123 protein-coding genes, 4 tRNA genes and 1 riboswitch (1 of these 128 running past the window's edge) are annotated in these 115,343 nt (G+C 37.2%); of the genes, 17 read left to right on the plus strand and 110 right to left on the minus strand.

Going from position 1 to position 115,343, the window contains the following annotated elements; all coding sequences use genetic code 11:
- Positions 1 to 17 precede the first annotated feature (17 nt).
- The 21 genes from ACK3CR_RS21760 to ACK3CR_RS21860 all read right to left on the minus strand — a co-directional run bounded on the left by ACK3CR_RS21760 (position 18) and on the right by ACK3CR_RS21860 (position 14,775).
- Positions 18 to 896, minus strand: a complete 879-nt coding sequence (locus ACK3CR_RS21760) for a polyprenyl synthetase family protein (protein ID WP_488976105.1) — start codon at positions 894 to 896, stop codon at positions 18 to 20.
- Positions 893 to 1,132, minus strand: a complete 240-nt coding sequence (locus ACK3CR_RS21765; protein ID WP_019391544.1) for an exodeoxyribonuclease VII small subunit — start codon at positions 1,130 to 1,132, stop codon at positions 893 to 895. The genes ACK3CR_RS21760 and ACK3CR_RS21765 overlap by 4 nt, the downstream gene beginning before the upstream one ends.
- Complete coding sequence (gene xseA / locus ACK3CR_RS21770; RefSeq protein WP_019391543.1) at positions 1,125 to 2,474, minus strand: exodeoxyribonuclease VII large subunit; 1,350 nt, start codon at positions 2,472 to 2,474, stop codon at positions 1,125 to 1,127. The genes ACK3CR_RS21765 and xseA overlap by 8 nt, the downstream gene beginning before the upstream one ends.
- Positions 2,475 to 2,492: 18 nt before the next feature.
- Positions 2,493 to 3,344 carry a bifunctional methylenetetrahydrofolate dehydrogenase/methenyltetrahydrofolate cyclohydrolase FolD gene (gene folD, locus ACK3CR_RS21775; RefSeq protein ID WP_243517757.1) on the minus strand — a complete coding sequence of 284 codons (852 nt, stop codon included), beginning with the start codon at positions 3,342 to 3,344 and terminating at the stop codon, positions 2,493 to 2,495.
- Positions 3,345 to 3,418: 74 nt separating this feature from the next.
- Positions 3,419 to 3,808 (minus strand): transcription antitermination factor NusB, encoded by a 390-nt coding sequence (gene nusB, locus ACK3CR_RS21780; protein ID WP_040056772.1) that lies wholly within the window; start codon positions 3,806 to 3,808, stop codon positions 3,419 to 3,421.
- Between the two features lie 185 nt (positions 3,809 to 3,993).
- Complete coding sequence (locus ACK3CR_RS21785) at positions 3,994 to 4,398, minus strand: Asp23/Gls24 family envelope stress response protein (protein WP_019391540.1); 405 nt, start codon at positions 4,396 to 4,398, stop codon at positions 3,994 to 3,996.
- Positions 4,399 to 4,418: 20 nt separating this feature from the next.
- The gene (gene accC, locus ACK3CR_RS21790) at positions 4,419 to 5,774 is read right to left on the minus strand and encodes an acetyl-CoA carboxylase biotin carboxylase subunit (RefSeq protein ID WP_243517754.1); all 1,356 of its coding nucleotides are present in this window, start codon (positions 5,772 to 5,774) and stop codon (positions 4,419 to 4,421) included.
- A 13-nt stretch (positions 5,775 to 5,787) separates the two neighbouring features.
- Positions 5,788 to 6,279 (minus strand): acetyl-CoA carboxylase biotin carboxyl carrier protein, encoded by a 492-nt coding sequence (gene accB / locus ACK3CR_RS21795; RefSeq protein ID WP_019391538.1) that lies wholly within the window; start codon positions 6,277 to 6,279, stop codon positions 5,788 to 5,790.
- A 244-nt stretch (positions 6,280 to 6,523) separates the two neighbouring features.
- A complete protein-coding gene (locus ACK3CR_RS21800) occupies positions 6,524 to 7,102 on the minus strand; it encodes a SpoIIIAH-like family protein (protein WP_276517227.1) in 579 nt (192 codons plus the stop codon).
- Positions 7,103 to 7,107: 5 nt separating this feature from the next.
- On the minus strand, positions 7,108 to 7,773 hold the full coding sequence (gene spoIIIAG / locus ACK3CR_RS21805) for a stage III sporulation protein AG (protein ID WP_410914303.1): 666 nt from the start codon (positions 7,771 to 7,773) through the stop codon (positions 7,108 to 7,110).
- Positions 7,763 to 8,398, minus strand: coding sequence for a stage III sporulation protein AF (gene spoIIIAF / locus ACK3CR_RS21810; RefSeq protein ID WP_488976106.1), 636 nt, complete (start codon positions 8,396 to 8,398; stop codon positions 7,763 to 7,765). The genes spoIIIAG and spoIIIAF overlap by 11 nt, the downstream gene beginning before the upstream one ends.
- 11 nt (positions 8,399 to 8,409) lie before the next feature.
- Positions 8,410 to 9,582, minus strand: a complete 1,173-nt coding sequence (gene spoIIIAE / locus ACK3CR_RS21815; protein ID WP_243517748.1) for a stage III sporulation protein AE — start codon at positions 9,580 to 9,582, stop codon at positions 8,410 to 8,412.
- Between the two features lie 23 nt (positions 9,583 to 9,605).
- Complete coding sequence (spoIIIAD, locus tag ACK3CR_RS21820) at positions 9,606 to 9,992, minus strand: stage III sporulation protein AD (RefSeq protein ID WP_019391533.1); 387 nt, start codon at positions 9,990 to 9,992, stop codon at positions 9,606 to 9,608.
- A gap of 21 nt (positions 9,993 to 10,013) precedes the next feature.
- The gene (spoIIIAC, locus tag ACK3CR_RS21825; RefSeq protein ID WP_019391532.1) at positions 10,014 to 10,220 is read right to left on the minus strand and encodes a stage III sporulation protein AC; all 207 of its coding nucleotides are present in this window, start codon (positions 10,218 to 10,220) and stop codon (positions 10,014 to 10,016) included.
- 20 nt (positions 10,221 to 10,240) lie between these two features.
- Entirely contained in the window at positions 10,241 to 10,753 is a 513-nt protein-coding gene (spoIIIAB, locus tag ACK3CR_RS21830; protein ID WP_243517746.1) for a stage III sporulation protein SpoIIIAB, read from the minus strand.
- Entirely contained in the window at positions 10,750 to 11,670 is a 921-nt protein-coding gene (gene spoIIIAA / locus ACK3CR_RS21835; RefSeq protein ID WP_243517744.1) for a stage III sporulation protein AA, read from the minus strand. The genes spoIIIAB and spoIIIAA overlap by 4 nt, the downstream gene beginning before the upstream one ends.
- Positions 11,671 to 11,737: 67 nt before the next feature.
- Positions 11,738 to 12,019: a YqhV family protein gene (locus ACK3CR_RS21840; protein WP_061801950.1), complete on the minus strand. Its 282-nt coding sequence runs from the start codon at positions 12,017 to 12,019 to the stop codon at positions 11,738 to 11,740.
- A 112-nt stretch (positions 12,020 to 12,131) separates the two neighbouring features.
- Positions 12,132 to 12,689 carry an elongation factor P gene (gene efp / locus ACK3CR_RS21845; protein ID WP_019391528.1) on the minus strand — a complete coding sequence of 186 codons (558 nt, stop codon included), beginning with the start codon at positions 12,687 to 12,689 and terminating at the stop codon, positions 12,132 to 12,134.
- A gap of 23 nt (positions 12,690 to 12,712) precedes the next feature.
- Positions 12,713 to 13,777, minus strand: coding sequence for a M24 family metallopeptidase (locus tag ACK3CR_RS21850; protein ID WP_488976107.1), 1,065 nt, complete (start codon positions 13,775 to 13,777; stop codon positions 12,713 to 12,715).
- 1 nt (position 13,778) lies between these two features.
- Complete coding sequence (gene aroQ, locus ACK3CR_RS21855; protein WP_040056774.1) at positions 13,779 to 14,222, minus strand: type II 3-dehydroquinate dehydratase; 444 nt, start codon at positions 14,220 to 14,222, stop codon at positions 13,779 to 13,781.
- A gap of 67 nt (positions 14,223 to 14,289) precedes the next feature.
- Positions 14,290 to 14,775, minus strand: coding sequence for a YqhR family membrane protein (locus ACK3CR_RS21860; protein ID WP_243517740.1), 486 nt, complete (start codon positions 14,773 to 14,775; stop codon positions 14,290 to 14,292).
- Between the two features lie 251 nt (positions 14,776 to 15,026).
- On the opposite strand from ACK3CR_RS21860, the gene ACK3CR_RS21865 reads away from it, so the two are divergent.
- Complete coding sequence (locus ACK3CR_RS21865; RefSeq protein ID WP_061801955.1) at positions 15,027 to 15,968, plus strand: DUF1385 domain-containing protein; 942 nt, start codon at positions 15,027 to 15,029, stop codon at positions 15,966 to 15,968.
- Positions 15,969 to 16,015: 47 nt separating this feature from the next.
- Positions 16,016 to 16,438 (plus strand): SA1362 family protein, encoded by a 423-nt coding sequence (locus tag ACK3CR_RS21870; protein ID WP_243517736.1) that lies wholly within the window; start codon positions 16,016 to 16,018, stop codon positions 16,436 to 16,438.
- A 34-nt stretch (positions 16,439 to 16,472) separates the two neighbouring features.
- On the opposite strand, the gene ACK3CR_RS21875 is transcribed toward ACK3CR_RS21870, so the two are convergent.
- The 4 genes from ACK3CR_RS21875 to ACK3CR_RS21890 form a co-directional block, all read right to left on the minus strand.
- A complete protein-coding gene (locus ACK3CR_RS21875; protein ID WP_328122386.1) occupies positions 16,473 to 17,357 on the minus strand; it encodes a patatin-like phospholipase family protein in 885 nt (294 codons plus the stop codon).
- A gap of 119 nt (positions 17,358 to 17,476) precedes the next feature.
- Positions 17,477 to 17,896 (minus strand): transcriptional regulator MntR, encoded by a 420-nt coding sequence (gene mntR, locus ACK3CR_RS21880; protein WP_019391521.1) that lies wholly within the window; start codon positions 17,894 to 17,896, stop codon positions 17,477 to 17,479.
- Between the two features lie 135 nt (positions 17,897 to 18,031).
- A complete protein-coding gene (locus ACK3CR_RS21885) occupies positions 18,032 to 20,563 on the minus strand; it encodes a vitamin B12-dependent ribonucleotide reductase (RefSeq protein ID WP_328122388.1) in 2,532 nt (843 codons plus the stop codon).
- A gap of 193 nt (positions 20,564 to 20,756) precedes the next feature.
- The gene (locus tag ACK3CR_RS21890) at positions 20,757 to 21,590 is read right to left on the minus strand and encodes a lipoate--protein ligase family protein (RefSeq protein ID WP_410914301.1); all 834 of its coding nucleotides are present in this window, start codon (positions 21,588 to 21,590) and stop codon (positions 20,757 to 20,759) included.
- A 182-nt stretch (positions 21,591 to 21,772) separates the two neighbouring features.
- On the opposite strand from ACK3CR_RS21890, the gene ACK3CR_RS21895 reads away from it, so the two are divergent.
- Complete coding sequence (locus ACK3CR_RS21895; protein WP_061801960.1) at positions 21,773 to 22,162, plus strand: rhodanese-like domain-containing protein; 390 nt, start codon at positions 21,773 to 21,775, stop codon at positions 22,160 to 22,162.
- 51 nt (positions 22,163 to 22,213) lie between these two features.
- Here the strand turns inward: ACK3CR_RS21895 and gcvPB are convergent, their stop codons facing one another.
- The 3 genes from gcvPB to gcvT are packed head-to-tail and all read right to left on the minus strand — an operon-like array spanning position 22,214 to position 26,128.
- Positions 22,214 to 23,686: an aminomethyl-transferring glycine dehydrogenase subunit GcvPB gene (gene gcvPB, locus ACK3CR_RS21900; protein WP_276517253.1), complete on the minus strand. Its 1,473-nt coding sequence runs from the start codon at positions 23,684 to 23,686 to the stop codon at positions 22,214 to 22,216.
- Entirely contained in the window at positions 23,673 to 25,025 is a 1,353-nt protein-coding gene (gene gcvPA / locus ACK3CR_RS21905) for an aminomethyl-transferring glycine dehydrogenase subunit GcvPA (RefSeq protein ID WP_243517726.1), read from the minus strand. The genes gcvPB and gcvPA overlap by 14 nt, the downstream gene beginning before the upstream one ends.
- Positions 25,022 to 26,128 (minus strand): glycine cleavage system aminomethyltransferase GcvT, encoded by a 1,107-nt coding sequence (gene gcvT / locus ACK3CR_RS21910; RefSeq protein WP_488976109.1) that lies wholly within the window; start codon positions 26,126 to 26,128, stop codon positions 25,022 to 25,024. Before gcvT ends, gcvPA begins: the two co-directional genes overlap by 4 nt.
- Positions 26,129 to 26,322: 194 nt before the next feature.
- Positions 26,323 to 26,412: riboswitch (glycine riboswitch) on the minus strand.
- 175 nt (positions 26,413 to 26,587) lie between these two features.
- On the opposite strand from gcvT, the gene ACK3CR_RS21915 reads away from it, so the two are divergent.
- The 3 genes from ACK3CR_RS21915 to ACK3CR_RS21925 are packed head-to-tail and all read left to right on the plus strand — an operon-like array spanning position 26,588 to position 29,440.
- Entirely contained in the window at positions 26,588 to 28,270 is a 1,683-nt protein-coding gene (locus tag ACK3CR_RS21915; protein WP_243517721.1) for a DEAD/DEAH box helicase, read from the plus strand.
- The gene (locus tag ACK3CR_RS21920; protein ID WP_268584585.1) at positions 28,257 to 29,078 is read left to right on the plus strand and encodes a YqhG family protein; all 822 of its coding nucleotides are present in this window, start codon (positions 28,257 to 28,259) and stop codon (positions 29,076 to 29,078) included. Before ACK3CR_RS21915 ends, ACK3CR_RS21920 begins: the two co-directional genes overlap by 14 nt.
- A gap of 20 nt (positions 29,079 to 29,098) precedes the next feature.
- The gene (locus tag ACK3CR_RS21925; RefSeq protein WP_243517715.1) at positions 29,099 to 29,440 is read left to right on the plus strand and encodes a DUF3889 domain-containing protein; all 342 of its coding nucleotides are present in this window, start codon (positions 29,099 to 29,101) and stop codon (positions 29,438 to 29,440) included.
- A 55-nt stretch (positions 29,441 to 29,495) separates the two neighbouring features.
- Here the strand turns inward: ACK3CR_RS21925 and cydC are convergent, their stop codons facing one another.
- From cydC to ACK3CR_RS21995, 14 genes are all read right to left on the minus strand, one after another.
- Positions 29,496 to 31,238 carry a thiol reductant ABC exporter subunit CydC gene (gene cydC / locus ACK3CR_RS21930; RefSeq protein WP_488976110.1) on the minus strand — a complete coding sequence of 581 codons (1,743 nt, stop codon included), beginning with the start codon at positions 31,236 to 31,238 and terminating at the stop codon, positions 29,496 to 29,498.
- Positions 31,235 to 32,950, minus strand: coding sequence for a thiol reductant ABC exporter subunit CydD (cydD, locus tag ACK3CR_RS21935; protein ID WP_488976111.1), 1,716 nt, complete (start codon positions 32,948 to 32,950; stop codon positions 31,235 to 31,237). Before cydD ends, cydC begins: the two co-directional genes overlap by 4 nt.
- Positions 32,950 to 33,966: a cytochrome d ubiquinol oxidase subunit II gene (gene cydB / locus ACK3CR_RS21940; RefSeq protein ID WP_480380538.1), complete on the minus strand. Its 1,017-nt coding sequence runs from the start codon at positions 33,964 to 33,966 to the stop codon at positions 32,950 to 32,952. The genes cydD and cydB overlap by 1 nt, the downstream gene beginning before the upstream one ends.
- Positions 33,953 to 35,353 carry a cytochrome ubiquinol oxidase subunit I gene (locus ACK3CR_RS21945; RefSeq protein WP_488976112.1) on the minus strand — a complete coding sequence of 467 codons (1,401 nt, stop codon included), beginning with the start codon at positions 35,351 to 35,353 and terminating at the stop codon, positions 33,953 to 33,955. The genes cydB and ACK3CR_RS21945 overlap by 14 nt, the downstream gene beginning before the upstream one ends.
- A 400-nt stretch (positions 35,354 to 35,753) precedes the next feature.
- The gene (gene moaA, locus ACK3CR_RS21950) at positions 35,754 to 36,758 is read right to left on the minus strand and encodes a GTP 3',8-cyclase MoaA (protein WP_243517698.1); all 1,005 of its coding nucleotides are present in this window, start codon (positions 36,756 to 36,758) and stop codon (positions 35,754 to 35,756) included.
- A 167-nt stretch (positions 36,759 to 36,925) separates the two neighbouring features.
- Positions 36,926 to 37,111, minus strand: a complete 186-nt coding sequence (locus ACK3CR_RS21955) for a YqzE family protein (protein WP_019391505.1) — start codon at positions 37,109 to 37,111, stop codon at positions 36,926 to 36,928.
- A gap of 221 nt (positions 37,112 to 37,332) precedes the next feature.
- Positions 37,333 to 37,728: a competence type IV pilus minor pilin ComGG gene (gene comGG, locus ACK3CR_RS21960; protein ID WP_488976113.1), complete on the minus strand. Its 396-nt coding sequence runs from the start codon at positions 37,726 to 37,728 to the stop codon at positions 37,333 to 37,335.
- Positions 37,725 to 38,153, minus strand: coding sequence for a competence type IV pilus minor pilin ComGF (gene comGF / locus ACK3CR_RS21965; protein WP_243517692.1), 429 nt, complete (start codon positions 38,151 to 38,153; stop codon positions 37,725 to 37,727). The genes comGG and comGF overlap by 4 nt, the downstream gene beginning before the upstream one ends.
- Entirely contained in the window at positions 38,150 to 38,464 is a 315-nt protein-coding gene (locus tag ACK3CR_RS21970) for a type II secretion system protein (RefSeq protein ID WP_243517688.1), read from the minus strand. Before ACK3CR_RS21970 ends, comGF begins: the two co-directional genes overlap by 4 nt.
- On the minus strand, positions 38,454 to 38,900 hold the full coding sequence (gene comGD, locus ACK3CR_RS21975; protein ID WP_488976114.1) for a competence type IV pilus minor pilin ComGD: 447 nt from the start codon (positions 38,898 to 38,900) through the stop codon (positions 38,454 to 38,456). Before comGD ends, ACK3CR_RS21970 begins: the two co-directional genes overlap by 11 nt.
- Entirely contained in the window at positions 38,890 to 39,195 is a 306-nt protein-coding gene (comGC, locus tag ACK3CR_RS21980; RefSeq protein ID WP_243517683.1) for a competence type IV pilus major pilin ComGC, read from the minus strand. The genes comGD and comGC overlap by 11 nt, the downstream gene beginning before the upstream one ends.
- A 14-nt stretch (positions 39,196 to 39,209) precedes the next feature.
- Positions 39,210 to 40,292, minus strand: coding sequence for a competence type IV pilus assembly protein ComGB (gene comGB, locus ACK3CR_RS21985; RefSeq protein WP_243517680.1), 1,083 nt, complete (start codon positions 40,290 to 40,292; stop codon positions 39,210 to 39,212).
- On the minus strand, positions 40,243 to 41,307 hold the full coding sequence (comGA, locus tag ACK3CR_RS21990) for a competence type IV pilus ATPase ComGA (RefSeq protein WP_243517677.1): 1,065 nt from the start codon (positions 41,305 to 41,307) through the stop codon (positions 40,243 to 40,245). Before comGA ends, comGB begins: the two co-directional genes overlap by 50 nt.
- Positions 41,308 to 41,434: 127 nt before the next feature.
- Positions 41,435 to 41,815, minus strand: coding sequence for a Spx/MgsR family RNA polymerase-binding regulatory protein (locus ACK3CR_RS21995; RefSeq protein ID WP_061801978.1), 381 nt, complete (start codon positions 41,813 to 41,815; stop codon positions 41,435 to 41,437).
- A 191-nt stretch (positions 41,816 to 42,006) separates the two neighbouring features.
- On the opposite strand from ACK3CR_RS21995, the gene ACK3CR_RS22000 reads away from it, so the two are divergent.
- Positions 42,007 to 42,711: a helix-turn-helix transcriptional regulator gene (locus ACK3CR_RS22000; protein WP_243517674.1), complete on the plus strand. Its 705-nt coding sequence runs from the start codon at positions 42,007 to 42,009 to the stop codon at positions 42,709 to 42,711.
- Between the two features lie 92 nt (positions 42,712 to 42,803).
- On the plus strand, positions 42,804 to 43,040 hold the full coding sequence (locus ACK3CR_RS22005) for a DUF2626 domain-containing protein (protein WP_019391495.1): 237 nt from the start codon (positions 42,804 to 42,806) through the stop codon (positions 43,038 to 43,040).
- A 60-nt stretch (positions 43,041 to 43,100) separates the two neighbouring features.
- Here ACK3CR_RS22005 and ACK3CR_RS22010 read toward each other — a convergent pair whose 3' ends face one another.
- Positions 43,101 to 43,736, minus strand: coding sequence for an MBL fold metallo-hydrolase (locus ACK3CR_RS22010; RefSeq protein ID WP_375754201.1), 636 nt, complete (start codon positions 43,734 to 43,736; stop codon positions 43,101 to 43,103).
- Between the two features lie 158 nt (positions 43,737 to 43,894).
- On the opposite strand from ACK3CR_RS22010, the gene ACK3CR_RS22015 reads away from it, so the two are divergent.
- Positions 43,895 to 44,068: a DUF2759 domain-containing protein gene (locus ACK3CR_RS22015; RefSeq protein ID WP_019391493.1), complete on the plus strand. Its 174-nt coding sequence runs from the start codon at positions 43,895 to 43,897 to the stop codon at positions 44,066 to 44,068.
- Positions 44,069 to 44,124: 56 nt separating this feature from the next.
- Here the strand turns inward: ACK3CR_RS22015 and ACK3CR_RS22020 are convergent, their stop codons facing one another.
- Positions 44,125 to 45,201, minus strand: coding sequence for a YqgU-like beta propeller domain-containing protein (locus ACK3CR_RS22020; protein WP_243517671.1), 1,077 nt, complete (start codon positions 45,199 to 45,201; stop codon positions 44,125 to 44,127).
- A 540-nt stretch (positions 45,202 to 45,741) separates the two neighbouring features.
- Between ACK3CR_RS22020 and ACK3CR_RS22025 the strand changes: the two genes are divergently transcribed.
- A complete protein-coding gene (locus tag ACK3CR_RS22025; protein ID WP_480380542.1) occupies positions 45,742 to 47,268 on the plus strand; it encodes a BCCT family transporter in 1,527 nt (508 codons plus the stop codon).
- 51 nt (positions 47,269 to 47,319) lie between these two features.
- Here ACK3CR_RS22025 and ACK3CR_RS22030 read toward each other — a convergent pair whose 3' ends face one another.
- The 28 genes from ACK3CR_RS22030 to ACK3CR_RS22165 form a co-directional block, all read right to left on the minus strand.
- Complete coding sequence (locus ACK3CR_RS22030) at positions 47,320 to 48,213, minus strand: M14 family metallopeptidase (protein WP_243517667.1); 894 nt, start codon at positions 48,211 to 48,213, stop codon at positions 47,320 to 47,322.
- 157 nt (positions 48,214 to 48,370) lie between these two features.
- Complete coding sequence (locus ACK3CR_RS22035) at positions 48,371 to 49,342, minus strand: ROK family glucokinase (RefSeq protein WP_243517666.1); 972 nt, start codon at positions 49,340 to 49,342, stop codon at positions 48,371 to 48,373.
- Positions 49,343 to 49,348: 6 nt separating this feature from the next.
- Positions 49,349 to 49,549, minus strand: a complete 201-nt coding sequence (locus ACK3CR_RS22040; protein WP_019391489.1) for a YqgQ family protein — start codon at positions 49,547 to 49,549, stop codon at positions 49,349 to 49,351.
- 166 nt (positions 49,550 to 49,715) lie between these two features.
- Positions 49,716 to 50,873 (minus strand): rhomboid family intramembrane serine protease, encoded by a 1,158-nt coding sequence (locus ACK3CR_RS22045; RefSeq protein ID WP_410914536.1) that lies wholly within the window; start codon positions 50,871 to 50,873, stop codon positions 49,716 to 49,718.
- Between the two features lie 101 nt (positions 50,874 to 50,974).
- Positions 50,975 to 51,154 (minus strand): hypothetical protein, encoded by a 180-nt coding sequence (locus tag ACK3CR_RS22050; RefSeq protein WP_061801986.1) that lies wholly within the window; start codon positions 51,152 to 51,154, stop codon positions 50,975 to 50,977.
- 61 nt (positions 51,155 to 51,215) lie between these two features.
- On the minus strand, positions 51,216 to 52,013 hold the full coding sequence (locus ACK3CR_RS22055) for a DUF92 domain-containing protein (protein WP_410914535.1): 798 nt from the start codon (positions 52,011 to 52,013) through the stop codon (positions 51,216 to 51,218).
- Positions 52,006 to 52,572 carry a 5-formyltetrahydrofolate cyclo-ligase gene (locus tag ACK3CR_RS22060; protein ID WP_488976115.1) on the minus strand — a complete coding sequence of 189 codons (567 nt, stop codon included), beginning with the start codon at positions 52,570 to 52,572 and terminating at the stop codon, positions 52,006 to 52,008. The genes ACK3CR_RS22055 and ACK3CR_RS22060 overlap by 8 nt, the downstream gene beginning before the upstream one ends.
- Before the next feature lie 88 nt (positions 52,573 to 52,660).
- Positions 52,661 to 52,810 carry a 50S ribosomal protein L33 gene (gene rpmG / locus ACK3CR_RS22065; RefSeq protein WP_019391484.1) on the minus strand — a complete coding sequence of 50 codons (150 nt, stop codon included), beginning with the start codon at positions 52,808 to 52,810 and terminating at the stop codon, positions 52,661 to 52,663.
- Between the two features lie 49 nt (positions 52,811 to 52,859).
- Complete coding sequence (locus ACK3CR_RS22070) at positions 52,860 to 53,498, minus strand: hypothetical protein (protein ID WP_243517661.1); 639 nt, start codon at positions 53,496 to 53,498, stop codon at positions 52,860 to 52,862.
- A 467-nt stretch (positions 53,499 to 53,965) separates the two neighbouring features.
- Positions 53,966 to 55,717: a methyl-accepting chemotaxis protein gene (locus ACK3CR_RS22075; protein ID WP_243517659.1), complete on the minus strand. Its 1,752-nt coding sequence runs from the start codon at positions 55,715 to 55,717 to the stop codon at positions 53,966 to 53,968.
- Between the two features lie 140 nt (positions 55,718 to 55,857).
- Positions 55,858 to 56,508, minus strand: coding sequence for a phosphate signaling complex protein PhoU (gene phoU, locus ACK3CR_RS22080; protein ID WP_019391481.1), 651 nt, complete (start codon positions 56,506 to 56,508; stop codon positions 55,858 to 55,860).
- A gap of 35 nt (positions 56,509 to 56,543) precedes the next feature.
- Positions 56,544 to 57,317: a phosphate ABC transporter ATP-binding protein PstB gene (pstB, locus tag ACK3CR_RS22085; protein ID WP_046217857.1), complete on the minus strand. Its 774-nt coding sequence runs from the start codon at positions 57,315 to 57,317 to the stop codon at positions 56,544 to 56,546.
- A gap of 14 nt (positions 57,318 to 57,331) precedes the next feature.
- Positions 57,332 to 58,153, minus strand: a complete 822-nt coding sequence (pstB, locus tag ACK3CR_RS22090) for a phosphate ABC transporter ATP-binding protein PstB (protein WP_061801992.1) — start codon at positions 58,151 to 58,153, stop codon at positions 57,332 to 57,334.
- A gap of 19 nt (positions 58,154 to 58,172) precedes the next feature.
- Positions 58,173 to 59,060 (minus strand): phosphate ABC transporter permease PstA, encoded by an 888-nt coding sequence (gene pstA / locus ACK3CR_RS22095; protein ID WP_243517656.1) that lies wholly within the window; start codon positions 59,058 to 59,060, stop codon positions 58,173 to 58,175.
- The gene (gene pstC / locus ACK3CR_RS22100; RefSeq protein ID WP_040056800.1) at positions 59,060 to 59,977 is read right to left on the minus strand and encodes a phosphate ABC transporter permease subunit PstC; all 918 of its coding nucleotides are present in this window, start codon (positions 59,975 to 59,977) and stop codon (positions 59,060 to 59,062) included. The genes pstA and pstC overlap by 1 nt, the downstream gene beginning before the upstream one ends.
- A gap of 100 nt (positions 59,978 to 60,077) precedes the next feature.
- The gene (locus ACK3CR_RS22105; protein ID WP_019391476.1) at positions 60,078 to 60,995 is read right to left on the minus strand and encodes a phosphate ABC transporter substrate-binding protein; all 918 of its coding nucleotides are present in this window, start codon (positions 60,993 to 60,995) and stop codon (positions 60,078 to 60,080) included.
- 221 nt (positions 60,996 to 61,216) lie between these two features.
- Positions 61,217 to 63,247 (minus strand): peptidoglycan D,D-transpeptidase FtsI family protein, encoded by a 2,031-nt coding sequence (locus ACK3CR_RS22110; RefSeq protein WP_410914532.1) that lies wholly within the window; start codon positions 63,245 to 63,247, stop codon positions 61,217 to 61,219.
- Positions 63,248 to 63,374: 127 nt separating this feature from the next.
- Positions 63,375 to 65,492, minus strand: a complete 2,118-nt coding sequence (locus ACK3CR_RS22115) for a peptidoglycan D,D-transpeptidase FtsI family protein (RefSeq protein WP_410914531.1) — start codon at positions 65,490 to 65,492, stop codon at positions 63,375 to 63,377.
- 123 nt (positions 65,493 to 65,615) lie between these two features.
- Positions 65,616 to 67,745, minus strand: a complete 2,130-nt coding sequence (locus ACK3CR_RS22120; protein WP_410914530.1) for a peptidoglycan D,D-transpeptidase FtsI family protein — start codon at positions 67,743 to 67,745, stop codon at positions 65,616 to 65,618.
- A 119-nt stretch (positions 67,746 to 67,864) separates the two neighbouring features.
- Positions 67,865 to 69,154, minus strand: coding sequence for an MFS transporter (locus ACK3CR_RS22125; protein WP_243517646.1), 1,290 nt, complete (start codon positions 69,152 to 69,154; stop codon positions 67,865 to 67,867).
- A gap of 152 nt (positions 69,155 to 69,306) precedes the next feature.
- Complete coding sequence (gene sodA / locus ACK3CR_RS22130; protein ID WP_243517644.1) at positions 69,307 to 69,912, minus strand: superoxide dismutase; 606 nt, start codon at positions 69,910 to 69,912, stop codon at positions 69,307 to 69,309.
- 208 nt (positions 69,913 to 70,120) lie between these two features.
- Positions 70,121 to 70,213, minus strand: a tRNA-Ser gene (locus tag ACK3CR_RS22135).
- 11 nt (positions 70,214 to 70,224) lie between these two features.
- Positions 70,225 to 70,301: transfer RNA gene (locus ACK3CR_RS22140), tRNA-Ile, on the minus strand.
- Between the two features lie 24 nt (positions 70,302 to 70,325).
- Positions 70,326 to 70,399 (minus strand) — tRNA-Met (locus tag ACK3CR_RS22145).
- Positions 70,400 to 70,402: 3 nt separating this feature from the next.
- Positions 70,403 to 70,477: transfer RNA gene (locus tag ACK3CR_RS22150), tRNA-Asn, on the minus strand.
- 129 nt (positions 70,478 to 70,606) lie between these two features.
- Positions 70,607 to 72,241: a Na/Pi cotransporter family protein gene (locus tag ACK3CR_RS22155; protein ID WP_243517642.1), complete on the minus strand. Its 1,635-nt coding sequence runs from the start codon at positions 72,239 to 72,241 to the stop codon at positions 70,607 to 70,609.
- A 499-nt stretch (positions 72,242 to 72,740) separates the two neighbouring features.
- Positions 72,741 to 74,393, minus strand: a complete 1,653-nt coding sequence (locus tag ACK3CR_RS22160) for a Na/Pi cotransporter family protein (RefSeq protein WP_243517640.1) — start codon at positions 74,391 to 74,393, stop codon at positions 72,741 to 72,743.
- A gap of 434 nt (positions 74,394 to 74,827) precedes the next feature.
- A complete protein-coding gene (locus ACK3CR_RS22165; protein ID WP_243517639.1) occupies positions 74,828 to 76,018 on the minus strand; it encodes an MFS transporter in 1,191 nt (396 codons plus the stop codon).
- Positions 76,019 to 76,100: 82 nt separating this feature from the next.
- On the opposite strand from ACK3CR_RS22165, the gene ACK3CR_RS22170 reads away from it, so the two are divergent.
- Together ACK3CR_RS22170 and ispG are read left to right on the plus strand one after the other, a co-directional pair.
- The gene (locus ACK3CR_RS22170) at positions 76,101 to 76,424 is read left to right on the plus strand and encodes a LysM peptidoglycan-binding domain-containing protein (protein WP_328122418.1); all 324 of its coding nucleotides are present in this window, start codon (positions 76,101 to 76,103) and stop codon (positions 76,422 to 76,424) included.
- A gap of 196 nt (positions 76,425 to 76,620) precedes the next feature.
- The gene (gene ispG / locus ACK3CR_RS22175) at positions 76,621 to 77,739 is read left to right on the plus strand and encodes a flavodoxin-dependent (E)-4-hydroxy-3-methylbut-2-enyl-diphosphate synthase (protein WP_243517637.1); all 1,119 of its coding nucleotides are present in this window, start codon (positions 76,621 to 76,623) and stop codon (positions 77,737 to 77,739) included.
- Positions 77,740 to 77,763: 24 nt separating this feature from the next.
- Here ispG and ACK3CR_RS22180 read toward each other — a convergent pair whose 3' ends face one another.
- On the minus strand, positions 77,764 to 78,333 hold the full coding sequence (locus ACK3CR_RS22180) for a 5' nucleotidase, NT5C type (RefSeq protein WP_243517636.1): 570 nt from the start codon (positions 78,331 to 78,333) through the stop codon (positions 77,764 to 77,766).
- Positions 78,334 to 78,586: 253 nt separating this feature from the next.
- On the opposite strand from ACK3CR_RS22180, the gene ACK3CR_RS22185 reads away from it, so the two are divergent.
- Entirely contained in the window at positions 78,587 to 78,958 is a 372-nt protein-coding gene (locus tag ACK3CR_RS22185; RefSeq protein ID WP_061802004.1) for a DUF4190 domain-containing protein, read from the plus strand.
- Between the two features lie 38 nt (positions 78,959 to 78,996).
- On the opposite strand, the gene ACK3CR_RS22190 is transcribed toward ACK3CR_RS22185, so the two are convergent.
- The 4 genes from ACK3CR_RS22190 to ACK3CR_RS22205 all read right to left on the minus strand — a co-directional run bounded on the left by ACK3CR_RS22190 (position 78,997) and on the right by ACK3CR_RS22205 (position 82,031).
- Entirely contained in the window at positions 78,997 to 79,410 is a 414-nt protein-coding gene (locus ACK3CR_RS22190) for a Fur family transcriptional regulator (RefSeq protein WP_243517635.1), read from the minus strand.
- The gene (locus ACK3CR_RS22195) at positions 79,400 to 80,239 is read right to left on the minus strand and encodes a metal ABC transporter permease (RefSeq protein WP_040056810.1); all 840 of its coding nucleotides are present in this window, start codon (positions 80,237 to 80,239) and stop codon (positions 79,400 to 79,402) included. Before ACK3CR_RS22195 ends, ACK3CR_RS22190 begins: the two co-directional genes overlap by 11 nt.
- The gene (locus ACK3CR_RS22200; protein ID WP_488976220.1) at positions 80,236 to 80,976 is read right to left on the minus strand and encodes a metal ABC transporter ATP-binding protein; all 741 of its coding nucleotides are present in this window, start codon (positions 80,974 to 80,976) and stop codon (positions 80,236 to 80,238) included. Before ACK3CR_RS22200 ends, ACK3CR_RS22195 begins: the two co-directional genes overlap by 4 nt.
- A 179-nt stretch (positions 80,977 to 81,155) precedes the next feature.
- Complete coding sequence (locus ACK3CR_RS22205) at positions 81,156 to 82,031, minus strand: YitT family protein (protein WP_019391459.1); 876 nt, start codon at positions 82,029 to 82,031, stop codon at positions 81,156 to 81,158.
- Between the two features lie 180 nt (positions 82,032 to 82,211).
- Here ACK3CR_RS22205 and ACK3CR_RS22210 point away from each other — a divergent pair, with 180 nt between their 5' ends.
- Complete coding sequence (locus ACK3CR_RS22210; RefSeq protein WP_243517634.1) at positions 82,212 to 82,469, plus strand: DUF2624 domain-containing protein; 258 nt, start codon at positions 82,212 to 82,214, stop codon at positions 82,467 to 82,469.
- A gap of 57 nt (positions 82,470 to 82,526) precedes the next feature.
- Here the strand turns inward: ACK3CR_RS22210 and ACK3CR_RS22215 are convergent, their stop codons facing one another.
- Together ACK3CR_RS22215 and ACK3CR_RS22220 are read right to left on the minus strand one after the other, a co-directional pair.
- Complete coding sequence (locus tag ACK3CR_RS22215; protein WP_243517633.1) at positions 82,527 to 83,417, minus strand: deoxyribonuclease IV; 891 nt, start codon at positions 83,415 to 83,417, stop codon at positions 82,527 to 82,529.
- A 129-nt stretch (positions 83,418 to 83,546) separates the two neighbouring features.
- Positions 83,547 to 84,869, minus strand: coding sequence for a DEAD/DEAH box helicase (locus tag ACK3CR_RS22220; protein WP_243517631.1), 1,323 nt, complete (start codon positions 84,867 to 84,869; stop codon positions 83,547 to 83,549).
- Between the two features lie 170 nt (positions 84,870 to 85,039).
- Between ACK3CR_RS22220 and vrrA the strand changes: the two genes are divergently transcribed.
- Both vrrA and ACK3CR_RS22230 read left to right on the plus strand, forming a co-directional pair.
- Complete coding sequence (gene vrrA / locus ACK3CR_RS22225; RefSeq protein ID WP_488976116.1) at positions 85,040 to 85,540, plus strand: VrrA/YqfQ family protein; 501 nt, start codon at positions 85,040 to 85,042, stop codon at positions 85,538 to 85,540.
- Positions 85,541 to 85,639: 99 nt separating this feature from the next.
- Positions 85,640 to 86,608, plus strand: coding sequence for a 4-hydroxy-3-methylbut-2-enyl diphosphate reductase (locus tag ACK3CR_RS22230; protein WP_243517627.1), 969 nt, complete (start codon positions 85,640 to 85,642; stop codon positions 86,606 to 86,608).
- A 34-nt stretch (positions 86,609 to 86,642) separates the two neighbouring features.
- Here ACK3CR_RS22230 and ACK3CR_RS22235 read toward each other — a convergent pair whose 3' ends face one another.
- The 23 genes from ACK3CR_RS22235 to rpsU all read right to left on the minus strand — a co-directional run bounded on the left by ACK3CR_RS22235 (position 86,643) and on the right by rpsU (position 106,238).
- Positions 86,643 to 87,764, minus strand: a complete 1,122-nt coding sequence (locus tag ACK3CR_RS22235) for a Nif3-like dinuclear metal center hexameric protein (protein WP_488976117.1) — start codon at positions 87,762 to 87,764, stop codon at positions 86,643 to 86,645.
- A complete protein-coding gene (locus tag ACK3CR_RS22240; RefSeq protein ID WP_243517619.1) occupies positions 87,764 to 88,468 on the minus strand; it encodes a tRNA (adenine(22)-N(1))-methyltransferase in 705 nt (234 codons plus the stop codon). Before ACK3CR_RS22240 ends, ACK3CR_RS22235 begins: the two co-directional genes overlap by 1 nt.
- A 134-nt stretch (positions 88,469 to 88,602) precedes the next feature.
- The gene (gene cccA, locus ACK3CR_RS22245) at positions 88,603 to 88,962 is read right to left on the minus strand and encodes a cytochrome c550 (RefSeq protein ID WP_243517617.1); all 360 of its coding nucleotides are present in this window, start codon (positions 88,960 to 88,962) and stop codon (positions 88,603 to 88,605) included.
- A 431-nt stretch (positions 88,963 to 89,393) separates the two neighbouring features.
- Positions 89,394 to 90,527 carry an RNA polymerase sigma factor RpoD gene (gene rpoD, locus ACK3CR_RS22250; RefSeq protein WP_019391450.1) on the minus strand — a complete coding sequence of 378 codons (1,134 nt, stop codon included), beginning with the start codon at positions 90,525 to 90,527 and terminating at the stop codon, positions 89,394 to 89,396.
- Between the two features lie 50 nt (positions 90,528 to 90,577).
- Positions 90,578 to 92,392, minus strand: a complete 1,815-nt coding sequence (dnaG, locus tag ACK3CR_RS22255; RefSeq protein WP_488976118.1) for a DNA primase — start codon at positions 92,390 to 92,392, stop codon at positions 90,578 to 90,580.
- A gap of 40 nt (positions 92,393 to 92,432) precedes the next feature.
- Positions 92,433 to 92,906 (minus strand): YaiI/YqxD family protein, encoded by a 474-nt coding sequence (locus ACK3CR_RS22260; protein WP_026009481.1) that lies wholly within the window; start codon positions 92,904 to 92,906, stop codon positions 92,433 to 92,435.
- A 288-nt stretch (positions 92,907 to 93,194) separates the two neighbouring features.
- Entirely contained in the window at positions 93,195 to 93,998 is an 804-nt protein-coding gene (locus tag ACK3CR_RS22265) for a pyruvate, water dikinase regulatory protein (protein ID WP_243517612.1), read from the minus strand.
- Positions 93,999 to 94,033: 35 nt separating this feature from the next.
- The gene (gene ccpN / locus ACK3CR_RS22270) at positions 94,034 to 94,672 is read right to left on the minus strand and encodes a transcriptional regulator CcpN (RefSeq protein WP_026009479.1); all 639 of its coding nucleotides are present in this window, start codon (positions 94,670 to 94,672) and stop codon (positions 94,034 to 94,036) included.
- A gap of 110 nt (positions 94,673 to 94,782) precedes the next feature.
- Positions 94,783 to 95,565 carry a DNA repair protein RecO gene (gene recO, locus ACK3CR_RS22275; RefSeq protein ID WP_488976119.1) on the minus strand — a complete coding sequence of 261 codons (783 nt, stop codon included), beginning with the start codon at positions 95,563 to 95,565 and terminating at the stop codon, positions 94,783 to 94,785.
- A gap of 33 nt (positions 95,566 to 95,598) precedes the next feature.
- On the minus strand, positions 95,599 to 95,739 hold the full coding sequence (locus tag ACK3CR_RS22280; protein WP_019391444.1) for a YqzL family protein: 141 nt from the start codon (positions 95,737 to 95,739) through the stop codon (positions 95,599 to 95,601).
- Between the two features lie 103 nt (positions 95,740 to 95,842).
- A complete protein-coding gene (gene era, locus ACK3CR_RS22285) occupies positions 95,843 to 96,751 on the minus strand; it encodes a GTPase Era (RefSeq protein ID WP_019391443.1) in 909 nt (302 codons plus the stop codon).
- Positions 96,744 to 97,142, minus strand: coding sequence for a cytidine deaminase (locus tag ACK3CR_RS22290; RefSeq protein WP_111921918.1), 399 nt, complete (start codon positions 97,140 to 97,142; stop codon positions 96,744 to 96,746). Before ACK3CR_RS22290 ends, era begins: the two co-directional genes overlap by 8 nt.
- A gap of 64 nt (positions 97,143 to 97,206) precedes the next feature.
- Positions 97,207 to 97,572 (minus strand): diacylglycerol kinase family protein, encoded by a 366-nt coding sequence (locus ACK3CR_RS22295; protein WP_243517608.1) that lies wholly within the window; start codon positions 97,570 to 97,572, stop codon positions 97,207 to 97,209.
- Positions 97,556 to 98,023 (minus strand): rRNA maturation RNase YbeY, encoded by a 468-nt coding sequence (gene ybeY / locus ACK3CR_RS22300; protein ID WP_243517606.1) that lies wholly within the window; start codon positions 98,021 to 98,023, stop codon positions 97,556 to 97,558. The genes ACK3CR_RS22295 and ybeY overlap by 17 nt, the downstream gene beginning before the upstream one ends.
- Positions 98,007 to 100,115, minus strand: a complete 2,109-nt coding sequence (locus ACK3CR_RS22305) for an HD family phosphohydrolase (protein ID WP_243520712.1) — start codon at positions 100,113 to 100,115, stop codon at positions 98,007 to 98,009. Before ACK3CR_RS22305 ends, ybeY begins: the two co-directional genes overlap by 17 nt.
- A 104-nt stretch (positions 100,116 to 100,219) precedes the next feature.
- Positions 100,220 to 101,182: a PhoH family protein gene (locus ACK3CR_RS22310; RefSeq protein ID WP_019391438.1), complete on the minus strand. Its 963-nt coding sequence runs from the start codon at positions 101,180 to 101,182 to the stop codon at positions 100,220 to 100,222.
- A gap of 3 nt (positions 101,183 to 101,185) precedes the next feature.
- The gene (gene yqfD / locus ACK3CR_RS22315) at positions 101,186 to 102,373 is read right to left on the minus strand and encodes a sporulation protein YqfD (protein WP_488976120.1); all 1,188 of its coding nucleotides are present in this window, start codon (positions 102,371 to 102,373) and stop codon (positions 101,186 to 101,188) included.
- 10 nt (positions 102,374 to 102,383) lie between these two features.
- On the minus strand, positions 102,384 to 102,668 hold the full coding sequence (yqfC, locus tag ACK3CR_RS22320; RefSeq protein WP_019391436.1) for a sporulation protein YqfC: 285 nt from the start codon (positions 102,666 to 102,668) through the stop codon (positions 102,384 to 102,386).
- 47 nt (positions 102,669 to 102,715) lie between these two features.
- The gene (locus ACK3CR_RS22325) at positions 102,716 to 103,126 is read right to left on the minus strand and encodes a hypothetical protein (RefSeq protein ID WP_488976121.1); all 411 of its coding nucleotides are present in this window, start codon (positions 103,124 to 103,126) and stop codon (positions 102,716 to 102,718) included.
- Between the two features lie 39 nt (positions 103,127 to 103,165).
- Complete coding sequence (gene floA / locus ACK3CR_RS22330) at positions 103,166 to 104,143, minus strand: flotillin-like protein FloA (RefSeq protein ID WP_061802026.1); 978 nt, start codon at positions 104,141 to 104,143, stop codon at positions 103,166 to 103,168.
- 1 nt (position 104,144) lies between these two features.
- Positions 104,145 to 105,476 (minus strand): NfeD family protein, encoded by a 1,332-nt coding sequence (locus ACK3CR_RS22335; RefSeq protein ID WP_488976122.1) that lies wholly within the window; start codon positions 105,474 to 105,476, stop codon positions 104,145 to 104,147.
- A gap of 130 nt (positions 105,477 to 105,606) precedes the next feature.
- Positions 105,607 to 106,050, minus strand: coding sequence for a GatB/YqeY domain-containing protein (locus tag ACK3CR_RS22340; RefSeq protein WP_019391432.1), 444 nt, complete (start codon positions 106,048 to 106,050; stop codon positions 105,607 to 105,609).
- A 14-nt stretch (positions 106,051 to 106,064) separates the two neighbouring features.
- Complete coding sequence (gene rpsU, locus ACK3CR_RS22345; protein WP_019391431.1) at positions 106,065 to 106,238, minus strand: 30S ribosomal protein S21; 174 nt, start codon at positions 106,236 to 106,238, stop codon at positions 106,065 to 106,067.
- Between the two features lie 202 nt (positions 106,239 to 106,440).
- On the opposite strand from rpsU, the gene ACK3CR_RS22350 reads away from it, so the two are divergent.
- The gene (locus ACK3CR_RS22350; RefSeq protein ID WP_488976123.1) at positions 106,441 to 107,370 is read left to right on the plus strand and encodes a Na/Pi symporter; all 930 of its coding nucleotides are present in this window, start codon (positions 106,441 to 106,443) and stop codon (positions 107,368 to 107,370) included.
- 30 nt (positions 107,371 to 107,400) lie between these two features.
- Here the strand turns inward: ACK3CR_RS22350 and deoC are convergent, their stop codons facing one another.
- The 8 genes from deoC to hrcA all read right to left on the minus strand — a co-directional run.
- On the minus strand, positions 107,401 to 108,069 hold the full coding sequence (gene deoC / locus ACK3CR_RS22355) for a deoxyribose-phosphate aldolase (RefSeq protein ID WP_019391429.1): 669 nt from the start codon (positions 108,067 to 108,069) through the stop codon (positions 107,401 to 107,403).
- Between the two features lie 136 nt (positions 108,070 to 108,205).
- Positions 108,206 to 109,564, minus strand: coding sequence for a tRNA (N(6)-L-threonylcarbamoyladenosine(37)-C(2))-methylthiotransferase MtaB (gene mtaB, locus ACK3CR_RS22360; protein ID WP_243517590.1), 1,359 nt, complete (start codon positions 109,562 to 109,564; stop codon positions 108,206 to 108,208).
- Positions 109,565 to 109,569: 5 nt separating this feature from the next.
- The gene (locus ACK3CR_RS22365; RefSeq protein WP_243517586.1) at positions 109,570 to 110,316 is read right to left on the minus strand and encodes a 16S rRNA (uracil(1498)-N(3))-methyltransferase; all 747 of its coding nucleotides are present in this window, start codon (positions 110,314 to 110,316) and stop codon (positions 109,570 to 109,572) included.
- Between the two features lie 11 nt (positions 110,317 to 110,327).
- Positions 110,328 to 111,269, minus strand: a complete 942-nt coding sequence (gene prmA / locus ACK3CR_RS22370) for a 50S ribosomal protein L11 methyltransferase (RefSeq protein WP_243517583.1) — start codon at positions 111,267 to 111,269, stop codon at positions 110,328 to 110,330.
- A 44-nt stretch (positions 111,270 to 111,313) separates the two neighbouring features.
- Positions 111,314 to 112,438, minus strand: coding sequence for a molecular chaperone DnaJ (gene dnaJ / locus ACK3CR_RS22375; protein WP_243517579.1), 1,125 nt, complete (start codon positions 112,436 to 112,438; stop codon positions 111,314 to 111,316).
- Between the two features lie 175 nt (positions 112,439 to 112,613).
- Positions 112,614 to 114,446, minus strand: a complete 1,833-nt coding sequence (gene dnaK, locus ACK3CR_RS22380) for a molecular chaperone DnaK (RefSeq protein ID WP_040056820.1) — start codon at positions 114,444 to 114,446, stop codon at positions 112,614 to 112,616.
- Positions 114,447 to 114,477: 31 nt separating this feature from the next.
- Positions 114,478 to 115,059, minus strand: coding sequence for a nucleotide exchange factor GrpE (gene grpE / locus ACK3CR_RS22385; RefSeq protein ID WP_243517577.1), 582 nt, complete (start codon positions 115,057 to 115,059; stop codon positions 114,478 to 114,480).
- 53 nt (positions 115,060 to 115,112) lie between these two features.
- Positions 115,113 to 115,343, minus strand: partial view of a heat-inducible transcriptional repressor HrcA gene (gene hrcA / locus ACK3CR_RS22390; protein WP_019391422.1) — the 3' portion only. The gene runs 801 nt beyond the window's last position; 231 of the gene's 1,032 nt are visible here — the last part of the coding sequence; the start codon falls outside the window, past its right edge; it ends in the stop codon at positions 115,113 to 115,115.

Here is a 115,343-nt window from a genome sequence, read left to right on the forward strand (position 1 = left end):
TAGCTTTTGATATTCTTTTATTGCTGACGCCATGCGATGTAATAAGAAAGCTCTTTTAACATGCTATCTTGAATTTCAGCTTTTTCAAGCTCCATAATGGCTTGATCCATATGATACTTTAATTTCTCTTTTGCATTTTCCATACCTAAAAGAGCTGGATATGTTGCTTTATCATTACCTGTATCACTTCCAACAGGTTTACCAAGAAGCTGTTCATTTCCTTCAATATCTAAGATGTCATCTTGAATTTGAAAAGCTAAACCAAGATGATAGCTGAAATGTTTCAAATGACTAAGCTGATTTTCCGATGCTCCTGCAATAATTGCTCCAGCAATAATCCCAAAAGAAAGGAGTTTTCCTGTCTTATGTTCATGGATGTATTCTAACTCTTTTAACGAAAGCTTTTTCTCTTCGCCTTCAATATCAGCCATCTGCCCCCCAACCATTCCTTCAGCACCTGCTGCACGTGCTAACTCTTCAATCACAAGCAACTTAATTTCTGGAGAAAGGTTAGCTTTTGTTACGATTTGAAAGCTATAGGTTAGCAAAGCATCGCCAGCTAAAATAGCGGCTGCTTCTCCGAACACTTTATGGTTTGTTGGCTTTCCTCTTCTTAAATCATCATCATCCATGCTTGGCAAGTCATCATGAACTAATGAGTATGTGTGAATCATTTCAACAGCACATGCCGCTTCATAACCAAGGGATTTATCTTTCCCGAATGCTTCAAGCGTTGCTAAAAGAAGAATTGGACGAATGCGCTTTCCGCCTGCTGTTAGAGAGTATAACATTGATTCTTTCAGCAAACTTGGCATCTGCAGCGCTTCGATTTGCGTCGGGAGAAGCTCTTCGACTAACTTTTTATATTCTTTTAAATAGCTCTCAAGCGCGATCATTTGTCACCTTCCTCTCCAACAGAGAAAGGAGCAAGATTTCCATCTTCTTGCAAGATTTGCTCCATTTGTGTTTCAATTTTTTGAAGTCGATCATGACAAAATTTTGAAAGTTTCATTCCTTCTTGAAATCGGTCAATAGCTTCTTCTAAAGGAACGTCACCTTCTTCAAGTTTATCAACAATTTTTTCAAGTTCTTCCATCGCTTCTTCAAATGTATATTCTTTTTCTTCACTCATTCTCACCACTCCTTATGTCTTCTACAAGACAATCAATGGACCCATCTTTCAAGCGTAGCGTTACCGTTTCACCTTTTGCTACACCTTTTGTGCTTTTCACAAGCTTTTCTTCTTCATTGTATACAAGACTATATCCACGCTCCATAATCTTTAACGGACTGAGCGCATTTAGCTTTGCCATCTGAGAAGACAACAACATCTTTTTAGCATTCAACACTGTTGTTATATCTTTTTGTAACAAGCGTGTTAAACGTTCTCGTTCTCTGTCAGCTTCTTTTAACCTTGCATATGGATGATGTGTAAGAAGACGACGCTTTATGTAAGAGAACTTTTCTTCCTTTCTCATAGCAATACGCTTACTTTCCTTATGTAAACGATCAAGCAAAAGATCCAATTGCTGCTCCTTTTGTTCTAGCAGCTTTGTTGGATATCGAAAAGCATACGACTTCTCTGTACGTTCTAAACGCGTCTTTTTTGCGGTAATATGAGACGAAATTGCTCTTGTTAAGCGGATTTTCCGCTGGCTAATTCGTTCAAGTACCTCCGTTAAATTAGGCACAGCTAGTTCAGCTGCTGCAGTAGGAGTTGGAGCACGCATGTCAGCTACAAAATCAGCGATCGTGAAATCTGTTTCATGACCTACAGCTGAAATAATAGGAAGAGTTGACTCATATATAGCTCGGGCAACTTTTTCATCGTTAAATCCCCAAAGTTCTTCAATAGAACCACCGCCACGTCCGATAATCAGCACATCCGCGTTTATATCCTTCGCCTTTTTAATTCCACTTACAATTGAAGCAGGAGCGCGATCACCTTGTACAAGAGCTGGAATTAAAATAATTTGAGCAACAGGATATCTCCGTTTAATCGTTGTCATAATATCCCTTACAGCTGCTCCTGTTGGAGAGGTCACAACTCCAACGAGGTTAGGATAAAGAGGGAGAGGCTTTTTAATCCTAGGATCAAAAAGCCCTTCTCCCTCTAATTTATTCTTCAGCTGCTCATAAGCAAGATGAAGACTTCCTACTCCGTCAGGCTGCATGTCGCGAATATAAAGCTGATAATTGCCGCTTCCTTCGTAAACTGAAACTTCTCCCCTTGCAAGAACTTTCATACCGTTTTCAGGGGTAAAAGGCAAATTTTTATTTTGACTTGAAAACATCACAGCAGACATGCGGGCATGCTCGTCTTTTAAGGTAAAATACATATGCCCTCTGCTATGCTGTTTAAAATTTGAGATTTCCCCTTTCAGCCAAACATCTTGCAAATGGGGATCAACGTCAAATTTTCGTTTGATATATTTCGTTAAAGCCGTAATTGTTAAAGGCTTTAATTCGCTCATGACACTTCCCCCTTGTTATTAAGAACGAACGCGAGCTTTTGCTGACTGGATTGTATTTTCTAAAAGCATTGTAATTGTCATCGGACCTACTCCACCTGGAACAGGTGTAATAGCACCAGCAACTTCTTTTACTTCTTCAAAATCTACGTCTCCACAAAGCTTTCCGTCTACGCGGTTAATTCCAACATCAATCACAACCGCTCCTTCTTTTACATCTTGAGCTTTAACAAAGTTTGGAATTCCAACCGCAACAATTAGGATATCTGCATCTCTTGTGTGCTTTTGCATGTTTTGTGTTCTAGAGTGACAGTATGTTACCGTTGCATTTTCATTTAAGAATAATTGTCCAACAGGTTTACCAACAATATTGCTGCGCCCAATCACAACAACGTGTTTTCCAGATACTTCAATACCTGTTTTTCTAACCATTTCTAATACGCCATGTGGAGTACATGGCAAGAATGTTTCTTGACCAATCATCATTTTACCAACGCTGATTGGATGAAAACCATCAACGTCCTTTTTAGGAGAAATGCGCTCGATGACAGCATCTTCATTAATATGTTTTGGAAGTGGAAGCTGAACTAAAATTCCATCAATTGCATCATCTTCATTTAACTTGTCAATATGACCAAGTAGTTCTTCTTCTGATACTGTATCTGGAAGTTTGATTGAAACCGAATGAATACCTGTATTTTCACAAGCGCGATGTTTACTGCGTACATATGTTTCTGAAGCAGGGTCTTGTCCAACTAATATAACAGCTAAGCCTGGTTTAACTCCTTGCTCCTTTAGCATTTCAACTTCTTTTTTCATACTTTCTCGCTTCTCACTTGCTAGTTCTTTACCATTAATTAATTGTGCACTCATTGATCATTCTCTCCTTCTCTGTCATCTCTGTATGTTGTTTTATAACTTTATTTTAAATCTTTTATAAAAGATTTTTAACTATTTGATGCTGAGATTTTAGATAATACGCCATTGATAAAACGACCTGATTGATCATCGCCAAACGTCTTTGCAAGTTCGATGGCTTCATTAATGCTTACATTTTGGGGAATGTCTTCTTCATATTTCATTTCATAAACCGCAAGTCTTAAAATAATACGGTCAACGTTCGCTAGACGATCTAGCGTCCATTTTTCAAGGTTTGCGCTAATCAAGCTGTCAATCTCTTCTTTGTTTTCTGACACACCAAGAACAAGCTGACGTAAAAACGCATCAACCGCTTCCTCTTCTACTACATTGTCAATAGCTTCTTCAGGGCTATTTTGGCCAATCTCACATTGAAAAAGAGCTTGAAGCGCTTTTTCCCTTGCTGTACGTCTTTTCATAAATAGGTATACTCCTTTTTTAACTTATCCAATTATCATATCCTGATAATAGCATAGTTTCCTACCGTGAGTACATAACGTATCCACGTATTGTTATTTTCCGAATCTTCACAGAAATAAGAATTGGAAACAACAAGAAAGAAACTCGCAAAAAAGCTGCTCTTATTGTAAGAGCAGCCCCTTCATTAGATAGAATCAATCTCTTCTTCCTTTTGAGGAGATTCAAAGATTACGCCCACGATATGAACGTTAACTTCTGCTAATTCGAGTGCTGTCATATTTTTCAACGCTTCTCGAATGTTATCTTGAACTTGACTTGCAACCGTTGGAATAGAAACGCCATAGTTCATAGAGCAGAACACATCAATTTTAATGCCTTCTTCACTAAGCTCTACTTTGACGCCTTTGCCGTGATTCTTTTTCCCAAGCTTCTCAACAACGCCAGACGCAAAGTTTCCGCGCATTTGGCCAACGCCTGCTACTTCAGATGCGGCAATACCTGCGATAACTTCAATCACTTCAGGAGCGATTTCTACTTTCCCTAACGCATTTTCATTTTCTCCCATATCTAACACATGATTTTCGTTCATAGGCTATTCCTCCTTGAGAATTACTTACTTTTCATTACCTCATGTTCTTCTAGAAACTTCGTATTAAATTCCCCTTCAATGAATTTCTCATGTTGAAATAAATTTAAATGAAACGGAATTGTTGTATCTACGCCTTCAATAACAAACTCGCTTAGAGCTCTTCTCATTCTTGCAACAGCTTCTTCGCGCGTTGGAGCATGAACAATTAATTTAGCAATCATTGAATCGTAGAAAGGCGGAATTTTATACCCTGAGTATACCGCAGAATCAACACGAACGCCAAAACCGCCTGGAGGAAGATACATATTGATTTCCCCTGGAGATGGCATGAAGTTTTTCGCTGGGTTTTCAGCATTGATACGGCATTCAATTGCCCATCCAGAAAATGTAACGTCTTCTTGCGTATACGAAAGCTTCTCATGGTTTGCCACTTTGATTTGCTCTTTAATTAAGTCAATACCTGTTACCATTTCTGTCACTGGATGTTCAACTTGGATACGCGTGTTCATTTCCATGAAATAGAACTTTCTTTCACGGTAGTCATAGATAAATTCCACTGTTCCAGCCCCTCTATATTGAACAGCTTGTGCTGCTTTAACAGCAGCTTCTCCCATTTTCGCACGCATTTCTCCATCAAGGGCTGGAGAAGGCGTTTCTTCAACTAATTTTTGAAGACGGCGCTGAATACTGCAATCACGTTCACCAAGGTGAATGGTATTACCAAATTCATCTGCCAACACTTGGATTTCAACGTGGCGGAAATCTTCGATATACTTTTCTAAATAAACCCCTGGGTTTCCAAATGCTGTTGCGGCTTCTTGCTGTGTAATTTCTACACCCTTTCTTAAAGAAGATTCGTCACGCGCAACACGGATTCCTTTTCCGCCTCCGCCTGCTGTTGCTTTAATAATTACAGGATACCCAATTTCCTCTGCAATTGTAACTGCATCTTCCACACTTTCAATAATTCCTTGAGATCCAGGTACAATCGGTACACCTGCTTCACGCATTGTTTCTCTTGCCACATCTTTTGTACCCATTTTTGAAATGGACTCTGATGTTGGTCCAACAAACGTTACGTTACACTCACGGCAAAGCTCAGCAAAATCAGCGTTCTCAGATAAAAATCCGTAACCAGGGTGAATCGCATCACATCCTGTAAGCATTGCAACACCCATGATATTTGTGAAATTTAAGTAGCTGTCTTTTGAAGCGGTAGGACCTACACAATATGCTTCATCAGCAAGACGAACGTGCAGTGACTCTTTATCTGCTTCTGAATAAATCGCAACAGACTCGACATTTAATTCTTTACATGCGCGGATAATTCTTACGGCGATTTCTCCGCGGTTCGCAATAAGCAATTTTTTTATCATAATTGATCTCCCTTTATTCTGGTTTAACTAAGAAAAGTGGTTGACCATATTCTACAAGCTGACCATTTTCAACAAGTATTTCAACGATTTCTCCTGTTACCTCAGCCTCAATTTCGTTGAATAGTTTCATCGCTTCCACAATACAAACTACGCTATCTTGTTTAACTTTGGTTCCCGTTTGAACATATGGACCTGCTTCTGGTGAAGAAGAATTATAAAAAGTTCCAACCATTGGTGATGTAATTTTATGAAGGTTACTCTCTTCTTTTTTCTCTTCTGTATGTACCGGTTGTTGTGGTTCATTTTGTTGCACAACAGGCTGCACTGATGGCTGAGCCGGTATTTGTTGAACAGGCTGTTCCTGAATAACTACTTTCTGTTGTGCTGCAAGAGCACCCTTCTTTTTCAACTTAATTTTTGATCCTTCATGCTCGTACATAAATTCTTCGATAGATGACTGATCAACAAGGCGAATAATTTCGCGAATCTCTTGAATTTTTAACATCTCTTTTACACTCCATTTCATCGACTAGTGAATACTTAACATCATACGCTAACTGCCCTTAAAATTTCAACAGCCGTATGCTTTGGACAACCGTCCTTTTCTATTTTAAGTAAACTTCTTTTTTTTGACAATGTACTAGTTATTACCTAGTGTTATCATTAACTATTATATTTCAGTCTTGCTTCGGATGCAAAATAAGTTCAAATAAAAAAAAAGGCGACAGAAGTCGCCTTTTTTTATTTCATTATTTAATAGGCTCAAATTCTACCGCTACTTTCTTAGCTCCAATTTCTTGCGTCACGATATTCATAATTTCATTTGCTTGTTTTTTGCTATCTTCTTTTGATTTTACAACGATACGTACACCATTTTCTTCAGCGCGTACAAGGGCATCATCATACCCTTTTTCTTTGATTAATGTTTCAATTGTTTGCTCTTTTTCATTAAGTTTTGAAAGTTCTTCTACTTTGTCCTTTGCTTCACTTTTCTCTTCTACTGAAGCCTCATTTGATGCGACAACGTCCTCAAGTTTCTCAATTTCTTTACTTCTCTCGTCTGTAATTTGCATGCGCATCGCCAAAAATTGGTCTTCATTTTCCACAGTTGAAACAACTGTTTCACCGTTTTTCTCTGTTGTTGAAGCTCCCTTTTGCTCTGTTTCTTTATCCGTTTGCTTTGCGCTTTCTTTTTCTTTACTTTCTTCTTTATCTGTAAAAGCGACGTTATCACTCTGTGGGCTTGGAGACGTAATATAATAAACAGATAAAACAACAACTAAGCTAAGCATTGTTAATAACCAAACGGTTTGTTTTTTCAGCAACATATAATTTAATCCCCCTTCGTCTTTTTAGGCGTGACTGCCACGCGATGACTTGGAACATCGAGCACTCTCGTAACTGCGTCCACAACCGACTTTTTCACTTTTATATTATCAGCTCCCTTCGCAACGACAAGAACGCCCCTAATATCAGGTTTTAATGTTTTTACAACAACGGGCTGTTCCTTATCACCGTTACGAACAATAACGAGCTGTTGATCCACTGAGTTATCTTCAATATTCCTTGTACCGCCTTCACGGTCATTTTCTTCTGTTGTTTGACTTTGGTTTACTGTGTTATGCTCATAAACTTTCTCTTCTGTAGCATCAACATTTACAAATACTTGCACATTATCAATGCCAATCATACTTTCTAGCACATCTGTAAGTTCTGCTTCGTATTTTTTTTCATAGTCTGAAATTGTTCTAGCCTGCTTTTCTTTTCCACTTCCAAACGTTTCTACTTCCTCTGTTTCTTGTTGGCTATCTCCTGAGCCTTTCGTTTCAACGGCGTCTGGTTTTGTTGTTGAGCTTTGAAAATTCCCATAGAGCATGACAAAAACCCCAGCGGCCAAAAGTAAAATCACATATGCAAGCTTGCGGTTTTTCTTAGGTGGATCTGAAGAAGATAGTCTCGCTAAGAAGTTCTTTTTCTTGTTGCTCTCCTTATCGCTCATCTGCTTCTCCTCCTCCCATTGTGACTATAATTTGTTTTTTATCCATATCCCATTTTTTAGAAAGAAAACTTTGTACTTTCTTTAGCTTCTCGTCGTTTTCTGTTTTCTCTTTTTTAATAGGTTCCGACGTATTAATGGAAACAACTTCAACTTCTGAGACTGATGCTGTATGCTTATTCTCCTTTGGCTGAACAGACAGAGAGATGGAACTAATATTTTCAAAACTTTTTTCACCTTTCTCGTCTTTCATATGAATTTCTACGCTTGAAACTTCTACTCCATATTCCTTCACCAACTCCTCTTTTACTCCCTCTTCTAGTTGGACAGCCATCTGTTCTAAAATATATGCATCTTGTGACGCTTGTATTTCTTTTTTCTTTAAATCTAGCAAATTTTTTGAAGAGTTTTCTTGAGAGATAGAAGAAGAGTTAATGGCGGTAAACAGTTTATCAACGTTCACTTTGAATATGCTGAAAACAGGTGTCAAAATAATAAGCATAAGAAGTAGACCAATAACCATCTTTGCGTACTTCTGCATAGATGAGCTTGGTAACAACAGATCAATAATGGTAGCAAGCAAGATAAACAGAATAATATTTGTAACCCATTCTGTTAACGCTCCCATCAACACCCTCCTTATCTGACCATCATCGTAATATTACTTGCAGTAATAACAAGCGTAATACATAAGAAAAACATTAAAGAAACAACAGCAAGAGCAGCAAAAATATAAATAACGCTTCTGCTAATGATGCTCAAACAGGAGATGATTGGTCCTCCTCCAACAGGCTGGATCAGAGCTGCAGCAAGCTTGTAAATAATCGCAATTGAAAGGAGTTTAAGAGCAGGAAAAGCTGTAATAAAAAGTAAAATCGCTACTCCAACAAGGCCCACCGTATTTTTCAATAGAAGAGAGGCACTTAATACTGTATCTGTTGCATCTGTAAACATCCGTCCTACAACAGGAACAAAGTTTCCTGTAATAAATTTTGCGGTTCTCACAGTGATCCCATCTGCTACAGCCGAGCTTGTCCCCTGAACAGAAATAACGCCTAAAAAAATAGTGAGAAACCCACCAAGAACTCCAATACTCACATTTCTCATAAGCTGAGCAAGCTGTGTCACTTTGTATTGTTCTGAAATTGTACTTACAATGCTTAACAGGGCAGAAAGAAATAAAAGCGGCATTACAACATACTGAATAAGCAATCCGCTTGTGTTCATAAGAAAAATAATAACTGGATGAAAAAAAGCGGCTGACATCACGCCTCCCGAAGAAGCCATAAGAGCTAGAAGAAGAGGAATAAGCGCGATAATAAAATGAATCATCGTCTGTATAGCTTCCGTTGCATATGAGATAGCAATGTGGAAGCTATTTAAAGCAATGACAATAAGCACAAGATAAACAAGTGCATAAGCTACTTTACTAACGGTTGTTTTCTCAAATGCATTCTGAAGATTCTGGAGGAATACGCAAAAGATTGTGAGCATAATGAGCGTACCGAGGAGTTTTCCATTTGCAATAATTTCATGAAGAAAGAACTTCATAAGCCCTTTCAACCACTCCTCTAACGAAAGTTCTTTGTCTCCTTTCAAAAACTCGACAAGACTTCCTTTCTGACTTTCCGGCAAAAAACCACCATACTCTGTCATGATATTATTCCAAAACCCTTTTATCTCATCAATGCCAAGCTGATCCACTTGTTCATCTACCATTTCATCAGCATTTGGAAAAGCTTGTACACTGTCAGGTAGAAAAAAAAGAAAAAGCAGCAACACTAAACAAAATAAGCTTTTTTTCTTTTTCATGTGCGCACCTCAATCCTCATTCATTAGGTTGTTGGCAACATTGAAATAATGGTTTCAATCACTACTGTTAAAATTGGTATTGCCATTGATAAAATGAGGATTTTCCCTCCTAACTCGATTTTTGAAGCAATGGAACCTTGTCCAGCATCTTTCGTAATTTGAGCGCCGAATTCAGCAATATAAGCAATCCCAATAATCTTTAAAATAGTTTCTACATATATAACATTGACCCCGGCTTGACGCGAAAGGACTTCAACCATTCCAATAATTTCGCTGATTTTATCAACGAGAAACAAGAAAATAACGCAGCCAACAAATACAACAAGAAGAAAAGCGATGGAGGATTTTTGTTCTTTTAAAATAATCGTTAAAAACGTGGCAATTAAACCAAGGCCAACAATTTGGATCATTTCAATCTCCCATCACCTCCTTTAGCCTTGAAAAAGGAATACAGATTTAATTTTTTGAAACAAGTCTTGTACAATTGACGCGACCATAAACAAAATATAAATAAAACCAATGAGCGTAACCCAGTTTGCAAAATCTTTTTTGCCCATTTGTTCTAGAACGGTTACTAAAAAAGCAACGATAATGCCTACTCCGGCAATTTGAAAAATGGTATTGATGTCTACCCCCATTTTGTTTCATCCTCCTACAGCTACAGTAATAAAATGACTAACAATAACCCTGTTAGGAACCCTAGGCTTTTCACCATCTTCTCGTAGCGCGTTTGCCTGTCAACAGCGTCTGCTTCCTCCCGCTCTAAATGGTTAAGCGTTAACACAATATGCTTTTGCTGTGAATACCGATCATGCTGTCCAAGCGTCTGTCCAAATTGTTTTAAAGCTTCTTTCTCCCCCTGCTTTAAAGCAGTTAGACGCCAATTTTCTTCTATACTAAGCAGCCAAGCCTCTCCAGCACTTTTTTGACCTTTTTCTAAATATGTTGCAAAAGAATCAAAAAAGGAAGCGATTGGTTTTGGTACTTGTTCTGTTAATAAACGGGCAATCTGTGGTAGAGGACGATGACTATACATAATTTCTGCCTCAAGTGATCTTAGAGCACTTTTAAGCTGGCGAAGCTGTTTTGGTCTTGCATTGAGCTGTTTTGCAAGATCAAATCCAAACCATGTTGTCGCAACTAAAATAAACAAAGCCCCAAAAAGTTTCATTTTCTTACACCTTCTATTCCATCTTTCTTTCGTTTTACTTCCTGCTGAAAAACCCCTTCCACAGTGCCAGGTCCATTTCGATTTGAAAGAAGTACAAAACGGTCGATAATGCAAGCGTCTATTAGCGCTTTTAATGAAGGCCTTGTTGCCATATCTTTAACAGAGCTTCCATGAGCAGTTAAAATTAAGCTAACTCCTGCATGAACAGCTTCCAAAATAGCTTCTGTATCTTCTACTCGTCCAACTTCATCTACAATAAGAACGTTCGGACTCATTGAACGAATCAACATCATCATTCCTTCTGCTTTTGGACAGGCATCAAGCACATCAACCCGAGGGCCAAACGTATGCTGTGGCACTCCGTCAAGACAGCCTGCAATTTCCGATCGTTCATCTACAATCCCCACTTTTTGCGAAGGAATTCTTTTTCTTTCTACTCCTGTGCTAACAAGGCGGGCAAGATCTCTTAGCATGGTTGTTTTCCCAGATTGAGGAGCTCCAATAATGACTGTGTTTAACCATTTACGATCGTAAAGACTGTCGATTAGATTTTCTCCAATTCCAATTTTCTCACGTGCAATTCGAATATTTAATGACGTAATATCACGAATTGCTTTTACTTTGCCATTCTCAGTAATGACTCGCCCCGCTAGTCCGACACGGTGTCCACCTTTTATTGTGATATAGCCCTTTTGTAACTCTTCTTCAAGCATGTACATCGATGATTGACTAAGTTGACTAAGCATATATACGAAATCCTCTTTTACAGGTAATACGGAATAAAAAATAGGCTCGTCTTTTTTGATTAATTCAATAGGACGGTTAATCCTTAGCCGAATTTCTTGCACATCTTCATCTATATAGCGCCTGAGGAGCTCTACGACATGTTGAGGAAGTACGCTTAAAACTGATTCCATCCTTAATCCCCTCGCCTACTTAGTTATTTTCAATGTATGCAAGCTTGGCTATTTTAATGCCAGAACGCTATTTGTAAATGCCAATAAAAATAAATGCTACTCCAAGACCAATAAACACAAACTTTCCATATGAAAGCTGATCTGCGATGGAAAATAGACCAATTGAAATAGAGGCCAACATAACGAGCGGCCCAATTAAAGCTAACAAGCTGTTGATAAAAAGAGCTTTCTTGACATCGTTCCCAAAAAGAATAAGCACTGCTGCTGTTAGCTCAATAAATCCTGAGATAAAGCGCAAACACGCCATCGTAATAATTGTTGTATCAAACATATTCCAAAAAGGCCTCATCTGTTCACTTCTCCTCGCCTAAGAGCAAAATATTAGTACAACCTATGCTTTTTTTTGACTTTTATGCAAAAAAAAAGCAAGAGCCTATTAGGCTCTTGCTTTTTAATTTCAATTAAGCACGTGATACATAGCTTCCATCGCTTGTATTAACAACAAGAACGTCTCCTTGGTTTACGAAGAATGGAACTTGAACAACTAAACCTGTTTCAACTGTTGCAGGTTTTGTTCCACCTGAAGCCGTATCTCCTTTAATACCTGGTTCTGTTTCTGTTACTGTTAGCTCAACACTGTTTGGAAGCTCAACACCTAATGTTTCGCTTTCATACATCATAATGCTTACTTCCATGTTTTCTTTTAAGAACTTAAGCTCATATTCAATTTGAACTTCCGGAAGTTCAATTTGATCATATGTGTTTGTATCCATGAATACGTGTTGATCACCATTTGCATATAGATACTGCATTTTGCGATTATCGATTCGTGCTTTGTTTACTTTTTCACCTGCACGGAATGTTTTCTCTTGGACAGCTCCTGTACGAAGGTTACGAAGTTTAGAGCGAACAAATGCAGCTCCTTTTCCTGGCTTAACGTGCTGGAACTCCATTACTTGCCAAATTCCTCCGTCTACTTCGATTGTTAACCCTGTACGAAAATCATTTACTGAAACCATCTAATAGTCCTCCTAGTTTACCTTTATAAAATAATAAGTTCTTTTGGGGCATATGTTAAATTTTCATTGCCTTCATCTGTTATGAGCAAATCATCTTCAATTCGAACGCCGCCTACATTTGGTATGTAAATACCAGGCTCAACGGTTACAACCATACCAGGCTCTAGTACAGTATCAGAACGAATTGAAAGAGCGGGACCTTCATGAACTTCAAGACCAATTCCATGGCCTGTGGAGTGCCCAAAGTATTCCCCATATCCATGTTCTGTAATATAGTCACGCGATAAGGCATCAGCTTGAACTCCTGTAATACCTTTTTTAATACCGTCAACGCCACGCAACTGCGCCTTTAGAACGATGTCATAAATGTTCTTCAATTCATCACTAACGTCGCCAACAGCAACCGTTCTTGTAATATCTGAACAATACCCTTTATAGTACGCACCAAAATCAAGCGTTACAAGCTCGCCTTCCTCAATCACTTTTTCGCTAGCAGCTCCATGTGGTAAAGCGCTTCTATATCCTGAAGCAACAATTGTATCAAATGAAGAAGACGCTGCGCCATGTTTTCTCATATAAAATTCAAGCTCATTTGAAACCTCAAGCTCCGTTACACCGGGTTTGATGTACGATAAAATATGATTAAAAGCTTCGTCTGTTAACTTGGCAGCTTCCTTTAATATCTTAATCTCTTCACTAGTCTTAATCAAGCGTAAGTTTTCTACAAGACCTGAGACAGGAACAAGTTGGGCCGAGATTTCCTTTTGGTATGTGGAAAAGTCAGCGTACGTAATTGCATGTTCTTCAAATCCTAGCGCTTTGATTCCTAACTGTTCAACAACAGAAGCAATTTCTTTTGCAATTGGTCCAGTATGTTTGACAATTTCAAATCCTTCTGTTTGCTTTGTTGCTTGTTCTATGTAGCGAAAGTCTGTAATAAAGACGGCTTTTTCTTTTGAAATGACAACAACTCCAGCACTTCCTGTAAAGTTTGTCATGTAACGACGATTGTATTTACTTGTGATAAGAAGACCGTCAATTCCTCTTTGTTCAAAGCTTCCACGAAGTTTTACTAGTTTTTCTGACATGCTATTCCTTCCCTTCCGCGATATTCTTTAAAGCATTAATTCCCATTTCATATCCAAACAATCCAAACCCAACGATCTGGCCTGCACTTACTGGTGCAATAACAGAGGTATGGCGGAATTCTTCTCTTGCATGAACATTTGAAATATGAACTTCTACAACAGGAATGTTAAGGCTTGCAATACAATCGCGAATCGCATAGCTATAATGAGTGAAAGCACCCGGGTTTAGGAGTACTCCATCACATGTTTCATTTGCTTTGTACATAGCATCAATAATTACACCTTCATGGTTGGATTGAAGAAAATCCAGAGAAAGGTCGAGAGCTTCCCCTTTTGTTTTTAAGCTGTTTTCTAAATCTACAAGCGTTGTACTTCCGTAAATTTCAGGCTCGCGCTTCCCTAAATAGTTTAAATTTGGTCCATTTATAACTAAGAATTGTTTCATAGCACTCTCCCTTTGCTTCAAAAAATTCCGTTCTTTCTTTATCTTATCATAAAGAGGGCGCTATAGCTTATGAGGAAGCACTAATTCGTCGCAATTCAGATTCTTCGTACGAAATAGAATACCCAATAAAAATTCCATAGAGCAAGTAAAAACAAAAAGATGTAATGATGGTATCTTTACTAAGGTCTGTAATCTCTTTTAAATTTGGAAAAATCGGATTTAACAGAAAGAAAACAAAGCCCCAAAGTATAACGCCATATGCCGCCCCAACCCACATGCTTTCAAATTTTCGTAGTAGTGCATAGTAAATAAGTGCAACAGGAATAGAAATAATGGCAAGGAGAATAATTCCAATAATATGTCCTATGATATGATGTTTCCATTCTCCAAATGTCCAAGGCTCCAAAATAAGATTTGCTCGAATTTCACTCAAATTTAACACATATGCAATGTAGCTTAAAATACCAAACAAAACTCCTGCCGAAATACCAATCACAATCGCTTTATTCATAAAAGAAGGAAGCTTTTCTTTTTTCTCTTGGTTTTTTTCCATCTTTTCTCACCTCACTAATTTTAGTATAATCTTTTTACCTAGATTCTATTTGCCTTTATATTGTTTGTTAGTTTTAGTCTAATTATCATAAAATTTGTCTAAACTAGAGAATATACAACAACCTAGAGGTTTCTTGCCTTTTCTTGTAGAATATAAATGACACAAAGAAAAAAGAAATTTGAATGAACTGTTCTTTACTGAAATAATTTAGTTAATACACAATTCATTAGTTAGGTTGGTGTTTGTACATCATGGCTCAAAATTCAAAACCCGTTTACGGTGGGCAGGCTGTTGTGGAAGGTGTTATGTTTGGTGGTAAAACCTCGTGCGTTACGGCTATCCGCCGAAAAGATCAAAGCATCGATTTCTTTGAAGCTCCCCGTAAATCATCACCATTTCTGAAAAAAATTAAAAAGGTTCCTTTTCTTCGCGGTATTGCGGCTATTGTTGAAGCTACAGCAAACGGTTCTAAACATCTCAATTTTTCATCAGATCGCTTTGACCTTGATCCTAGTGAAGATGAAAAACTGAAAGAGAAAAAAGAATCAAAGCTAACTATGATTCTTGGCGTGGCTGTTATAGGCGTTCTCTCTTTTATTATTGGTAAAGTGTTAATGACACTTGTTCCCGTATTTTTAGCAGAACTAACAAGGCCCATTTTTTCTTCAGATGTGGCACAGATAGTTGTTGAATCTTTCTTCAAATTTTTATTGATTATCTGCTATATTTTCTTAATCTCGCAAACGCCGCTCATAAAACGAGTATTTCAGTACCATGGGGCGGAACATAAGGTTATTAATGCGTACGAAAAGGGAATAGAGTTAACAATAGAAGGTGTACAGTCCCAGTCCCGTCTTCATTACAGGTGCGGAAGTAGTTTTATTCTATTTACTGTTATTGTTGGTATGTTCGTATATTTACTAGTTCCAACTGATCCACTTTGGGTAAGGATTGTAAATCGCCTCGCTCTTATCCCCGTTGTTCTTGGTCTTTCTTTTGAAGTATTGCAATTAACAAACAAACTAAGTTCTTTCCCTGTTCTAAAATATTTAGGTTACCCAGGGTTATGGCTTCAGCTCTTAACAACGAAAGAACCGAAAGACGATCAAGTAGAAGTTGCGATTGCTTCTTTCTCACGCCTACTTGTTCTTGAAGAAAAAAAAGCCGGAACAACCCAAAATAAAGTTGTGTAAAACTTTTTTACAATAAATAGTGTACATCTTTGGTGGAGGTGAAGATAATGAGACGTTCTTTTGTTACGTATGTTGTGTACGCCGTCATTACACTTGGGGTAGTTGGTTTTCTGTATACAATTTTGTTTGAACCAGGGAGTCTCTTACGCTCTATCGGAACAATCTTTTTCTTCTTGATTATTTTTTATCTCGTATATCGCTTTGTTTTAGGCCGTCGTCAGCCCTCCAGTTCTCCGTATGATCGAAAATACGCTCAAGCCGTAAAGCAGTCAAAATCTCGTTTGAGAGCGCGAGAAAAAGCTAAAGTTAAGCCAAAAAAGCGTATGATTAAAAATCCAAAAATCACGCCTATTCAAGGTAAAGCCAAAAATCTTGGTCAGTCTTTTACGAAAGAACGAAAACGTAGCTCAAGTCACTTAACGGTCATTGAAGGTAAAAAAGGTAAAAAGAAAAACAGAGCTCTTTTCTAATAAAAAAACCAGGTGACAGCTGTCACCTGGTTTTTTAATATGTCCACGTCTTCAAAAAGGCATTTGCCCGCTCTCTGCCTAAAGAAATCAGTTCTTCTTTCTTTTCTTCTGTTAACCCAAATTCCGTTGTAAGCGTGGAATCAACCGGCAGAAAAATAATATCTCGTTCATGCTTTTTAGAAATATGTCTAGCATCATGTGCATTTTTCATCGTATCAAAAAGAGCACCAAATAAGTCAATTGCATTATGGATTTCAGCTGACTGCACACTATCTTCAGGAGAGCTAAACTTCACTCCTAGAACAGGACGTACTTTTGGTTGATCTCGCTTTTGAAACAGCCACATTGGAAAATTACTTAGTACTCCACCGTCTACCATTATTTTGACTCCTGAGTTTGCTTTTAGCTTTACAGGTTCAAAAAAGTAAGGTAAGCTACAGCTCATTCTCACAGCTTTAGCTACAGAAAATGTCTCAGGGTTAATTCCATAGCTTGGCAAGTCATCTGGAATTACAACAATCTTTCCATCCGTAATATCTGAAGCAATAATACGTAAAGCATGTTTTGGCACATCTCCAAATGAATATATTCCTCTTGCTTTTAACTTTTCCTCTATCCAAAGTTCAAGGCGGTCTCCTTTATATAAACCAAGGCGCCAATATAAAAGAAGCCATTTCCCCCACTTTGCAGGCAAAAGAGAGGCTCTGCTGTCTAACAAATCACTGAGCTCTATTTCTTCTAACATTTTTTGTATATCTCTACTTGTATAGCCTGCAACAATAAAAGCACAAATAATTGCTCCTGCGCTCGTTCCTGCCAACCTGCGATAAATAAGTCCTTTGTTTTCCACTGCTTGAAGAGCTCCCACAAGTGCAAACCCTTTAATACCGCCTCCTGCAAAAACGCCGTCTATGTACAAGGTTTCACCCCTTCAAAATCCGCCTTTTTACATTTTTAATCTCACCTTTCTTTCTTTATGCACGTCTTTATAAAAACAATAAAAAAACGTTAAGCACTAAGTGCTTAACGTTTCTATATTTATTGTTCACTTTTACGCTGTGTTGCACGAAGAGCTTCAACACGCGCTTCATTTTCTTCAAAATATTGAACGAGATCACCAATACGATCAATTGAATTCCAGCTTAAATGATGCTCAATTCCTTCAACATCCTCATAAATATTCTCTTCATCAACACCAATGATTCGAAGTAATTGCTCAAGCAATTCATGGCGATATACGAGACGCTTCCCAATTTTTTGGCCTTTTGCTGTTAAAATTAAGCCGCGATATTTCTCATAAATTAAATATTCGTCTTTATCAAGCTTTTGAACCATTTTTGTTACTGAGGAGGGATGAACAGCCAAGGCTTCTGCAATATCCGATACTCGGGCATACCCTTTGTCTTCAATTAGCATATAAATTTGTTCAATATAATCTTCCATACTTGGCGTTGGCATAACTTCTCCTCCATTATTTCCATTTGTTTTATGTAAAACTGCATTTAAATTTTACTATACAATAACCTTAAAAACAAGCAACGACAATAGCAAATCAACCGAGGAGGGAGCCCCGGTTGATTTACGTTGTTTTCTTTATAGGCCACATTTTAACTGAGCGTTACAATTTGTGCATGTATTACAACCGCCAAGTTCCTCAACGATTCCCTCACGACAAACTGGGCACGTATCTCCAACTTCAGAGCCATACGTTACTTCCTCAGCTTCCTTTGTTTTTTGTACAGAAACTTTTGTCTCAGTTTCTTCTTCAAACGAGTTATCTTCTGCTTTTAAAGAAAGAACTTGAGCGTCGCGACTTCCGTCTACATATACTGTACCGCCCTTTGCTCCACCTTTATATAAACGCTCGTATACTTTTTGAACTTGTTCAACTGTATAACCGCGTGGTGCATTAACCGTTTTACTTATTGAACTGTCAACCCAACGCTGAATGACACACTGTACGTCAGCATGTGCTTCAGGTGAGAGACTCATTGCAGATACAAACCAGTGTGGCAATTTATTTTCGTCAGCTTCAGGATGTGCATCAAGATACTCCTGAACAATATCTGCTTTTACTTCAATAAACTTGCCAAGGCGTCCACTTCTAAAGTAAGAGAAAGAGAAATATGGCTCAAGACCTGTTGATACACCGACCATTGTTCCTGTGCTTCCTGTTGGAGCAACAGTTAAAAGATGCGAGTTGCGGATTCCATGCTCTTTTACGCTATCTAAAATATCAGCAGGCATCTTACTCATATAACCTGTTCTTGTAAAGTTTTCTCTGAGTTCTTGCGTTTCTTCCTCATTTTCCCCAACAAGGAATGGAAAGCTTCCTTTTTCTTTGGCAAGCTCTACAGAAGCACGGTAAGCTGTTGTTGCAATTGTTTCAAAAACACGATCAACAAGCTCATTTCCTTCTTTTGAACCGTACTCTGTTTCACAATAAATAAGTAAATCATGAAGTCCCATTACGCCAAGACCAACACGTCGTTCCCCGAGGGCTTGCTTACGATTTGGCTCAAGGAAGTAAGGAGTAGCGTCGATTACATTATCTTGCATGCGCACGCCTACTTCTACAGTTCTTTTTAACTTCTCAAAATCTACTGTTTTATTCTTTTTATCCGCCATTTGTGCTAAGTTCACAGCAGCTAAATTACAAACACTATATGGTGCAAGAGGCTGCTCACCGCAAGGGTTTGTAGCTACAACTTGTTGACCATATGCACTTGCATTTGTCATATCATTAGCATTATCGATGAAGAAAACACCAGGTTCTGCTGAATATGTTGCACAAATGTTAATTAAATTCCAAAGCTCTTTTGCTTTGATTTTACGATATGTGCGTACACTATATCCTTGTTCTTTCCATTTACGTACGTCTCCAACTTCATGCCAGTTTTCATTGTAGGCATTCATTTCTTCTTCTGAATAAGCCTCAACGTCTGGGAAACGAAGTTCATACTCTGTATCGTTTTCAACAGCTTCCATGAATTCTTTTGTTAAACAAACAGAAATGTTTGCTCCTGTTAGAAACTCAGCATTATGAACGCTGTATGTTCCACCTGCAGCTAATTTCTCTTTTGCATCTTCAATCACTTTTGCAGGAAATCCACCTTGTCCAGGAATATTTTCATAATTTAAGATGCCTTGATACATGTCACGCTCATTTGCTGTAAATGGTGTAAACTTCAGCTTGTCCTCCGCCGCTTTTTTAATTCCTTCATCTTTTGTTGTTTGAATTAAGAAGCGTAAAATACGTGGATTTTGCATTTTAGAAATAATGAATTCCACAATATCTGGGTGCCAGTCAGCAAGCATAATCATTTGCGCTCCACGACGAGATCCACCTTGTTCAACAAGATGTGTTAGCTTTGCAATATCATCTAACCATGATACAGATCCGCTTGATTTTCCGTTGACGCCTCTAGCAAGTGTGTTGCGTGGACGAAGAGTAGAGCCATTTGTTCCAACTCCTCCACCTCTGCTCATAATTTCCATCACTTGCTTGCGATGTTCTGAAATACCTTCGCGTGAATCTTTTACATATGGCATAACATAGCAATTGAAGTATGTAACATCTGTGTTAGCCCCTGCTCCATACAATACGCGTCCTGCCGGTACAAAATTTGTGCTTTTTAATTCTTCATAAAAAGCTTGAAACCATTTTTGGCGCTTCTCTTCTGTTTTCTCTGATGAAGAAAGACCAACTGCATTTCGTTTAGCAATTTGCTCATAAAAAATTTCAAGCGGCTTTTCCATTACGTCTAGTGAACGTTCAACAATTCCAGTTTGAACTTCAAGCTCGTCCGTTAAAGAACCGCGAAATTCTTCTTCAATCCATACTTTTGCTGTTTTTTTCTCCCAGTTAATAGAACGAATAAATCCTAGACCGCGCGCAGGGAATTTAGGATCGTCTTTGACTGTTAATACAACGAAGTCTCCCTCTGTTAACGTCACCTTTTTCGTATCTTTGAACGAATATCTGTCAAGCATTACAAGTCTTGACACGCCTTTATGAGTCATATTCATATCTGCTGTAATTTCATGCACTTGAGGAAATAAACCAATATCCTTATTTAATTTCTCAATGTTCACTTTTGGTTCCTCGTTTAGAACAACAGTCATACACACATCTCCCTCTTACTTTTACTATATTATTAAAGCTAACATAAAAGGACCGACTAATCAATATATAGTATTCATCAATAAACGACATACTATATATTGATTTTTTGTCAAGTCCTTTTCGGAATTTGCTTATTTTTTTAAAACACAACTTTTTTATTGTACACTTTTTTGAAGCAAAATGGGAGAGAGATTATCTACGGTAATTCCATTCATCTTTAGCATATTTATCCAAAGCTAATTTCTTAACGTAGGCTTCTTCTTCTTCTGAAAGGATGTATTCTTCTAATTTGATGTTCAATCCTTTTTCAAAACCTCTTTTAAAAGCCTCATTTGCCTCTTCAATTGAAACAATCCGTCCAGCTACATCATTTACTGCAACTGCTTTATTACGAAAAGATTTTCTCATTCTCTCTTTCACACGTTCACTTGGATAATGGAACATGCTAAAAAGCGCTTCCTCATCAATTGAAAGCAAGATAGAACCATGTTGAAGAATGACCCCTTTTTGACGAGTTTGCGCACTTCCTGCTACTTTACGTCCTTCAACAACAAGTTCGTACCATGAAGGCGCATCAAAACAAACCGAAGATCTTGGATTTTTTAATCCTTCTTTTTCTTCTTCTGTTCGTGGAATTGCAAAGTAAGCGTCTAAACCAAGCGCACGAAATCCTTCTAAAAGACCTTCTGAAATTACTCTGTATGCTTCTGTAACCGTATGTGGCATGCTTTTGTGTTGCTCAGATACAATAACGCTATACGTGAGCTCATCGTCGTGTAGAACGCCTCTACCGCCTGTTGGCCGTCTTACAAATCCAAGTCCACGTTTTCTTACTTCTTCAAAATTCACTTCTTTTTCTGCTTTTTGAAAATAACCGATTGATAAAGTTGCTGGGTCCCATCCATAAAAACGAATAGTTGGTGGAATTTTGCCTTCACTATGCCACTCAAGTAAAGCTTCATCAAGAGCCATATTATAATACGGTGAATGTTTACTCCAATTAATAAAACGCCAAACTTCTGTCATCTTTCTCATCCCTAACTTTTTTCTTTTTTCGACACTTATTTTTTGAACATTCTTATACAGTTTATCAAAACCAATTTGTCGTGCAAAGAATTTAGGTGGTTGCTTTACTTCTTTTAAAGAGAACTTATATAATAGAGATATCTCGTATTTTAGTAGTCACATGAAAGAGAGGATTATGTTTGATGGAAGGCATTTACGTCATTTTAATTTTATTAGGAGCTTTTATCGTATACTCGATCATTATGCTTCTCATGCAACGCCGCATTATGAAATCGCTAACGGAAGCAGAATTTCGCGCTGGGTACCGTAAAGCGCAGCTTATTGATATTCGCGAACAAAAAGACTTTGAAGGTGGACACATTTTAGGAGCTCGTAATATTCCGCTTTCACAGCTAAAAATGCGTATTAAAGAGCTTCGTCCAGATCAGCCTGTCTATCTTTACGATCAAGCTGGCATTCGTACAGGAAAAGCAGCACAAATGATTCGTCGTCATCGTGGAATTAAAGATATCTATCAATTAAAAGGCGGCTTTAAACTTTGGACAGGCAAAGTAAAAACAAAGAAAAGATAATGGTTTACACATAAGAAAAGGATGGAGAATACTCTCCATCCTTTTTGATTGTTAAATTTTCACTTCTTCTTTTTTATAACGTAAAACAGGCTTACGAGCTGCAAGTGTTTCATCAAGACGTCCAATAACCGTTGTGTGCGGAGCTTCTTGTACAAGTTCAGGATTATCTTCTACTTCTTTTGCAATCGTAATCATTACTTCAATGAAATTATCCAATGTTTCTTTTGATTCTGTTTCCGTTGGCTCAATCATCATACCTTCTTCTACATTTAACGGGAAATAAATTGTTGGAGGATGATAACCGAAATCAAGAAGTCGTTTCGCCATATCAAGCGTTCTTACTCCTAAATGCTTCTGTCGCTTTCCAGATAGTACAAATTCATGCTTGCAATGTCGATTAAATGGTAAATCAAAATAAGGAGCAAGCTTACGCATTAAGTAATTTGCGTTGAGAACCGCATACTCTGATACAGCCTTGAGTCCGTCTCCACCCATTGTGCGAATATATGTATAAGCTCGCACATTGATCGAGAAATTCCCATAATACGGCTTAACACGACCAATGGACTTTGGAATGTTATAGTCAAACGTATAACCATTTTCTTTTTTGATTAACACTGGCTTTGGTAAGAAAGGAATAAGCTCTTTTTTCACTCCAACAGGACCAGAACCAGGACCACCTCCACCATGAGGACCTGTAAATGTTTTATGCAGATTCAAATGAACAACATCAAATCCCATATCTCCTGGACGTGCTTTACTTAATACAGCATTTAAATTTGCTCCATCATAATAAAGTTTCCCGCCTGCATCGTGAACAATTTGAGCCATTTCAATAATATTTTCTTCAAACAAACCAAGTGTGTTCGGGTTTGTAAGCATAAGAGCTGCTGTATCCTCTCCAACAACCTGCCGGAGATGATTTAAATCCACAAGACCGTTTTCATCTGACTTTACAGTAATGGTTTCAAAACCAGCTACAGTAGCTGAAGCAGGATTTGTTCCGTGTGCAGAGTCTGGAACAATCACTTTTGTTCGGTTAAAATCTCCTTTTTCTTCATGGAAGGCACGAATAAGCATAAGTCCCGTCCATTCTCCGTGAGCTCCTGCTGCAGGCTGCAACGTGACCTCATCCATTCCGGTAATTTCCTTCAAACTCTCCTGAAGGTCAAATAAAAGAGCAAGAGCTCCTTGAACACTTTCCTCGTCTTGCAATGGATGAATATGTGAAAATCCTGGATAACGTGCTACATCTTCATTTACTTTTGGATTGTATTTCATTGTACAAGAACCAAGTGGATAAAAACCTGAGTCAACTCCATGGTTTCTTTTTGAAAGAGCTGTATAATGTCTTACAATGTCTAGTTCTGATACTTCTGGTAATAACGGTTCTTCCTTTCTTTCATAGTCTCCTCCTAAAATAGAAGAAACGTCTACTTCTTCTACATCAAGTTCTGGCAAGGAATAACCTTTTCTCCCGTGCTTACTCAACTCAAAGATTAGCGGCTGATCATTTTTCATGATGAAATCCCCTCACTTCTTCTACAAATTTATCAATCTCGTCTTTTGAACGGATTTCCGTTACCGCAATAAGCATACACCCTTGTAAGCTTTTGTCATCGCGTCCTAAATCATAACCACCAATAATTCCTTTTTTCAAAAGTGAAGCGTTTAGTTTCTGAATACTACAGTCGAAAGAAACAACAAATTCATTGAAAAAAGCGTTAGAAAACCAAACATCAAACCCTGCTTCTTCAAAAGCTTTTTTCGCATAGTGCGCTTTGCTCATATTTTGCTTTGCCATCTCTTTTACACCACTTTTGCCGAGGGATGTCATAGCTACTGAAGCTGCTAGAGCGTTTAATGCTTGATTCGAACAAATATTTGACGTTGCTTTATCACGACGTATATGCTGTTCTCTTGCCTGAAGCGTCAGCACAAATCCTCGATTTCCATCATTGTCTTTTGTTTGACCAACAAGTCTTCCAGGAATTTTTCGCATTAATTTTTTAGATGTCGCAAAATAACCGCAGTGAGGCCCTCCAAACTGCATTGGAATTCCAAAAGGTTGAGCGTCTCCTACAACAATATCTGCTCCAAATTCTCCCGGAGGAGCAAGTACGCCAAGTGAGAGTGGATTGCTCGACACAACAAAAAGAGCATTTTGCTTATGAGCAATTTTTTCAATTTCTTTTAAAGGTTCAACTTGACCGAAAAAGTTTGGGTATTGAAGAATAACGCTTCCCACATTTTCATCCATCTCTTCTTCTAACACTCGTAAATTTGTTAATCCATCCTTATGAGGAATTTCAACAACAGTAAGGTTTTGGCCTTTTGCATATGTTTTTAATACCTCTCTTGATTCTGGATGAACAGCTGACGAAACAAGTATTTTTCGTTTTTTAGTATGACCAGCACTTACCATCGCCGCTTCCGCAAGTGCTGTACCTCCGTCATACATTGAAGAGTTGGCAACATCCATCCCTGTTAATTCACAAATCATCGTTTGAAATTCAAAAATAGCTTGAAGTTCTCCTTGCGAAATCTCAGGCTGATATGGCGTATAGGCAGTATAAAACTCCGAGCGTGAAATAATATGGTCTACAATAGAGGGAATGTAGTGATCATAAACACCTGCGCCTAAAAAAGAAGCATATTGCTTTGTTGAAGCATTTTGTGCTGATAAAGCATAAAGCTCTCGTGTTAAGCAAGCTTCAGATGCTCTCTTTTTTAATTTGTATTCTCTTTTAAAACGAACGCTTTCTGGAATATCTTCAAAAAGCTCATCAACGGTAGAAACACCAATTGCTGCTAACATTTCTCTACGATCTTCTTCTGTCATTGGCAAGTAATGATGGGTCATAGCGTTTTTGCTCCTTTTTTCCGCTTATAAAACGGTGTTTTAATAATGGATGCTTTCACAAACTTATTACGAATTTCAACAAACACTTCACTTGCAAGAGAGGTATATTCTTCATTGATAAGAGCCAACCCAATATTTTTTTTAAGAGTTGGAGATTGCGTTCCTGTTGTTACCTTTCCAACTTCTTTTCCATCTACAAAAACCCGGTAGCCATGACGAGGGATGCCACGTTCAATCATTTCAAGACCAACAAGTTTTCGCTTTACTCCTGTTTCTTTTTGTTTTACTAGGGCTTCTTTTCCGATAAATGAAGATTTATTTAATTTAACGGCAAAACCAATTCCTGCTTCATATGGTGTGATGTCGTGTGAAAGTTCTTGCCCATAAAGGGGAAGAGCTGCTTCAAAGCGAAGGGTATCCCTTGCTCCTAATCCGCATGGTAATAGTCCTTCATCCCTTCCTGCTCTTAGAATTGTTTCCCATAAGAAAGACGCATGTTCCTTTTGACAATAAATTTCAAATCCATCTTCTCCTGTATAACCAGTTCTTGAAATCAGCACCTCAACCCCATTTACCGAGACACTATTTCGAAAATTAAAAAAACTTACTTCAGAAAGATCAAGAGAAGTTAGTTTACTTAATACCTCTTCTGATGAAGGACCTTGTAGAGCGATGAGAGCTATTTCTTCTGATACATTTGTTAACGTAACATCAGGTGTAAGATGGGCTTTCATCCAGTCAAAATCCTTCTCAATATTTGAAGCATTCACAACAACAAAATAAGAGTTAAGAGAAAGCTGATAAACAAGCAAATCATCAACAGTTCCTCCATCCTCATAGCACATTGCCGTATACTGAGCTTTTCCTGGAGAAAGGGCAGAAACATCATTTGTCATTAACTTTTGTAGATAATCAAAGCTCCCCTTTCCTTCTACTTTAAACTCTCCCATATGTGAAACATCAAAAAGCCCACATTTAGTACGTACAGCTATATGTTCTTCTTTTATGGATGAAAATTGAACAGGCATACTCCATCCGCCAAAATCAATCATTTTAGCACCAAGCTTACTGTGTATATCATAAAGCGGCGTTTTCTTCATCATTCTCATCTCCTATAAAATTGACATCTCTATTTTCAATAGAATTCTGTCTTCTATGTTAATAGAAAACGGTATTAAAAAAAGGACAGAGTACTCCCTTTTAAGAAGTACTCTGTCCTTTGACCTGAAAGTTTCCCTTTCCTCACCCGAAAAGGTTGCCTCGTTGGTGGCTTGATTTTAAGCTCTCTCCAGAGTTGCGTCAAACAAAGGTCTTTTTGCCTGAGAGATTCGCTCATTCGCTTGCTCCTTCGGCGCTACAACATAATAGTCTCTCCCTTTGTTTTCATTCGCATCTATATTTTGTTACAGTTTCGGACATACTACATAAAAAAAGAAAAATGAACTCGTTACAAAATGTTCATGCACTGAAAAATACTTATTAAACAATTCTTGAATACAAATTTATCCTACCATTAAACTTTATGAAAATTCAATAAAAATTTGCAGAAGAGGTGCAAAAATATGAATGTTCCGATTTCATTTGATCATGAATGGCAAGATTCGTTTTTAAAATCATTCGAAGAAGACGGCCCTTGGGCAAATTACGACATTTATCAGCTTGCCTATAAAGTTGCCCAAAGAACAGCGGTTCCTTCTTTTCACGACCTTCAAGCTCCGAGCTATTTGGCCGACTTAACTCCTCTCCCACATCAACTTGAAGTTGCTAAAAAAGTAGTAACAGAGATGAACGGGAAAGCTATATTAGCTGATGAAGTTGGACTTGGTAAGACAATTGAAGCAGGACTTATTTTAAAAGAATATATGATTCGAGGTCTTGTAAAAAAAGTACTCATTCTCGTCCCTGCTTCCCTTGTATCTCAGTGGACGATAGAGCTTAATCAAAAGTTCCATATTCCAGCAGTTGCACAGCGCAAATCTTATGTGTGGGAGCAATGCGATGTTGTTGTTTCTTCTATTGATACAGCAAAACGCATGCCGCACAGAGACATTATTTTAGAACAAAATTATGATTTTATTATTATTGATGAAGCTCACAAATTAAAAAATCATAAAACTAAAAACTATCAATTTGTACAAGAGCTAAAAAAGAAGTTTTGTCTTCTTTTAACAGCTACACCTGTGCAAAATAAAATTGAAGAAATCTTTAATCTTGTTTCTCTTTTAAAGCCTGGTCATCTCGGAAATCAAGCATATTTTGAAGAGTTGTTTTCAGCGAAAAACCGCAAGCTAGAAAACGATGAACATTTACGCGAACTTATTAATAAAGTTATGATTCGCAACAGAAGACAAGATACTGGAATCGAATGGACAAGTCGGAAAGTCGAAACCATTCCGATTCAGTTTTCTAAGGAGGAACGTTCGCTATATGACGCTATTGGGTCGTTTAAAGAACACGATAGCCCATCAAGTGCTTTTGCTCTTTTAACACTGCAACGCGAAGCATGCAGCAGCAAAGAAGCTGTATATATGACACTTAAAGGAATGCTTGATAAAGAAAGTGAAGAGTATACCCCTCCATACACTTTAATTGAGACGCTCATGGACAGGATTGGAAACATCGGAAAAACTGGGCGAAATTCAAAAGCAGAAAAAATGGTAGAACTCATTAAGAAAATTGATGACAAAGTTATTGTTTTCACTGAATACAGAGCAACACAAATGTATTTGCAGTGGCTCTTACAGCAGCATGGCATTTCTTCTGTTCCCTTCCGCGGGGGCTTTAAACGCGGAAAAAAAGATTGGATGAAACAGCTTTTCCAAAACAATGTTCAAGTTCTTATTGCTACAGAAGCAGGTGGAGAAGGAATCAACTTGCAATTCTGTCATCATATTATTAACTATGATCTTCCGTGGAATCCAATGCGCCTTGAACAGCGAATCGGAAGGATTCACCGCCTTGGGCAGGAAAAAGATGTCCATATTTATAATTTTGCAACGTCTGGAACAATTGAAGAGCATATCCTGAAGCTTTTATATGAAAAAATCCGCTTGTTTGAACGCGTAATTGGCAATTTAGACGATATTCTGACACAGCTTGAAATGAAAGACTTTGAAGAATATGTGAACGATGTTTTCCTTCATTCTCGTTCTGAGGGAGAAATGAAACTTAAAATGGAACATTTGTCTTCTATTATTGATGATATGAACGATGGAGAGGAGAATGCAGCAAATGCAGCAACATGACATCCACCAGTTCTTGAAAGGATATTTTCAATCAACAGAGTGCTCGATTCTTGAAGAAGGAAACGGTTATCTAACCGTTCAACTTACAATTGATCAAGACAAAGAGCTTATGAATCGCCCTTTTTACTGGCACTACTTAGAAAAAGTTGGCGGGGAGCCAAATCCCGCTTCTTTAACATTTATTACAAATGAACAGCGTGCACCACAAGACATTAAAGGAGAGAAAGTTCATTTCGGTTCTCCCCGCCTTCATCAAATTTTCCAAGCAACAAGAAGGTTTGGCTCAGCAATCAGGCTTTATGAAGCTAATGTAGCACGTTCAACTCATAATACTGCTTTGCATCCTTGGCTTAATATGAACGTTATGGTGTCGTATCAGTGTGATCATAAAAGAGATTATCTTTTATCTCTTGGAATCCACTTAATTACAGGAAATATTATTGAAGATTTTCATGAACTTTTAAAAGGACAAGCACTAACGCCTAAAATTCCGGATTTTACGTTTACCCTTTCTCCTATTATTAAACCAAAAAGCGGATTCAATCGCCTTCATCAATATATTGAAAAACATATATATGAGGATGACCACAGCTGGGCGGAAGAAGCAAAAGAAAGATGGAAACAGGATCTTGATCTTCTTAATCATTTCTACGAAGACATTGAGGAAAAGCCATCAACGTATGATATTGAAAAGAAGGCGCTTCAAGACCAATATGAACCAAGAATCTCTGTCAACGTCGTTAACGGAGGAATCTTTTATTTACAGGAAGGAACAGTTCGTACCCTTTTACAACGAAAAATGGCTTGAAAACAACAAGGAGGATTTTGATGAAACTTTTTATTAAAACAATTGTTGCATTTTTTTCACTAAGCCTTATTACCGTGCCGTTTTTGTACGGTCATGCCGAAACATCTTCACATATAACTCAATCAGCTGATCACGCAAAATGGGGCCGCCTCGCTGTTAAACAGACACAAATGAGGTATCCTGTTGCTCAAATTAAAGATTATGCATATCTTGGCAGAGGAAAGGAAAAAAATCTTGAAACACAGCGCTTTAAACTTTGGCTTCAGCAAGGAGAGAAAAAGTTTACTGTGTTCATTACAATCAAAGTTGATCCGAAAAACAACACGATGAAGAAAATTCAGTTTGTAGAAAGTTTAAATTAAAAAGAGGAGCGAATTTGCTCCTCTTTTTAATTAACCAATAAGAAAAGAATCGGCTTTAGACAAACTGTATTGGTTTATCCAATTCATATAGCTTCTGATAGTAAGAAGATGTTTTTAATAATTCATCATGCGTACCTCTCATTTTCACACGTCCATCTTCTAAAAAGATAATTTCGTCCATTCTCTCAATTCCTGTGAGATGATGTGTTACCCATAAAAGTGTTTTGCCTTCTAACGTTTCAAAGATGGTATCTAACAACGCTCTTTCTGTAATAGGGTCAAGACCAACTGTTGGTTCATCAAGCATGACAATAGGCGTTTTTTGAAGAAGAACCCGAGCAAGAGCAATTCGCTGACGTTCACCGCCTGAAAAGCGCTGTCCTGTCTCTTCCATTGAGGTTTGATATCCGTCCTGAAGAGAGGAAACAAGATTTTCTAATCTAACTTTTTTCACTACTTCTTTAACTTCTTCTTCTGTTGCATTCTCGTTTGCAAGTAGCAAATTATTCGCTACATTTGTGTTAAACAAATATGGATTTTGATTTAAAACTGAAATAAGAGAAGATGTTCCGTCTTTAATAGACGAAGCATTGTATTCATTTAACGTCACAGCTCCCCCTGTTGGAATAAGCAGTCCTTGAATTGCTTGTAAAAGCGTAGATTTACCTGCTCCACTTCTTCCGATAATAGCAATTTTCTTACCTTGAGGAATGTGCAAATTAATATCTTTTAGCACATCCCCTTCTTGTTCTTCATATTGAAAGGATAGATTTTTCAAGTCAATTGTAATATTCTCTTTTGAACGGTTATACACAACTTGCTCTAAGCTATTTTCCCTTGAAGACTCTAGCTTATTTTCCAAGTTTGTAATACGTGTTAGCGATTCTTCATAGCGTGGATATTTCTCAACCGCATTTGAAACAGGAATAACAGCTTCTGATAACGGAATAACAACAAGCACAAAAGCAGCAATATAGACGTTTGCAAGTTCACCATGTGAGAACAAGTTTGATGAGAATATCATCATTGTTACAATCATAGCTGCTACAACAACTTGAGCGATAAACTCCCGGTAGTATTGCCATCTTTTTGTTTTTCGATCAGCCTCATCCACTTTACGACCAATGCGTAGGACTCGCTCTAAAAAAGTGCCTTTCTGACCGCTCATAAGCCAGTCACTAATACCAAGCAAACCGTCTGTTGCATATTGATACATACGATCTTTTTCGTGCTTATATGTTCTATTCACTGCTCTCATATGCACAAGAGAGAAAATAGGCATCACGATAATAAGCATAAAAAAATACAAAGCCATTAAAAGAGCAAAAGGAAGACTAAAATAGCCAAGAGCAATAATGCTAATGATATATAGTAAGAGCGCTGAAGCTGTAGGCAAGACTGTCCGTAAATAAAGATTTTGAAGCCCCTCAATATCTTCAGCAAGCACGCCTAGTATTTCTCCTGTTTTCAGCTGTTTGTTTCCTGCAATACGTGGCTCAACAAGATGATAGAGACGAGTTCTCATCTTAGCAAGTACACGTAAAATAAAATCATGACTTACTAGACGCTCCGAATAGCGAAAAACGGCGCGCCCCAATCCAAACGTACGAACAAGTACAATCGGTACATAAACAAGCAAAATGTTTTCAGGACGAAGTGAGGATTTACTGATTAAAAACCCAGATGTGAACATAAGGGCTGCTGCTGATCCAATTGACAGCATGCTAAGCAGCATAATCGCAATCATTCGGTATTTATACTTTTGAACATATGGCATAATCCAGCTGCTCTTCTTCACAATGCATCCCCCATTTGTGCCTTTAGTAATCGTTTGTAAGCTCCATTTTTTTCTATAAGCTCTTCGTGTGTGCCAACTTCAACAATTTTGCCGTCTTCCATCACTAAAATAACATCCATTTCTTTCATCCAGTGCAAACGATGTGAAGCAAAGAACATGAGCTTATCTTGTGAAAGGTGTAGTAATACTTCTTTTAAATCATACTCAGTTTCAACATCAAGCTGTGCTGTTGGTTCATCAAATAATAGGACAGAACGCTCGCTCAAGAAAGCTCTTGCTAATGCAATCCGCTGTGCTTGACCACCGCTTAGCGTGCGCCCTCCATCACCGATGATTTCATTTTCACGATATGGCAGACGCGCTACCATACTTCCTAATCCAGCTTGGCGGATGGCTAATCTTACTCTTTCATCACTCGCATCAGGCTGATAAAACCGAATATTTTCTTTAATAGAACCTGTAAAAATAAACGGGTGTTGAGGAATATAAACGGTTTGTTCTTGCCATGCTTCTGAAGTAAGCTGAGCGTCTTCTCCATCAATGCGAACAGCTCCTTCATTAATAGATAGAAAACCGCTTAACGCGTCAATTAGCGTAGACTTTCCAGCCCCGCTCATCCCCATAATACCTACCTTCTGATTTCCCTTTACCTGAAAAGAAAGGTTATGCAGCGTATTTTCTTCTTTTCCTTCATGGTAAATATTGACATCTTGAAAAGTAATTGTGCTTTCCTTTGTAAAACGAGGTGCTGTTCCTGAAACGGTTACTTCCTCGCCTTTCTTAATCACAGCTAGTATTTCTTCTCCCGCTTCTTTTCCATCTAATGTTGCATGATAGTCATTCCCAACTTCTCGAATAGGAAGAAAGTATTCTGGTGAAAGTAGCAGCACAAGAAGAGCCGGCTCTAATGTAAGCGTACCTTCGATAAGACGCAAACCTAACATAACCGCCACAATAGCAATGGATAGCTGTGTAAATAAATCAAGGGCAAACGTTGATAAAAAGGCAATACGAAGCGTACCCATTGTTGATTTTCGATACTGATCACTAACTTTTTCAATTGTTTCACCATGTTCTTTACTTCTACCTAAAAACTTTAGAGTACGAAGACCGCGCAATGAATCCACAAAATGATTTGAAAGTAAACGATATGATGCCCACTGTGCGTCAATTTTCTTTTGTGCGGCAAGTCCAAGTAAAATCATAAAGACAATTAAAATAGGCATTGTAATCAATAAAATAAGAGCAGAAAGATGGTCATAAAACCAAATATAAATAAGCACAAGCCATGGCGTAATCCCGATAGCAACAAGCTTCGGAATAAAAAGTTCAAGATAATCACGTAATTTTCCTAATCCTTCAATTAAAAATGTTACAAGATGTCCCGTACCTTCTCTTTTTGTATAGCGTGGTCCAAGCTTAAAAATACTTTGAAGGAGCGCTGAGCGTAATTCGGTAACAGTCGCTTCCCCAAACTTATAAAGTATTTTTTTAATTAACAATGAACATAGATGTCTAGCAAGAAAGGCTACTATAAAGTAGCCTATTGTTTCTATTTGTGATGTTAAGCTTTTTCCATTAAAAAGTGAGGTAATGGCTTCTGCTAGCCATTTTGCTTGAAAAATAATGGCTATAGTTTGAAGAAGCACCCCGAGAGATACGAGAGCTAATACTCTTTTGATGCCTTTATAGGCCATTAAGTTTCTTCCCATCAGTATTCCATATGCTCCTTATGGTTAATACGTTTACGGAAAACGTAGTAACTCCAAATTTGATATCCTAAAACGAACGGTAACAATGTGAGGCCAAGATATGTGATTACTTTTAATGAATAAGCTCCAGATGATGCATTATGAATTGTTAAGTTGTAAGCTTCATTAATTGAACTAATCATTACCCGTGGAAATAATCCAATAAACAGCGATCCTGTTACTAACATAATGACAAGACCTGACGAAAAGAATGCCCATCCGTCTCGCCCTCTTGTTAGAAAGTAGCCAAGAAATAAGTAAACAACGATTCCTGCTAGAAATAAGTACTCCAATAAGTTTCCATGCACTGTGAACAAATCTGTTTTAAAGAAAGTAGCCACCCCAACTGCAACTAATAAGACAGCATTAATAGGAAGTAGTTTCTTAGCAACTTGGCGACAGCGATCTCTTAAATCATACATAAGACGGATTGTTCCAAATGTAAGGCCGTGCATAAAACAAAGCATTGTTAATGTTATCCCACCAAGTAGCGTATACCAGTTGATAATGTCTGAGAAAGATGCTCTCATCTGCATATCCCCATCAATTGGTACTCCTTGAATAACAGCTGTGAACAATGTGCCAAAAGCAAGTGGAGGAATAATGCTTCCAAAAAGAATTACCCAGTCCCATGTTGTTCTCCAAACAGGACTTTCTGCTTTTCCTCTAAATTCAAACGCAACGCCCCGACCAATTAAAGCAAGTAAGATAATCACGAAAACAAGGTAAAAGCCACTTAACATTGAAGCATACCAGTTTGGGAATGCCGCGAACATCGCGCCAATCCCTGTGATAAGCCAAACTTCATTAGCATCCCACACAGGACCAATTGAATTGATAAAAGCGCGCCGCTCTGCATCTGTTCTCGCTACAAATTTTGTTGACATTCCAACTCCAAAGTCGAATCCTTCTAAGAAGAAGAATCCAACAAACATAAAGGCCACAAGAATAAACCAAAATTCATTAAGAGATAGCATGTTGACCCTCCTTCATAAACGGATCATGATTTTCTTCTATCATCTCTTCCTCATGATGTGGTCCCTTCTTAATCTCCCGCACAAATAAAGTGACCATAACTGCAAATAAAACAATGTAGAATGTTGAGAAAGCAATAAGTGAGAACAGTACTTGACCCGCTGTTACGTTAGCTGAAACAGCATCCTCTGTTTGCATATATCCAAAAACAACCCATGGTTGACGTCCAATTTCGGTCATAATCCAACCTGCTGAGTTCCCTATAAAAGGAAATGAAATAGCTATAATCATCAAGCGAAGATACCATTTGCTTTGAACTAACTTCTTACGAGCGTAGAGATACGCCCCTAAAATAGCTAATCCAACGATTGCTCCTCCTAAAACAGCCATAACGCGAAAACTCCAAAATACGGTTTTAACCGGTGGTATGTAGTTTCCTTCTCCGTACATTTTCGTATAGCGTTCTTGCAATTCATTCATACCTGTTACAGAACCTGAAAACTTACCATAAGATAAGTAACTTAATAGGTAAGGAATTTCAACCTCTGACGTATTTTCTTTGTTCGCTGTATCAATATTTGCAATAGCCGTCCATGCTCCTGGGTCTTCACTGTTTTCCCACAGCCCTTCTGCTGCTGCCATCTTCATTGGTTGTGTTTCAACTAGATATTGAGCTTGTTCGTGCCCTGAAAGTGCTAGCCCAATTCCTGATGCTACTCCAACAGCAATCGCTACTTTAAAAGATCTTTGATAAAAATCAACGTGCTTCTTTTTCAAAAAGGCGATTGCACTAATACCTGTAATAAATAGTGCTCCTGTTGCAAATGAACCAAATAACGTATGAGGGAACTCAACCCAAAGCTGTCCATTTGTCAAAATCGCTGCAAAGTCATGCATTTCAAGGCGTCCTCGTTGAAGTACTTCTCCGACTGGATGCTGCATGAAAGAGTTTGCTGATAAAATAAAAAATGCTGAGAACATCGTTCCTAATGAAACGAGCCAAATACAAAGGGCATGAAGCCATTTCGGCAAACGATCCCAACCAAAAATCCATAGTCCTAAAAATGTTGATTCCATGAAAAAGGCAAGTAATGCCTCAATTGCGAGCGGTGCCCCGAATACATCTCCAACAAAGCGAGAGTATTCAGACCAGTTCATTCCAAACTGAAATTCTTGCAAAATACCTGTTACAACACCGACAGCAAAGTTAATTAAAAACAGGTGCCCCCAGAACTTTGCCATCTTTTTATATGCTTCATCTTTCTTCACTACATAGATTGTTTCCATAATTGCAATGATGAAAGCTAATCCAATTGATAGTGGTACAAATAGAAAGTGAAATAGTGTTGTGGAAGCAAACTGAATGCGTGATAATTCAACTACATCCATAAGGTCCCCCTCTTTCTCTCTAAATTTATCTTTGTGAAATATTGAGCAATCTGATCCATGTCTCTAGTATACTCCCTCATATATATATTTGTTTGTGAAACATTGAACATTCTATGACATAATTGAGACAAATTTGTTAACATGTTGGTTATATGGGAAAAAAGAACGTCATTGGAATACTTTTATTGGATAAAAAAGCAATATTTTTCCTTATTATTTCTTTTTTTAATTCTTTGTTAGTGATAATAGATAAAAAGTGCTGTTCAAAAAGAAAGTTATTAACATGACCTCTACGGAACAGTGAGATATCTTTTGCTATGAATTTAATCTTTCCTATACAAAATACTTCTCTATAGATTCTCTCACTTCAAAAAAAATAGTGCATTAAATATGCACTATTTTATCCACCAATATAAGACATCTCAATTGGCTCTCGCTTATCTTTTAAGTTTGCTCGATCTTCTGAATACCGATCATTACGCTTCTCCCATACAGAAGAAATATATCCCAAAAGCTCTTCATCCGACTTTCCACTTCTTAATTTCTCTCTTAAATCTGTTCCTTTTGAAGCAAACAAACAAGTATAAAGCTGCCCGCTTGCAGATACTCTTGCTCTTGTACAGGAACCACAAAACGTGTCTGAAACAGAGCTAATAAAACCAACTTCTCCTGTTTTATCGCTATACTTATAGCGCTTTGCAACTTCCCCAAAATAGGCTTCTTTTACAGGAGTCAGCGAAAATTCACTCTGAAGTTCTGTTAAAATATCCTTTTTCGTCATTACATCGCTCATATCCCATCCATTTGTTGAACCAACATCCATATATTCAATGAATCGAAGTGTTACTCCTAATCTCTTAAAATAGCGAGCCATAGGTAGGATTTGATTGTCATTTATACCTTTTTGGACAACCATATTAATTTTCACATAGAGACCTGCTTCTCTAGCAGCATTAATTCCTTTTAAAACAGGAGAAATTCCAACACCTTTTCCATTCATATAGCGAAATACATCGTCTTCAATGGCATCCAAACTAATGTTAACACGCTGTACACCTGCTCTTCGCAAGTCTTGAGCAAGCTTTGGAAGAAACACGCCGTTCGTTGTTACAGCAATATCCTCAATCCTTGTTTTTTCCCCAATTCTTTCTATTAAAAAAGGTAATCCTTTTCTAAGTAATGGCTCTCCACCTGTAATGCGTATTTTCTCCACTCCTAACCGAGAAAACAACACGCTTAAGCGTACGAGCTCATCATCTGTAAGAAGTTCTTCGTTCTGTAAAAACGTATAATTCTCATTAAAAATATGGGCTGGCATACAATAGTGACAGCGAAAATTACATTGATCAATAACAGAAAGGCGCAAATCTCTCAGCGGTCGTTTAAATTGATCTTGTACAGCCATAATCCGTAATCCCCCTTACATATACATCCGTTCATGTGTGACTCTCTCTATATATAAATTGATAGAATATTCTTACTCATCATACGTTAAAGTAGTTTTTACTTTAACACACTTAAAAAGGATTGTATATAAAAGCATCCTACAGAGGGCGCAGGATGCTTATTAGGCTATTTATTTTTTTGACGACGCTTCATCATAATTAGCGCATACGGTAAAACACCAAACCAGCGAACTGCAAATGGTTGGCGTTCTTGCTTTTTTTGCTGACGCTGTTTTTTCCGATCGTCTTTTGGTTTATCCATGTATTGAACAATTTCTTGTGTCATAAACTTAACATAATCATTCACTGACACGTTGTCCACCTTCTTTCAATACGTAGCATGCCCTTTTTTAATGGATTTTAATCATGGAAAAAAGGGATGGAGAATAGAAAATGGAGTAAACTATAATATGCACGATTAGTTTTAGCGAAGAAACGCTAATTTTACGCTATTGCTTATCTCTTGTACTTCATCATCTCTTAAGTTTTATTAACGATAAAACTAACTTCATTTTTGATTTCCATAGCCAAGCTTTAAAAAGAAAGGGATGACCCTTCTTGATATTGGATTATTTTATGAGAGTCTACATCCATAACAACCGATACTGTTGCATTTCCGCTATTTTCCCCTTTACACACAAGCTCTACTTTTGCTTCCGTTGCACTTAAGGGAATAATCGCAATTTCGACCCTTCCATTTTTGGTTTCGATCCATGATGTCTCTTCCTTTCTTAATGAATCATTAACATACTTTTTCGCTTCAAATAGACCATGATTAATCAGATATTGAAGCTGATACCTTCCTTTCGTTTCATAAAAACTTCGCGATTCTACAATGTAAAGCGCACTATAATGAGTAAGAAGAAACAGGACAAGAAAAGATAGAAGAAGAGTGATTGGCAACACAAATCCCCTTTCATTTTTCCTCATAGCTGTTCTCCATATAAGGGAATAACAGCTTCGTAAACTTTTCCTTTTAATGACTCAACTGCAATTGTAATGGTTTTGGGAGAATGCACTGAAAAAGAAAGGGACTGGATATTGCGAAGCGCAATCTCATGACCTAATCCATTTACTCTTCGTCTAACGAGATGACCATACTTTTCATATTGCACAACAATATTTTGATCTGAAGGCGATAACTGTAACAATGATTTATAGATGGAAACATCTTCTGCTTCACGAAGTTCAATGGATGTTTGAGCAATAAATGTATCCCACTCTGCTTGTGTAAAAGTATCATAAGAACTTTCCGTTTCAATAACTGATAAGAGAAGTGGAAAAGATGCTAAAAGAATAAGTGAGATGGCAAAGCAAAAGATGGTTTCAAGCAGTGTAAATCCATTTCTTTTCACGGAAACAGCACCTCACAAATCTTTTTTTCTTTCCCATGAAATGTGTACCAAGAAACACATCCTCTCTTACCACCTTGAACATTTTGAAAAGTAAACATGAAGTTTGTTGTAGATGAAGAGTGATGATGAGAATTATATGTTTGATATAGAAGCTCATTATATAATGCGGTTCTCGCCATATATTCACGGTCTAAATTTGCACGCTGTTGTTTTAAATGAATATAAAACGGAAGAATAGAAAGTGTGAGAAGAAGAAAAATTGAAAAAGCGATAACGGCTTCGACCATAACAAAGCCTTTTTCATACTTCATTAATATACATCCTGCCTCTCCCAAGTAGAAATACCACTGCATATACTTTCTTTTGAAAAGTAACATGCAGGGTACCAGGTCTACTAATATTTCCAGTTGTAGCAAATGTAATTGGTGGCCTCAGTGTTTTGAAAGAAATGTTAACGTCTTCATGATAAAAAGTTTGAGAAATGACTTTGCCTTGAGCGGTTATTTGATATTTGTGATCTTCAGGGGAAAATTTAATGGCTGTTGGGGTTTGACGATGAATAGAAAGCTGTTGTGCATAGAGAACGTCTTTTTGAAATCTATCAAAAAAAGCTTGCTCATTATAAGTTTTGATAAGATTATGAAACGAAAAAACAAAAATGACAATCACAATGTGAAGCATTAATAACACAATAACTGTTTCAAGGAGCGTGAATCCACTTTCAATCTTTTTGTTCTTATCCTCCACTAACTTCACTTGCTTTTCCGTCAGCATTTATTGTAATTTCTGTTCCGTTAGGACATTTGGCTTCCTTCAAATATCCTCCTTCAATAAGTTCATTCATCGTTGGTTTCTTTCCTTTTTCAATTTCATACACTTGGACTTGCGCTTCAACAGTATTAAGAAAAGCCTCACACCCTTTATTTCGAATTGCTTTATTATGGCTAACAATATTCGGAATCATAATAAGAAGTAAAACCGTAATAACTAGCATCACAATAAGCATTTCAATTAAGGTAAATCCTTTTTCATTTCTTATCATGTACTTTTACCTCCTTATAAACTGGACATCGCTTGAAACATAGGAATCATAATCGCCAAATATAAACAAAGAACAGTTAATCCAATTAGAGAAAACAAAAGAGGTTGTACAATGCTAATTATTTTTGTTATTTTACCTTCTAATTTCTCAATCACGAGTGCACTATAATCACAAAGCTCCTGTGCTAAGTTACCATTTGACTGACCGTGCGAAACGATTTGCGACAATTCTAATTCATAATACGAAACTTCTGCAATAATTTCTGGAAGCCGTCTCCCTCTTGTTAGAGCAAGTTCCAATCGTTTTCCTTCTCCTTGAAAGAATGGGGAGTGTTTTTGCCTACAAAATGCTTGTAAACTTTCGTTAATAGACAACCCTCCTTTCAAAAGATTGCCTAAATGAGCTGATAAGGAGTAAGAACAAAAACTTTTATAAAGAGGTCCAAAGATTGGCAAGCGCGATAAAAATCTTACCCTCTGAGCTGGAGACAACCTTTTTAAATATGCTCTACAGTAAAAGAGGATACCTACCATTATGATGATAAAAGTTAGGAAAAGAAGTGGAAAATGATTTGCTAGAAAAAAGAAGGTAAGAAGGAAAAAAGAAGGTTTCTCATTCATCGAGCTGTAAAGAGAAGAAAATTGAGGAATTAATACGAACGACATTGTCATAAATAAGCCAATTAAGAACAAAAATAATAAAAGGGGATATTGAATAACTTTGCGAATTTTAATAAGCTGCTGCGCTTTTTCATTTGTAAGTCGCCCACTTTCTTTTAAAGCAAAACTAATGTCCCCATGCTGCTCTGCAAAATAAAGGTAAACAAGTGCTTCTTTATTAAGCTCGTAGAACTGGAATGCTTCATGAAGAGGACGCCCTTTTTTCAAAGCTGTTAAGCAACTTTTAATTTCAGTTCCAAGCTTTTTATCTCCTTGAAGTCTAAGAAATTCTAGTGCTTGAGACATTGTATAGCCTTTTTCTAATAAACTCGCTAGCCTTGTTAATAGCTGAGCCTGTTCACGCAACGGCTTCTTTTGTTTTGCTTTTTTAATCATATGCTTTCCAGCTTTCCAATATTGACGGATAAAGGTATCCAAAAGTAACGCCTCGCCAAACCATATCTTTGAGTTTTGGATATGAATAGACTTTTTGCTTGCCGTTCGCCTCTTGAAGAACTTCCTTTAGTACTTTTCCGTATAAAAATTCATAGATGCCTGCCTGACGTTGTTTTCGCATTATTTTGCAAAGCGGCACACACTTTTCCTCACAATACGGACAGCGAATTTGAACGAGGCGCTGTGCTACTACCCCAATAAGTGTTTGATATACTTCCTGATATGGAACCCCAAATTCCAGCAGCCTGTATATGGCTCCTTTTGTATCTCGCGTATGCATTGTCGTAAGTACTAGATGCCCTGTCAAAGCAGCGCGAACTGCAATTTTTGCTGTTTCATCATCTCGAATTTCTCCGACCATAATAATATCAGGATCATGCCTTAAAATTGCACGCAGTCCTTTTTCATATGTGATGCCTGCCCGTTCATTTACTTGAACTTGCAAAACACCCTCGTATTGCTTCTCTACGGGATCTTCAAGAGTAATGATATTTCGATTAATGAGGCTTTTAGCTTGCCGGAGAAGTGTATATAACGTGGTCGTTTTACCTGAACCTGTTGGACCAGTGAAAATTAATAATCCATGGGAATGTTGTAAAAGAGCGAGAAGTTTTCTTGTGGAATGTGGGAAAAGTGAAAGAAAATGAGTAGATGTCATGTTATCTTGAGGGAGCACCCGAATAACGAGGCTTTCATCAAACACAGTAGGTAATGTTGAAAGACGAAGATAGACGCGTTGGTTTTCTATTTGCATCATAAGAGAGCCGCTTTGAGGTTTTCTTTTTTCACCAATATCCATACCTCCTAAAAATTTAAAATGAGCAAGTAACCGTTGAAATATCTCTCTTTTCAAAACCGCATGTTGAAAAAGCTCTTGATCTAGCCTGAGCTGGATAAGAGCATCAAGTTCACGAGGAATAAGGTGAATATCTGATACCCTGTGCAAGCAAGCTTTTTCAACTAAACTTTCAGCAAGCTTTTCAATTGAGGAAAGCAAAATTTCTGTCACACCTTTCTATGAATTTTGTACAAACAGAAATTTCGCCACGTTTTTCAAAATTCCTTCTTTATTTTTTATTTTTATACAAAAAACTGCCTAGTCATAACTTAACAAAAAAAGATTTCTATGCCGAAAGAACTTTTTTGGATTTCTTTTTCACAAGATTTTTAAGTGCTGACTCATTATAGCCAATTACCAGCTTTTGACCATCTGTTAAAATTGGTCTTCTTAGCAATCTTGGATGTTCAATCAGCAAATCTACAGCTTCTGATAGTGAAAGTTCTTCAATATTGATGTCTAACTTCTTAAATTCTTGACTGCGTTTCGCTAAAATTTCATCAATTCCGTCTGTTGTTAAACGTAGAAGGTTAATAAGCTCCTCATATGTAGGTGTTTCACGAAAGAGATGACGTTCGCTAAAAGGAACTCCTTCTCCTTTGAGCCATTTTTTTGTTTTACGACAAGACGTACAGCTTGGGTATGTGTAGAAACGAATGTTTTCCATTGTAATTCTCTCCCTTTATTATATTTATTCTCTTATCTTTTTGTATAATATTGGTATAATACATAGTTACTTTGTTTTAAGCCTTTTTTAAGGCTGTTTTAAAAGAGTTTTAATTTACTATATTGCATATTCCAAAAATAGGACGAATGAACTATAATGTAGCTATCTTTTGAATTAGGAGGTTGATTTCAATGGAGGAAGTATTAAAACTATCGAGCATTCTCGGTGATCCAACACGTTTTAATATCTATAATCACTTAAAAACAACTGAGATGCCTATTACCGCTCAAGAAGTTTCCGAGAAATTTCATATTCACCCCAATGTAGCCAGAAGCCATCTCACAAAACTTGAAGATAGTAATCTCATAATCTCAGAAGCTCATAAAACTGGAAAAGGGGGACGTCCCCGTCTTCTGTATAAGCTTTCTGATCATCTTACCCAGCTTACATTCTCCTATAATGTTTATCAGCTTCTTTCTAATTTACTTCTCTGTACGATATCTACATTTGGAGAAGAAGGAAAAGAAGCTCTTTACAAAACCGCTATTAAAATGGGGATAGCCTATATTAAAGATTATTACCATCAAAACGCTCCTTCTAAACCTATAAAACACGGAAAAGATAAAATTTTTCTTATAAAAGAAGCTGCCGAAAAGATTGGTATGCGCTTATCTATTCAAGGCTCACCTGATTATAGCTCCATCTCTCTGCATATTTTGCGTTGTCCCTTTCAAACCATTGTTCCTCAAAATGAAGAATTAACGCGCTGTATTCATCGTTCTTTCGTCCAAGGAATGATATATTACTTTTTCAAAAACGCTACTTTTTCAGACTCTAACAAAACAGTTGGTTTAGAAGCAGGTATTTGTACATATAGTGTAGAAAAGCTTTTTTAGTGATTAGCTTAAACCTCATTTACTTTTTCCTAATTTTCACATTATAATAAAAAAGAAAAGGTTTTATAGTGAGCCAAAGGGGAGGGATACGTATGGATCGTATGTATCGAGTTCTTGGCTTTTGGACGGGACTTTTCGCAGTTATGTTCTATCTCGGCCATATGCCAACAACGTCACTGCTGTTTCTAGGTCAAACAGGCTTTTTTGTGCTATTAAGCTATTTAAAACTTTCAGAGCGAATGTACATCTATGTTTTTGGAGCGTATCTAACCGTTTTCTTTGCTGGATTCACATATTGGACGACATTTATGATGACTCCTGGAGGATAATTAGATAACGCTTCCAAATTAAAAATAAAAAGCAGTGCTATTGTTAGCACTGCTTTTTATTTACATGAAGCCATTCAGAAATGGGTTGCTGTCCATTTCTCTTTCAATTGTGGTTTCTTCACCATGACCTGATAAAACAAGCATTGTTTCTCCTAGAGTAAGCATTTTTTTATGAATGCTCTCTAGCAGTTCTTCGTGATTTCCACCTGGCAAATCAGTTCTTCCAATGCTTCCAGCAAATAGCACATCACCTGAGATAACAAAATCATCTTCTTTGAAAACATAAGAGACACTTCCTGGCGTGTGCCCTGGTGTCTCAAGCACAGAAAATGAGAAGTTGCCAATCGTTTTCTCTCCCTCTACATCCCAAAGGTTTGTTGCTTCTTTAGCTGTAACAGGACCTAATGGGAAAGAAGCAGAAGCATTTTTTGATGGATCTCCAAGCCAATCTTTCTCTTTTTTGTGGACATAAACAGGCACGTCAAAGCGGTCTCTTACTTCATCAAGGGCTCCAATATGGTCAAAATGAGCGTGAGTTAATAAAATAGCTTGTGGCTTTAAACCTTTTTCTTTAATAAGTGCCATTATTTTGTGACCTTCTGCACTTGGATCAAAAATTAGACATTCTTTTTTCTCATTTGCTACAACATAGCAGTTCGTTCCAACAGGACCTAGTGATCTTTTATAATGCTTCAACATTTCCTTTAACACCTCTTATTTTCAGATTTTTTACCTCGACAAATATTTAGAAAAGCTATAAAATAAGCTTAAGTGTGTACACTATTTATGGTACATCGGATATTTTGACGTAGCAAGTGAATAGTATTAAGTAACTGGGGAAAAGGGGGAAATCAATGGGTACAGTTATTATTTTTGGTCTAGTTGCACTTTTGGCGATATTTGGTACGATTTCAGCGCTTAAAAACAAAAACTTTTTAGGATTTGGTTTTGCTTTAGCGACTTTTGCTGTATTCGGATTTTTTACAGTTATGACAATCATCGGAAATGGTTATCCAGGCGGACATTAACATACACAAAAACGGCTTTTGAGTAATATTACTCAAAAGCCGTTTTTTACATGCTATTATTTTATCAATGATTTAGTTTCCCCTGTCTTTAAATCCACTATTTTCTTTCCATTCAAACCAAGTAAAGCATATTTACCGTCTGGAGAAACCCTGATTGGTTTCTCTTCCTTTAACAACGCAATTTTGTTTTCTTGCCCTGTTTCTAATGAAAAGCCTACAAGCATAAATTCCTCATTGTAAGAAGCTTTATTTGTACTGTACTTTGGCTTATATGTATAAAACACATGTTGATGAGAATCCCATCCATAGTACGGTACACTCCATCCAGAGTAATCTGAAAGAAGAGGAACTTGAAACTCCCTTACCTTTTGATTTTTCATATCATAAAAAGTATAAGTTCCATATCCTTCTTGATTCCGATCGTAATGCAGGATAAGTAAATATTTTTGCTCATTCGAAAACATAAGGCCTTTTTTTGATAGGTCATTCTTTTTATTTGTTTCAATGTTTTCTTTCACGAGGGGTGCTTCATTGTTCATTAAATCCTTGTTATCTAAATAAGCAATATTTGTTTTACTCACCCATTGAACAAACGGTTGATCTGTAGAAAGGTGTTTCTTCTCCCCAGTCTCAATATTAAGAGCGTAAACATCAAAGCTCCAATCTTTTGAAAACGTTGTAACAACGATGCGATTTTCATCAAAGGAATTCCAATTATATTCAACTTCATAAGCCGGAAACGAAAACCTTTTTTGCAACTCTCCTTTTCTATTAAAAAAAGAAAGTTCAATTTTCTCTTCTGATAAAGAAGTTTGCAAGAGAAACATTTTACTATCAGGACTTCTCTTTATTGACATCACTTGATTGCTTGTTTTAAAAAAAGAAGAGCTCTTTCCTGAATATAAATTATACCGATTCACTTCATATTCCTTGTCTTTTTTATCTATAACTAAAACATGATGCTTATCATACCAATCTCCAATTGCTGTAGAATCTTGTGTATGAAGAGACTTAATATTATCAATTGTATGATTCTCTTTGGTTCCTTCTCTAATTTTCGAGTTAGGTTGATGAGCTTGACACCCTGTTAGGACTACAAAAATTAACAATAAAACAAACACATTCTTCCTCATCAACTCACCCACTTTTTCTCAAACTTATTCTATTCTAACTTGAATTATCCTACGTGTAATGAGTGATTTCAACTATATTTTAAAAATCAAAAATGTTAAATTATCTCTTTTAAGATTTCAAAATAGATATTTCTTCCTTTACAGTTAATAATGATCATATAGTTATACTGTGTGCATTTTTAAAAAGCATTTTTTGATAAGATAATATCCATTTTTAACCTTTTCAGTACTTAAATACCACATTCTATTTTAACGAAAAATGTACCTTCGCCTCATACTTTTTACATTCCTTAAATTGTTCTTCATAAATTCTATTACGTAACTTTTTTATATCTAAATAACATAATTTTTAAATTTTTTTCAAAAAAATTTATCTCTTCAAACCCCCTTCATAATAGGCATAAAGACACCAACTCTTTGAAAATAGGAACCGTTAGACTAGACAATGCATATGAGTATGTTAAACTAGTTACTTGTTCGCCCACCCCTTTAATACCATTTTCTAAAAACTGAATAAAGGAAGGAGCAACAATAGATATTATGAACAAAGGTTTTGAAAAACATAGTGTTTTTATCATTTCTATTTTACTGACGGTTATTTTTATCGTCTGGGGAGGTCTCTTCACCTCAAGCTTCACTAGTGTTACAAATGCTATTTACACTTATATGATTAATAACCTTGGTTGGGTTTATCTGAGCTCTGCTTTTTTCTTAGTCATCTTCGCAGTGTATTTATTATTTTCTAGATATGGACATATCAAACTAGGAAAAGATAACGAAAAACCAGAATTTAGAACAGGATCTTGGCTTGCTATGTTATTTGGAGCAGGCATGGGCGTTGGTATTGTTTACTGGGGAGTTGCAGAACCTGTTACACATTATACCAATCCTCCATATGGAGAAGGGTTTACAGATTCAGCAGCAAACGTTGCTATGAAGTTCTCATTCTTCCACTGGGGATTACAGCCATGGGGAATTTATACTGTCATCGGATTAGCTTTAGCTTATTTTCAATTTAAGAAAGGGTTACCTGCTGCAATTAGTTCCATCTTCTACCCTGTTCTTAAAGAAAAAATTTACGGACCAATCGGAAAAACGATTGACATTATTTCCGTGTTCGCTACCGTATTTGGAATTGCAACATCCCTTGGACTTGGTGCAATGCAAATTTCCGCTGGGCTTCATGCTATATTTGGTCTGCCTGACACAACAGCAATTCAAATGACCGTTATTGGTGCTGGAACGATATTATTTATCATCTCGATTAGTACAGGACTAGAGAAAGGTATCCAGTTTTTATCTAATGCAGCTATTATTTTATCTTTCTTGATCATGTTCCTGGTATTAATTCTAGGACCAACATCGATTATTTTTGAAACGTTCTTCACTTCACTTGGTAGTTACTTAAATGACTTTGTTGAAATGAGTTTACGTTTAACTCCATTCACGGATAACGCGTGGGTTGGAGACTGGACCCTATTCTATTGGGCTTGGTGGATTGCTTGGTGTCCTTTCGTTGGAATGTTCATCGCTCGTATTTCAAAAGGAAGAACAATTCGCGAATTCGTTATCGGCGTACTTGTTGTACCAACACTTGGTACGTGCGCATGGTTTGCTGTGTTCGGAGGAGCTGCGCTTGATTTAGTTCAAAATGCAAGCAATCCTGGATTAGCAAATAATATTGCATCTAACGTATCTCTATCTGTTTTCACGTTCTTTGACTATCTTCCTGCAAGTGGTATCTTAACTGCTGTTGGATTTGCTGTTGTATTAATTTATTATATTACAGTAGCAGATACATCTAGTTTCGTACTAGGTATGTTAAGTGAGCGAGGAAACTTGGATCCATCTGTTAAAATTAAAGTAACATGGGGAATTGTTCAAGCTGCATCAGCAGCAGTTCTGCTTTTAGCTGGTGGGGAAAATGCTCTAAATGTGCTCCAAACGGCTTCGCTTGTTTCAGCCTTTCCATTTATTTTTGTTCTACTCTTTATGTGCTGGGCACTTATCAAAGCATTGCGAGAAGAACTTGAAGAAGAGAAAGCAGTTAAGAAAAAAGCAAGCTAATCAGCTTGTAAAAGCAAGAGGATCGCTTAAATATAAGCGATCCTTTTTATTTTACCCTTTAGTATCAAAAGCTAACTGAGCTACTAAGATTTTAGAACATCTATCATAAATAGAAGGAAGATGTGAAAGAGGAAGTGGATTAATGCCCTTGCCAAGTTCAATTGTAAAACCTGGTCTTCTATACTCATGAATAAACCAATCTTTAAACCCTGCATGGCTGTCAATCATCTGAACCGATTTGTAACTACTTACTCTTGCAAACTCATCCGCCATTTTTTTAGAGATTTGTGGTTCTTTGTTCATATAGCCCCAATAAAATTCTTCTCCTTGTGTATGTAGGGAAAGAACGGAATCAAAGTTTTCCTTCTTTGTTAAAGTATACAGTGCTCTTACTTCAGGTTCTGTAAGCGGCACATCACCAGGGTAGTCACGTGGTGCAGCTCGTTTGGCTTCCTTGCGCTCTTTTTCAATTTCCCAATTTGCTGGAAATTGATTATTCAAGTCTATTCCCCTAATATTAGCTTTCCAGTGATGAAACTCCATACTTCCTTCATTTATAAACAGCACTTTCTCTCTTTCTACATCAGCACTTTTAACTCCATATAAAACAAGGTTAACTCCATCTGGATTAATCATCGGAAAGGCAGAAAGTGTTGTCTCTTTAAAAAGTTCTCTTGCTCTCTTGTTTTCAATCTCTTCATCACAATCAATCCTTTGACAATAGTGAAACAAAAAGAGCATAAGGCTATTGGTTGTAATCCATTCATTTGCATGCATCGAGGCATTCATATGGACTTTTCGTGCTCCTTCTCCTATTGTTATATGATATAAATCTTGTCCTAACACGCTCTGCCCAATAACCTCGATGTTGACGAAAGAGTATAGGTTATTTAATGCATATAAAGCCTCCTCTAAGCGTCTTGAATCACAAGGTGTATTCCACATGTTATCCCCCCTCTTCTCGTTCATTTTATTATAGAAGAAGCTTCTTTATGTTGAAGAACTGTTAAGAACTATTCAACATAATAAAAAAGCTTAGAAAGTAAAAGGGTGTATCGTAACACTCTTTTACTTTCTAAGCTTTGTGTTCAGATCTAACTTTTTACACGTGCTGTGGCAGCTGTGTTTTAACAAGCCATGCCCCACCAATTACACCTGCATCGTTACCTAATGTTGCAATCGTAATTTCCGCTCCTTTTGCAACACGAGGAAACGCAAATTGATTAAATCTGTCTTTAATAGACTGAAGTAAAATATCACCGGCACGAGAAACGCCTCCACCGAGAACGATTTTTTCAGGATTTAATCCATTTGCAGTATTTGCTAGTGCTAAACCAAGGTGAAACGCCACTTCTTCAATTACTGCCTTTGCCACTTCATCGCCTTCACGAGCACAGTCAAATACTTCTTTGGCTGTTAAAGTTCCGTCTTCATAAAAACATTGCATTGTCGTGTTTCCGTTTTCAGCAATCTTTTCTTTAGCAAGACGAACGATTCCTGTTGCTGAAGCTACTGTTTCTAAACATCCTGTTTTTCCACAGTTACAAGGAGCTCCACCTTCAGGTATAGAAGTAATATGTCCAATCTCACCAGCAGCCCCATTTACTCCACGTACAATGTCACCATGTGCAATAATGCCACCGCCAACACCTGTACCAAGGGTAACGCAAAGAAGATCTTTTGCTCCTTCACCAGCACCCTTCCACATCTCACCAATTGCTGCAATATTTGCATCATTGTCTACAAACACAGGAAGACCTGTTTCAACTTCAAGTAAGTCTTTTAAAGGGAATTTATTCCACCCTAAATTAACGGCAACATCTACAGACCCATTTGTTTCCTTTACAGGTCCTGGTGCTCCGATGCCAATTCCCATAATTTTAGCTTTTATTTCCCCACACTTTTCAAGTTGTTCATCAATTGATTTTGCAATATCTGTTGGGATATTATGCCCTTGATTGCTTTTATCAGTCGGAATTTCCCATTTGTAAATGATTTCTCCATATTGATTAACGAAGGCTAACTTTACTGTCGTTCCTCCTAAATCAACCCCAATCAGCCATTTCTCTTCCATAAGATCTCATCCTTTTTCTGTTCTTTGTTCACGTCTATGGCGAATTAAAAGAAGTGCTTCAGTTAACTGACGATATTCAATCAAACCAGACCTTGCAAGCTCTCTTAGCTCTTCTTCCATAAGGTCAAGGTCAGCTTGTTGGCTTCCTGTATAAATGATAGTCCCAAATCTTTTTAAAAGCTGCTGCACATCGTATAACGTTTTCATTTATTCACCTATTAATTAATAAATTCTCCTATATTACTGTAACGAGAATCACTATAGTCGTCAAGGTTTCTCCCTCGTGAATTACTGTAAATTCTTTCAATAGGTATGAACATACTTTCTTTTTCAAAAGCTATAATCCTTTCAATATACCTATTAAATCTTACTGCTAACTCTTATAATTATATCCATAAAATAAACTGCTGCCAATCCCAATTAGTAAAATTACAATATACACTAAAGAAGCTAGTTTACTCTGATTTTTAGGAAGTTGAACAGCACCTGCTGCAACAAATCCTCCAATAAGTCCGCCCAAATGACCCGCATTATCAATACCAGGTACAACGAATCCAAACACAATATTAAATAGAACGAGCATGATGACGTTCGTTCCTAACGTATCAAAAAAGATTTCCGGGCTTTTATACCCAAAAAACAAGAGAGCACCAAAACAACCAAAAATAGCACCAGAGGCACCGGCTGAAATGGTTGGACTAAATAAAAAGCTTCCTATTGTTCCAGATACTCCAGCTATAAGATAAATTAATAGAAAACGACTGCTTCCATATATTCGCTCAACAACTGTGCCAACATAATACAGAGCAATACTGTTCATTAAGAGGTGCAAAAAGCCAATGTGGAGAAAAATAGGGGTAATGAGTCTCCACCATTCTCCCTCTAAAAGAAGCTCATTATGCTTAGCTCCATATTTAACGAGCGTTTCTACATTCTGACTTCCTCCGTTAAATTCAAGCCAAAAAAAGAAGAGAATCTGTATAAATAAGAAAATGGAAGAAAAGATGGGCTTTCCGTAAAAGAACGTTCTTTGAATGGTTTTTTCCCGCTCTCGCTCAATACTTTGTATTTTTTGTTTCACACCTTCTATAAAGTTTAAAGCGCTTTCCTCATCTACAAGCGGTGAAAATTTTTTCCCAAAAGCCAATTCCTCCTCTTCCATTACATCAGGTGGAGACAAAAGTTTTCCAGTTATATTTTCTTCTGTAATTGTGCTGAAAATATAGTGAAAGTCAAAAAAAGGATTAACATCTGATATATATAAATAAGTCCATTTTGCTTTTTTGGACAAACGATAAACCGTTGAATTTCGTAAAGTTTCTTCCTCTTTTTCTACATCTTCTTTAAGATCTCTCGTCCAAATTAAATCTTTTCTAACAAGCCTAATATAGCTATCCTGTTCGATATTTTTAAAGTATAAATTTTGTTTAGAATCGGAAGCGTAGATTAGTTTGTAGTTCTGTTCTTCTATAAGAAAGTGTGCGATTTGAAAATATAGAAAATCTCGCTTTAAGACTGCTATCTTTTTCACCACCCTGAACTCTTTTTTTTAACATCGCAAAATCCAATCAAAAAAGCAAGTTTTTACATTCCATCCATATAAAAAAAGGAAGAAACTATGTTCCTTCCTTCTTAATACTTAAAAAGTTGCGACATCATCTTACCGCGGATATAAGGGAAAGTAAAAGCCGTTCTTACAGCTAAGCTGCGACCTACTCTATTTCTTAACAGCATGTTTAACAACTGATAACGTGACTGATAAACAAGTGAAATAAGTAAAGTCATAATGAAAAACTTTAATAAACGTTTCATATATTCTAACCTCCTCTTCTTACTTTCCCACGAACAATGCTGATTATTCTTCCCTTTCTTATTAAACTTGTATATAGGGGAAGGCAAGAAAAGCGAGAAATGCTCCAATGAAGACAGCTGTTACGTTAACTGTATCATTATTAAAAAAGATAATGCCTTTAATTTTCTTTGTTTTCATGTAGCAATGCTCTGTTTTCTCAGTATGAATACCACAATTCGTACATTTGTATTCTACTTGGATGGTTGCTCCAAGAACAGTATCGGCTATATTTCCTAAAAAACCGAAAATCGCAATAAACAAAAGAGCTATCAACTTTTCCTCCCAAAAGATAGTGAAAAAAAGACCAATTAACAAAGCTCCGCTAAATGCGGCAAAAGTTCCAAGCAATGAGATAGCTCCTGATGTTCCTGCTTCTACTTTTCTTAATGTTAAAATATAACGTGGCTTTCTTTTACTAAGTGTCCCAATTTCTGATGCCCACGTATCCGAATTTGCTGCTGCAATGCTTACAGCAAATAAGAAAGTGAGCATTCCTTTATGAGTAGGATCGAAAAGCAAGAAAAGACTAAATAAAGCTGGAACTCCTCCATTTGCAAACACCTGTATAATATCTCTACTGCTTGATTTTTCTAACTTTTCTTCAACATGTTCTTTTCGTTTTTGAAATAAAAAACTCACACACGAGGAAGTAATAAAGAAAACACCCAGTAAAGCAAGACCTTTCACTCCTGTTCCAGCATAGATACTGCTTCCTATTAAAAAGGCTCCAAACGCTCCTGATTTTGTAAGGGCCTTTACTTTATATCCTGCATATGATGCGACAATAATAAGAAGGAAGAAAAGAAGATGCTCATTCACAAATCAACACCTCTTGGTTTGTAATGATTTTACCAACGGGAATATCGTGAGGTTCAATTGGCACAAAGTCAGCAATTTGAGTATGAAAGGCAATGGATATTTTCTCACCTAGGTAATTTTGCAAATAACGGTCATAATATCCTCCCCCAAACCCTACTCTATAACCATTTTTCGCAAAAATTACTCCTGGAACAAAGATCACATCAAGTTCTTCTTTTGATATTTTTTCAGCTGTACTAAGCGGTTCTTCAATGCCAAACTGAACAGTCTCAAGCTCAGTGAAAGAGGAAAGTTGGTAGAACTCCATTTTGTGCGTTTGAGGAAAACATTTAGGGACGGCAACTCTTTTCCCTTCCTCCCATGCTTTCTCAATAATATCTCTTGTTTCAACCTCAAATGGAAGTGAAAGTGTAATTCCAATTGTTCTTGCTTCTTTCCATTCCCTTGTATTCTCAACTCTTGATAGAATCTCTTTATTCATCTCTTTTCGCTCTAACAAAGACAGCTCTTTTAAGTTCTTCTTCATTAGATTTCTTTTAACCTTTTTCTCCTCCATCATTTTATCCCCTTATTATGTAATGTTCTTATCTATCTTTTAAAAGAGTTCTTTTTAAATAAAAAACAGCAGGAATAAAATTCCTACTGTTTTACTTAGTCTCACGATGTAATGTTACTTTTTTAAGTCTTGGGCTATATTTTTTAAGCTCAAGGCGATCTGGATTGTTACGTTTATTTTTAGTAGTGATGTAGTTACGGTCACCAGTTTCAGTGCAAGCTAAAGTTACTTGTACACGCATGATGTTATCCCTCCAAACATGATTTCGTTAATCAGACTATAATATAATATCATCTTTCGAATGAAAATTCCAGTCTGTTTTTTATAAGCTTTCTATTAGCACTAACCCCGTTTTCTTCATTTATTGCTTTAATATTCCATATATCAGCGGTAGTATGCTCATATGGAAGAAGAAAGCTCTCTAAAGTAAACGCACTCACAATATTTCGAGATGCAAGAGGTTGATGTTTTAACGCCCCTTTACGGATATTTCCCCAAAGATGACGCTCTTCATTTATTTGATCTGCTGAAGTTACAGTATACTGCTTTATACCTTTTTCATCAATTTTTCCATTAATAAAAACAAGCTCTTCTTCAATATGATAAGAAAGAAGATGATCTTTCGGCCTGTAGTAAGCAAGCTTTGCTAAAGGCTTCGTTTGCTCATACTGCACATATAGCTTAATTTCTTTACTTCTATTATTTAAGTTCTCTAAAGAAATTCTGTGTCCATCAATAAGGCAAGACTTATGCTCGTCTTGAAAAGCAAAGGATTTGTACTGGACACAATTTTGAATGTGATATTCTTTTTCGGACATTTCAATCCATGAAAATTCTCCATCAATCCACATTCCAATTCTTGGTTGAAAAAATGTTGCTGAATCATTGAAATTATCCATACACTTCTCGTTTGTATACAATGTATCCATTTTCGCACCCTCTATCTGTTTTATTGTACCGAACACAATTGATATGTGAACTTATTAAAAGATTTGTAAATTTACTGTCAGCTAAACGTTTTCTATTAAATCTTTCTGTTGAAGATTGTTTATAGGCATTAGCACTTTTATTTTTCTAAAAATTCAGTTAATTGTAAAGAACATTGTAAACTTATATTACCTATAAGAAAACAATGTTCCTTTCACATGTGCGCACTGAAAGGATCAGTCTATCTAGAGACATTAGAACTTCTACTTCCTCATTCTTTTATGCTCAAGAGACTCTAAAACATAACAATAGTTAAAATTTTCTTACCTTTATTTTACCATCATTGGATTACCACTACAATGAACAGAATTTGTCGATTCTATATTCTTTATACTTTTATCTATTTTAAAATGTTTCGACCCCCCACTGCCATGAGCTTTTCTGTATGACGATTTTAGAAAGAATCATCCTATTCTTCTTTTTTATCTTTCATTAGGTTAAACTTTTCGACAAGAAAAGCTAAGTCATCAGCATTATTTGATAAGTTTTCAATCCTTTTTAATATAGTTTCAATTTCACTGTCCTGAACTTGGACAGATTGTAACGTCTGGGACGTTCGATTTGTCATTTTATCCGAGTTTAGTGCAACTTGGTCAAAAGTACTTTTAACATGGACATTTTGCTCTTTTAGGTGATAGATAGAACGCGAAATCTTTTCAATAGTTGTAATAACTTTTTCCATTCTTTCGTTAATATGTTGAAATCCTTGTCCTGTTGCTTCGATAAGAGTTGTTCCTTTTTCAACTGTTTCATAGCCAATTTCTAGCCCTTGTAAAACATCTTTTGCTTTAGTTTGAATTTCAGTTGTAATTCCTGTTATATCTCCTAATGCACTTTCAACTTGCTGTGATAGTTTTCTCACCTCTTCAGCTACGACGCTAAACCCTTTTCCATACTCTCCTGCTCGAGCTGCTTCAATCGCCGCATTTAAGGCAAGCAGGTTTGTTTGCTCTGCAATTTCATTAATAAAATCAGTAAGTTGAGTAATTTGCTCTGAGCTTTTATCTAGAGATTGGATTTCTTTGTAACAATATTGAACAATATTATAGATAGAAGTCATTTCTTGAACAGAATCCTCCATTGATTTGTTCCCTTTATTCGTAATATCTCTTATGTATCGAAAGGCAAGAACAAGATGTTCTACTTCCTTGGTAGCGGAATCCATCTCTTCGCTAAATACTTGCATCGTTTTCATCACTCGGGCTGCCGAGGAAGCTTGTATATTGGCTCCATCTGAAAGGTCTTGGAATGTTGCAGATATTTCTTCACTGCCGCTTCTTACTTCTTGTGTAGATGTTAAGAGACGGTCACTTTCATAATGAATGTTTTTAGAAACAGCATGAATAGAAGTTACAATGGTCCTCAAATTTTCTGCCATTTGATTTGAAGAATGAATGAGAACGCCAATTTCATCATTTCCATCATAGAACATTTTTTCTACCGACAAATCTCCTTCTGCAATTTTCTTTGCCAAGCCAACAACCTTTTGCAAGTGATAGTTGATAAATCGCACTAAGAAAAATAAAACAATGCTTCCACATAGAAAAGTAGCAGCTGTAGAGATGAGAAGACCTAATATGCTAATAGTGATGCTGCCCTCTGCTTCTTTATAAGCTTCCATACTTTCTTTTGTGGTAAATGTTCTAAGCTCCTTTAGCAGCTGCAGATTCTCGTCTCTCAAGCTTGAAATTTCTTCTCGAGCCGACGTATAGATTTCTTTATCTAATCGAACAACAGCTGGAGAAATTTCAAAAATAAATAATCTATCAATTTTTTCATTATTCTCTTTGACTTTAGAGAAAAGTTGTTTCATCTCAGTCGAAACATTTACATCTTCCTGAATTAAATTCATTAACTTATGAAGTTCTTCTCGATGATAACGATAAAGCTTCAGGTCCTCCTCTTTTAAAAATGTAATATAATCAGCAATGTTAATATCTTTAGAACGAATAAGAGATCCTATTTCTGTAATATGAACAGCCCGCTCGTTTGTTTCTTTAGCACTTTGAAAAGTTTGTAGTGTTGTATTCAGAAAAAACTTAGCTATAAAAATAGAAACAATCATAAAGCAAAACATCATTAGAAAAATACTATAAAACTTCTTACTAATCGGTACACTTCTCCAGAAGGATTTAAAACTCCATACTTCTTTACTATTCATGCTTGTAAATTCCTTTCAATTCTTGATGATCACCTATATAATCATCATAACTAATTACTAAAGACGCATGACTAATAACCCACATTCTTTACAAAAACTTTACAACAAAAAAAGCGACAGCTATTAGCCGTCGCTTTTTGTTAATTTAACTCATACATTTTTCCTGTAACAAGATAAACAATATTTTCACAAATATTTGTAATATGATCTCCAATTCGTTCAATATGACGACAAACAAATTGAAGCTGCGTTAGCTGATGAATATCCTGTTGATGGGTCGTCATAAGTATTGTAAGCTCATCAACAAGATTGCCATAGTACGCATCAACGAGATCATCCTTCTCTGCTACTTCTTTAGCAAGCCTTACATCTTCTGCATCAAAAGCTTTGAAAGAAGAAAGAAGCATCTCTTGTACAACTTCAGCCATCTTTGGAATTTCCTCGATTGGCTTCACAAGTTGCTTATCTCCTATCCTCAAACTAATACGAGCAATATTCTCAGACAAATCTCCAATCCTCTCGAGGTCTGAGGAAACTTTAATAGCTATAACAATACGACGTAAATCAGAAGCAACAGGAGATTGCTTTGCTAAAAGCTGGATTGCATCATTATTAATTTCATATTCTAACTCATCAATTTTTGGAGCTTCTTCAATTACTTTTCTAGCAAGGTTTTCGTCTTGTTGTTGTAATGAGGAAACAGCCATTTTAAGGCTGTGTTGCGCTTGTTCAACCATATAGAACAGTTTCTCTCTCAAACTGTCTAATTCTACGTCAAACATCTTTCGCATGATTCATGTCTCCTCCCATGATACGAAATAATAACTTACCCGAAGCGTCCTGTGATGTAGTCCTCTGTGCGTTGATCTGTAGGATTAGAAAAAACTTGTTCTGTATCATTAATTTCTACAAGCTCTCCCATTAGGAAGAAGGCAGTCTTATCAGAAACACGTGCTGCTTGCTGCATGTTATGAGTTACCATTACAATTGTGTACTGCTTTTTAAGTTCTAATACAAGCTCTTCAATTTTTAATGTAGAAATAGGATCAAGAGCAGATGTAGGCTCATCCATCAATACCACTTCAGGTTTTGTAGCTAACGCTCTTGCAATACATAAACGTTGCTGCTGTCCACCTGATAAACCTAGTGCTGGAGCTTTCAAACGGTCTTTTACTTCGTCCCAAAGCGCTACATCTTTTAAACTTTTTTCTACAATTTCATCTAATACTTGCTTCTTCTTTGTTCCATGAACTCTTGGTCCATAAGCAACATTGTCATAAATAGATTGTGGAAATGGATTACCTTTTTGAAATACCATTCCTACATTTTTACGAAGCTCTACTAAATCGACTTTAGAGTTTAAAATGTTTTGGTTATTGTAATTAATTTCACCAGACATCTTTACGCCTGGCACTGTTTTATTCATAAGATTAAGTGTCTTAATAAACGTTGACTTTCCACATCCTGAAGGTCCGATAATAGCCGTCACTTCATGATCATAAATAGAGAAATTTAAGTTTTTTAATGCATGGTGTTCTCCATACCATAAATTTAAATCATTCATATTAAATACTGTTTTCGTTGTTGCGACAGCAGACATATTCTCGCTCCTCCTTATCCAAAACGTCCAGAAATATATTCTTCCGTTTTCTTTACAGATGGATTTGTAAAGATTTTATCTGTTTCTGCATACTCTACTAAATCTCCATTTAAGAAAAAGGCAGTTTTATCAGAAATACGAGAAGCTTGCTGCATGTTATGAGTAACAATGACAATCGTATATTCTTTCTTCAAATTGACAATAAGCTCTTCAATCTTAGCATTTGAAATAGGATCAAGAGCTGAAGATGGTTCATCAAGCAAGAGAATTCTCGGTTTCATAGCAAGCGTACGGGCAATGCATAAGCGCTGTTGCTGTCCTCCTGAAAGAGATAGAGCTGACTCATGAAGACGATCTTTTACTTCATCCCATAGAGCTGCTTTACGTAAGCTTTCTTCTACAACGCTATCTAAATTTTTCTTCCCTTTTATACCGCTGTACTTTAAAGCATGTGTAATATTGTTATAAATAGATTTTGGAAACGGATTTGGCTTTTGAAATACCATCCCAATTTCTTTTCGTAAAGAAACAACATTAATATCTTTTCCTAAAATGTTAATGTCTTCATACATGATCTTTCCTTCGCTTCTAGCAATTGGAATCAGATCATTCATTCGGTTAACACTGCGGAGAAATGTGGATTTTCCACATCCTGAAGGACCAATGAGCGCTGTTACTTTATTTTTCTCAATTTCAAAAGAAATTCCTTTTACCGCTTGGTTCTGACCATAATAAATGCTTAAATCTTCAACAGATAACGACACATCTTTTTCTGCAATTCGTTCAGCTATACCTTCATTTTTATCTCTTTGTTTTAAGCTGGCGATATTGGCCATGTTGGAAACCCCCACTCTATTATTTTGAAGCTGTTAGTTTTTTATGAATAATGCTTCCAATGAAACGTGCTAATAAGTTGAACACAAGAACTGCCAATACAAGTACCGCTGAAGAACCATTCGCAATCTCGCTCACGTCAGGAATAAGTCCTTGTGTATTTACAGACCAAATGTGTACAGCTAATGTCTCAGCTGGACGGAAAATATTTAATGGTGATGTTTCAGAAAACGGATTAAGGTTTGCATAATCAAGACGCGGTGTTGAAAGCCCTGCAGTGAAAAGAAGCGCTGCTGCTTCCCCAAAGACACGTCCAGATGCTAAGATAGCTCCCGTTAAAATAGATGGGAATGCTGTTGGAAGTAGAACCGTTTTAATCGTATGCCAATGTGTAATTCCTAATGCAAGACTTGCTTCTTTTTGATCTCTTGGTACAGAGCGAATAGCATCTTCACTCACACGTACCATAACAGGTAAGTTAAATACAGTAAGAGCTAGAGCTCCACCAATAATCGTGTAGCCCCATCCTGTTAAGTTAACAAACATTAATAAACCAAACATTCCAATAACAATAGATGGAAGTGAAGCTAAAACTTCAATACAAGTACGAATAAAATCTGTTACTTTTCCTGGTTTTGCGTATTCAGCCATATAAATTCCGCCGCCAATTCCAAGCGGAACAGTAATAATCATTGTGATGACGAGAATATATAGAGAGTTAAAAAGCTGATCTCGTATTCCACCGCCCGCCATAACTGCACTTGATGGATTTGTTATAAAATCAAATGAAAGCTGTTTAAATCCGTTAACAATAATATAAGAAAATAATGCCACAAGCAGTGACACAATAATCCCTGCGATGACGATAAATACTCCTGTCGCAATTTTATCCCACTTCTTACTGTTCATTACATTTTCCTCCTAGCAGATAGATAGCGAATAACAAGAATGAAAGCAAATGACATAACCAAAAGGATAAGTCCCATTGACCATAGCGTATTATTTTCAATACTTCCGTATGTTGTATGTCCCATGTTAAGTGTAATAATCGTCGTTAATGTTGCTGACGGGTCTAGAAGCGTTTCTGGAAGATTTCTTGTATTTCCGATTACCATCTGAACTGCTAATGCTTCTCCAAATGCACGAGCCATCCCAAGAACGATTGCTGTTAAAAGAGATGGAAGAGCTGCAGGAATTAATACTTTTCGAATCGTTTGCCAACGAGTAGCCCCAAGCGCATAAGAGCCATCACGAAGACTTTTCGGTAATGAACTCATTGCATCTGTTGCAATAGTTGTAACCGTTGGAAGAATCATAATTGATAAAACAATTGTTCCTGTTAGTAAACTAAAGCCAATGCCTCCAAAATTCCCGCGGATATACGGAACAAGTATTGTAAGACCTATGAATCCATAAACAACGGACGGAATACCAACCAGTAGCTCAATAACTGGCTGTAAAATTTTTCGTCCCCATGAAGGTGCAATCTCCGTCATAAAAATAGCTCCTCCGATACCAAGTGGAGCTGCGATAATTGCCGATAAAAATGTTACGGCAAATGAGCCAAAAATAAACGGAACCGCGCCAAATTCTCCATTTTTTGGATTCCAATCTGTACTGGTTAAAAATTCAATTGGGCTTACACCATTTTTAATGAAGGATTGTAATCCCTTTACTGTTAGGAATATTGTAATTGCTACTGTTGCAGCAATCATGATTAATGCACAAATTCTTACCAACCATTTCCCACGCGTTTCATCCTTATGTTTATTTTTCTTTGAAGTGATGAGACGCTCCCTAGCTGTTAAACTCATTTTATTTTCCATTTTTAAAACACCCCTAATAACATCGCAATAGGGTAAATGCCTCCTTTTAGCACTTACCCTATTACTTTAAATAGTTTTCCTAAAGAGCCATGAAATGTTTTTATTTATCTGTCTGTTTACCTTCTGCGTCACGCTCAACTTTCATATCGATCGCTGGAATGTAACCTTGGTCTTTAAGAACAGATTTTTGGAATTCCTCACTCATCATGTAGTCTAAAAATTCTTTAGCTACACCATCAGCTTCGCCTTTAGTGTAAGAATGTTGATAAGCCCAGATTGGGAATTCACCTTTTTGAACATTCTCATCTGTTGCTTTAACACCATCAACTGAAAGTGGTGTTACTGTATCATCAGTGAAATATGAGAACGCTAGATATCCTACAGCACCTTCAGTTTCAGAGATAATCTTTTTAACTGTGTTTGAAGAATCTTCTGTTACGCCTTCTGCAGGTGTTTCACCATCTAAACCATATTTTACGAAAGTATCACGAGTACCAGAAGAATCTGGACGGTTTACAAGAACGATTTTTTGGTCTTTACCGCCAAGTTCTTTCCAGTTTTTAATTTCACCAGTAAATACTTTTTTAAGATCTTCTTTAGAAATATCTTTAATGCCTACTTCAGGGTTTACAGCAGCTGTCATACCAACAACGGCTACTTTATGGTCAACAAGCTCGTCTGCTGGAATACCTTCTTTTTCTTCTGCAAATACATCAGAGTTTCCAATGTCTACAGAGCCTTCAGAAACTTGGCTAAGTCCTGTACCAGAACCACCAGCTTGTACTTGTACGTCAACATCTGGGTTTTCGTTCATGAATTGTTCAGCAGCAGCAGCTACTAAAGGTTGCATTGCACTTGAACCAGAAACTGTGATTGATCCAGAAAGTTCTCCTGAACCTTCTCCTGAGCCACTATTTCCTTCACCGTCTTCTTTTGCACTGTTATTCCCACAGGCTGCAGCGATGATTACTACTAACGATAGCATCATCATAAATGTGAGACGCTTGAAGCTTTTCATTGGTAATTCCCCCTAAGAATATTCGTTGTTTTGTCCTACGAGTACTACAATAACGCTTAATTTTTAAATCAGTTTTAACCGAATGTAAAGGTTTTGTAAATGTTGCATATTTTTTGTAGATCTTTTCTCCCATTTATCTTTGTAAAATCGACAAAAAGGGAAGACAATCGCGCTTGAACGCTTTCGTCTTCCCTCTTTTAGACCTAATTTATTTTAAGTTATTATTGAGCATTTTCTTTATCTTCATTTTGTTCAAAATAAGCGTCAAGAATATCCATTCCAATATTTTTTGACATTGGATTATCTGAACTTATGGCATATGGCACAACAACGGCAAAGGCTACTTCAGGATTATCGTATGGAGCATAGCCAACAAGTGTAACATTATAGGTTTCTACATTTGGTCCTTCTCCTTCTGTGTAAAGAGACTGAGCTGTTCCTGTCTTACCAGCAGGGTTGTATAATTTACTTGCAAACTGTTTAGCTGTTCCAGTTGTCATTACGCTTCTAAAACCGCGTTGCACAATATCAATGTATTCATCTTTCATTGAAATACGGTTTAAAATCTCCGGTTCTGTAGCGTGTAAAACTTTCCCCCGCTTATCTTCTTCAATAGTTGCTTCCCGAATTTCTTTCACAAGCTGTGGACGAACACGGTAGCCGTCGTTTGCAATCGTTGAGACGTACTGGACAAGTTGTAACGGAGTATACGTATCATACTGGCCAATCGATAAGTCAAGCGCCAAACCTGGGTTGAACTCTGACCCTTTATAGCCTGTAAATTCATTTTGTAAATCCAATCCTGTTTCAACTCCTAAACCGAACTGGCCATAATAGTTACGAAGTTGTTCAAATGTTTTAGGACCGATTTGCAGTGAGCCGTTTCGAACATACTTAGTTCCAGCCATTTCAATAACTGTTTTGAACATATATACGTTTGATGACTTCGCAAGAGCTCCATTGATACCAAGAGTTCCTAGGTTATTGCTATATGACCCTTTCTTTGGCGTGCTTGCAATGTAAAGTGGTTCATCTAAAAACATGGTATTTGGAGTAATTGCTCCTGAATCAAGACCCGCTAGGATTGTTGCTCCTTTTACAGTTGATCCCATACCATATGAAGAAACAAGGTTCCCAAGTGCAAAATCTTTAATTTCTTCTTTTCCGTTTTCATTTTTTTCAAATCGCTTTCCACCCATTGCTAGAATATCACCTGTTTTTGGGTTCATCATAATCGCAAATGCTCGGTCAAGATATGGTTCACCTTGATACGTTTTTAAATTTCTTGTTAGCGATTCTTCAACTGCTTTTTGAAGCTCCATGTCAATTGTTAAAACAAGATCGCGTCCTCGCTCACCTTCTTGAATTGACTCTGTACCAATAATGTCACCCTCTTCGTTGTTAATATATTCAACACGCTCTTTTTCACCATTTAGCGTTTCTTCATAGCGAGCTTCAAGATAACTTTTTCCAACTCTATCACTTCTGCTATATTCTCGCACAAGAAAGTGATGAAGCTTCTCTTCTGGCAATCCTTCTCCTTCAGAGGTGATGTTTCCTAGAAGAGAACGCAAAAGGTCATCATAAACATAGCTTCTTTCCCAAAGGACTGTTGTATTAACACCTGGAAGATCTGCTAGGTTCTCACTAACACGGGCATACTCCTCTTTTGTAACACCTTCCCCTTTAATAACTTGAGGAGTTTGTTTATAACCGCCATCCATCGCAATTTTTATGGCAATAATCTCCTCATCTTCCTTAGAAAGTGAAGATAAATCTTTCTTTGTAATACGTTTGAGCTGAAGCTCATAAGCTTCTTTATCTGATAATTCTTTCTTTCCAATCTCTTCTTGTGTTACCTTCGCTTCTGCTTTCTTTTTATTCGTTAAAATCCAATAATCTTTTTTATCACGTTCCGTAACATCTTCGACTGGTTTATCAATCATTTTTGCTAGTTTTCTAGCTACTGAAAGTGTTTTTTCCGGATCGTCCTCAAATCGAGTATACGTAATAGCCTCAAGCGGAACGTTATCAACAATTGACCTGTAGCTGCTATCATAAATCTTTCCGCGAGGAACGGGGTTTTCAACAGACACGTCCTGCATTTCTTCCGCTTCGCGTTTGTACTCTTCTCCTCTTACAATTTGAACAAGTCCAAGCCTTAAAATAAGTACAGCAAAAAGAAAAAAGACAATACAAAACAATAAGTTGATTCTCGTTGAAAGTTGAGATTTTCTTCTCTTCTTTTTCATTCCTTCTCCCCCTGTAGAAATTCCTCAAAAAATAAAGGCACCTTTTTGCAAGGTGCCTCTACTTGTTGTCACATATAGTTTAATCCATTATTAGTAAAATTTCTACAAATTTAACTATTTTTCTAGTTTAATCTGCACTGCTTGGAGCTTGAACGCCGCCTTCTGCATTTAAGTTTTCTTCTTGGTCTTTTTCTCCTTGTTCTTTCTTTTCAAAGTAGGAGTCGAGGACGTCTTTTGCTATTCTTTGACTCATTTTCCCTACATCTTTGCCGTTTGCATATGGAACAACAACAGCAAAGGCTACTTCTGGATTGTCATATGGAGCATAACCAACTAACGTATGATTCTCTACTGAAGGTGGTTCAGTTCCTTTGGGTCTCTTTCCTTCTGTATAAAATGACTCAGCTGTTCCTGTTTTCCCAGCTGGATTATACGTGGCATTTCTAAATGTTGAGGCTGCTGTTCCTTTAGCACCTACCATAACGCGGCGGAAACCGTTTTGTACAACATCAATATATTCTTGTTTCATTGAAATACGATTTAGAATTTCCGGTTCTGATTCATAAAGAATCTTGCCTTCTTGATCCTCATCAACTGTTGATTCACGTACTTCTTTTAAAAGCTGTGGTCTAACACGATAACCATCATTTGCAATGGTTGATACATACTGAACAAGCTGCAGTGGTGTATATGTATCATACTGACCAATTCCTAAATCAAGCGCAAAACCTGGGCTATATTTTGAACCTTGATATCCTGTAAATTCATTTTGCAGGTCAAGTCCTGTTTCAACACCTAAGCCAAACTGTGCATAATAATTTCGTAGTTGGTCAAATGTTGATTGTGGAATATTAATAGAATGATCGTAAATATAGTTAGCATGGGCCATTCTCATTACCGTTTTGAACATATAGACGTTTGAGGACCTCTCTAATGCTGTCCCAATTCCTATTGGTCCCATGTTAGTATAAGAACTCTTTTCTTTTGTCCCTTTGATTTTAACAGGTTGGTCATTAATAATGGTTCCAGGTTCAATTGCCCCTGAATCTAAACCAGCTAAAATTGTCGCTCCTTTGACTGTTGATCCCATGTTATAAGAGGAAACAAGATTTCCAAGCGCATAGTCTGTTAACTCTTCTTTACCTGTTTCTTCATTCATTTGATAACGTTTCCCGCCTAGCGCTAAAATATCACCTGTACGTGGGTCCATTGCAATAGCAAAAGCACGATCCAAATACGGATTTGCACCATTATGTTGAGATTTAAGGTTCTTCGTTAAGCTTTCTTCAACAACTTTCTGCAGTTCCATATCAATTGTTAACACAAGATCACGACCGCGCTGACCTTCTTTAATTAACTCTGTATCTAATATATCGCCTGCACTATTATTAATATACTCCACTTGCTCTTTTTGACCGTGAAGAAGTTCTTCGTAGCGCGATTCAAGGTAGCTTTTGCCGACTTGATCATTACGGCCATAGTCACGGGTTAAATAATAATCTAATTGCTCTTTTGGTAATCCTTCGTCATCCCTTGTAATGTTGCCTATTAACGAGCGTAGTAAACCGTCATAAACATAGTTACGATTCCAGTATGTTGTAGTGTTTACTCCTGGAAGATCGGCTAAATTCTCACTAACGCGGGCATATTCTTTAGCTGTTACTCCTTCATTTTTAATATATTGAGGCGTCATTTTATAGCCGCTGTCCATCTCGCGTTTAATCGCAATAACTTCTTTTTCCCCGGCCGAAATCGTTCCTAACTCTTTTTTCGTAATGCGATCAAGCTGCAGGCTATAGATCTTTTTATCTGTCAGCTCTTTTTTCTCAATTTCACTTTGTGGCACTAATTTTTTCGCTTTGTTTGGATGAATTAAAATCCAATAATCTTTCATATCGCGATCCGTTACTTTGTCTGTTGGCTTGTCAATCCATTTTGCTAGCTTCTTCGCTACCTTTAGCGACTGCTCTGGATCGTTTTTAACACGCGTATATGTAATTGCATTAACTGGTTTGTTATCGACAATAGAGCGATGGTATCGATCATAAATTTTCCCACGCGGAGCGGGATTGCTTACTGTCGAATCTTGATCTGCTTCTGCTTCTCGTTTATATTCTTCTCCTTGAACAATTTGAACGAGACCAAGTCTCAAAATCAAAATGGCAAAAAGGAGAAAAACAACAAAAAACAGAAGATTAACGCGCATTGTAATGTGCGTTCTTTTTCTGCCTTTTTTTCTTTTCATATTTCCCTCTCCTTACTATATAAGACCAAAATAAAAGCACCTTTTAAAAAGGTGCTTTTATATTATATGACTATTATAATCCACTTTTGGTAAATTTTCTATAAAAAGAGGGGTTTTTCTATTTTACTCATCTCCGCTTGATGCTTCGGAGTCTTCACTGTCTACAGCTTGAACGCCGCCTGCTGCATTCAAGTTTTCTTGTTGATCTTTCTCGCCTTCTTCTTTTTTCTCAAAGTAAGCATCTAACGCATCTTTTGCAACTTGTTGACTCATTGTTCCAATATCGCTTGTCGTTCCATATGGTACAACAACCGCAAAGGCTACTTCAGGATTATCGTAAGGTGCATAACCAACAAGCGTATGGTTCTCTGTTTCAGGTGGCTCTGTACCTTCTGGGCGATCTCCTTCTGTATAGAATGACTGAGCTGTACCTGTTTTTCCTGCTGGATTGTATGCTGCATTTTTAAATGTCTTTGCAGCTGTACCAGATGTCATAACACGACGGAAACCATTTTGTACAACATCAATATACTCATCTTTCATAGAAATGCGGTTTAGAATTTCTGGTTCTGATTCATAAAGAATTTTCCCTTCTTTATCTTCATCAACTGTTGCTTCTCGCACTTCTTTTAAAAGCTGCGGCTTCACTCGATAACCGTCATTTGCAATTGTTGACACATATTGAACAAGCTGTAGCGGTGTATATGTGTCATACTGACCAATCCCTAAGTCAAGTGCAAAACCTGGATTATATTTTGTACCTTGATATCCTGTAAATTCATTTTGTAAATCAAGACCTGTTTCAGTCCCAAGACCAAATTGTGAATAGTAATTACGCAGTTGATCAAAAGTTGATTTTGGAATGTTAAGTGAACGTCCAGGCACGTAATTAGCGTCAGCCATAGCCATTACTGTTTTAAACATATAAACGTTTGATGACATCTCTAGAGCTGTTCCTATTCCAATTCGTCCCATATTTTTATAAGATTTTTTAAGAGGAGTTCCTTTAATTTTGATTGGTTCATCTACAAAAGTAGTTCCTGGTTGGATAGCTCCTGAGTCAAGACCTGCTAAAATTGTTGCTCCTTTAACAGTCGAACCCATATTATAAGAGGAAACAAGATTTCCAAGCGCATAGTCTGTTATCTCTTGAACACCTGTTTTCTCATTTTTCTCATAGCGCTTCCCAGCCATTGCTAGAATGTCACCATTACGTGGATCCATCATCATAACAAATGCACGGTCCATATATGGATTTCCACTATGATGAGCCTGAAGACGTTTTGTTAAACTCTCTTCGACTGCTTTTTGCAGTTCCATATCAATCGTTAATACAAGATCGCGGCCGCGTTGCCCTTCCTTGACTAACTCAGTATCTAATATGTCGCCTGCTTCATTATTAATATATTCTACTTGCTCTTTTTGACCGTTTAACAGTTCCTCGTAGCGAGATTCAAGATAGCTTTTCCCAACTTGATCGTTACGACTGTAGTCGCGCGTTAAGTAGTAGTCTAAGCGGTCTTTTGGAAGCCCTTCTTCATCGCTCGTAATATTTCCTAAAAGTGAGCGAAGCAGTCCATCATAAACATAGTTTCGTTTCCAGTATGTTGTTGTATTAACACCTGGAAGGTCAGCTAAATTCTCACTAACGCGAGCATATTCTGCATCTGTTACACCTTCATTTTTAATGTTTTGAGGCGTCATTTTATACCCGCTGTCCATTTCACGCTTGATTGCAATAACTTCCATCTCAGCATCTGAAATAGAGGCAAGATCTTTCTTTGTAATACGTTCAAGCTGAAGATCATAGACTTTATCATCAGCTAACTCTTTTTTCTTAATTTCGCTCTGTGGAACTAGATTTTTGGCTTTTTTCGGGTGAACCATAAGCCAATAATCTTTCATATCTCGTTCTGTTACTTTGTCTGTTGATTTATCAATAAGCTTTGCGAGCTTCTTCGCCACTTTAAGAGACTGTTCAGGGTCATTTTTAAAGCGCGTATACGTAATCGCATTAAGCGGCTTGTTATCAACAATTGAACGATGATACCGATCATAAATCTTGCCCCGGGGAGCTGGGTTACTCACTGTTGAATCCTGTGTTTCTTCTACTTCTCGTTTGTAATCTTCACCTTGGACAATTTGAACAAGACCAAGCCTTAAAATTAAAATTGCAAAAAGAAGAAAAACAACAAAAAACAGGAGGTTAAGTCGCAACGAAATGTGCGTTTTTTTTCTTCTCTTTTTCTTCATCCCTTCACCTTCAATCTCTCGCTATTCCACAAACAAATAAGACACCTATGGAAGGTGCCCTATTAACTGTCTAGTGTTATTTTAATGCAAATAAAGAAAGATTTCTACCGCCAAATTACTCATGCAGGTGACTCTCCATCACCTTCATTTAAAGTTTTTTTGGAAATTGAGGGTTCTTCTTCCTTTATTTTTTCTAAGGGCTTCAATGATACATGACGAACAAAAAAATAAATAGTTGCATGTCCAACGCCAATTATTGCTAAAAGAATTGGCACGCTTTGTTTTTCATCAAAAAAGGTGATGGCCCCGATAAATAAAAGAATTGAGATAATTCGTCCCATATTTAAAAACACATCCCGTACAACGATAAACTCAATTCGCTTTTCTTTAATTCCTTCGGCTCTTCCAATTACATCAAATGTAATCGACATATAAGGAACAAGTAAGAGCGGATATCCGATCGCAATGCAAACAGCATAGCATAACAATTTAACATAAGTTACTTTAAAAATAATTAAAAAGACAGAAGCATATAGCAAAAGTCCACCTGCTAAGATTGACTTGTATCGATGCTTCTTCTTTATAAATCGTGATGCTAAATAATAGCCCACAAAAGCGACGGCAGAATTAACAAGACCAAATGTTCCTAGTGCAAGTTCACTGTTTGTCGTAATAAAAACAAGAACAGAGATAATAAAAATAAAGGTTCCTTCTCGGATTCCTTGGAAAAGGTGTGCATATAAAATAAGACGCCAGTTTCGATTCTTTTTTCGTTCCGCAAGTACTTCTTTAAAGCGATAATTCCCTTCTGCTTCTCTCCTTTGAAGAAAAAAACTTAACACAACAGCGCTGAGGAATAAAAATAAAGAAGTAAAAAAGATAATTTTATATCCCGTCATTTTAATGAAAGACGAGATAATCAATCCTGCTACAATGGGACCAATCATTCCTGCGAACGAATTCAATATGCCCATAAATCCGTTAAAAAAATCTCTTGTTTCAGGTTCTGTAATCTCAAATGTTAATACATCAAAAGCAAGCCAGTAAAATCCATAGCCAATTCCAAGTAAAGCTCCTAAGAGTAAAAGGAGCGATGAAGCATTGTTTCCAACAAGTAAGACCGTAATATAAAAGACTGCTAAAAATGATACTCCTAGTCTTAAGACAATAACTCGATCCACTTTCTTAGCAAGCTTCCCTGCTACAACAAATGTCAAAGGATGAAAAATCACAATGGCTAAGTTGTAGAGAGCAAGATCCAAAAACTGCCCTGATTGCTTCCATAAATAGACGTTTACAAACGTATTGGATAATGATATTGCAAGTGAATAAAGAGCTCCAACCGTTAAAAGAAGCAAAAGATCTTTCGTAACTTCAACATCCCCAAACACTTTTTTCAAAACTGCCATACGTAAAACTCCTTTTCTCTTCTACCCCTAGTTTGGCAAAAGATAAAAGAGTTATACTACATAATGTAATTTTGAACAAAGGAATATAACTTCTCTAATAAAAAGGCTCAGAGACATGTTGTCTCCGAGCCTTTTTATTAGAAGCGTTTCTCTTATTTTGCTGCTTCGTAGCGTTTTGATACTTCGTCCCAGTTTACAACATTCCAGAATGCTGAAATGTAGTCTGGACGACGGTTTTGGTAGTTTAAGTAGTAAGCATGCTCCCAAACATCTAAGCCTAGGACAGGTGTTTTACCTTCCATAAGCGGTGAATCTTGGTTTGGAGTGCTTGTAATTGCAACTTCGCCGTTGTCTACAACAAGCCAAGCCCAACCAGAACCGAAGCGGCCTGCTGCAGCTGCTGCGAATTCTTCTTGGAATTTCTCGTAGCTTCCAAATTTTTTGTTGATTGCATCTGCTAATTCGCCAGTTGGCTCACCGCCACCTTCTGGTGAAAGGAGTGTCCAGAAAAGGCTATGGTTAGCATGTCCACCACCGTTGTTGCGTACAGCTGTACGAATGTTTTCAGGTACAGCGTCTAAGTTTGATACTAGTTCTTCAATGCTTTTAGCTTCAAGATCAGTACCTTTGATTGCATCGTTTAACTTAGTTACATATGTGTTGTGGTGTTTCGTATGGTGAATGTTCATTGTTTCCTTGTCGATATGTGGTTCAAGTGCGTCATACGCGTAAGGTAATTGTGGTAATTCATGTGCCATGAAAAATTCCTCCTTTAGAATATGTAAAATTTGTGGTAGCAAAAATTGCTCCGTTAGCTTTAGAATAGCAAATATACCCTATTGTTTCAATTAAAATGATTTTCTTCTTGCTGAAACAACGAGTTTATATTTACCTTTTACCCGATTTTTATACGATTAAACAAAAAAAGTTTTCTGCTTAGCAGAAAACTTGTTAATGTTATATGTATGGAGGAGGAAGGGGGATTCGAACCCCCGCGGGTTTTGACACCCCTGTCGGTTTTCAAGACCGATCCCTTCAGCCGGACTTGGGTATTCCTCCACCTGAAATTATGGTGGACCCTGCAGGACTCGAACCTGCGACCGGACGGTTATGAGCCGTCTGCTCTAACCAGCTGAGCTAAGGGTCCATTATGAATATTATAATAAAACAATAGCGGCGGAGGGGATCGAACCCCCGACCTCACGGGTATGAACCGTACGCTCTAGCCAGCTGAGCTACACCGCCAAATGGCTCCACAGGTAGGATTCGAACCTACGACCGATCGGTTAACAGCCGATAGCTCTACCACTGAGCTACTGTGGAACATTAAATAGGACAATATCTAATTTATCATCAAGACAAGCTTTTGTCAATCGTTTTCTAAGAAAAAAAATAAAGTTAAAGTTAAGGATGATAGCTTTCTATTTTCCATTCAACTCTCACCCTTAACAATTAAGAATTGTTTTGTTCTAAAATATGCTGAGATAGTTTTTCAGCATAGTCTCCAATTCGCTCCAAATTATTAATAATATCCACAAATAAGATACTAGCTGCTCCTGAACATTCTCCTTCATTCAAACGTAGAATATGCTTTTTGCGCAGTACCCTTTCCATTCGATCAATCCGATCTTCAATTTCAAGAACGCCGCGGGCGCTTTTTATGTTTTTACTTTCCAAAGCTTTTATTGTTTCAGAAAGGGCTTTTGAAGTACTTTGGAACATTTCTTCTAAATCTGAAGAAGCCTCATTTGTAAAAAAGACTTTATTAGCCAGTTGATAATCCACAAATTCCGTAATATTCTCACAATGAGCTCCTATTCTTTTTAAATAATGCACTTCTTCTTGGAGTCTAAAGTAATCTTCACTCTCAAGCGTTGATAAAGCATTCTCAGATAACAGGAGAAAATACGCTTTTATTTTCCTTTCCTTGCTTTCTAATATTTCCATTAGATTTGCGACTTCTTGAGCATGTATACGATCTCTCGTACTTAAATAGCTGTAAGCTTGTACAAAGTTTTTTAATAAAAGATGACTCATTTCAATAATTTCTTTTTGTACTTGACTCAAGGCAACTGTTGGGGCTTGCTCAATAAACTGTCTATCAAGATATCCCTGATTTTGAGTTGCAAAGGTATTTCTTTCTGGAAAAGCTTTTGTAACTAAATATACGAGTGCACCTACAAATGGGAGCCAAAGAAGTGAGTTAAAAATATTAAAGACAGCGTGAGCAACAGCAATTGTAATTGCTCCATTGAGGTGAAAAGAAACTTGAACAACAGATATAAATGCTGTAAAAACAGGAAGAAATGCTAAAAAAACAATCGTCCCTGACACATTTAATAAGACATGCGTTAAAGCTGCCCTTTTAGCAAGTACAGAGGCACTTAAAGAAGCTAAAACGACCGTCACTGTTGTCCCAATATTTGCACCAAATAAAACAGGGAGTGCCGCTGTTAAGCTAATAGAATCCTGCTTATACAACTCTTGCAAAACCCCAATTGAAACACTTGACTTTTGGACAACTGCAGTAAAAATTGTCCCCATACTTACTCCAAAAAAAGGATTGTTCCCCATATTTAAAATAAATTCTTGAAATATGTCTAACGAAACAATCTCTCTCATACCATCTCCCATAAGCTCTAAGCCTAGAAATAAAGCCCCAAATCCAAAAATAACTTGGCCTATATAATGAACTTTTTTACTGTAAAAAAATACAATAAGCATCGAGCCAACGGCTAGTGCAGGAAGAAAATAAGAGCTAAAATTGATACCAATAATGAAAGCTGTTAGCGTTGTACCAATGTTTGCTCCCATTATAACGCCAATAGCTTGTCTTAATGTCATAAATCTTGCACTTACTAAACCAAGCACAATAATAATCATTCCAGAACTGCTTTGAACAAGAATTGTTGAAATCATTCCGGCAAAAACACCGATAATAGGATTGCTCGTAAACGTATCAATAATTTTCCTGAGCCTCTCCCCTGTTGATTTCTGTAATCCTTCTCCTAAATATGTAATCGCAAATACAAAGAGGCCAAGACCTCCAATAAATTCAAAAATTTGCTTCTGGAGCGTTACATCCACCGCTTCCCCTCCTTTAGCATCATGATGCTTTCCCTTTGTTCTCCGATAGAAGGACTTATTTATAAGTATGGACGATAATATACTTAAAAGACAACAATATCTTTATGTTTTTATCTAATCCTTTCTTGTTTTGTTTTATTTAATAGCCTTTTGCTATAAAGGAGATAATACAAATATGGATTCGCAATAACATTAATTCGCCATTATAATAGTTATAAAGACGTTGTAAAATACTTATTCAACAATTGCTCTTCTATACCTTAAACATGGTTGAAGCTAGCACCACTCCTATATAATTGTTAATATCTATTGTTTTGCAAAAGTATTAAAAAAGACGTTTTCTCCTCCTATAAATTCCTTTTTAACATTTTAAGTATTGTGTTGCCAGAATATCACTCCTTCAAAACCTCTCCTTGCTTTAATAGATAAAGATAAATGTTAACATAAAGATAAAATAACCGTAGGCATAAATCTATGCCTACGGTTATTTTCATTCATACTAACTATAATTACGTACTTTATCTTCTCCTTCGCCTAAAACAGCTTCAGCAATGTTCACAGCGTGATCACCGATTCGTTCAAAATTACTAATGATATCTACAAAGACAATCCCTGCTGCACCTGAACATTTACGTTCATTCAAACGTAAGATATGTTTTTTCCGCAATGCTCGTTCCATAAGGTCAATCTTATGTTCCTTTTCTAACACTTCTCGGGCACTATTCAAGTCCTTATGTTCGAGAGCGTAGACTGCTTGTTTTACTGCCCTTAAAGTAAGAGAGAACATCTCTTCTAAATCTGCTGAAGCATCATCTGTAATTCTTACTTTATTTGCTAACTGATAATCAATAAGTTCATTGATATTCTCAAAATGGTCACCAATTCGTTCAATATCACGAACAGAATCTAGAAGCATAGAATGTTCTTCACTTTCTCCTGGTGACAGCGAACTCGCTGATAGCAAAACAAGATAATCCGTAATTTTCCGATCAAGATTATTAATCGCGTCTTCAATTTGAACAGCTATATCAAAATGTTTTCTTTGCTTTGTTTTCATATACTGTCCAGTTTCTTCTACGCCCGTTGTGGCAAACTGCCCCATTCGAACAACTTCTTCCTTAGCTTGTCCGAGAGCAATTGATGGCGACTGTTCAATGAAGACAGGGTCAAGATGACGTGGATTGTAGTCAATCGTTGTATCTTTGCCAGGAATTACTTTCGTTACAATATATGCTAAAACACCTACAAATGGAAGCTGAATAAGCGTATTCGTTAAATTAAAAGTACCATGTGCAAAAGCAAGCGTCATTGGTTTATTCAACGAGAAGGCTTCTTGCAGAAAGCCAACAAACTGAGTAAAGAAAGGTAAAATAATTAAGAAGATCGTTGTTCCAATAACATTGAATAAAACATGTGTAAGAGCAGCCCTTCTTGCTGCAATTGAAGCACCTAAAGATGCTAATACTGCTGTAATCGTTGTACCAATATTGTCACCAAATAATACAGGAAGGGCTGCTTTTAAATCAATTGCATTTTGTCCGTATAGTTCCTGTAAAATTCCAATTGTAGCACTCGAACTTTGCACAATAACAGTGAAAAGTGTCCCAACAACTACACCTAAAATAGGATTATCACTCATGCTTACTGTTAACTCTTGAAAAGATTCTAGAGAACGTAGAGGCTTCATTGCCCCTCCCATTAATTCAAGACCAAAGAATAAAGCACCAAATCCAAAGAAGATTTGCCCAATATTATTAACTCGTTTTTTATTAAAGAAAAAGATGAGAACAGATCCAATTGCAAGTATCGGTAATGCATAAGCACCTACGTCAATTCCAATAATGAAGGCTGTTACGGTTGTTCCGATATTTGCCCCCATAATAACTCCAATAGCTTGCCTTAATGTCATAAAACCAGCGCTAACAAGTCCTACAGTAATAACCGTTGTCCCAGAACTACTTTGTATTAATATTGTCACTAGCATCCCTGCTAGTACACCCATTATAGGATTTGTTGTAAACTTATCTAGAATATCACGAAGCTTATCTCCTGCTGATTTTTGTAAGCCATCACCCATAGACTTAATACCAAATAAGAAAATCCCAAGTCCGCCAATAAATTCGAATATTAATGTTTGGATATCTAATTCCACATCTTCAACCCCTTCAAGCTTTTTATCTCTATTTTTTTCGACATTTTTTTCGAAACCCACAAATAGTTTTAACGTAAAAAAAATACTATGTAAACAGAACTCATTTAACATTTACAATAACTTAACATTACATTTACATGGGGTTATTATTTAGTTTACAAATTGGTAAATAAGGTTATTACCCCCTATTTTTTAAATAAGAAAGAAAGCTCTATTTTTTAAATTTTCGATTCATCACGAAGAATCGTCACTATAGTCTGGTATATAATCAATTCGTTGAATTACCGAATTTTACACTTATTTAAATGCTAATAAATCACCTATTTCCTTCCGAACTTTTAAGCTCTACTTAATATTACACACCCTCTCATTTAACGCGTAGCAACAAACAGACTCTAAAGCTTTTGTTATTACTGAACATTTATAATAAATCTTTATTGATATGAAGGGGCATGAATTCGTGTACGCAAGCCTAACCAAACAGCAGCAATAATTGTTAACATTAAAGAGTTATAAAACATTAATTCAACATCCTTCATCCAGTTTTCAAAGATGATTGGCCCAAGTGCTACCCCAATGAACCGTACCATCCCATATATCGAAACGATGAATCCTCTCTCTTCCTCTCTTACTGATGAAGTCACAAGCATATTAATACATGGAAGCAAAAATCCTAATCCGCCAAGAGCTACTGTTAAACAAAACATTAAAAAAGGGAGTGAATGAAAAAAGACCATGATAAAAAACATGGAAATTAAGAAAGTAACACCGATTACTACTAACTTTTTCATCATCATCTTATTCTCCTTAATTCTTTTCCCTGTCCAATAAGAAGTAATTGTCATCGCTCCTAGTGGAATGGCAAAAGATGTTCCTTTGAAAAAACCATCCATCCCATACTTTTCTTCAATAAGAAAGGAAAGATAGTAAAGAGAGCCGAATAATAAGAAGAGACAAAGACCGCCTAAAAAAAACATTGGATACAGCCAGCGCTGTTCTCGTTTTAAAACTTTCCCAAGCTTCTTAATATAAGTTGAAAAAGAGACCGTGCTTTTCTGTTTTTCTTCTTTCACATATCTTGCAACCCCTATAAGAGGAATAATAGCTACTAGTGGAAAAAGAAAAAAAAGCGCATACCAAGCGATAAGAGCAATTACAGCCCCAATAATAGGAGCAATTACTTTTCCAATACCATTATATACTTCCAATATACCTAGCACTTTTGCTCTTCTGTCACCACTGAACAAATCACCCGCTAATGCCATTGCTAAAGGCGTAGTACCTGCCGCTCCCACTCCTTGGATGATGCGCCCAACAGTAAGCAAGGAGTAGCTATATTGAGATCCTACAATTTCACTAACTCCTGCGATCAAACTTCCAAGTATCACTAATATAAGCGATAGAACAATGAGCTTTCTTCTTCCATATCGGTCGGAAAGGATTCCTACAAAAGGAATAGCAAGCGCAGCTGGCAATGAAAACGCACTTAAAATAAAGCTTGTTTGCGTATCATTTAAGTTAAGATTTTGCTGAATTTCAGGGAGGATTGGAATTAAAGAAGAATTCCCAAGAACCATTATAAAAGGAAGGAGTCCAAGCATCACAGTAATTTTTTGATCATTCATTTCTTTTCCTTCTTTCTCATCATGATGATGGTTTTTCTAACATAAGTTAAAAAGAGTATGTACAAAAGGCAAGGAGGAACATATGAAAAAACTAGGCGTACTTCTTATCGTATTATTTATCGGGTATGTTGCTTATTACGATATTAGTGTAGGAACGCTGAAAGCCTCTTCTCCACAAGCTGTTGAAACAGCAGCTGTTCAAAAATCAGAAAAACAAGATTATCAAACTGTTGTGGTCCAACAGGGCGATACTGTACTATCCATTATTAGTCAACTACAAAAGGAAGACTCCAATTTAAATATTGAGAAAATCAGCCAAGATTTTCGACGCTTAAACGATAATCTCTCACCTGAGAATATTCAAGTTGGAAAGAAGTATAAATTTCCAATTTACGGCTCCTCTTAGTATATTTCTTGTCAACTTCCCCTTTTCATTGCTAAAATATAAGAACAAAGTCACATTCCTTAGTAGTATTTCCATTCACGGAAGAAAGAAATGTATTCAACTTACTTTTACTACTAGTTATTTTTTCAATAACACGTTATTCTTATTAAGGAATAATGTTTGAAATGTGAACTTTACTAAAAGGAGATGTTAACACGTGAGTGAAATCATACATCGCACGAAGACTCGCCCTGTTAAAGTCGGTCATTTGACAATCGGTGGTAGCGATGAAGTAATAATTCAAAGTATGACAACAACTAAAACCCACGATGTCGAGGCAACAGTGGCAGAGATTAAACGTTTGGAAGAGGCAGGCTGCCAAGTTGTTCGTGTAGCATGTCCAGACGAACGTGCGGCAAATGCTATTAGCGAAATTAAAAAGCGTATCAACATTCCTCTTGTTGTAGACATTCACTTCGACTATAGATTAGCTCTTAAAGCCATTGAAGGTGGAGCAGATAAAATCCGAATTAACCCAGGTAACATCGGGCGTCGTGAGAAAGTAGAAGCAGTTGTAAAAGCGGCAAAAGAACGTGGAGTTCCAATTCGAATTGGCGTTAACGCTGGCTCTCTTGAAAAACGTATTTTAGATAAGTACGGCTACCCTACTGCAGATGGAATGGTTGAAAGTGCACTTCATCATATTCAAATCTTAGAAGACCTTGATTTCCATGATATTATCGTGTCTATGAAAGCGTCAGACGTTAACTTAGCAATTGAAGCATATGAAAAAGCAGCAAAAGCTTTTGACTATCCTCTACATCTAGGTATTACAGAGTCAGGTACGCTGTTTGCTGGAACGGTAAAAAGTGCTGCTGGACTTGGCGCTATTCTTTCAAAAGGGATTGGAAACACGCTTCGTATCTCACTAAGTGCTGATCCTGTTGAAGAAGTCAAAGTAGCTCGTGAGCTTCTAAAATCATTTGGTCTTGCTGCAAATGCTGCAACATTAATTTCTTGTCCTACATGTGGACGAATTGAAATTGATCTTATCAGCATTGCAAATGAAGTTGAAGAATATATTTCTACAATTAAAGCACCGATTAAGGTTGCTGTACTTGGTTGTGCTGTAAATGGACCTGGTGAAGCGCGTGAAGCAGACATCGGAATTGCTGGTGCACGTGGTGAAGGTCTTTTATTCCGTAAAGGAAAAACAGTGCGTAAAGTTCCTGAAGAAACAATGGTTGAAGAACTGAAAAAAGAAATCGACAAAATTGCTGAAGAGCATTACGCAAAAGAAAAAGCAGCAAAACAAGAAGAAGAAGCAAACGTATAAAAAAAGCGCCAAACGGCGCTTTTTTTATTTTCCAAACCACTTATCAATAAGTTCCTTTGCTTCATGCCATGTTGTTACACGATGAACATTTTGAGGAACAGGCAACCTATTATATGGTGTATCAAACAAAATAACAGGAATTCCACATTCCTCACTTATTTCACATGCATTATCATGCTTATCTTCAAAAAAGACATCTACCTCATATTTTTTAGCTGTTTCCACTTTTTCATGTGACCCAATTAAATCAATGTGATGAAAATGTACTCCATTCTCATCAAACCACCCTTTTGTTACGTCAAGTAGCTTATCATGTCGTGCACTTATGTAAAAAAGTTCGTAGTCCTCTTTCCATTCCGCTAAAATGTCTTTTGCATATGGAGCTAATGGAGCATTTTTATAAATGTCTCGTTCATTCTCTTCAAACCATTGGCCAAGCTCTTCCCTACTTACATTTACAAATGGAACCAAATCGTATTCTTTAATATCATCAATTGTTAACGTAAGCTGAAATGCTTCGTTTAAGTACGGTATAAATGTTTCTGGTGATGTTACAGTTCCGTCAATATCAATCCCAAATCGCTTTTTCCTCACGTTTTATCACTCCTTATGTACAGTGTAGCATACAAGCTATAGTCCCAAAAATGGAAAAGTTTAATTCCTATAATTACGAGCATTTGCTCCATACTATGAGTAATCAGCTTTATGCTGATAAGACAAATACTTCGTTGAGATAATGAAGAATATGTCTTACTTATGGGAGGCTCTCCATCTCTTATAAGTTCATCCATCAAGCTTTATTACACGTTATCTTGAGCATTCAAGATTACAGAAAGCGGGGATTGCAATGGAGAAAGACCAATATCGAAAAGATTTAGATACACCGTATAAAGACCGAGAATATGAAGAACCCTTCATGGAAGAAACAGCAGCAGAATTAGGCGGAGATGTTCGTAATGAACGATATATTGAGCAAAAACGTACTGATAGAAGTCAAGATCGTAGCAACCAAAATGGTCGTGAAGGAATTGGCTATGGACGTTTAGGGCTTATCCTTTCTGTTCTTTCGTTTTTCTTCCTTCCGGTTATCCTTAGTATCGCAGGGATTGTGTTAGGGTTTATCGCTCGTCGTAAAGGTGCAAGGGGCGCTGGTACATGGGCCATTGGAGTCGGAATTGTTTCCCTCCTTATTGCCATGTTTATCCTCCCATTTTTTTAACAAACAAAAAAAGGGACAAGCTACGCTTGTCCCTTTTCTTATACCGCACATTTTTTACATTTACCATAAACTTCAAACTTATGACCTGTTACTTGAAAACCATCTAATGAATCATCCACAATTGTCATTGGACATGTTGCAAGTTTTTCTGTTTTCCCACAGTCCAAACAAATGAAGTGATGATGATGGTGGCCAGCAGCACACTGAAAGCGAAAATGTTTCTCACCAGCGAGCTCCGTTACTTCTAGAATATTCAAGTTTGTAAATAGAGATAAATTACGATAAATGGTATCAAAACTCAATCCAGGATATGCATCTTTCATATTCTCTAACACATCTTTTGCTGTTAAGTACTTATCTGTTTCAGCAAACAGTGTAAGCAAATCTTCGCGTTTTCCTGTATGTTTGTATCCTTCATCTTTTAAAATCCGTATTGCATCATCAATGTTCATGTTTTCTTCCCCACCCTTTTTTTACTAAAATAGACCCTAACAAAATAAGAATGGCAATTACAACGATGACTCCACCTGGAGCAAGGTCTAAATAATATGAAGAAATGAGTCCACCAATTACGGAAACTTCTCCAAAAATGATTGATAAAATAATTGTTTGCTTAAACCCTGTTGCTAATCGCATACTTGCTGCAACTGGAAGAGTCATTAAAGCAGACACAAGCAGAATACCAACAATATTCATACTTGCTGCAATAACAAGAGCAACCATGACAATAAATAGAAAATGAATAGCTTTTGCTTTTACGCCAGATGCTTTTGCATGCTCTTCATCAAATGATAAAATGAATAGCTCTTTATAAAAGATAATAATGGCAAGCGTAACAACAATCGCTACCCCCACAATAGTCCATAGATCTGTTCGGCTTACAGCACTCACGCTTCCGAATAAATAATTTAATAAATCGCTATTAAAGCCATCTGCAAGCGAAATGAAAATAACACTAATTCCAATTCCGCCTGATAGAATGATTGGAATAGCAAGCTCTTGGTAGTGACGATAAAGGCCGCGCAGTTTCTCAATAAAAAGTGAACCTGCTACAGAAAAAATCATACCAAAGTAAAGAGGATTAAGCTGATAACCAAGCTTTTTTTCTAACAGCAAGCTTGCTGAAATCCCCGCAAGGGTCACATGACTAAGCGCATCGGCGATAAGGGATAATCGTCTTACAACGATAAAAGCACCAAGAAGCGGCGCTAGAAAGCCAATTAATATCCCTGTAATAAATGCATTTTGTAAAAATTCAAACTGAAATAAATTTGCGATCATACCGGTTGTCCTCCATGTTCATGAGACAGAACGTGAACGTGATGCCCATAAAATGCGGACAGGTCCTTATCTTTTAAACTCTCAAACTCTGCTGTGTTTCCGTGAAAATGAAGATGCTTATTTAAACAAGCCACATGAGTAACTTTTTCTGTAATTGTGCCAATATCATGTGTAACAAGTAAAAGCGTGATTCCCTTTTCTTTATTGAGATGAGAAAGTAAATCATAGAAGTTTTGAACATTCAACGCATCTACCCCAACTGTTGGCTCATCTAAAATTAATAGATTAGGATCACTTACAAGGGCACGCGCAATAAAAATCCTTTGCTGCTGTCCTCCTGAAAGCTCCCCAATATTACGTTTCATAAAAGCTTCCATTCCAACAGCTCGGATTGCTTCTTCTACCTTCTTTTTATGCTCGCTCTTCATAAATTTAAATAAACCAATTTTTGATGTAAGTCCTGTTGAGACAACTTCAAAAACAGTTGCAGGAAAGCCTGAGTTAAAGCTGTTTGCCTTTTGAGAGACAAACCCTATTTTACTCCAGTCTTTATATTTGTTCACATCTGTTCCAAACAGTTTAATAGAACCTTTATAAGGTTTTTGCAATCCTAGAATACTTTTGATAAGCGTTGATTTTCCCGAACCATTTGGTCCAACCAACCCTAAAAAAGCGCCCTGTGGCACTTTTAAGTTAATATTATCTAGCACTGTTTCTCGATCATATCGAAAGGACATATCGTTTACTTCAAGTGCATATTGTTGAGTCAATGTTCTTCACCATACTTTTTATAAGAATCATTACGATTTGGTTACTTATGTAGTATACAGGAACACACTATTTTTGTAAATACAAAGGTTTTTAAAGAAAAAAAAGACGCCAGCATCTTTTTCCAAAATCGATGCGGCTGCCCTTTTTAATGGATGGCAGACTTAAACTGCGCTCCTTTTGTTTCTTGCGTATTCATAATGGTAATGAAGGCTTTTGGATCTACTTCATGTACAATTGCTTTTAGCTTCGTTACCTCAAGACGTGTTACAACAGCATAAATAACTTCCTTATCTTCATCTGTATAGCCGCCTTTTCCTTTTAACTTTGTTGTTCCCCGGCCAAGACGATCTAATATCGCATCAGAAACATCTGCATAATGATCAGATACAATAATCACAGCTTTTGTTTCATCAAGTCCTTGTATAACAGTATCAATTGTTTTAAATGCAATATAGTAAGCCATTACAGAATACATCGCTTGTTCAGGACCATATACAAAGCCAGCCCAAATAAAGATAAAAATGTTCACAAACATTACAAATTCACCTAGTGAAAACGGCAGTTTTTTCGTTAAAAGGATACCTAAAATTTCTGTACCGTCCATTGTACCGCCATTTCGAATAACTAATCCAACTCCAGCACCAAGAATGAGCCCTCCAAAAACGGTAGCTAAAATAGGCTGTGTTGTAAAAGCCTCTACATGGTGAAGCTGTGATTCAATAACCGCTAGACATACAATTCCGAAAATTGAAGAGAAGACGAATGTTTTGCCAATATATTTGTACCCAGAATACATAAACGGGAGGTTAATAATAATAACGAGCGTTGCAAAGTTTACAAACGGGATAGCTCCCGCATTAAGGTGACTCAAAATAAGCGATACTCCAATAACGCCACCATCAATAATATCATTGGGAACAAGAAAAAGCTCAATCGCAACAGCAGCTAGACCTGCTCCAATAACAATTAAAAAATAGCGCATTAAAAAGTGTGACAGCTTTTCTTTTTTATGTTGTTTCATAATAACTTTGGCTCTCCCTTCTTGGTCCACTTCTTAAAATGCACAAAAGTTCTCTGTGATTCTTTGATTAACCAAGGCTTTACTTTATTAGGATGCATTATGAAATCACGTTTTGTGCACTAAGACACGTTTGCCCTTCATAAACATAGACTGTAACAACGAGAATAAGGAGGCTTTTGAATGGGTATTTTCAAACAGATTGTGAACAATAAAATCAATCGTATGTCTGTAAAAGAATTAATGCAGTATAGCAAAAAATATGACGTTAGCTTGACGGATGCACAGGCAGCTACCCTTGTTAATATTATGAAGGAAAAAAAAGTTGACATTTTTAATGTAGAGGAAAGAAAAGAGTTAATAAAAAAAATTGCACGAGTAACAGACCAACAAACAGCACGTAAGATTAATCAGCTCATTCAAGAACTAATCGCAAAGTAATGCATATAATCAGGAGAACAACCCTCATGAACTCAGTAGTCGTTCTCCTGGCTTATTTTAATGGAACAATTTCTCTCTAAACTCTGGATCAAATTCTCCTGAACGAAGCATCTCGATCTCAACTTTATATGGAGGCTTCTTATTTTTTTTATCTTCGCCAACATAAGGAGTTTCTAAAATCTTAGGTACATGTGCGAGTGTAGGATGGTTCGCAACATAGTGGAGCGCTTTAAAACCGATATGCCCAAAACCAATGTTTTCATGGCGGTCTTTTCCTGCTCCTTGTTCATTTTTACTGTCGTTAAGATGAACAACTTTAATGCGTTCAACTCCTACAATCTTATCAAATTCCTCTAACACTCCATCAAAGTCTTCTTTAATGTTATATCCAGCATCATGTGTATGACATGTGTCAAAACAAACAGAAAGCTTTTCATTGTGTGTAACACCATCAATGATTTTAGCGATTTCTTCAAAGGAACGTCCACATTCAGAGCCCTTTCCAGCCATCGTTTCTAAAGCAATTTGAACATCTTGCTCTGCCGTCAGCACTGTATTTAAACCTTTAATGATTTGCGAAATACCTTCTTCACTTCCAGCTCCAACATGTGCTCCTGGATGAAGAACAATTTGACGGGCCCCTAGCGCTGCTGTACGCTCAATTTCAGAACGTAGAAAATCAACACCTAGCTGGAACGTATCAGGGTTTTTTGTGTTCCCAATATTAATAATATACGGAGCATGGACGATAATGTTGTCGATTCCATTTTCACGCATATGAATATGACCTTTTTCAATATTCAGTTCTTCAATTTTTTTACGCCTTGTATTTTGTGGCGCGCCTGTATAAATCATAAATGTATTAGCTCCATATGAAGATGCTTCTTCACTAGAACCTAATAGCATTTTTTTCCCGCTCATAGAAACGTGTGAGCCTATCTTAAGCATATTGCTACCTCCACTACGTAAATATTTCTCAGCTGCTTTTCATCGCGTCCTAATTTAGTACGCTTTATTTTATCATAAAAGCAGCATTTCAATCAAAAAAGACGCTACATAGAGCGTCTTTCCCTTACTTTATTTCTTACGTGCATTTCTCGTATTTCGCTTTTGTTTTTTTACATAACGATCAATCTCACGCTGACGTTTCTTTTTGTATCCTGGTTTTACTTTAGCTGGTTTACGGATGAACTTATGAGCTGTTTTTTCGACTTCATCTTCTTGTCTCACACGCTTGCGGCGCTTGTTGCGATCATCAACTTCAACCCATTCATTTCTTTCTAAGTCTTTGTTCACAAACTCGATGCCTCTGTTTTCTAAGCTCATAAGTGCTTCATAGTCACCTTGTTCATAGATTGTAATGGCCGTTCCATCATAACCAGCACGAGCCGTTCTTCCAACACGGTGCACATAGAAATCTAAATCTTGTGGAATTTCATAGTTAATAACATGACTTACTCCTTGAATATCAATTCCGCGTGCTGCAAGGTCTGTAGCTACAATGTATTGATACTGAAGGTCTTGAATTTGCTTCATGCTGCGTTTACGTTCACGAGGCTCTAAGCCACCATGAATACGAGCTACTTTTAGGCCTTTTTCTAAAAGGTGGTCTGCAAGCTCGTCTGCACTTTTCTTCGTATTAGCAAAAACGATTGCTAAATATGGATTAAGGTTTGTTAACATATTATAAACAAGCTCTTTTTTATCACGATGACGCTGTGGAACTAAAATATGCTCAAGCTTTGCTGCTGTAAGCTGTTTTGGTGCAACGTGTGTATAGCGTGGATTATCTAGGTATTTCTTTAAGAATGGCTTAAGTTTCTCAGGAATTGTAGCTGAGAAAACAAGGATTTGAACATCTTCCTTCATAGCCGCTGCAATGCGGTCTACATCTTCAATAAAGCCAAGATCAAGCATAAGATCAGCTTCATCAACTACAATTGTATCCACTTGGCGAACAGAAAGAGCTCCTTCTTGCATCAAATCATGAATACGACTTGGTGTTCCAACAACAATATGTGGCTGTTGCTTAAGCTTCTCAATTGTACGCTGTTTGTCTGTTCCACCAATTAAGCATTTAGACGTTATCTTCGCATCTTCTTCTGTGAAGATCGTAATTTTTTGTACTTCTTCGTGAATTTGCAGAGCAAGTTCACGCGTTGGTGCCATAATCACAGCTTGTACATGATCTTTATGCGGATTAATCTTATTTAAAATAGGAAGTAAATATGCATGTGTCTTCCCTGTTCCAGTTTGTGATTGTCCAATCGCACTTTCCCCATTTAACAGAGAGGGAATGATACGCTCCTGAATTTCAGTTGGCTCATAAAAGTTTAAATCCTTTATCGCCTCTATTAAAAACGGTTGAAACGAGAATTTTTCAAATTTGGTTTGTTTCATGTTAATCTCCTTTTCTTTTTACCCTAAAGCAAACTGTATATGATTATAAGCGAGTATGCTTATAAAGTCTATACTCCCCTTCAAAAACATCTTCATTAAGGTCCCTCTCAATAAGCAACTCCCTTTTTTGTGCATATAGTATAGAAAGTTTATTAAAGGAGGTGTATTCATTGTTTCCTAGACGATCTTTCCCACCGCAAATGACTCGAGGAGGAATGGTCCCTTTTCAAATGACAAGAGGGGTACCAAACATGCCGCAACCATCGTCTGGCGGAGGTATCTTAGCAAAAATTTTAGGTCGAAACGCTGGCCTGTCTAGCGTCCAAAACGCCGCAGCCGCTCCGAAAGCGTTCAACCTAACGTCTGTGATGACGAACGTCCAAAAAGTCTTAGGTGTTGCTGAGCGCGTAACACCAATGGTACAGCAATACGGACCAATGGTCAGAAACGTGCCGGCTATGTTTAAAATTTACAAAGCCCTTAAAGATGATAATACCACTGATGATCAATCAACGCCAAGTGATGTTGAAGAGCCCGTTGTTAAAAAAGAAGTAAAAAAGGTTCAAAAATTAAAACAACCTAAAACTTCTAACCAAACAAAAGCAAGGGCCAAAACTTCTAACCAAACAAAAGTAAATGCTAAAACTTCCCAGCCCAAACTTTATATTTAACTTAGCTCTTCCACATTTCTTTCTTTGTATTCTGCAGTATCCTCCTTTATAATGAAACAAGAGTACCTGCTCTTTCTAGTTTAACGAGGAGGATTGATGATGGAAATAATTAAAATTGCACCTCGCGGATATTGTTATGGGGTTGTAGACGCTATGGTTATTGCCCGCAATGCCGCTTTAGATAAAAGTCTACCTCGTCCCATTTATATTTTAGGGATGATTGTACACAACAAGCATGTAACAGATGCGTTTGAGGAAGACGGCATCATTACGCTTGATGGAGCAAACCGTTTAGAGATTTTAGAAGGAATTGAAAATGGAACTGTCATTTTCACAGCACACGGTGTATCTCCAGAAGTTAAAAAACGCGCGAAAGAAAAGGGGCTTACAACTATTGATGCTACTTGCCCTGATGTAACAAGAACGCATGATTTAATTCGCGCGAAGAAAAAAGAAGGCTATCAAGTGATTTATATTGGAAAGAAAAATCACCCAGAGCCAGAAGGAGCACTTGGTGTTGCCCCTGATATCGTCCATCTTGTTGAAAAAGCTGAAGATGTGAAAAGCTTGAATATTGAAAGCGACAAAATCATTGTTACAAATCAAACAACAATGAGCCAATGGGATGTATTAGACGTAATGGAAAAAGTGCAAGAAAAATTCCCACACGTGGAGCAGCATAAAGAAATTTGTCTTGCTACTCAAGTTCGCCAAGAAGCTGTTGCAGAACAAGCTGGTGAAGCAGATGTAACGATCGTTGTTGGAGATCCAAAAAGTAACAACTCAAATCGTCTAGCACAAGTTTCAGAAGAAATCGCTGGCACAACAGCTTACAGAATTGGAGATCTTTCAGAGCTTAAAATTGATTGGCTAAAAGGAGCTAAGAAAGTTGCTGTTACAGCTGGTGCTTCTACGCCAACTCCAATTGTGCGTGAAGTTATTCAGTTTATTGATCAGTTCGATGAACATGATGAAACAACATGGAAAAATGAAAAGAAAGTTCCGCTTTCTAAAATTTTACCAAAAGTTAAACAACCACAACCAGCGCAAGAACTTTCGCGCTCATAATTAAAAAAGGTGAGGCATTAATGCCTCACCTTTTTTACATGAATTGAAATGGGTTTGTATCTTCTTCAGATGGAAATACTTCACATAGAATATTTTCGTCCTTAAACAGAGCTGTTAACTTGTCTGTAACGCCCTGTTTCATGATTTGCTCAACATGATGACCAGGATCAATAACATTAAGTCCTACATTCATTGCATCTTGAGCAACATGGAAATATAAATCTCCTGTCACATAAACATCGGCTCCTTTAAATTTAGCGGTATACATATATTTATTACCGTCCCCACCTAAAACAGCTACTTTACGTACTTTGTCTTGAAGATTTCCAACAACGCGAAGACCACTCACACTAAAGACACGTTTAACACGCTCAGCAAACTCCCCTAGCGTTGTTTCCTCTTCAAGTTTGCCAATGCGTCCTAAACCATACTCTTCTCCTTTTTGGCTAAGATCATAGACGTCATAAGCAACTTCCTCATATGGGTGTGTCTTTTTCATTGCACGTATAATATTCTTTTCATCTGAAGCTTTGAATACTGTTTCAATTCGTACTTCTTCTTCTTCATGAAGTTCACCGGTTGTCCCTACATAAGGATCTGTACCTTCTAGCGGAAGAAATGTTCCTTTTCCTTCTGTATTGAATGTACAGTGGCTGTAGTTACCGATATGCCCCCCACCTGAGGTTCCAAGAGCATGTCTTACTTCATTAGCATGACTTTTCGGAACGAATACAACAAGCTTTTTCAATGCTTCTTCACCCGTTGGAGCAAGAACGGCCGTATCTTTTATTCCTAGAGCATCTGCTAATAAATCATTCACACCGCCTTTTGTCACATCAAGGTTTGTATGTGCAACATAAACGGCAATATCGTGTTTCAAACATTTTTCTACAATTCTTCCGGTTGCTCCATCCGTTGTTACTGTTTTTAAAGGTCGAAAGATTGGCGGGTGGTGAGCAATAATTAAATCCACTTTTTTTTCAATTGCTTCATCTACCACATTTTCCATAACATCTAATGTAACCATTACACGCTTTACAGATTTGCTTAACGTTCCAATTTGAAGACCAATTTTATCTCCTTCAACCGCTAAGTTCTTTGGTGAAAATGATTCAAATACTTCAATAATTTTTTGGCCGCTTACTTCCTTTGCCACTATAAAACCTCCCTAATCGATTTTAAATCTTGTTCCATTTCCCCTTTTCTTTTCAAGTTTTCTTGTGTTAAAGTGCTTTTTTCAAGCTGCTTAATAATCCGTTCAAGGTGGCTTTCTTCATGAATCCACTTTTTTATAAATGTTTCATTTTTCTCTTCACGTAAGAAAGGTCCAAGCAAAAGGCCTTTTTCTAATGCGTCACCATATGGAGACATAGGATTTCCTCTCTCTGCCATTAACACTTCATAAATGTGTCCATCTTCCTCAAGGATATGTTCTCCTTTAAGTTCCCAGTCGTTATTAATAAGCCATTTACGAACATTTCTTGCCCCAATATTAGGCTGCAAAACAAGACGAGTAACACCTTCTAATTTGTGTTTTCCCTCTTCTAGAATGTTTGTAATCAATGCACCGCCCATTCCTGCTATTACAACACAGTCTACTTCTCCTTTAGAGATCACTTCAAGGCCGTCCCCTTTTCGAACGCTAATCTTCTCATTGAGCTCTAAATTTTTCACTTGATTTAAAGCCGACTGAAACGGACCGTCCGTAATTTCTCCAGCTACGGCTCCTTTTATGTATCCCATCTCATACGCATAGCAAGGTAGATATGCGTGGTCAGATCCAATATCAGCAATAACGGCTCCTTTTGGAATAAATTCTACCGCTTGCTTAAGACGATTTGATAATTTAACTGTCGTCAATCATGTCACCTACTCATGTTATTTTCTTCTCTCATAATAAAGATTTCAGCGCTCTCTTTCAAGTTCAAAGAAAAAAAGAACATAAAAAAGCCCCTTTTGAATGTAAAAGGAGCGTTATCAGCTACTCTATCTTGCTACTCTATCTTCCTAACCCATTTTGCCATTTCATCTGCTTTTTCTTGTGGAACAAGGTTTGCTGGCATACCACCTTTTCCTTGTGTAATAATCTTTTTAACTTCCTCTTGTGAAAGCTTCTCGCCAACCCCTTTTAATGCTGGGCCTGATACACCTTGGTACTGCTCTCCATGGCAGCTAATACAGGTTTGCTTATATATTTCCTCTGGACTTGCAGCTGTTTCTTCCTGCTTTGCCCCACCTTCTTTTTCTTGGGCAAGCTCTTTTTGATCTCCATTGCCTTTAAAGCCTAAAATGACCATTAGTAAAATGCCAAATGCCATGATGAAAAAAAACGGTACAAGTGGATTACGATTCATACCCGCTTCCCTCCTCTTTATATGTAGCGACAGGCTTCCTTACAACAGACAATTTTATTTTACTTGAAAACAGCATGTTTTGAAAGGGTTACCAATAAGATAACACTAACTTTTTGGACAATTCAGAAAAACTTTGTATAGATTATTAATTTTTATTTTCTACATGTCCTTTTTATCTATTTTATTCCTTTTCTCTTCAAAAATGATTACGCTTTCGATTATAATTGTAAAGAGTAAATAAATATTTGCTTAGAGAGTTTGCAAATCGTTTTCTAATTGAGTAAAATAAAAGTCAAGAAGAGAATATGGTAAAAATAACAAGAAGAAGCATTGAAAGCCTTTTTAAAAAAGAGAATATGACCAAACATATAGCTAAAAAAGATAGTTTACTCCCAAAAGAAGCAAACTACCTTTTCTAAGCTGTCTGTATTCTATTCAAGGAAATCTTTTAAACGTTTACTACGACTAGGATGGCGAAGCTTACGAAGAGCTTTCGCTTCAATCTGACGAATACGCTCGCGTGTTACGCCAAACACTTTACCAACCTCTTCAAGTGTACGTGTTCTGCCATCATCTAAACCAAAACGTAAACGCAGAACATTTTCTTCACGATCTGTTAGTGTATCAAGAACATCTTCAAGTTGTTCTTTTAAAAGCTCATATGCCGCATGTTCAGAAGGTGATGTTGCTTCTTGATCTTCAATAAAGTCACCAAGATGTGAATCATCTTCCTCACCAATCGGTGTTTCAAGTGATACAGGCTCTTGAGCAATCTTTAAGATTTCACGCACTTTTTCAGGTGTTAAATCCATATCTTCAGCAATTTCTTCTGGAATTGGCTCACGACCTAAATCCTGAAGAAGCTGACGTTGTACGCGAATAAGCTTGTTAATTGTTTCAACCATATGAACTGGAATACGGATTGTTCTTGCTTGGTCAGCAATAGCACGAGTAATTGCTTGACGAATCCACCATGTTGCATACGTACTAAATTTGAATCCTTTACGGTAATCGAACTTTTCTACCGCTTTAATAAGACCCATGTTTCCTTCTTGAATAAGGTCTAAGAAGAGCATTCCTCGCCCAACATAACGTTTTGCAATACTAACAACAAGACGTAGGTTTGCTTCAGCTAAGCGACGCTTTGCTTCTTCGTCTCCTTCTTCAATTCGATGAGCTAACTCAATCTCTTCCTTAGCAGAAAGAAGATCAACACGACCAATCTCTTTTAAGTACATACGTACAGGGTCATTGATTTTAACTCCAGGAGGAACACTTAAGTCATTTAAATCAAATTCTGAATCCTCAGCTTTAGCAAGATCTTGAATGTTTGGAGCGCTTGCTGTTTCTTCTGCTTCCCCATGAATTTCAATTCCTTGTTCACCAAGATACTCATAGAATTCATCCATTTGTTCCGACTCTAGCTCAAAGCTTGACAGGCGTTCTGCGATATCCTCATATGTTAGTGCGCCTCGTTTTTTACCATTTTCCAAAAGTTGCTCTTTTACCTGATCGAGGGTTAATTCAGGTTCAAGTTGTTTAGAACGAGCTGACTTTTCAGCCATTTAGCCCCCTCCTTCCAATATTTACACTATATCAAACGTTAAGGTGCATTTTATAATGATCGCTTTTTTAAAGTTTTTGTCATCTCTAAAATTTCTTTCGCAATCATTGCTGCTTTTCTGTAATCTTTACTGCGTTCTGCTTCTATCTGCTCCTGCTTTTTCATTTGGATCTCATCATGAGCAGATTTCTTTGACAAAATCTCAAAAAGATAATCGTTAAAAACTTGTTCTGTTAATTCTTCTTGAAGTGGAATCATTGCAAGCTCAGAAACTAAGCGAGTTAGTTCTTTATCTGATATATACTGAACAAAGACGCTCAAATCAGCTTCGTGGCCTTCTTCGTAAAAAGCGTACAAATGGTTTGCTAATGCTTGGTGAAGATCAACGTTAAACTTGCCTTGCACCGCATTTTGTACACGTAAAGATACAGTAGCATCTCGAAGCATATAGGCCAGCAAAAAGCGCTCTGCTTTCTGATAAGATGGTAATAACTGCGTTTGCGTATAAAGCTTTCTAGCTATATTATTTCTATTTCCTTGTGCATTATCCTTTTTTTGCTTCTGAACTTTGTTTATTTGAAGTTCCTGCTCTTTTAAAGCAGAGAGTGAAATAGAAAACTCATCACTTAACTGTCGTAAATAATGCTCCTTTTCTACTGCTTTTGTTAAAGTATTTACTTCTTTAAGAGCGGAATCAATATAATGCATTCGTTCTGCTTCGTTTTGAAGATCTTTTCCTCTCTTCAAATATCGTAGCTTAAAGGATGTGTATGTTAAACTATTCTCAATTACGCTCTGCCTAAATTTCAAAGCTCCAAACTCTTGGATATACTGATCTGGATCATATCCATCTGGAAGGGGAGCAACTTGCACATGACACCCTACTTCCTGTAAAATTGAGGCAGCTTTAACAGTTGCTTCTATCCCTGCTCCATCTCCATCGTAACAGATAATAACCGATTCTACATTACGGCGAATGATTTTCGCTTGTTCTACAGTTAAAGACGTTCCCATTGTGGCTACAGAATTTTCACATTCCGCTCCAACTGCAGCAATAACATCTGCATAACCTTCAAAAAGCAATACTTGTTCTTGCTTTCGAATTGCTTTTTTAGCAGCATGAAAGTTGTAAATTGTTTTGCTTTTTAAAAAGATAGGAGTTTCTGGACTGTTTAAATATTTAGGCTGTCCTTCCCCAAGTATTCTTCCGGAAAAAGCGATTGTTCTTCCTTGCAAATCGTGGATTGGAAACATAATCCGATTACGAAAGCGATCAAAATATTCATTTCCATCATCTTTCTTAATGAGAAGACCGCATTTCTCCATCTCCTCAAGCTTAAAACCACGCTTTGTTAGAAATTTAACAGCAAAATCCCAAGAATTAATGGTATAGCCTATCTCAAAACGTTTAATGAACTCATCTGTAAAACCACGTTGAAGTAAATAATCGTAAGCTTCCTGACCTTCTTTTGTGTTCACGAGTAAATGATGGTAGAATTTCTTTAGAAGCTCATGAGCTTCTATCATTCTGTTTGATGGCTGCTGTTCTTTTGTCTCGGAATTGTTAGTTTGTTCAACTTGAATTCCCACTTTACCAGCTAGCTTAGTTACAGCTTCTGTAAAAGAAAGCCCATCAATATCCATCAAAAAAGAAAAGGCGTTCCCACCAGCTCCACAGCCAAAGCAGTGATAAATCTGTTTGTCAGGGGAAACTGAAAAAGATGGTGTATTTTCACCATGAAAAGGACATAAACCAAAATAGTTTTTTCCTTGCTTTTTAAGCTGAACATGGTCGCCCACAACATCTACAATGTCAATGGAACGTCGAATCTGTTCTATTACTTCTTCAGGAATTTTTCCTCCCATTTCGAACAGCTCCACCTTAATTCATATTCTTCATAAATCTTTAAATTCCTTTAAGGTTCGACAATAATTTTATGAAGGATTCCTTGAAATTTTGACGATCATTTTCACTAAAGGAAGATGGACCCCCTTTTGGGTAACGTCCAGCGCGTCTTTCTTTAGCAGATGCGTAGCGAAAAAATAGAATTTGATCCATATCCTCTTTATTATAGTATTTCCCACGTGGAGATAGAACATAAACACCTTTCCCAATGAGCATACTTGCAAGCCCAGTATCTTGGGTAACGACGATATCTCCTCTTTGGGCCATATTCAAAATATAGAGATCAACTTCCTCTGCTTCGCTGTCGACATACTTCCATTCATTTTGGCCTTCGTCTTTTCTCATATGTGCATAAGAAGCGACAAATAGGACGTCTTGGTCGTACATTTTGGCGATTTTCGCAATCTCCTTATTCACTGGACAAGCATCACCATCGACAAAAACTCTGGAATTTCTACGGCTATATTTCTCTATTCTACATCCCTCCAGAGAATCCTTCTAAAAATCTTTTTTCTCTTTCCGTCTATTTATATACAGAATACGTGGTGAATTCCCACTTGAGAATGAAAAAATCCCATGTTAGGAAGTTTCGCTTCATACCACTAGTTTATTCGTTATAGACGGAGTCTAAACCTAAAACCAATCTTTTTATCACAATTTTTTATTATAATACAAATTATTAATATTTTCTACAGGAAATTACAAAGTTGTCCATCTGTTGAAGACACGAAGTAAATAGACAATTACAAACTAAATGCCTTCTTAGTGCTTATATAATTTGTTTAAAATAACTCCTGCTGTTTCTTCTACAGCTTTATTTGATACATCAATAACTTGGCAGCCAATTTTCCCTGCGACTTTTTCAAAGAAATCAAGCTCCTCTTTAATTCGTTCGATATTTGCATAAATAGCTCCATCATTTAAGCCTAAAGATTTTAAACGCTCTCGTCGAATATTATTAAGCTTTTCTGGACTGATCATTAAACCGATACATTTTTTAGCTGAAACTTGGAAAAGCTCTTGAGGAGGCTCAACTTCAGGAACAATAGGCACATTAGCTACTTTCAAACGTTTATGGGCAAGAAATTGAGAAAGCGGCGTTTTGGACGTTCTTGAAACACCAACTAAAATAATATCAGCTTTTAAAATACCGCGCGGATCTCGTCCATCGTCATATTTAACCGCAAACTCAATCGCTTCTACTTTCTTGAAATAGTCATCATCAAGCTTGCGAACAAGCCCTGGCTCATAACGTGGCTGAAGTTTGTAAGATGTCTGGATTTTATCGATTAAAGGGCCAACAATATCAAATACAGGAACTCCATTTTCTTCTGCTTCTTTTAAAAGAAAAGCCCTCATTTTTGGTTTTACAAGCGTGAAACAAATAATGCCATCATTTAACTTAGCAAGTGCTACTACTTCGGATAATGTTGCGTAATCTTCTACATAAGGAATTCTTTTGATGACCGCTTCTGATTGATGAAATTGACTTGTTGCTGCTTTCACAACTAAATCAGCTGTTTCTCCTACTGAGTCTGATAGCACATATATAAATGGATTATTCATCAACATTTACATCCCCTTTTTCACTCATGAAATTTTTATTGATCATCTTCTGCTAAAGCAACAAGAAGTTTTGTGATATTTGTTTTCGTTATTCTGCCGACAACTTCATATCCATCAGGATGATCTTTCACAACAGGGACGGCGTCAATTTGTTTATCAATTAAACCTTTTGCAACTTCAACAAGTAAATCATCTCTAAGACAATAGGTGATATTAGGCATTCTTGTCATAATAATATTAACAGGAATCGAATTCAATTCCTGTTTCCCCATGCTTGCTCTTAATAAATCTTTTCGTGATAAAACTCCTACAAGATAAGACCTTTTATCTACTACAAATAACGTTCCCACATCTTCAAGAAACATTGTACAGATCGCATCGTAGACTGAAACAGATTCATTTACAACAACAGGAATCGACTGATATTCTTCTACCTTTATTTTACGAATTTTATCAGCTAGAAGCTGTGACCCGGTTTTTCCCGTATAGAAATAGCCTACTCGAGGTCTTGCTTCTAAGTATCCTGCCATCGTAAGAATTGCTAAATCTGGTCTTAACGTTGCTCTCGTCAAATTAAGACGTTCGGCAATCTGTTCTCCTGTAATGGGGCCGTTATCTTTTACAATTTGTAAAATATGCTCTTGTCTGTGATTGAGTTCGATCTTAATCACCACCTTAATTCAAAAAACAATATATGCCATACTCGACTATCATTATTATATACTAATTTAACAGTTATGAAAGGGAAATGCTTAGGTAGTCTATAAATTCATAAGAAGTGGCATTATGATTTTTCATGTACGTCATCAGAAAAAGTATCACGTAAAGAATTCATCTGTTTTAAGAAACGCTCAGATTTAAGCGTTAAACCAGATAATTCAGCATAGTACGTATCAATAATAAAAGCGAGCCTTTTTTTCGTTTCTTCTTTCAATGAAATACTTCCCAACCTTTTTAAGTCCATATAATAAAAAAGACGAAGCAGCTTAACAAGCATAGGCGTTAATTTAATATGATACGGATCGTGTTCATAGCAACGATGGCAAAGAAGTCCTCCCTCTTTTGTAGAAAATGCAAAAACGCCATCGCTTGCACCGCAAATAGCACATCTGTTTAGCTGTGGTGCAATCCCTAATACATCAAGCATTTTTAGTTTATAAATATAAAGAAGAACATCTTTGTCATATCCTTCATCAATATATGTTAAAGTTTGAAAAAGCAGTTCAAATAAAAATGGATTGCTTTTTCTAGATTCTGTTGCCCGGTCCGTTAATTCAACAACATAAGAAGCATACGCGGTTAAAAAGATATCTTCACGTATGCTTCGCATTGAGGCTATGATCTCTCCTTGACTAAGAGTTCCCATACCTGTTCCTGATCCAGTTTGTATTAAAAAACTACCATAAGTAAATGGATGTGTAAGGGCTGACAAGCGACTGCTTGGCTTTTTAGCTCCTCTTGCCATAACCCCGATTTTTCCTAGCTCTCTTGTAAAAAGCGTTACAATTTTATTGCTTTCACCATAATGATTTGCACGAATGACAATACCTTCACATTTTTTTAACAATACGCTCACCTATTCGTTTATAGCACAAACGCTCTACAACATTGTTATATTATCATCCTCGGACAGTTCCGTCTGTGATGTGGGTTCTTCCACCTTCTTTTCCATTTCCTTAAAAAGAAGATAAGCGTCGATATTACCTGTGTTCTCAAATACTTTCCAGGTAAGATTTAACATGAAATACCCCTCCTAATCATCGGCTTACAATTTCAAGTTGCTTAAGATTAGAATAGCCATTTCAAAAGTAAATCATGTAACACAAAATTTAGTAAATCCCCACTTAATATTCGTCGGCTCTAAATCCAAAATCTCTAAGATGCGTGGAACGATTGCGCCAGTCTTTTTGAACCTTTACCCAAAGCTCTAGAAATACTTTCGATCCTAACAAGTTCTCAATATCTACCCGAGCACGTTTTCCAATCTCTTTTAACATTTTCCCTTGTTTCCCAATGATAATCCCTTTTTGGGAAGATCTTTCAACAACAACTGTTGCGCTAACATAAACAGCATTTCCACCTTCACGTCGTTCAATTGCTTCAATCGCAACAGCAATTGAATGAGGAATTTCTTCACGTGTTAAATGAAGCGCCTTTTCACGAATAAGTTCACTAATAATAAAACGCTCAGGATGGTCTGTTACCTGATCTGCTGGATAGTATTGAGGACCTTCTGGCACATAGCGCTTTACTTGTTCTAGCAATGTATCAACATTGTTTCCTTCCAATGCTGAAATTGGAATAATCTCTTTAAAATCGTAAAGTTCTTTATATTGTTCAATAAGGGGAAAAAGCTCGTCTGGATGAATCTGGTCAATTTTATTCATCACTAAAAAGACAGGAGTGTTTGTTTCCTTTAAACGCTCGATAATAAACTCATCGCCGCGCCCAAAACCTTGTTCAACGTTCATCATAAATAAAACAAGGTCAACTTCACGAAGCGTATTTTGAGCCACTTTCATCATAAAGTCACCAAGCTTGTGCTTTGGTTTATGAATCCCTGGCGTATCAATGAAAATGACTTGTGAATCGTTGTCTGTATACACTCCTTGAATTTTGTTTCGGGTTGTTTGAGGTTTGTCACTCATAATCGCAATCTTTTGGCCAATTACTCTGTTTAAAAACGTAGATTTCCCTACGTTTGGTCTACCGATAATTGACACGAAACCTGATTTAAACTTTTGTTCACTCATGTAAATCCTCCGCTGTAAATGCGCCTGGCAGCAGTTCGCTTACTGTCATTTCTGCTACGTCGCCTTTTAAATTCGTTAAATATACTTTCATATCGCTTGGACACAGTTCTGAGATAACTTGTCGACATGCGCCACAAGGGGAAACAGGACGATCTGTGTCTGCTACTACAGCAAGTGCTGTATATTGTTTATTCCCATCTGAATACGCTTTAAACAGCGCCGTTCGCTCCGCACAGTTACATAAGCTGTACGCTGCATTTTCAATGTTACACCCTTTATATACATCACCGTTTTCTGTTAGCAAAGCAGCTCCAACTTTGAACTTTGAATACGGTGCATAAGCAAGTTCTCTTGCTTTTTTGGCTTCTTCCATTAACGCTATTTTATCCATATTCATTCCCCTATTCACTCAGTAGTAAAATAAATACTATCAAAAACTATCTTCTCTCACAACTTTAAATTCCTAGATACGGCCAAAAAATAATTATGCCAATGATCACAGCTCCTATTGCATACACAAGCACAGCTCCTGCAGCAATATCCTTTGCCTTTTTAGCAAGATGGTGATAATCTCTTGTAACCAAATCGACTGTTTTCTCTATGGCTGTATTCATCATTTCTAAACTGAACATTCCCATAATCAAAAGAATAATCACAATCCACTCTATTTTTGTAAGCCCGAAGTAGAAACCACCGCCCAAAGCTAAGATTCCCGCGAACGAGTGGATTTTAAGATGTAGCTCACTTTGAAAAGAGGTCTTTATCCCTGAGAAAGCATAAGAGAAACTTTTGAGAAACGAATGTTTATCGTGTAAGCCCATAGCGTTCTAAAATTTCTGTTTGTCTAGTGAACATCTCTTTCTCTTCTTCTTCTGTTTCATGATCATACCCTAATAAATGTAAGAAACCATGCACAGCTAAAAACCCTAGCTCTCTCATAAAGGAATGACCATATTCTTCTGCTTGTTCCTCTGCTTTTGGAATTGAAATGATAATATCTCCTAAAGCTCGTGGTAAATCTTCACCAACAATTTCAAGCTCTCCTTCTCCCATTTCTTCCATAGCAAATGAGATTACATCTGTTGGCTTATCTTTCCCCCGATACTCTCTATTGATATCTTGAATAGCGTCATTGTCTACGAATGTCAATGACAGTTCTGCATTGCTCACTTCTTCCATTTGAGCTGCAAGCTTTAATAATTCGTGAATTTTTATTTCTTGTTCTTCCGTTATGTTTCCTGTTTCGTCAATAAAATCAACTGCTAGAGTCATCTTCATTCTCCTTTTCTTTCTTCATATCCGGATATTCAATGCGCGAATGGAAAATACCATTTAATGTTTCACAGAGTGCTTTCGATACAGTTCCAAGCTCCCGTAGTGTTAAATCACATTCGTTCAACTGTCCGTCTTGAAGTCGATCTTTAATAATATTTGAAACTAAGTTTTCAATTTTTTCAGGGGTTGGATTTGACATCGATCTTACAGCAGCCTCCACGCTGTCCGCAATGCCAATAATTGCTGATTCTTTTGTTTGTGCTTTTGGCCCTGGATAACGGTACTCGCGCTCAGGTATTTCTTTTTCGCTTTTTTCTACTGCTTTGTAGTAGAAAAATTTAAGCAACGTTGTTCCGTGATGCTCCCGGGCAATATCTACAAATTCTCTTGGGAATTTGTGTTTCCGCAAAATGTCCGCTCCATCAACAGCATGTGCAATAATAATATTTTTACTAACCTCTGGAGGTAGACGGTCGTGTGGATTCTTGATGTTCATCTGATTTTCAATAAAATAGTGAGGACGCCTTGTTTTTCCGATATCATGATAATAAGAGCCTACCCTTGCTAAAAGCCCGTTTGCTCCTATTGCTTCACAAGCAGCTTCAGCTAAGTTTGCTACCATTACGCTATGATGGTACGTTCCTGGTGTTTCAGTCAAGATTTTTCTTAACAACGGATGATTCGGATTTGAAAGCTCAATAAGCTTGATGCTTGATAAAATACCAAATCCTGCTTCAAAAAAAGGTAGAATTCCAATTGTTAAGACTGAAGATATAATACCAGAAGAAACGGCCATCAAGCTATAATAACCAACCTCCATATTATCAATCTGACCATTTTTCAGAAATACAATCGCAAAAATCGCCACAATGTTCATAAAAGCTATAAATAAACCCGCTTGTAAAATTTGTGATCTCCGCTGCTGGTGATTGATAAATAAGATACCAGCTATAGAGCTAATAAGGAAATAAAGAGCCATTGGCATATTAAACACGTTTGTAACTTCTTGATTAAAGATAATACTTCCACAAATAGCTACAACAATGCTTGAAATAACAGCTACCTTCTCATTTAAAAGAAGCCTTAATAAAAGTCCTCCTGTTGCGACAGGAGCTAAATATCCAAGATCAGATATCTCTTGTTCCTGAAATAAACTAACAAGTTTTATGATTGTAATCGTAATCATCATTACGATTACATAAAGAACAAGAGGCTGATACGCCTTTTGATGAAATTCTTTTAAATAATATACGATAGCACTAATCATGATAACAACAAGCAAGCCAAGTCCAACAAACGGTGGAATAAGATGCTTATTATCTAATAATCCAACAAGTTGTAGCTGATGATAAATATCAGAGGTAATAAGCTGACCTTCTTCAACAAGAATTTGGCCTTGCTTAATACGAACAGGGTCGATTTTTTCCACTGCTTCTTGACGATTTTCTTTTGTTTTATTCGGATCATAAACTACATTAGGAATAACAGCAAATTCAGCAATAGCTCTCATCGCTTCTTTCACATTATCATCAACATTTGCATACATAAGCTGATTTGCTGTATCTTTGCGTTTATTGCTAATATCTTGAACAGTGACGCGATTTTTCATCGTCTGGTGGATAGCTGTAATAATGGTATCCTTAGCAGCTGAAAGCTGTTCTTTATCAGTTTTAACAAGCGTTTCAAATACATCTTCTGATAAGCCTCGAGAAGCTTCCTTTGGCATCGTCTCTTTGAGCTGACTTTTAACATCTACAATTTCTTCATCCGTAATTCCTTTGTTTTGTTTCTTGAAATCATCTACAGCGTTAAAAATGGACTCTACAAGGTCTATTCGATTTTGGGCATATTCCGTTTTTAACGTATATACATCTGCAACAGATTCCTTTGCTTCCTCACGCTTTTTTTCTGTACTCTCCTTGTCTTCTATCGTAATAGGAGAGTACACAGTTTGTTTTGAGATGGTGAATTTTCGTAAATCAAGCTCTTCTGGCTTTACGTTGTTATACATTATGGAAAATAGAAATATTCCTAACAAGGCGTACAGACCAATCTGGATGAATTTCAGTTTATTCAACTGTTCCATCATTTGTTTCCATAGCTTTAACACAACCTTGTTCCCCCTTTAAAGTAAAAACAAACGCTGTACTGTACTTCATTATGTAAAAAAGACCCTATCCTTAGGGAAGGGTCTTAGCTGTGCTTGTCATAGGCTTCAATAATTTTCCCAACAAGCGGATGACGGACAACATCAGACTGTTCTAAGTATATAAAAGAGATACCTTTGATGGAAGCTAAAAATGTTTTAGCTGCTTCAAGACCTGATGACTTTACTCCTTTTGGCAAGTCAACTTGAGAGATATCTCCTGTAATAACCATTTTAGAACCAAATCCTAAGCGAGTTAGAAACATCTTCATCTGTGCTTGTGTTGTATTTTGAGCTTCATCTAAAATAACAAACGCATCGTCAAGCGTTCTGCCGCGCATGTAAGCAAGAGGAGCAATTTCAATAACCCCACGCTCAATTAATCGACCTGTATGCTCTGTTCCTAATACATCGTGAAGAGCGTCATACAATGGTCGTAAATAAGGATCAACTTTCTCCTTAAGATCACCAGGCAGGAATCCTAAACTTTCTCCAGCTTCAACAGCGGGTCTCGTTAAAATAATGCGTTTTACATGTCCATTTTTCAAAGCATTAACAGCCATTACAACGGCTAAATATGTTTTCCCCGTTCCGGCTGGTCCAATGCCAAATACAAGATCATTTTGCTTCATTGCTGAAATGTAGTGTCTTTGTCCAAGCGTTTTAACTCTTATTGGTTTTCCTTTTACATTACGAGCAATCTCTTCTTCATAAAGATCGACAAAAAATTCAAGCGATCCTTTTTTACCCATTTCAATGGCATATACAACATCTCTTTCTGAGATTGTTATATTCTTTCTAATTACGGCTAACAGTTTTTTTAGTACTTCTTCTACTACTTGTACTGCTTCCGCATCGCCTGAAACACTCACCGTTTCACCGCGCGTCACAATAGACACATTCATTTCTTGTTCAATACGTCGTAAGTTTGCATCTTGAGTACCAAACAAAGCAACAGCTTCATTTGGGTTATCAACCTGTAAATTCATCGTAACTAGCTGTTCTGCCATTCTTTAGTCTCCTTGAATAATTGGTTGTGTGCCAACAATGTTTTCTATTACTTGGTAATAAACCACTAATTTTACTTTACCATTGTCCGTCGTTTGGTGCAAAACATTTTCATCCACGATCTTAGCCTCTCCATCAACCTTGCTCAGTAAATCTTCACGAGCAATTTGGAGGCCTCGTTTCACAGCTTCTTTCTTTGTATATTGACGTGTTACTTTTTCGTTTTCCCGAATTACCTGTTTTTCATACTTTAAAGGTGTTTTCCAATTAAAAAAGTAAACAGGCTTTACAATCTTCTCCTTTTTCTTCGTTTTATAATCATCATCGAAAAAGCCCCAAAACGGCAGTTTCCCTCCAAACAAGCTCACTGAATGTTTTGTTTTGCTTTCTCCTGTCAATACTTCAAATTCTGTTTTGATTGGCACTTCTACTGTTGATTTATACCATACTTCACCAAGTATTTCCCCTTTGGCAGAAATGGCTTTGCTTTCCTTTTCATTTCCGATCACGCCTGAAACAAGAGTTTGTCCTTTTTCTACATGTTCATTCACTTCTACGATTGGTTGTCCTTTTTCAACAAACATATAGTTAATAATCGCTTTCTTTTTCGCAATAAGATTTTGAGGCGAAGATCCTTTTGATTCTTTTGGAGCCTTTTTTTCTACAACTTGAAAATGATAAGAAGTTCCCTGTAGCTCAACTCCAATCCACGTAATATCTTCGATGTCGTCCGTGATCTTTTTTTGAAGGGTTTCGGGATCGTCAATTGCAAACTGACTTTTCCCTACTTTCACGCCAAGTTCGTCCAATTTCTTCATAATCTCATGCTCTGTTTTAGGATTAGCCCCTTTTATCTCTATGCTCCACACCATGTTTGATAAAAAGAGGATAACAAATAAGCACAGGAGCGTGCCACATACAAACCCAACGTTTTTTAACAAGCGTTTTTGCCAAAAAGGAGCACCCTCACTTTTAGTAAAGTGAATTTTGCAAGGGTGCTTGCGGATGATTGTACGAATTTTTGATAAATCTTTCAATAAAAAAGTGGCTCTTACTTCTCCTTCATTTTTAAACTGTACGTTAAGAACAGAGATATCTTGTCTGGTACAGTCATTCAAAAATCGCTCAATACCTTCACCAGTTAGTTTTAAATGGATTTTTCCTACCCAAAAATGCAGCCATTGATTTTTCATGAAGAACCTCCTATTGATCAATATAAAGAACTTGATCGATCTTCCCTTCTACAATGATCTCTTCCGGTAAAATCGCTTTTATAACAAGATCTTCACCTCTTATGATAAGTTGGTTATGCTTTAAGAGGATCCGAATTTCTTTATCTGAAAACGCTAAGAGTCCTTTATGATTCTCTATGTAAATGTGGATATGGCCCACCATCGTAATACGCGCCAAATCCATCGTTACATCTTGGGGTAGTTCCATTTGTCGAGTCATCCATCTCTCCAAGTGTTGTCTCCATTTTTTAGGCATAAAAGAACCCCCTTTCATCTCATATTTATGAAAAAAGGGGGAAATTATCACCGTAAATTATGTTTTCGTTTTGCTCTTGGCTTACCTAATATTTCAGACCAAATCATTCCTTCAACAGCTTTCTTCCTCGAAAGCCCTATTTTAGGCTTTTTGCTACTTGTTTTAGTGGAAAGAGTAGGCGCTTTCTCAACACTTTTAAGAGCACTCTTGTAGCGTTCTTTTGCTTCACGAAGTCTTTTCTGCTGTTCTTCTCGTTCACGCTCAAAAGCGGAGTGTGTTCCTTCAACACGATGTGGCTGTGATACCTCTCTTTTCTGTTCTTCTTTCATTCCAACAGGTTGTCGTTCTCTCTGCTCTTCGGTTTTTCCAAGCGCCTTTTGAATAATTCCCCAAATAAAGCCAAGAACTGCAATCACAATTACGATATTACTTAACAGAAAGTCAATGAGTGTATCCACTTCTCCACCTCCATTCCATCATAACCATAACTATACTGTTTATTGATCTTCATCATCGTCTTTTGTTAGTTTGCCAAATGAATCACGCATATCTGTGTCTGCGTCAATATTCTTAATGTTCATGTAGTCCATCACACCAATGTTACCTGAACGGAGCGCTTCTGCCATTGCGAGTGGAACTTCCGCTTCTGCTTCAACAACTTTAGCACGCATTTCTTCTACACGTGCACGCATTTCTTGCTCTTGAGCAACAGCCATTGCTCGACGCTCTTCTGCTTTGGCTTGCGCAATGTTTTTATCTGCTTCAGCCTGATCTGTTTGCAGAACGGCCCCAATATTTTTGCCAATATCGATGTCTGCAATATCAATCGATAGAATTTCAAATGCTGTTCCTGAATCAAGCCCTTTACTTAATACAGTTTGAGAAATCATGTCCGGGTTTTCAAGCACCTTTTTATGATCTATTTGTGAACCAATTGTACTAACAATCCCCTCACCAACACGGGCAATCACTGTATCTTCTCCAGCTCCCCCAACAAGGCGGTCAATATTTGCACGAACCGTTATTCTTGCTTTCGCTTTTACTTCGATTCCATCCATCGCTACCCCTGCAATAAACGGCGTTTCAATAACTTTTGGATTAACGCTCATCTGTACGGCTTCAAGAACATCACGTCCAGCTAAATCAATAGCTGCACAGCGTTCAAAGCTTAAATCAATGTTAGCACGGTGTGCAGCAATTAGCGCGTTAATGACGCGGTCAACGTTACCACCTGCTAAGTAGTGACTTTCAAGCTGATTAATCGTTACTTCTAGCCCAGCTTTTTTCGCTTTAATTAACGGATTCACAACGCGTGATGGAATAACGCGGCGAAGCCTCATTCCTACAAGAGTAAAAATACTCACTCTCACACCTGCGGCTAATGCTGAGATCCACAACATTACGGGAACAAAGGTGAAGAAAACCCCTAATAGAATAATCCCTAATCCAATTAAAATAAGTACAGTAATGTCCATCTTATTCCTCCTCTATTTCTTCTTTGATGGGTCTTACAACAATACGTGAGCCTTCTACCTTTATAATCTTTACTTTTATATCTGAACCAACGTAGCCTCCCTCTGTTACGACGTCTAGATATTCTTCGTTTAAAAGAACGGTTCCAGACGGCCTGAGAGGCGTTGTTGTAATCCCTTGCTGTCCTATTAAATCTTTACGATCCCGACTTGAAATATAGCCTTTTTCAGTGCTTGTGGAATCACTTAATACAAGCTTTCGGAACCCATTTAATCTACGTTTAAAGAACTTCATTAATATAAATGCCCCCCCAATCGCTACAATAGCAGCAACCGCAATTGAAATAGCCATAAGCATGTAGCTTGTTGTAGCCATAAAAAAACTTGTAAATATTGCGCCTAAACCAATAATTCCAATGATGCCTCCAGGTAGAAAAACTTCTAAAAAGAGGAGAACAAGCCCAATAATAAAGAGAACGATCGTTTCAATTCCTGCAAATCCGGCAATCATATGACCAAAGAAAAACAATAGAAGAGATAAAATTCCTACAAATCCAGCTAATCCAAATGTTGGCGTAAAAAGCTCAATAATAAGGGCTAAACTCCCTATTGAAAGTAAAATAGGTACAACAATTGGATTAGTTACAAAGCGAGCAATCTTTTCGGAAACGGACTCATCAACTGTTGTAATCGAAGCATCACTATAACCAATTCTTTGTAGTAAACTGTCTAAATTCTCTTCTGTTCCTTTTGAATAGCCAATTTCGAGTGCGTTCTTAGCTGTTAATGTTAACAATTTATCTTCCCCTGCTCCATACTCAGGTACATTCACAGATTCATCCGCCATTGCTAACGCATATTTTGAATCAACTCCATAGCTGTTTGCAGCAGATTCCATTGCAGCGTTCCAGCGTGATTGCTCTTTTTTACCTGCTGTATTTCCATCCATTGTAATAGGTGCAGCGGCTCCCATAACAGCGGATTTTGTCATATAAATTTCATCTGTGTTTAACGCAATGTAGGCTCCTGCCGAAAGGGCCTCATTATCTACAAATGTGACGATTGGAATTTTTTCGTTAGAAAAGCGCTTTCCAATATCAATAGCACTATCAACCGCTCCTCCAGGTGTGTCCATTTTGATAACAATTAAATCAGCTTCAGCCTTTTCTGCTTCATGAAGTCCTCTATTTAAAAATTTATACATTCCTTTTCCAACTTCGTTTTCAAGTGGAATAACGTATACTTTCTTTGATGCCCCTTGCGATTGACTTGTAAAAGAAAAGAAAGAAAGAACAGAGAAAATAATGGTGAAAAATAATAGGGCTTTTCTCTTCAAATGCTCACCTCCCTTTTTACCATTATATCTTCTAGCTATCTTTATATACGAATGAACATTGTTTAGGTTCCCACTTTTCTAAATTTATTTTTACAAACGAAAAAAGCATCTTACATAATGTAAGATGCTTTTATGAAAGATGCTCACGAACGAGCTTATTTACTAGTGATCCGTCTGCTTTGCCCTTTACTTTCGGCATTACAGCGCTCATTACTTTTCCCATATCTGATTTAGAAGAAGCTTGTACGTCGGCAATTGCTTTTTTCACAATTTCAGCCACTTCTTCTTCAGTTAACTGTTCAGGCATATACTGCTTTAAAATAGCAAGCTCGTGGTTTATTTTCTCAACCAGGTCGCCCCGACCTGCCTGTTCGAATTCATGGAGGGATTCTTTACGTTGCTTTACCTCACGAGAAAGAATGGTTAACTCATCATCTTCTGTTAAAGGTGACCCACTGTTAATGCTCTCATTTTGAAGAGCTGCTTTGGTCATGCGAATAACAGAGAGTTTTTGCTTGTCTTTATCTCTCATCGCCTGTTTCATATCATCATTTAAACGATCGAGAAGACTCATAAATACACCCTCTTTTAAAATTTACGTTTACGTGCAGCTTCAGACTTTTTCTTGCGTCTTACGCTAGGCTTTTCATAGAATTCACGCTTACGTGCTTCTTGCAAAGTACCAGTTTTTGATACTTGACGTTTAAAGCGTCGAAGAGCATCTTCAAGCGATTCGTTTTTACGAACGGTCGTTTTTGACATTCTATTTCCCTCCCTCCGAACAAACCACTACCATCGATTAATTACATGTGAAAAAACATGTCTTTTGCAATTATAATACAAATGATTTTAAAGGTCAACTGTATTCGTATATAAGTTGAATGAGAAAATAACGTCTTTTCTGTCCTAAAAAGTTGGCATAGAAAACCATCTCTTTTCACTATAATGAGAAGAGGTGAAATTTATGATTGAAGTGCTTTCTTTTTTCGCTGTTTTTTTGACAATTTTTCTTTTTGGAATGCTTCTTTTAAAGATAGGACTTCAAAATTTCGAGAACCAACCTTTAAGAAATCAGCTTTCCTTTCTTACCAAAACATCTACACACAGTTTCCTTACAGGGATACTTATTACATTTATTACTCAAAGCAGTTCTGTTGTTATAATCATTGCCATTGTGCTTGTTTCAGCTAGATTTCTCCCCCTTCGTAAAGCACTATCTGTTACATTAGGAGCAAACATTGGAGCTTGGATTCCTAGCTTCGTCCTCTTTCCTGTTTCAAATTTGGTATTACCACTTTTACTTCTCGGTACATTTCTTATTATGTTATCATCTCGAAAAAGTTTTTCAATTGGCGTTATTCTCTTTGGATTAGGATGTTTAACAGTCGCTCTAAGTGGATGCAAGTCGCTTTCACATACCCTTTTTCCCCTCACTTTTGTACAAGACTCTATGAATGCTTTGTCATCAAACGAGCTTCTTGGTTCAATTATTGGAATATTATTAGGCGGAATTATTCAGTCCCATACATTTCTATTTGAAATTGTGCTGGAGGCTATTAAAGAACAATCCTTACCTTTTAAATCTTCTCTTTTTCTGCTTTGGGGAATTAATATTGGCACCTCTCTCTTTCCTTTAGTAGCAAGTATTGGGAGTAATAAGGAAGGGAAGTTTTTGGCTTTATTTTATATACTAATCAACACGTTAGGAACAAGTATCTTTCTTCCGCTATTCTATGCATTTCATCACCTACTCTCGATGCTATTTTTCACAGAAGAAGAATTGTTACGCTTATTTTTCTTAGGTTCTCATATTTTTTTAGCAGCTTTATTTCTTCCACTCATAAAATTGATTATTTATGTTAGAGAGAGAAAAAGTCCTTACCGACCAATATAAAAAAGGAGGTACGGCATAAGCCGCTCCTCCTTAATAATCAGTATCTGCTGTATAGCCGTTTACAATGGCAATGCCTGAGCTTGCACCAATACGGGTAGCTCCTGCTTCAATTACTGCTTTTGCTCCTTCTGCATTACGTACGCCCCCAGATGCTTTCACACCAACGTCTGGTCCCACTGTTTTGCGCATTAATGCTACGTCTTCTACAGTTGCTCCGCCTGTTGAGAATCCTGTTGATGTCTTAACATAATCCGCTCCTGCTTCAACTGCAAGTTTGCATGCACGAATTTTTTCGTCCTCTGTTAATAGACAAGTTTCAATGATAACTTTTACAAGAACACCTTTTGATGCTTCAACAACTGCTTGAATATCACGCTTTACTTCCTGATCATTTCCATCTTTAAGAGCTCCAATGTTAATGACCATATCAACTTCTGTTGCTCCATTTGAGATAGCATTTTGGGCTTCAAACGCTTTCACTTCAGGCGTGTTAGCTCCAAGTGGAAAACCAATAACTGTACATACTTTTACATCTGTTCCTTCTAATAGAGAAGAAGATAAACTTACCCATGTTGGGTTAACACACACAGAAGCAAAATGATGTTCTTTCGCTTCCTCACAAAGCTTTTCAATTTCCTCTTTTTTAGCATCTGCTTTTAGCAGTGTATGATCAATCATTTTAGCGATCTCTTTTGACATAATATTTGCTCCTTTCAAAGCACCTTATAGTTGTCCGTACCTGTTGATTCTATCATTTTCTCCACAAAAAAACGAGTCGAATTCAATATTTACGAAAAGAAAACTCTGTATCCAGAATATGGACACAGAGTTTTTATTATGAGCTTAGTTTTATATGTTCAGAAGTAAGCGTATCTTCTATAACACGAAGGAATTGTCCTTCATTATATGGATATCCTGATTTCGTAATCTTTACACGAACGAGTTTACCAATCATATCTTCTGTTGCTTGGAATTTTACTTTCAAATAATTATCAGTATAGCCAATGAAAAGACCACTTTCTGGGTTTTCCTTATCCACTTCTTCTGGGATAACTTCCAACACTTCACCTTCATAGTTTGAAGCATATTCTTTTGCTAGCTGATCTGAAAGTTCAATAAGGCGATGAACTCGCTCATTTTTAACTTCTTCGTCAATTTGATCTTCCATGCGAGCTGCTGGTGTTCCCGTACGTTTTGAATATGGGAAAACATGAAGCTCAGAGAAGTTGTAGTCTTTAATAAAATTATAGGTTTCCATAAATTCTTCTTCTGTTTCACCAGGGAAGCCAACGATAACGTCAGAAGTGATGGCAACGCCAGGAAGAGCTTCACGAAGGCGATCAAGTCTTTCACCGAAGAATTCCATTGTATATTTACGACGCATTCTTTTTAAAACAGTGTTAGATCCTGACTGAAGAGGCACATGTAAATGACGAACAACAATATTAGAGTTGTTTAAAACGTCAATTACTTCATCTGTAATCTGGCTTGCTTCAATAGATGAAATACGAATTCTCTTTAATCCAGCTACTCTCGCTTCTAAATCTCGAAGAAGAGCTGCAAGATTATAATCTTTCATATCTTCACCATATCCACCTGTATGAATGCCTGTTAACACAATCTCTTTATAACCTGCATCAACAAGCTGCTGAGCTTGACGAATGACTTCTTCTGGATCACGAGAACGCATAAGACCACGAGCCCAAGGGATGATACAGAACGTACAGAAGTTATTACATCCTTCTTGGATTTTTAATGACGCACGCGTACGGTCTGTGAAAGCCGGTACGTCTAGCTCTTCATATACACGATTTCTCATAATATTTGTTACACCGTTAATTGGTTGGCGCTCTTTTTTATATTGTTCAATATACTCAAGCATTTTAATACGATCTTGTGTTCCCACAACAATATCAACACCAGGAATAGCCATAATTTCTGCTGGTGATGTTTGAGCATAGCATCCTGTTACACAAATAACTGCGTCAGGATTTTTGCGAATGGCACGACGAATAACTTGGCGACTCTTTTTGTCTCCAGTATTCGTCACAGTACAGGTATTGATAACATATACATCTGATGTTTGCTCGTATTCAACACGCTCATATCCGTTATTTTGGAAAAGCTGCCAAATTGCTTCTGTTTCGTAATGGTTTACTTTACAACCTAATGTATGGAATGCCACTTTTGGCATTGTAATCACCTCATTAATTCAGTCTCGTAGGAAACAGCAGAAAGTGCATAAAAAGGAGCTGTTTCTGTACGTAATATTCTTGGTCCAAAGCTGCATGGAACAAAGTTAGCTTGCCTTAACTTTTCCACTTCTTCCTCTGTTAGACCTCCCTCAGGCCCAACAACAATAATAATTGAATCGCCTTTTTGAAGACGTGACAAAATGGAGGCAAAATTAGCTTTCTCACCACGTTTTGCTTCTTCTTCATACGCGACAATCTTATGTGTATACGTCTCACTAACCTCTATAAGCTTATTCAATGAGCATGGTTCAACAACACTTGGGACAACAGTACGATGTGACTGTTCTGCTGCTTCTTTTGCAATCTTTTTGAAACGCTCTACTTTTTTAGAAGCTTTCTTACTATCCCATTTAACAATTGAACGAGCAGCAATGAAAGGGATAAACTCGGCTGCACCAAGCTCAGTTCCCTTTTGGATAACAAGCTCAAGCTTATCCCCTTTAGGCAGCCCGTTCGCAATCGTTACGGAAACAGGAAGCTCTTTTTCTTCTTCCTTCCACTCTTCTACCTCTAAAAGAACACAATCATTTGCTATCTCTGTAATCATACTTAGCGCTGTTTTGCCTTCCTTCGTACAGCAAAGCACTTTATCACCGCTCGTCATTCTCATCACTTTTACAATATGACGAGCATCTTCTCCACAAATCTCAATTTTATTATCAACGTGTTTTTCTACGAAATATCGCTGCATATTTACACCACTTACTGTTCTTTCTTCGCAATAATCGCTACCCAGTCTTCCATAACCATAACTTCTTCAATAAGGAAGCCTGCTTTTGTTAATGCTTCTTTCACTTCTTCTTTCTTGTTCATAATAATACCTGATGTAATAAACGTACCGCCGTTTTTCACAAGCTTATAAGCATCGTCAACAAAACGAACGATAATTTCAGCTAAAATATTGGCCACAATAATATCAGCTTGTCCTTCCACACCGTTCAGTAAGTTGTTTTGACCAACTGTTACGACTTCATTCACACTGTTTAGCTCAATGTTTTCACGCGCTGATTTCACCGCTACTTCATCTAAATCATACGCTCGCACATGTGAGGCTTCAAGAAGGGCTGCTCCAATACTTAATACACCAGAACCTGTTCCAACATCAATTACCGTATCACCTTTTTGAACTGTTGCTTCAAGTGCTTGAAGAGACATAACTGTTGTTGGATGTGTTCCCGTTCCAAAAGCCATCCCTGGATCCAATTCAATAATAAGTTCATCTGTACTTACTGGCTCATAGTCTTCCCACGTTGGCACAATAGTAAAACGCTGTGAGATTTTTACTGGGTGATAATACTTTTTCCAAGCTGTTGCCCATTCTTCTTCATGAACTTCACTAATTGTCACTTTATTCAGGCCAAGATCAAAATTATAGGATAAAAGACCATTAATAGACTCTTTAATGCCATCTACTGTCTCAGGAAGAAAACTATTTAGAGGTAAATAGGCTTTTACAATAACCCCATCATCTGGATAATCTTCAGAATTGAGTTGGTAGATTTCACCAAAAGTTGTATCATACTCCTTCACTAAATCCGTAGGGTCTTCAATTACGACCCCACTTGCACCTGCTTCATGTAAAATATTCGAAATCGGTTCAATTGCTTCATTCGTTGTATGAATACAAATTTCAGACCATTTCATATCTACCAACTCCATTCCATTCTAAATTCTCTTTTATTTTTATATTATTCACCTTTGAACGCGCGTTTCACACGGTCAAAGAATGAATTTTCATGTTCATCAACTGTTTCGCCACTCTCTTCAGCAAAATCGCGGAGAAGCTCTTTTTGCTTTTCAGACAATTTTGTTGGCGTAATAACACGAATAACAACATGCTGATCTCCTTGGCCATATCCGCGCACATTAGGCACACCTTTACCTCGGAGTCGGAAGTTTGTACCTGTTTGGGTTCCTGCTGGTACTTTAAGTTTTACTTTTCCATGCAGTGTTGGTACTTCTACTTCATCACCAAGTGCTGCTTGTGAAAATGTGATTGGCATTTCACAATAAATGTCGTCTCCCTCGCGCTCAAAAAATTCATGCCCACGAATTGAGAATACAACAAATAAATCTCCTGGAGGCCCACCGTTCACCCCTGGTTCACCTTGACCTGCAACACGCAGCTGCTGACCATCATCAACGCCTGCTGGAATTTTCACGCTGATTTTCTTTTGTTTTTTAACTTTCCCTGCTCCATGACATGTTGAACATTTATCACGAATAATTTTTCCGCTTCCATTACAATGATGACAAACACGACGGTTAACAATGCGACCAAATGGTGTATTTTGTTCAACATTTAACTGACCGCTTCCATTACAGTGTGAACATGTGTCAACTTTCGATCCTGGTTTAGCACCACTTCCATCACATGTGTCACACGTTTCTTCGCGCGGAATCTCAATTGTTGTATCTTTTCCAAATGCCGCTTCTTCAAAAGAAAGCGTCATTGTATATTGTAAATCTGCTCCTTGTCGAGGGGCGTTTGGATCACGACGTCTGCCTCCACCGCCACCGAAAAACGAGCTGAAAATATCCTCAAAACCGAACCCGCCGCCGAAGTCTCCTCCGCCGCCAAATCCACCTTGGTTTGGATCTGTATGGCCGAATTGATCATAGTGGGCACGCTTCTGATCATCACTTAACACTTCGTAAGCTTCTTTAATTTCCTTAAATTTTTCAGGTGCATCCGCATCTTTGTTGATGTCCGGATGATACTTTTTTGAGAGCTTACGATACGATTTTTTAATTTCATCTTTGGTAGCAGATTTCCCTACTCCAAGTACTTCATAATAATCTCTTTTACTCATTCGTTCTCACTCCCGATTCTTCACATAGAGGTAATTGTATCACCAAAACAAACATAGTGGCAACATTAAAAAAACCTCTTTTGTGATGATTAAATGGTTCCTTTTATTCTAATTCTTATCTCAAAAAAAAAGCCAAAGTCAAGGCAAGCCTGACTTTGACTTTTCAATCACTCTCTTATTTGCTTTCTTTGTCGTCCTTTACTTCTTCATACTCAGCGTCAACAACGTTATCGTCTTGAGCTGAAGAAGCATCGCCGCCAGCTTGCTGCTGTGCTTGTTGTGCTTGCTCATAAAGCTTCATTGTTAAAGCTTGAACGATTTCTTGAAGTTCATCTTTCTTCGCTTTGATTTCTTCAAGTTCGTTTTTCTCAATTGCAGCTTTTAGAGCGTCTTTTGCTTCATTAGCTTTCGTTACTTCAGCTTCATCAACTTTACCTTCAAGATCTTTTAATGTTTTCTCAGTTGTGAAAACAAGTTGATCTGCTTCATTACGTAATTCAATTTCTTCTTTACGTTTTGCATCAGCATCCGCATTTTCTTCTGCTTCTTTTACCATGCGTTCTACTTCTTCATCAGAAAGACCTGAAGAAGACTTGATTGTGATGTTTTGTTCTTTACCTGTACCAAGGTCTTTTGCACTTACGTTTACGATACCGTTCTTATCAATATCAAATGATACTTCAATTTGTGGTACTCCGCGTGGTGCTGCTGGAATATCTGATAATTGGAAACGACCTAATGTTTTGTTGTCAGCAGACATTGGACGCTCACCTTGTAGTACGTGGATATCTACAGCTGTTTGGTTATCAGCAGCTGTTGAGAACACTTGTGATTTGCTTGTTGGAATTGTTGTATTACGCTCAATAAGTTTTGTGAACACGCCACCCATCGTTTCAATTCCAAGTGAAAGTGGTGTTACGTCAAGTAGAACAACGTCTTTAACATCACCTGTTAAAACTCCACCTTGAACAGCTGCACCAAGTGCTACAACTTCGTCAGGGTTTACACCTTTATGTGGCTCTTGACCAACTTCTTTTTGAATCGCTTCTTGAACAGCTGGGATACGAGTTGAACCACCAACAAGAATAACTTTATTAATTTCATTTTTTGTAACGCCAGCATCTTTAATTGCTTGACGAACAGGACCCATTGTTTTCTCTACAAGGTGTGCTGAAAGCTCTTCGAACTTAGCGCGGCTTAATGTAAGCTCTAAGTGAAGTGGACCTGCTTCTCCAGCTGTGATGAATGGTAGAGAAATTTGTGTTGAAGATACACCTGAAAGATCTTTTTTCGCTTTTTCTGCAGCGTCTTTTAGACGTTGTAGAGCCATTTTATCTTTAGAAAGGTCAATGCCGTTTTCTTTTTTGAATTCTTCTACTAAGTGATCAATGATTACTTGGTCAAAGTCATCTCCACCAAGACGGTTGTCACCCGCTGTTGAACGTACTTCGAAAACGCCATCTCCTAATTCAAGAATAGATACGTCAAAAGTACCGCCACCAAGGTCATATACTAAAACAGTTTGATCTTCGTCTGTTTTTTCTAAGCCGTAAGAAAGAGCTGCTGCTGTTGGCTCGTTGATGATACGCTCAACTTCAAGCCCAGCAATTTTACCAGCATCTTTTGTTGCTTGACGCTCTGCATCGTTAAAATAAGCAGGTACTGTGATAACAGCTTTTGTTACAGGCTCGCCAAGATAGTCTTCTGCATATGATTTTAAATACTGAAGAATAACAGCTGAAAGCTCTTGTGGAGTATATTCTTTTCCTTCTACTTCCACTTTATGATCTGTACCCATATGACGTTTGATTGAGATGATTGTGTTAGGGTTTGTAATTGCTTGACGTTTTGCAACTTCCCCTACTTGACGCTCACCATTTTTAAACGCGATAACAGATGGAGTTGTACGTCCACCTTCTGGGTTAGGGATTACTTTTGGTTCCCCACCTTCTAATACTGCAACACATGAGTTTGTCGTTCCTAAGTCAATACCAATAATCTTACTCACTTAAGATTCCCTCCTTGAAATATGTAAGTTTTTATTCGTTTACTTTTACCATTGCAGGTCGAATGATACGATCTTTCAATTTGTATCCTTTTTGTAGTTCTTCTACTACAACGTTTGAATCAAAAGAATCATCCGAAACTTGCATAATTGCTTGATGCTGATATGGATCAAATGGTTGCCCAACAGCTTCAATTGCCTCTACGCCTTCTTTCTTCAGCGCTTCAACAAGCTGATTGTACACCATTGTCATTCCTTTTAGAATAGACTGTGTTTGCTCGTCGTCTGTTTCAACGCTAAGCGCTCTGTCAAAGTTATCAAGAGCAGGTAAAATGTCTTCTGCTAAACTTTGAGCACGATACTTACGCTCTGCTTCTAAATCAAGCTTAGCACGACGACGTGAGTTATCGAAGTCAGCTTGTAAACGAAGATAGCGGTTTTCTTGCTCTTCAAGCTTACGTTTAAGCTCTTCAACTTCGCTTTCAGCATCTTGTTCTTCAATGCCCTCTTCCTGTCCTTCAACAGGCTGAGATTCGTTTGCTTCAGCTTCAATATCCTCTTGTACTTCATCTTTAGCTTCTACTTCTTCATTGATTACGTTTTTTTCGTTTGACATGCCTGTTCACCTCCCTCTAATGGTTAAAATAACTTTTATCAATATTTCCCTTGTTACTCTTTTTGATACAAGTGTGTTAATGCTTTAGAAAGGTCACTTGTAATAAGCTGTAACAAGCTAATAATACGTCCATACGGCATTCTTGTTGGCCCTAAGATAGCAATTGTGCCAAACTGCTGAGCTTTTATAGAATATGTGGCAGTAATTAAACTGCATTCATCCATTTGGGCCATATTAATCTCACGACCTATTTTCACTTGAATCCCTGCTTCATCTGTGTGAAG

Source organism: Priestia sp. TRM10 (genome assembly GCF_057808375.1).

Coding starts and splice junctions, on each gene's coding strand:
- ACK3CR_RS22195 (WP_040056810.1), bottom strand. CDS start 80,239: ATGATCGCAAATTTATTTCAGTTTGAATTTTTACAAAATGCATTTATT.
- spoIIIAB (WP_243517746.1), bottom strand. CDS start 10,753: ATGAAACTTTTTGGGGCTTTGTTTATTTTAGTTGCGACAACATGGTTT.
- ACK3CR_RS21850 (WP_488976107.1), bottom strand. CDS start 13,777: ATGTCAGAAAAACTAGTAAAACTTCGTGGAAGCTTTGAACAAAGAGGA.
- ACK3CR_RS22110 (WP_410914532.1), bottom strand. CDS start 63,247: ATGAAAAAGAAGAGAAGAAAATCTCAACTTTCAACGAGAATCAACTTA.
- ACK3CR_RS22170 (WP_328122418.1), top strand. CDS start 76,101: ATGAAAAAACTAGGCGTACTTCTTATCGTATTATTTATCGGGTATGTT.
- ACK3CR_RS22310 (WP_019391438.1), bottom strand. CDS start 101,182: ATGGCAGAACAGCTAGTTACGATGAATTTACAGGTTGATAACCCAAAT.
- cydD (WP_488976111.1), bottom strand. CDS start 32,950: ATGGGAAGAAACTTAATGGCCTATAAAGGCATCAAAAGAGTATTAGCT.
- xseA (WP_019391543.1), bottom strand. CDS start 2,474: ATGAGCGAATTAAAGCCTTTAACAATTACGGCTTTAACGAAATATATC.
- ACK3CR_RS22115 (WP_410914531.1), bottom strand. CDS start 65,492: ATGAAAAGAAAAAAAGGCAGAAAAAGAACGCACATTACAATGCGCGTT.
- ACK3CR_RS22340 (WP_019391432.1), bottom strand. CDS start 106,050: ATGAGTCTTCTCGATCGTTTAAATGATGATATGAAACAGGCGATGAGA.
- cccA (WP_243517617.1), bottom strand. CDS start 88,962: ATGAATCGTAATCCACTTGTACCGTTTTTTTTCATCATGGCATTTGGC.
- ACK3CR_RS21840 (WP_061801950.1), bottom strand. CDS start 12,019: ATGAGGCCTTTTTGGAATATGTTTGATACAACAATTATTACGATGGCG.
- ACK3CR_RS22185 (WP_061802004.1), top strand. CDS start 78,587: ATGGAGAAAGACCAATATCGAAAAGATTTAGATACACCGTATAAAGAC.
- ACK3CR_RS22230 (WP_243517627.1), top strand. CDS start 85,640: ATGGAAATAATTAAAATTGCACCTCGCGGATATTGTTATGGGGTTGTA.
- ACK3CR_RS21915 (WP_243517721.1), top strand. CDS start 26,588: ATGAATGTTCCGATTTCATTTGATCATGAATGGCAAGATTCGTTTTTA.
- gcvPA (WP_243517726.1), bottom strand. CDS start 25,025: ATGACCCATCATTACTTGCCAATGACAGAAGAAGATCGTAGAGAAATG.
- spoIIIAF (WP_488976106.1), bottom strand. CDS start 8,398: ATGGGAGCGTTAACAGAATGGGTTACAAATATTATTCTGTTTATCTTG.
- ACK3CR_RS22190 (WP_243517635.1), bottom strand. CDS start 79,410: ATGAACATTGATGATGCAATACGGATTTTAAAAGATGAAGGATACAAA.
- ACK3CR_RS22165 (WP_243517639.1), bottom strand. CDS start 76,018: ATGAATGATCAAAAAATTACTGTGATGCTTGGACTCCTTCCTTTTATA.
- yqfD (WP_488976120.1), bottom strand. CDS start 102,373: ATGAAAAATCAATGGCTGCATTTTTGGGTAGGAAAAATCCATTTAAAA.
- accC (WP_243517754.1), bottom strand. CDS start 5,774: ATGATAAAAAAATTGCTTATTGCGAACCGCGGAGAAATCGCCGTAAGA.
- ACK3CR_RS22005 (WP_019391495.1), top strand. CDS start 42,804: ATGGATCGTATGTATCGAGTTCTTGGCTTTTGGACGGGACTTTTCGCA.
- rpmG (WP_019391484.1), bottom strand. CDS start 52,810: ATGCGTGTACAAGTAACTTTAGCTTGCACTGAAACTGGTGACCGTAAC.
- spoIIIAA (WP_243517744.1), bottom strand. CDS start 11,670: ATGGAATCAGTTTTAAGCGTACTTCCTCAACATGTCGTAGAGCTCCTC.
- ACK3CR_RS22280 (WP_019391444.1), bottom strand. CDS start 95,739: ATGTTAAATCTTACCTGGAAAGTATTTGAGAACACAGGTAATATCGAC.
- cydB (WP_480380538.1), bottom strand. CDS start 33,966: ATGCTATCTCTTAATGAATTTTGGTTTATTCTTGTGGCCTTTATGTTT.
- ACK3CR_RS22070 (WP_243517661.1), bottom strand. CDS start 53,498: ATGGATACATTGTATACAAACGAGAAGTGTATGGATAATTTCAATGAT.
- ACK3CR_RS22035 (WP_243517666.1), bottom strand. CDS start 49,342: ATGGAAGAGAAATGGCTGATTGGGGTTGATTTAGGAGGAACGACAGTA.
- ACK3CR_RS21890 (WP_410914301.1), bottom strand. CDS start 21,590: ATGACAGAAGTTTGGCGTTTTATTAATTGGAGTAAACATTCACCGTAT.
- mtaB (WP_243517590.1), bottom strand. CDS start 109,564: ATGCCAAAAGTGGCATTCCATACATTAGGTTGTAAAGTAAACCATTAC.
- ACK3CR_RS22075 (WP_243517659.1), bottom strand. CDS start 55,717: ATGAATAGTAAAGAAGTATGGAGTTTTAAATCCTTCTGGAGAAGTGTA.
- ACK3CR_RS21860 (WP_243517740.1), bottom strand. CDS start 14,775: ATGGAAAAAAACCAAGAGAAAAAAGAAAAGCTTCCTTCTTTTATGAAT.
- dnaG (WP_488976118.1), bottom strand. CDS start 92,392: ATGGGAGGAAAAATTCCTGAAGAAGTAATAGAACAGATTCGACGTTCC.
- ACK3CR_RS21995 (WP_061801978.1), bottom strand. CDS start 41,815: ATGGAAAACATTCGTTTCTACACATACCCAAGCTGTACGTCTTGTCGT.
- efp (WP_019391528.1), bottom strand. CDS start 12,689: ATGGTTTCAGTAAATGATTTTCGTACAGGGTTAACAATCGAAGTAGAC.
- accB (WP_019391538.1), bottom strand. CDS start 6,279: ATGTTAAAAATTCAAGAGATTCGCGAAATTATTCGCCTTGTTGATCAG.
- mntR (WP_019391521.1), bottom strand. CDS start 17,896: ATGCCAACGCCAAGTATGGAAGATTATATTGAACAAATTTATATGCTA.
- ACK3CR_RS21925 (WP_243517715.1), top strand. CDS start 29,099: ATGAAACTTTTTATTAAAACAATTGTTGCATTTTTTTCACTAAGCCTT.
- phoU (WP_019391481.1), bottom strand. CDS start 56,508: ATGCGAAAGATGTTTGACGTAGAATTAGACAGTTTGAGAGAGAAACTG.
- ACK3CR_RS22215 (WP_243517633.1), bottom strand. CDS start 83,417: ATGCTTAAGATAGGCTCACACGTTTCTATGAGCGGGAAAAAAATGCTA.
- ACK3CR_RS21785 (WP_019391540.1), bottom strand. CDS start 4,398: ATGAACGAAAATCATGTGTTAGATATGGGAGAAAATGAAAATGCGTTA.
- ACK3CR_RS22030 (WP_243517667.1), bottom strand. CDS start 48,213: ATGTGGAATACACCTTGTGATTCAAGACGCTTAGAGGAGGCTTTATAT.
- prmA (WP_243517583.1), bottom strand. CDS start 111,269: ATGAAATGGTCTGAAATTTGTATTCATACAACGAATGAAGCAATTGAA.
- ACK3CR_RS21895 (WP_061801960.1), top strand. CDS start 21,773: ATGGAAGGCATTTACGTCATTTTAATTTTATTAGGAGCTTTTATCGTA.
- ACK3CR_RS21970 (WP_243517688.1), bottom strand. CDS start 38,464: ATGAAGTATGAAAAAGGCTTTGTTATGGTCGAAGCCGTTATCGCTTTT.
- aroQ (WP_040056774.1), bottom strand. CDS start 14,222: ATGAAACAATTCTTAGTTATAAATGGACCAAATTTAAACTATTTAGGG.
- ACK3CR_RS21870 (WP_243517736.1), top strand. CDS start 16,016: ATGAGACGTTCTTTTGTTACGTATGTTGTGTACGCCGTCATTACACTT.
- ACK3CR_RS21865 (WP_061801955.1), top strand. CDS start 15,027: ATGGCTCAAAATTCAAAACCCGTTTACGGTGGGCAGGCTGTTGTGGAA.
- ACK3CR_RS22050 (WP_061801986.1), bottom strand. CDS start 51,154: ATGAAACGTTTATTAAAGTTTTTCATTATGACTTTACTTATTTCACTT.
- ACK3CR_RS21800 (WP_276517227.1), bottom strand. CDS start 7,102: ATGTTGCTGAAAAAACAAACCGTTTGGTTATTAACAATGCTTAGCTTA.
- ACK3CR_RS21920 (WP_268584585.1), top strand. CDS start 28,257: ATGCAGCAACATGACATCCACCAGTTCTTGAAAGGATATTTTCAATCA.
- gcvT (WP_488976109.1), bottom strand. CDS start 26,128: ATGATGAAGAAAACGCCGCTTTATGATATACACAGTAAGCTTGGTGCT.
- ACK3CR_RS22205 (WP_019391459.1), bottom strand. CDS start 82,031: ATGAAACAACATAAAAAAGAAAAGCTGTCACACTTTTTAATGCGCTAT.
- rpsU (WP_019391431.1), bottom strand. CDS start 106,238: ATGTCAAAAACGACCGTTCGTAAAAACGAATCGCTTGAAGATGCTCTT.
- ACK3CR_RS22350 (WP_488976123.1), top strand. CDS start 106,441: ATGATTGAAGTGCTTTCTTTTTTCGCTGTTTTTTTGACAATTTTTCTT.
- ybeY (WP_243517606.1), bottom strand. CDS start 98,023: ATGACTCTAGCAGTTGATTTTATTGACGAAACAGGAAACATAACGGAA.
- ACK3CR_RS22290 (WP_111921918.1), bottom strand. CDS start 97,142: ATGGATAAAATAGCGTTAATGGAAGAAGCCAAAAAAGCAAGAGAACTT.
- ACK3CR_RS22025 (WP_480380542.1), top strand. CDS start 45,742: ATGAACAAAGGTTTTGAAAAACATAGTGTTTTTATCATTTCTATTTTA.
- ACK3CR_RS22120 (WP_410914530.1), bottom strand. CDS start 67,745: ATGAAGAAAAAGAGAAGAAAAAAAACGCACATTTCGTTGCGACTTAAC.
- spoIIIAC (WP_019391532.1), bottom strand. CDS start 10,220: ATGGGGGTAGACATCAATACCATTTTTCAAATTGCCGGAGTAGGCATT.
- ACK3CR_RS22125 (WP_243517646.1), bottom strand. CDS start 69,154: ATGGCAGTTTTGAAAAAAGTGTTTGGGGATGTTGAAGTTACGAAAGAT.
- ACK3CR_RS22105 (WP_019391476.1), bottom strand. CDS start 60,995: ATGAAAAGCTTCAAGCGTCTCACATTTATGATGATGCTATCGTTAGTA.
- yqfC (WP_019391436.1), bottom strand. CDS start 102,668: ATGCCTAAAAAATGGAGACAACACTTGGAGAGATGGATGACTCGACAA.
- pstC (WP_040056800.1), bottom strand. CDS start 59,977: ATGGAAAATAAAATGAGTTTAACAGCTAGGGAGCGTCTCATCACTTCA.
- ACK3CR_RS22060 (WP_488976115.1), bottom strand. CDS start 52,572: ATGATGGAGGAGAAAAAGGTTAAAAGAAATCTAATGAAGAAGAACTTA.
- era (WP_019391443.1), bottom strand. CDS start 96,751: ATGAGTGAACAAAAGTTTAAATCAGGTTTCGTGTCAATTATCGGTAGA.
- nusB (WP_040056772.1), bottom strand. CDS start 3,808: ATGAAAAGACGTACAGCAAGGGAAAAAGCGCTTCAAGCTCTTTTTCAA.
- ACK3CR_RS22015 (WP_019391493.1), top strand. CDS start 43,895: ATGGGTACAGTTATTATTTTTGGTCTAGTTGCACTTTTGGCGATATTT.
- ACK3CR_RS21945 (WP_488976112.1), bottom strand. CDS start 35,353: ATGGATGTAGTTGAATTATCACGCATTCAGTTTGCTTCCACAACACTA.
- ACK3CR_RS21765 (WP_019391544.1), bottom strand. CDS start 1,132: ATGAGTGAAGAAAAAGAATATACATTTGAAGAAGCGATGGAAGAACTT.
- spoIIIAE (WP_243517748.1), bottom strand. CDS start 9,582: ATGAAAAAGAAAAAAAGCTTATTTTGTTTAGTGTTGCTGCTTTTTCTT.
- rpoD (WP_019391450.1), bottom strand. CDS start 90,527: ATGGCTGAAAAGTCAGCTCGTTCTAAACAACTTGAACCTGAATTAACC.
- ACK3CR_RS22040 (WP_019391489.1), bottom strand. CDS start 49,549: ATGAAAACGTTATACGATGTGCAGCAGCTTTTAAAAAGATTTGGGACT.
- deoC (WP_019391429.1), bottom strand. CDS start 108,069: ATGTCAAAAGAGATCGCTAAAATGATTGATCATACACTGCTAAAAGCA.
- ACK3CR_RS21885 (WP_328122388.1), bottom strand. CDS start 20,563: ATGACTGTTGTTCTAAACGAGGAACCAAAAGTGAACATTGAGAAATTA.
- moaA (WP_243517698.1), bottom strand. CDS start 36,758: ATGGCTGTACAAGATCAATTTAAACGACCGCTGAGAGATTTGCGCCTT.
- sodA (WP_243517644.1), bottom strand. CDS start 69,912: ATGGCACATGAATTACCACAATTACCTTACGCGTATGACGCACTTGAA.
- ACK3CR_RS22000 (WP_243517674.1), top strand. CDS start 42,007: ATGGAGGAAGTATTAAAACTATCGAGCATTCTCGGTGATCCAACACGT.
- pstB (WP_046217857.1), bottom strand. CDS start 57,317: ATGTCTGCTGTCGCAACAACGAAAACAGTATTTAATATGAATGATTTA.
- ACK3CR_RS22200 (WP_488976220.1), bottom strand. CDS start 80,976: ATGTCCTTTCGATATGATCGAGAAACAGTGCTAGATAATATTAACTTA.
- comGG (WP_488976113.1), bottom strand. CDS start 37,728: ATGAGGAAAAATGAAAGGGGATTTGTGTTGCCAATCACTCTTCTTCTA.
- ACK3CR_RS22365 (WP_243517586.1), bottom strand. CDS start 110,316: ATGCAGCGATATTTCGTAGAAAAACACGTTGATAATAAAATTGAGATT.
- pstA (WP_243517656.1), bottom strand. CDS start 59,060: ATGAACAGTAAGAAGTGGGATAAAATTGCGACAGGAGTATTTATCGTC.
- ACK3CR_RS22220 (WP_243517631.1), bottom strand. CDS start 84,869: ATGAAACAAACCAAATTTGAAAAATTCTCGTTTCAACCGTTTTTAATA.
- ACK3CR_RS22265 (WP_243517612.1), bottom strand. CDS start 93,998: ATGAATAATCCATTTATATATGTGCTATCAGACTCAGTAGGAGAAACA.
- spoIIIAG (WP_410914303.1), bottom strand. CDS start 7,773: ATGAGCGATAAGGAGAGCAACAAGAAAAAGAACTTCTTAGCGAGACTA.
- folD (WP_243517757.1), bottom strand. CDS start 3,344: ATGAGTGCACAATTAATTAATGGTAAAGAACTAGCAAGTGAGAAGCGA.
- ACK3CR_RS22305 (WP_243520712.1), bottom strand. CDS start 100,115: ATGATGGAACAGTTGAATAAACTGAAATTCATCCAGATTGGTCTGTAC.
- ACK3CR_RS22295 (WP_243517608.1), bottom strand. CDS start 97,572: ATGGGCTTACACGATAAACATTCGTTTCTCAAAAGTTTCTCTTATGCT.
- ACK3CR_RS22210 (WP_243517634.1), top strand. CDS start 82,212: ATGGGTATTTTCAAACAGATTGTGAACAATAAAATCAATCGTATGTCT.
- dnaJ (WP_243517579.1), bottom strand. CDS start 112,438: ATGAGTAAAAGAGATTATTATGAAGTACTTGGAGTAGGGAAATCTGCT.
- spoIIIAD (WP_019391533.1), bottom strand. CDS start 9,992: ATGATCCAAATTGTTGGCCTTGGTTTAATTGCCACGTTTTTAACGATT.
- pstB (WP_061801992.1), bottom strand. CDS start 58,153: ATGGCCAATATCGCCAGCTTAAAACAAAGAGATAAAAATGAAGGTATA.
- grpE (WP_243517577.1), bottom strand. CDS start 115,059: ATGTCAAACGAAAAAAACGTAATCAATGAAGAAGTAGAAGCTAAAGAT.
- comGC (WP_243517683.1), bottom strand. CDS start 39,195: ATGATAAGAAATGAAAAAGGATTTACCTTAATTGAAATGCTTATTGTG.
- ACK3CR_RS22020 (WP_243517671.1), bottom strand. CDS start 45,201: ATGAGGAAGAATGTGTTTGTTTTATTGTTAATTTTTGTAGTCCTAACA.
- ACK3CR_RS21760 (WP_488976105.1), bottom strand. CDS start 896: ATGATCGCGCTTGAGAGCTATTTAAAAGAATATAAAAAGTTAGTCGAA.
- floA (WP_061802026.1), bottom strand. CDS start 104,143: ATGGACATTACTGTACTTATTTTAATTGGATTAGGGATTATTCTATTA.